Annotated in this window: 111 protein-coding genes and 7 pseudogenes (1 of these 118 cut by a window edge); 37 read left to right on the top strand and 81 right to left on the bottom strand. The window is 59.5% G+C overall.

Translation table 11 applies throughout. The features are described 5' to 3' along the window. Positions 1–118: 118 nt before the first annotated feature. Positions 119–643: a TetR/AcrR family transcriptional regulator gene (locus tag V1283_RS12080; RefSeq protein ID WP_334386713.1), complete on the bottom strand. Its 525-nt coding sequence runs from the start codon at positions 641–643 to the stop codon at positions 119–121. A gap of 179 nt (positions 644–822) precedes the next feature. Between V1283_RS12080 and V1283_RS12075 the strand changes: the two genes are divergently transcribed. Continuing rightward, entirely contained in the window at positions 823–2,019 is a 1,197-nt protein-coding gene (locus tag V1283_RS12075; RefSeq protein ID WP_334386712.1) for an acetyl-CoA C-acyltransferase, read from the top strand. 158 nt (positions 2,020–2,177) lie between these two features. Here the strand turns inward: V1283_RS12075 and V1283_RS12070 are convergent, their stop codons facing one another. After that, entirely contained in the window at positions 2,178–2,828 is a 651-nt protein-coding gene (locus V1283_RS12070; protein ID WP_334386711.1) for a TetR/AcrR family transcriptional regulator, read from the bottom strand. 659 nt (positions 2,829–3,487) lie between these two features. On the opposite strand from V1283_RS12070, the gene V1283_RS12065 reads away from it, so the two are divergent. Beyond that, positions 3,488–4,276: an enoyl-CoA hydratase/isomerase family protein gene (locus V1283_RS12065; protein WP_334386710.1), complete on the top strand. Its 789-nt coding sequence runs from the start codon at positions 3,488–3,490 to the stop codon at positions 4,274–4,276. A gap of 112 nt (positions 4,277–4,388) precedes the next feature. Here V1283_RS12065 and V1283_RS12060 read toward each other — a convergent pair whose 3' ends face one another. From V1283_RS12060 to V1283_RS11995, 14 genes and pseudogenes are all read right to left on the bottom strand, one after another. Then, positions 4,389–5,498, bottom strand: coding sequence for an alkene reductase (locus tag V1283_RS12060; RefSeq protein ID WP_334386709.1), 1,110 nt, complete (start codon positions 5,496–5,498; stop codon positions 4,389–4,391). Positions 5,499–5,749: 251 nt separating this feature from the next. Next, on the bottom strand, positions 5,750–6,541 hold the full coding sequence (locus V1283_RS12055; RefSeq protein WP_334386708.1) for an enoyl-CoA hydratase/isomerase family protein: 792 nt from the start codon (positions 6,539–6,541) through the stop codon (positions 5,750–5,752). A gap of 17 nt (positions 6,542–6,558) precedes the next feature. Next, positions 6,559–7,455, bottom strand: coding sequence for an alpha/beta fold hydrolase (locus tag V1283_RS12050; RefSeq protein WP_334386707.1), 897 nt, complete (start codon positions 7,453–7,455; stop codon positions 6,559–6,561). A 337-nt stretch (positions 7,456–7,792) separates the two neighbouring features. After that, a complete protein-coding gene (locus V1283_RS12045; protein WP_334386706.1) occupies positions 7,793–8,581 on the bottom strand; it encodes an SDR family oxidoreductase in 789 nt (262 codons plus the stop codon). Positions 8,582–8,629: 48 nt separating this feature from the next. After that, complete coding sequence (locus V1283_RS12040) at positions 8,630–9,421, bottom strand: crotonase/enoyl-CoA hydratase family protein (protein WP_334386705.1); 792 nt, start codon at positions 9,419–9,421, stop codon at positions 8,630–8,632. 104 nt (positions 9,422–9,525) lie between these two features. After that, positions 9,526–10,587 (bottom strand): phosphotransferase family protein, encoded by a 1,062-nt coding sequence (locus V1283_RS12035; RefSeq protein WP_334386704.1) that lies wholly within the window; start codon positions 10,585–10,587, stop codon positions 9,526–9,528. Positions 10,588–10,603: 16 nt separating this feature from the next. Next, positions 10,604–11,839 carry an acyl-CoA dehydrogenase family protein gene (locus V1283_RS12030; RefSeq protein ID WP_334386703.1) on the bottom strand — a complete coding sequence of 412 codons (1,236 nt, stop codon included), beginning with the start codon at positions 11,837–11,839 and terminating at the stop codon, positions 10,604–10,606. Positions 11,840–11,968: 129 nt separating this feature from the next. Continuing rightward, entirely contained in the window at positions 11,969–12,988 is a 1,020-nt protein-coding gene (locus V1283_RS12025; protein ID WP_334386702.1) for an NADP-dependent oxidoreductase, read from the bottom strand. Between the two features lie 274 nt (positions 12,989–13,262). Beyond that, positions 13,263–14,969 carry a long-chain-fatty-acid--CoA ligase gene (locus V1283_RS12020; protein WP_334386701.1) on the bottom strand — a complete coding sequence of 569 codons (1,707 nt, stop codon included), beginning with the start codon at positions 14,967–14,969 and terminating at the stop codon, positions 13,263–13,265. Positions 14,970–15,301: 332 nt separating this feature from the next. Then, positions 15,302–15,700: a nuclear transport factor 2 family protein gene (locus V1283_RS12015; RefSeq protein WP_334386700.1), complete on the bottom strand. Its 399-nt coding sequence runs from the start codon at positions 15,698–15,700 to the stop codon at positions 15,302–15,304. 454 nt (positions 15,701–16,154) lie between these two features. After that, entirely contained in the window at positions 16,155–16,919 is a 765-nt protein-coding gene (locus tag V1283_RS12010) for an SDR family NAD(P)-dependent oxidoreductase (RefSeq protein ID WP_334386699.1), read from the bottom strand. A gap of 89 nt (positions 16,920–17,008) precedes the next feature. Continuing rightward, positions 17,009–17,764 carry an SDR family NAD(P)-dependent oxidoreductase gene (locus V1283_RS12005; protein ID WP_334386698.1) on the bottom strand — a complete coding sequence of 252 codons (756 nt, stop codon included), beginning with the start codon at positions 17,762–17,764 and terminating at the stop codon, positions 17,009–17,011. 126 nt (positions 17,765–17,890) lie between these two features. After that, the gene (locus V1283_RS12000) at positions 17,891–18,874 is read right to left on the bottom strand and encodes a zinc-dependent alcohol dehydrogenase family protein (RefSeq protein ID WP_334386697.1); all 984 of its coding nucleotides are present in this window, start codon (positions 18,872–18,874) and stop codon (positions 17,891–17,893) included. Positions 18,875–19,554: 680 nt separating this feature from the next. Beyond that, positions 19,555–20,493: pseudogene (locus V1283_RS11995) on the bottom strand (GlxA family transcriptional regulator); the annotation flags it as partial. 659 nt (positions 20,494–21,152) lie between these two features. On the opposite strand from V1283_RS11995, the gene V1283_RS11990 reads away from it, so the two are divergent. The 4 genes from V1283_RS11990 to V1283_RS11975 all read left to right on the top strand — a co-directional run bounded on the left by V1283_RS11990 (position 21,153) and on the right by V1283_RS11975 (position 27,596). Beyond that, positions 21,153–22,541 (top strand): hypothetical protein, encoded by a 1,389-nt coding sequence (locus tag V1283_RS11990; RefSeq protein ID WP_334386696.1) that lies wholly within the window; start codon positions 21,153–21,155, stop codon positions 22,539–22,541. Positions 22,542–22,549: 8 nt separating this feature from the next. Further along, complete coding sequence (locus V1283_RS11985; protein ID WP_334386695.1) at positions 22,550–23,200, top strand: TetR/AcrR family transcriptional regulator; 651 nt, start codon at positions 22,550–22,552, stop codon at positions 23,198–23,200. Between the two features lie 78 nt (positions 23,201–23,278). Continuing rightward, positions 23,279–25,507 carry a molybdopterin-containing oxidoreductase family protein gene (locus tag V1283_RS11980; RefSeq protein ID WP_334386694.1) on the top strand — a complete coding sequence of 743 codons (2,229 nt, stop codon included), beginning with the start codon at positions 23,279–23,281 and terminating at the stop codon, positions 25,505–25,507. Between the two features lie 499 nt (positions 25,508–26,006). Continuing rightward, on the top strand, positions 26,007–27,596 hold the full coding sequence (locus tag V1283_RS11975) for an MFS transporter (protein WP_334393035.1): 1,590 nt from the start codon (positions 26,007–26,009) through the stop codon (positions 27,594–27,596). Between the two features lie 580 nt (positions 27,597–28,176). Here V1283_RS11975 and V1283_RS11970 read toward each other — a convergent pair. The 3 genes from V1283_RS11970 to V1283_RS11960 form a co-directional block, all read right to left on the bottom strand. Continuing rightward, complete coding sequence (locus V1283_RS11970) at positions 28,177–28,329, bottom strand: hypothetical protein (RefSeq protein ID WP_334386693.1); 153 nt, start codon at positions 28,327–28,329, stop codon at positions 28,177–28,179. A gap of 344 nt (positions 28,330–28,673) precedes the next feature. Further along, positions 28,674–29,135, bottom strand: a complete 462-nt coding sequence (locus V1283_RS11965) for a PaaI family thioesterase (protein WP_334386692.1) — start codon at positions 29,133–29,135, stop codon at positions 28,674–28,676. 84 nt (positions 29,136–29,219) lie between these two features. Beyond that, complete coding sequence (locus V1283_RS11960) at positions 29,220–30,092, bottom strand: alpha/beta fold hydrolase (RefSeq protein WP_334386691.1); 873 nt, start codon at positions 30,090–30,092, stop codon at positions 29,220–29,222. A gap of 706 nt (positions 30,093–30,798) precedes the next feature. On the opposite strand from V1283_RS11960, the gene V1283_RS11955 reads away from it, so the two are divergent. Then, a complete protein-coding gene (locus tag V1283_RS11955) occupies positions 30,799–31,725 on the top strand; it encodes a LysR family transcriptional regulator (protein WP_334386690.1) in 927 nt (308 codons plus the stop codon). A 63-nt stretch (positions 31,726–31,788) separates the two neighbouring features. Here the strand turns inward: V1283_RS11955 and V1283_RS11950 are convergent, their stop codons facing one another. The 3 genes from V1283_RS11950 to V1283_RS11940 all read right to left on the bottom strand — a co-directional run bounded on the left by V1283_RS11950 (position 31,789) and on the right by V1283_RS11940 (position 34,391). Further along, positions 31,789–32,343: a gamma-glutamylcyclotransferase family protein gene (locus V1283_RS11950; RefSeq protein ID WP_334386689.1), complete on the bottom strand. Its 555-nt coding sequence runs from the start codon at positions 32,341–32,343 to the stop codon at positions 31,789–31,791. 83 nt (positions 32,344–32,426) lie between these two features. Then, positions 32,427–33,065: a flavin reductase family protein gene (locus V1283_RS11945; protein ID WP_442895732.1), complete on the bottom strand. Its 639-nt coding sequence runs from the start codon at positions 33,063–33,065 to the stop codon at positions 32,427–32,429. Between the two features lie 147 nt (positions 33,066–33,212). Beyond that, positions 33,213–34,391: an ABC transporter substrate-binding protein gene (locus V1283_RS11940; protein ID WP_334393034.1), complete on the bottom strand. Its 1,179-nt coding sequence runs from the start codon at positions 34,389–34,391 to the stop codon at positions 33,213–33,215. Positions 34,392–35,170: 779 nt separating this feature from the next. Between V1283_RS11940 and V1283_RS11935 the strand changes: the two are divergent. After that, a pseudogene (locus V1283_RS11935) lies at positions 35,171–36,050 on the top strand (alpha/beta hydrolase). Position 36,051: 1 nt separating this feature from the next. Here the strand turns inward: V1283_RS11935 and V1283_RS11930 are convergent. The 4 genes from V1283_RS11930 to V1283_RS11915 form a co-directional block, all read right to left on the bottom strand. Beyond that, on the bottom strand, positions 36,052–37,026 hold the full coding sequence (locus V1283_RS11930; protein WP_442895731.1) for an alpha/beta hydrolase: 975 nt from the start codon (positions 37,024–37,026) through the stop codon (positions 36,052–36,054). Positions 37,027–37,434: 408 nt separating this feature from the next. Next, on the bottom strand, positions 37,435–38,391 hold the full coding sequence (locus V1283_RS11925; RefSeq protein ID WP_334386686.1) for a LysR family transcriptional regulator: 957 nt from the start codon (positions 38,389–38,391) through the stop codon (positions 37,435–37,437). Positions 38,392–38,559: 168 nt separating this feature from the next. Then, positions 38,560–39,315, bottom strand: a complete 756-nt coding sequence (locus tag V1283_RS11920) for an MBL fold metallo-hydrolase (RefSeq protein WP_334386685.1) — start codon at positions 39,313–39,315, stop codon at positions 38,560–38,562. A gap of 247 nt (positions 39,316–39,562) precedes the next feature. Beyond that, the gene (locus V1283_RS11915; RefSeq protein ID WP_334386684.1) at positions 39,563–40,492 is read right to left on the bottom strand and encodes a D-2-hydroxyacid dehydrogenase family protein; all 930 of its coding nucleotides are present in this window, start codon (positions 40,490–40,492) and stop codon (positions 39,563–39,565) included. A 755-nt stretch (positions 40,493–41,247) separates the two neighbouring features. On the opposite strand from V1283_RS11915, the gene V1283_RS11910 reads away from it, so the two are divergent. Both V1283_RS11910 and V1283_RS11905 read left to right on the top strand, forming a co-directional pair. Next, positions 41,248–42,267 carry an NADP-dependent oxidoreductase gene (locus tag V1283_RS11910; RefSeq protein WP_334386683.1) on the top strand — a complete coding sequence of 340 codons (1,020 nt, stop codon included), beginning with the start codon at positions 41,248–41,250 and terminating at the stop codon, positions 42,265–42,267. Continuing rightward, positions 42,240–43,002 (top strand): annotated as a pseudogene (locus tag V1283_RS11905) (LysR substrate-binding domain-containing protein); the annotation flags it as partial. The gene V1283_RS11910 and the pseudogene V1283_RS11905, both read left to right, overlap by 28 nt. 172 nt (positions 43,003–43,174) lie before the next feature. Here the strand turns inward: V1283_RS11905 and V1283_RS11900 are convergent. Further along, positions 43,175–44,080 carry a LysR family transcriptional regulator gene (locus V1283_RS11900; RefSeq protein ID WP_334386682.1) on the bottom strand — a complete coding sequence of 302 codons (906 nt, stop codon included), beginning with the start codon at positions 44,078–44,080 and terminating at the stop codon, positions 43,175–43,177. A gap of 236 nt (positions 44,081–44,316) precedes the next feature. On the opposite strand from V1283_RS11900, the gene V1283_RS11895 reads away from it, so the two are divergent. The 6 genes from V1283_RS11895 (at position 44,317) to V1283_RS11870 (ending at position 49,716) form a co-directional block, all read left to right on the top strand. Then, the gene (locus tag V1283_RS11895; protein WP_334386681.1) at positions 44,317–45,252 is read left to right on the top strand and encodes a hypothetical protein; all 936 of its coding nucleotides are present in this window, start codon (positions 44,317–44,319) and stop codon (positions 45,250–45,252) included. An 81-nt stretch (positions 45,253–45,333) separates the two neighbouring features. After that, the gene (locus V1283_RS11890; protein WP_334386680.1) at positions 45,334–46,062 is read left to right on the top strand and encodes an SDR family NAD(P)-dependent oxidoreductase; all 729 of its coding nucleotides are present in this window, start codon (positions 45,334–45,336) and stop codon (positions 46,060–46,062) included. 67 nt (positions 46,063–46,129) lie between these two features. After that, positions 46,130–46,771, top strand: coding sequence for a glutathione S-transferase family protein (locus V1283_RS11885; RefSeq protein WP_334386679.1), 642 nt, complete (start codon positions 46,130–46,132; stop codon positions 46,769–46,771). 89 nt (positions 46,772–46,860) lie between these two features. Then, positions 46,861–47,154: a DUF1330 domain-containing protein gene (locus V1283_RS11880; RefSeq protein ID WP_334386678.1), complete on the top strand. Its 294-nt coding sequence runs from the start codon at positions 46,861–46,863 to the stop codon at positions 47,152–47,154. Between the two features lie 64 nt (positions 47,155–47,218). Further along, positions 47,219–48,259 (top strand): zinc-dependent alcohol dehydrogenase family protein, encoded by a 1,041-nt coding sequence (locus V1283_RS11875; protein ID WP_334386677.1) that lies wholly within the window; start codon positions 47,219–47,221, stop codon positions 48,257–48,259. Next, complete coding sequence (locus V1283_RS11870) at positions 48,256–49,716, top strand: MFS transporter (protein ID WP_334386676.1); 1,461 nt, start codon at positions 48,256–48,258, stop codon at positions 49,714–49,716. Before V1283_RS11875 ends, V1283_RS11870 begins: the two co-directional genes overlap by 4 nt. Before the next feature lie 32 nt (positions 49,717–49,748). Here the strand turns inward: V1283_RS11870 and V1283_RS11865 are convergent, their stop codons facing one another. Together V1283_RS11865 and V1283_RS11860 are read right to left on the bottom strand one after the other, a co-directional pair. Next, positions 49,749–51,023 (bottom strand): MFS transporter, encoded by a 1,275-nt coding sequence (locus tag V1283_RS11865; protein WP_334386675.1) that lies wholly within the window; start codon positions 51,021–51,023, stop codon positions 49,749–49,751. Between the two features lie 38 nt (positions 51,024–51,061). After that, positions 51,062–51,808: an SDR family NAD(P)-dependent oxidoreductase gene (locus tag V1283_RS11860; RefSeq protein ID WP_334386674.1), complete on the bottom strand. Its 747-nt coding sequence runs from the start codon at positions 51,806–51,808 to the stop codon at positions 51,062–51,064. A 182-nt stretch (positions 51,809–51,990) separates the two neighbouring features. On the opposite strand from V1283_RS11860, the gene V1283_RS11855 reads away from it, so the two are divergent. Beyond that, a complete protein-coding gene (locus tag V1283_RS11855) occupies positions 51,991–52,935 on the top strand; it encodes a LysR family transcriptional regulator (RefSeq protein ID WP_334393033.1) in 945 nt (314 codons plus the stop codon). Positions 52,936–52,971: 36 nt separating this feature from the next. On the opposite strand, the gene V1283_RS11850 is transcribed toward V1283_RS11855, so the two are convergent. From V1283_RS11850 to V1283_RS11825, 6 genes are all read right to left on the bottom strand, one after another. Then, on the bottom strand, positions 52,972–54,030 hold the full coding sequence (locus tag V1283_RS11850; protein ID WP_334386673.1) for an SDR family oxidoreductase: 1,059 nt from the start codon (positions 54,028–54,030) through the stop codon (positions 52,972–52,974). Positions 54,031–54,141: 111 nt separating this feature from the next. Continuing rightward, entirely contained in the window at positions 54,142–54,510 is a 369-nt protein-coding gene (locus V1283_RS11845; protein WP_334386672.1) for a DUF427 domain-containing protein, read from the bottom strand. A 42-nt stretch (positions 54,511–54,552) separates the two neighbouring features. Further along, entirely contained in the window at positions 54,553–55,257 is a 705-nt protein-coding gene (locus tag V1283_RS11840) for a flavodoxin family protein (RefSeq protein WP_334386671.1), read from the bottom strand. A 49-nt stretch (positions 55,258–55,306) separates the two neighbouring features. Beyond that, positions 55,307–56,191, bottom strand: coding sequence for an alpha/beta fold hydrolase (locus V1283_RS11835; protein ID WP_334386670.1), 885 nt, complete (start codon positions 56,189–56,191; stop codon positions 55,307–55,309). Beyond that, on the bottom strand, positions 56,188–57,864 hold the full coding sequence (locus V1283_RS11830; protein ID WP_334386669.1) for a flavin-containing monooxygenase: 1,677 nt from the start codon (positions 57,862–57,864) through the stop codon (positions 56,188–56,190). Before V1283_RS11830 ends, V1283_RS11835 begins: the two co-directional genes overlap by 4 nt. Positions 57,865–57,896: 32 nt before the next feature. Then, positions 57,897–58,643: an SDR family NAD(P)-dependent oxidoreductase gene (locus V1283_RS11825; RefSeq protein ID WP_334386668.1), complete on the bottom strand. Its 747-nt coding sequence runs from the start codon at positions 58,641–58,643 to the stop codon at positions 57,897–57,899. A 159-nt stretch (positions 58,644–58,802) separates the two neighbouring features. On the opposite strand from V1283_RS11825, the gene V1283_RS11820 reads away from it, so the two are divergent. Together V1283_RS11820 and V1283_RS11815 are read left to right on the top strand one after the other, a co-directional pair. After that, complete coding sequence (locus tag V1283_RS11820) at positions 58,803–59,783, top strand: LysR family transcriptional regulator (protein ID WP_334386667.1); 981 nt, start codon at positions 58,803–58,805, stop codon at positions 59,781–59,783. Further along, positions 59,729–59,932 (top strand): annotated as a pseudogene (locus V1283_RS11815) (helix-turn-helix domain-containing protein); the annotation flags it as partial. The gene V1283_RS11820 and the pseudogene V1283_RS11815, both read left to right, overlap by 55 nt. Before the next feature lie 147 nt (positions 59,933–60,079). On the opposite strand, the gene V1283_RS11810 reads toward V1283_RS11815, so the two are convergent. Continuing rightward, positions 60,080–60,739 carry an HD domain-containing protein gene (locus V1283_RS11810; protein WP_334386666.1) on the bottom strand — a complete coding sequence of 220 codons (660 nt, stop codon included), beginning with the start codon at positions 60,737–60,739 and terminating at the stop codon, positions 60,080–60,082. 40 nt (positions 60,740–60,779) lie between these two features. Between V1283_RS11810 and V1283_RS11805 the strand changes: the two genes are divergently transcribed. Further along, complete coding sequence (locus tag V1283_RS11805; RefSeq protein WP_334386665.1) at positions 60,780–60,929, top strand: hypothetical protein; 150 nt, start codon at positions 60,780–60,782, stop codon at positions 60,927–60,929. A gap of 74 nt (positions 60,930–61,003) precedes the next feature. On the opposite strand, the gene V1283_RS11800 is transcribed toward V1283_RS11805, so the two are convergent. From V1283_RS11800 to V1283_RS11760, 9 genes are all read right to left on the bottom strand, one after another. After that, positions 61,004–62,383 carry an aldehyde dehydrogenase family protein gene (locus V1283_RS11800; RefSeq protein WP_334386664.1) on the bottom strand — a complete coding sequence of 460 codons (1,380 nt, stop codon included), beginning with the start codon at positions 62,381–62,383 and terminating at the stop codon, positions 61,004–61,006. Positions 62,384–62,479: 96 nt separating this feature from the next. Beyond that, positions 62,480–62,908 (bottom strand): nuclear transport factor 2 family protein, encoded by a 429-nt coding sequence (locus V1283_RS11795; RefSeq protein ID WP_334386663.1) that lies wholly within the window; start codon positions 62,906–62,908, stop codon positions 62,480–62,482. 35 nt (positions 62,909–62,943) lie between these two features. After that, positions 62,944–63,954, bottom strand: coding sequence for a zinc-binding dehydrogenase (locus V1283_RS11790; RefSeq protein WP_334386662.1), 1,011 nt, complete (start codon positions 63,952–63,954; stop codon positions 62,944–62,946). Positions 63,955–64,217: 263 nt separating this feature from the next. Next, complete coding sequence (locus V1283_RS11785) at positions 64,218–65,141, bottom strand: AraC family transcriptional regulator (RefSeq protein ID WP_334386661.1); 924 nt, start codon at positions 65,139–65,141, stop codon at positions 64,218–64,220. Between the two features lie 250 nt (positions 65,142–65,391). Then, positions 65,392–65,778 carry a nuclear transport factor 2 family protein gene (locus V1283_RS11780; protein WP_334386660.1) on the bottom strand — a complete coding sequence of 129 codons (387 nt, stop codon included), beginning with the start codon at positions 65,776–65,778 and terminating at the stop codon, positions 65,392–65,394. A gap of 180 nt (positions 65,779–65,958) precedes the next feature. Continuing rightward, positions 65,959–67,059, bottom strand: coding sequence for a helix-turn-helix domain-containing protein (locus V1283_RS11775; RefSeq protein WP_334386659.1), 1,101 nt, complete (start codon positions 67,057–67,059; stop codon positions 65,959–65,961). A gap of 78 nt (positions 67,060–67,137) precedes the next feature. After that, positions 67,138–67,533 carry a tautomerase family protein gene (locus V1283_RS11770; RefSeq protein WP_334386658.1) on the bottom strand — a complete coding sequence of 132 codons (396 nt, stop codon included), beginning with the start codon at positions 67,531–67,533 and terminating at the stop codon, positions 67,138–67,140. 1 nt (position 67,534) lies between these two features. Then, complete coding sequence (locus tag V1283_RS11765; protein ID WP_334386657.1) at positions 67,535–68,221, bottom strand: alkylmercury lyase family protein; 687 nt, start codon at positions 68,219–68,221, stop codon at positions 67,535–67,537. A gap of 10 nt (positions 68,222–68,231) precedes the next feature. Continuing rightward, a complete protein-coding gene (locus tag V1283_RS11760; RefSeq protein WP_334386656.1) occupies positions 68,232–68,873 on the bottom strand; it encodes a cysteine hydrolase family protein in 642 nt (213 codons plus the stop codon). Between the two features lie 167 nt (positions 68,874–69,040). Between V1283_RS11760 and V1283_RS11755 the strand changes: the two genes are divergently transcribed. Both V1283_RS11755 and V1283_RS11750 read left to right on the top strand, forming a co-directional pair. Beyond that, positions 69,041–69,673 (top strand): TetR/AcrR family transcriptional regulator, encoded by a 633-nt coding sequence (locus V1283_RS11755; RefSeq protein WP_334386655.1) that lies wholly within the window; start codon positions 69,041–69,043, stop codon positions 69,671–69,673. A 146-nt stretch (positions 69,674–69,819) separates the two neighbouring features. Beyond that, positions 69,820–70,083: a hypothetical protein gene (locus V1283_RS11750; protein ID WP_334386654.1), complete on the top strand. Its 264-nt coding sequence runs from the start codon at positions 69,820–69,822 to the stop codon at positions 70,081–70,083. A gap of 363 nt (positions 70,084–70,446) precedes the next feature. On the opposite strand, the gene V1283_RS11745 is transcribed toward V1283_RS11750, so the two are convergent. The 4 genes from V1283_RS11745 to V1283_RS11730 form a co-directional block, all read right to left on the bottom strand. Beyond that, entirely contained in the window at positions 70,447–70,815 is a 369-nt protein-coding gene (locus V1283_RS11745; protein ID WP_334386653.1) for a DUF427 domain-containing protein, read from the bottom strand. A 58-nt stretch (positions 70,816–70,873) separates the two neighbouring features. After that, positions 70,874–71,842, bottom strand: a complete 969-nt coding sequence (locus V1283_RS11740) for an alpha/beta fold hydrolase (protein WP_334386652.1) — start codon at positions 71,840–71,842, stop codon at positions 70,874–70,876. Then, positions 71,791–72,228, bottom strand: coding sequence for a GlcG/HbpS family heme-binding protein (locus V1283_RS11735; protein WP_334386651.1), 438 nt, complete (start codon positions 72,226–72,228; stop codon positions 71,791–71,793). The genes V1283_RS11740 and V1283_RS11735 overlap by 52 nt, the downstream gene beginning before the upstream one ends. 112 nt (positions 72,229–72,340) lie before the next feature. Beyond that, complete coding sequence (locus V1283_RS11730) at positions 72,341–73,084, bottom strand: SDR family NAD(P)-dependent oxidoreductase (RefSeq protein WP_334386650.1); 744 nt, start codon at positions 73,082–73,084, stop codon at positions 72,341–72,343. A 168-nt stretch (positions 73,085–73,252) separates the two neighbouring features. Here V1283_RS11730 and V1283_RS11725 point away from each other — a divergent pair, with 168 nt between their 5' ends. Further along, positions 73,253–74,173 (top strand): LysR family transcriptional regulator, encoded by a 921-nt coding sequence (locus tag V1283_RS11725; RefSeq protein WP_334386649.1) that lies wholly within the window; start codon positions 73,253–73,255, stop codon positions 74,171–74,173. 872 nt (positions 74,174–75,045) lie between these two features. Here V1283_RS11725 and V1283_RS11720 read toward each other — a convergent pair. Next, entirely contained in the window at positions 75,046–75,513 is a 468-nt protein-coding gene (locus V1283_RS11720; RefSeq protein WP_334386648.1) for a metallophosphoesterase family protein, read from the bottom strand. A 186-nt stretch (positions 75,514–75,699) separates the two neighbouring features. Next, a complete protein-coding gene (locus V1283_RS11715; RefSeq protein WP_334386647.1) occupies positions 75,700–76,104 on the bottom strand; it encodes a hypothetical protein in 405 nt (134 codons plus the stop codon). Here V1283_RS11715 and V1283_RS11710 point away from each other — a divergent pair. Continuing rightward, on the top strand, positions 76,103–77,026 hold the full coding sequence (locus V1283_RS11710) for a DUF4238 domain-containing protein (protein ID WP_334386646.1): 924 nt from the start codon (positions 76,103–76,105) through the stop codon (positions 77,024–77,026). The genes V1283_RS11715 and V1283_RS11710 overlap by 2 nt on opposite strands. Positions 77,027–77,435: 409 nt before the next feature. Here the strand turns inward: V1283_RS11710 and V1283_RS11705 are convergent, their stop codons facing one another. The 6 genes from V1283_RS11705 to V1283_RS11685 form a co-directional block, all read right to left on the bottom strand. Next, positions 77,436–77,774: an NAD(P)-dependent oxidoreductase gene (locus tag V1283_RS11705; RefSeq protein ID WP_334386645.1), complete on the bottom strand. Its 339-nt coding sequence runs from the start codon at positions 77,772–77,774 to the stop codon at positions 77,436–77,438. Further along, complete coding sequence (locus tag V1283_RS44665) at positions 77,686–78,138, bottom strand: NAD(P)H-binding protein (RefSeq protein ID WP_442895730.1); 453 nt, start codon at positions 78,136–78,138, stop codon at positions 77,686–77,688. Before V1283_RS44665 ends, V1283_RS11705 begins: the two co-directional genes overlap by 89 nt. A gap of 64 nt (positions 78,139–78,202) precedes the next feature. Beyond that, on the bottom strand, positions 78,203–78,625 hold the full coding sequence (locus tag V1283_RS11700) for an SDR family oxidoreductase (RefSeq protein WP_334386644.1): 423 nt from the start codon (positions 78,623–78,625) through the stop codon (positions 78,203–78,205). Next, positions 78,573–78,992, bottom strand: coding sequence for an SDR family NAD(P)-dependent oxidoreductase (locus tag V1283_RS11695; RefSeq protein WP_334386643.1), 420 nt, complete (start codon positions 78,990–78,992; stop codon positions 78,573–78,575). The genes V1283_RS11700 and V1283_RS11695 overlap by 53 nt, the downstream gene beginning before the upstream one ends. 127 nt (positions 78,993–79,119) lie before the next feature. Then, complete coding sequence (locus V1283_RS11690) at positions 79,120–79,923, bottom strand: enoyl-CoA hydratase/isomerase family protein (RefSeq protein WP_334386642.1); 804 nt, start codon at positions 79,921–79,923, stop codon at positions 79,120–79,122. 152 nt (positions 79,924–80,075) lie between these two features. Further along, complete coding sequence (locus V1283_RS11685) at positions 80,076–81,068, bottom strand: NADP-dependent oxidoreductase (protein WP_334386641.1); 993 nt, start codon at positions 81,066–81,068, stop codon at positions 80,076–80,078. Positions 81,069–81,580: 512 nt separating this feature from the next. Between V1283_RS11685 and V1283_RS11680 the strand changes: the two genes are divergently transcribed. Together V1283_RS11680 and V1283_RS11675 are read left to right on the top strand one after the other, a co-directional pair. Further along, positions 81,581–82,618 (top strand): zinc-binding dehydrogenase, encoded by a 1,038-nt coding sequence (locus V1283_RS11680; RefSeq protein ID WP_334386640.1) that lies wholly within the window; start codon positions 81,581–81,583, stop codon positions 82,616–82,618. Beyond that, positions 82,615–83,223, top strand: a complete 609-nt coding sequence (locus tag V1283_RS11675; RefSeq protein ID WP_334386639.1) for an NADPH-dependent F420 reductase — start codon at positions 82,615–82,617, stop codon at positions 83,221–83,223. Before V1283_RS11680 ends, V1283_RS11675 begins: the two co-directional genes overlap by 4 nt. A 44-nt stretch (positions 83,224–83,267) precedes the next feature. Here V1283_RS11675 and V1283_RS11670 read toward each other — a convergent pair whose 3' ends face one another. The 5 genes from V1283_RS11670 to V1283_RS11650 all read right to left on the bottom strand — a co-directional run bounded on the left by V1283_RS11670 (position 83,268) and on the right by V1283_RS11650 (position 88,515). Next, a complete protein-coding gene (locus tag V1283_RS11670; RefSeq protein WP_334386638.1) occupies positions 83,268–84,410 on the bottom strand; it encodes a zinc-binding dehydrogenase in 1,143 nt (380 codons plus the stop codon). 115 nt (positions 84,411–84,525) lie between these two features. Further along, positions 84,526–84,918 carry a c-type cytochrome gene (locus V1283_RS11665; protein WP_334386637.1) on the bottom strand — a complete coding sequence of 131 codons (393 nt, stop codon included), beginning with the start codon at positions 84,916–84,918 and terminating at the stop codon, positions 84,526–84,528. Between the two features lie 48 nt (positions 84,919–84,966). Next, positions 84,967–87,150, bottom strand: a complete 2,184-nt coding sequence (locus tag V1283_RS11660; protein ID WP_334386636.1) for a xanthine dehydrogenase family protein molybdopterin-binding subunit — start codon at positions 87,148–87,150, stop codon at positions 84,967–84,969. Between the two features lie 16 nt (positions 87,151–87,166). Continuing rightward, positions 87,167–87,622: a (2Fe-2S)-binding protein gene (locus V1283_RS11655; RefSeq protein WP_334386635.1), complete on the bottom strand. Its 456-nt coding sequence runs from the start codon at positions 87,620–87,622 to the stop codon at positions 87,167–87,169. Between the two features lie 59 nt (positions 87,623–87,681). Continuing rightward, positions 87,682–88,515, bottom strand: a complete 834-nt coding sequence (locus V1283_RS11650; protein ID WP_334386634.1) for an enoyl-CoA hydratase/isomerase family protein — start codon at positions 88,513–88,515, stop codon at positions 87,682–87,684. A gap of 344 nt (positions 88,516–88,859) precedes the next feature. On the opposite strand from V1283_RS11650, the gene V1283_RS11645 reads away from it, so the two are divergent. Next, positions 88,860–89,531 (top strand): alpha/beta fold hydrolase, encoded by a 672-nt coding sequence (locus V1283_RS11645; RefSeq protein WP_334386633.1) that lies wholly within the window; start codon positions 88,860–88,862, stop codon positions 89,529–89,531. 70 nt (positions 89,532–89,601) lie between these two features. Here V1283_RS11645 and V1283_RS11640 read toward each other — a convergent pair whose 3' ends face one another. After that, positions 89,602–90,615, bottom strand: coding sequence for an NADP-dependent oxidoreductase (locus tag V1283_RS11640; protein WP_334386632.1), 1,014 nt, complete (start codon positions 90,613–90,615; stop codon positions 89,602–89,604). Positions 90,616–90,934: 319 nt separating this feature from the next. Here V1283_RS11640 and V1283_RS11635 point away from each other — a divergent pair, with 319 nt between their 5' ends. After that, complete coding sequence (locus V1283_RS11635) at positions 90,935–91,879, top strand: GlxA family transcriptional regulator (RefSeq protein WP_442895856.1); 945 nt, start codon at positions 90,935–90,937, stop codon at positions 91,877–91,879. A 40-nt stretch (positions 91,880–91,919) separates the two neighbouring features. Here the strand turns inward: V1283_RS11635 and V1283_RS11630 are convergent, their stop codons facing one another. The 5 genes and pseudogenes from V1283_RS11630 to V1283_RS11610 all read right to left on the bottom strand — a co-directional run bounded on the left by V1283_RS11630 (position 91,920) and on the right by V1283_RS11610 (position 96,451). Further along, positions 91,920–92,996 carry an alkene reductase gene (locus V1283_RS11630; RefSeq protein ID WP_334386630.1) on the bottom strand — a complete coding sequence of 359 codons (1,077 nt, stop codon included), beginning with the start codon at positions 92,994–92,996 and terminating at the stop codon, positions 91,920–91,922. A gap of 36 nt (positions 92,997–93,032) precedes the next feature. Continuing rightward, positions 93,033–93,621 (bottom strand): annotated as a pseudogene (locus V1283_RS11625) (flavin reductase family protein). Positions 93,622–93,759: 138 nt separating this feature from the next. Further along, the gene (locus tag V1283_RS11620) at positions 93,760–94,170 is read right to left on the bottom strand and encodes a tautomerase family protein (RefSeq protein WP_334386629.1); all 411 of its coding nucleotides are present in this window, start codon (positions 94,168–94,170) and stop codon (positions 93,760–93,762) included. Continuing rightward, positions 94,171–95,301 (bottom strand): serine hydrolase domain-containing protein, encoded by a 1,131-nt coding sequence (locus V1283_RS11615; RefSeq protein ID WP_334386628.1) that lies wholly within the window; start codon positions 95,299–95,301, stop codon positions 94,171–94,173. Positions 95,302–95,479: 178 nt separating this feature from the next. Further along, complete coding sequence (locus V1283_RS11610) at positions 95,480–96,451, bottom strand: Bug family tripartite tricarboxylate transporter substrate binding protein (protein WP_334386627.1); 972 nt, start codon at positions 96,449–96,451, stop codon at positions 95,480–95,482. A gap of 538 nt (positions 96,452–96,989) precedes the next feature. Between V1283_RS11610 and V1283_RS11605 the strand changes: the two genes are divergently transcribed. The 3 genes from V1283_RS11605 to V1283_RS11595 all read left to right on the top strand — a co-directional run bounded on the left by V1283_RS11605 (position 96,990) and on the right by V1283_RS11595 (position 99,571). Continuing rightward, positions 96,990–98,249, top strand: coding sequence for an MBL fold metallo-hydrolase (locus tag V1283_RS11605; protein ID WP_334386626.1), 1,260 nt, complete (start codon positions 96,990–96,992; stop codon positions 98,247–98,249). Between the two features lie 28 nt (positions 98,250–98,277). Next, a complete protein-coding gene (locus tag V1283_RS11600) occupies positions 98,278–99,057 on the top strand; it encodes a hypothetical protein (protein WP_334386625.1) in 780 nt (259 codons plus the stop codon). 208 nt (positions 99,058–99,265) lie between these two features. Further along, positions 99,266–99,571: a hypothetical protein gene (locus V1283_RS11595; protein WP_334386624.1), complete on the top strand. Its 306-nt coding sequence runs from the start codon at positions 99,266–99,268 to the stop codon at positions 99,569–99,571. A 5-nt stretch (positions 99,572–99,576) separates the two neighbouring features. Here the strand turns inward: V1283_RS11595 and V1283_RS11590 are convergent, their stop codons facing one another. From V1283_RS11590 to V1283_RS11580, 3 genes are all read right to left on the bottom strand, one after another. Next, a complete protein-coding gene (locus tag V1283_RS11590) occupies positions 99,577–100,839 on the bottom strand; it encodes a hypothetical protein (protein ID WP_334386623.1) in 1,263 nt (420 codons plus the stop codon). A gap of 236 nt (positions 100,840–101,075) precedes the next feature. Next, positions 101,076–101,510, bottom strand: a complete 435-nt coding sequence (locus V1283_RS11585) for a hypothetical protein (protein ID WP_334386622.1) — start codon at positions 101,508–101,510, stop codon at positions 101,076–101,078. Between the two features lie 394 nt (positions 101,511–101,904). Next, complete coding sequence (locus V1283_RS11580; protein WP_334386621.1) at positions 101,905–102,918, bottom strand: NADP-dependent oxidoreductase; 1,014 nt, start codon at positions 102,916–102,918, stop codon at positions 101,905–101,907. A 255-nt stretch (positions 102,919–103,173) separates the two neighbouring features. On the opposite strand from V1283_RS11580, the gene V1283_RS11575 reads away from it, so the two are divergent. The 6 genes from V1283_RS11575 to V1283_RS44655 all read left to right on the top strand — a co-directional run bounded on the left by V1283_RS11575 (position 103,174) and on the right by V1283_RS44655 (position 108,859). After that, positions 103,174–104,115 carry a GlxA family transcriptional regulator gene (locus V1283_RS11575; RefSeq protein WP_334386620.1) on the top strand — a complete coding sequence of 314 codons (942 nt, stop codon included), beginning with the start codon at positions 103,174–103,176 and terminating at the stop codon, positions 104,113–104,115. Between the two features lie 282 nt (positions 104,116–104,397). Continuing rightward, on the top strand, positions 104,398–105,426 hold the full coding sequence (locus V1283_RS11570) for an MBL fold metallo-hydrolase (RefSeq protein ID WP_334386619.1): 1,029 nt from the start codon (positions 104,398–104,400) through the stop codon (positions 105,424–105,426). Between the two features lie 1,595 nt (positions 105,427–107,021). Beyond that, positions 107,022–107,438: a hypothetical protein gene (locus V1283_RS11565; RefSeq protein ID WP_334386618.1), complete on the top strand. Its 417-nt coding sequence runs from the start codon at positions 107,022–107,024 to the stop codon at positions 107,436–107,438. After that, positions 107,342–107,866, top strand: a complete 525-nt coding sequence (locus tag V1283_RS44660; protein ID WP_442895729.1) for an SGNH/GDSL hydrolase family protein — start codon at positions 107,342–107,344, stop codon at positions 107,864–107,866. The genes V1283_RS11565 and V1283_RS44660 overlap by 97 nt, the downstream gene beginning before the upstream one ends. A 75-nt stretch (positions 107,867–107,941) precedes the next feature. Beyond that, positions 107,942–108,466 (top strand): pyridoxamine 5'-phosphate oxidase family protein, encoded by a 525-nt coding sequence (locus V1283_RS11560; protein ID WP_334386617.1) that lies wholly within the window; start codon positions 107,942–107,944, stop codon positions 108,464–108,466. Positions 108,467–108,616: 150 nt separating this feature from the next. Then, positions 108,617–108,859 carry a tyrosine-type recombinase/integrase gene (locus V1283_RS44655; RefSeq protein ID WP_442895728.1) on the top strand — a complete coding sequence of 81 codons (243 nt, stop codon included), beginning with the start codon at positions 108,617–108,619 and terminating at the stop codon, positions 108,857–108,859. 825 nt (positions 108,860–109,684) lie between these two features. On the opposite strand, the pseudogene V1283_RS44650 reads toward V1283_RS44655, so the two are convergent. The 10 genes and pseudogenes from V1283_RS44650 to V1283_RS11515 form a co-directional block, all read right to left on the bottom strand. Continuing rightward, a pseudogene (locus V1283_RS44650) lies at positions 109,685–110,018 on the bottom strand (hypothetical protein). Between the two features lie 64 nt (positions 110,019–110,082). Further along, positions 110,083–110,304 (bottom strand): hypothetical protein, encoded by a 222-nt coding sequence (locus V1283_RS11550; RefSeq protein ID WP_334386615.1) that lies wholly within the window; start codon positions 110,302–110,304, stop codon positions 110,083–110,085. Positions 110,305–110,847: 543 nt separating this feature from the next. Further along, a complete protein-coding gene (locus tag V1283_RS11545) occupies positions 110,848–111,057 on the bottom strand; it encodes a hypothetical protein (protein ID WP_334386614.1) in 210 nt (69 codons plus the stop codon). Then, entirely contained in the window at positions 111,054–111,233 is a 180-nt protein-coding gene (locus V1283_RS11540) for a hypothetical protein (protein WP_334386613.1), read from the bottom strand. The genes V1283_RS11545 and V1283_RS11540 overlap by 4 nt, the downstream gene beginning before the upstream one ends. A 145-nt stretch (positions 111,234–111,378) precedes the next feature. Beyond that, on the bottom strand, positions 111,379–111,597 hold the full coding sequence (locus V1283_RS11535; protein ID WP_334386612.1) for a hypothetical protein: 219 nt from the start codon (positions 111,595–111,597) through the stop codon (positions 111,379–111,381). A 1,002-nt stretch (positions 111,598–112,599) separates the two neighbouring features. After that, positions 112,600–113,217: a cytochrome b gene (locus V1283_RS11530; protein WP_334386611.1), complete on the bottom strand. Its 618-nt coding sequence runs from the start codon at positions 113,215–113,217 to the stop codon at positions 112,600–112,602. Positions 113,218–113,733: 516 nt separating this feature from the next. Next, positions 113,734–113,970, bottom strand: a pseudogene (locus V1283_RS44645) (haloacid dehalogenase type II); the annotation flags it as partial. 323 nt (positions 113,971–114,293) lie between these two features. Continuing rightward, a complete protein-coding gene (locus V1283_RS11525; RefSeq protein WP_334386610.1) occupies positions 114,294–114,929 on the bottom strand; it encodes a hypothetical protein in 636 nt (211 codons plus the stop codon). Then, positions 114,917–115,159 (bottom strand): hypothetical protein, encoded by a 243-nt coding sequence (locus V1283_RS11520; protein ID WP_334386609.1) that lies wholly within the window; start codon positions 115,157–115,159, stop codon positions 114,917–114,919. Before V1283_RS11520 ends, V1283_RS11525 begins: the two co-directional genes overlap by 13 nt. A 71-nt stretch (positions 115,160–115,230) precedes the next feature. Beyond that, positions 115,231–115,343: the 3' portion of an SDR family oxidoreductase gene (locus V1283_RS11515; RefSeq protein WP_334386608.1), read on the bottom strand. The gene runs 1,003 nt beyond the window's last position; only the last 113 of its 1,116 coding nucleotides appear in the window; the start codon falls outside the window, past its right edge — the gene reads right to left on this strand; it ends in the stop codon at positions 115,231–115,233.

Genomic DNA, 115,343 nt, shown 5'->3' with positions numbered 1-115,343 from the left:
CGTCACTCGCCGCGCCATCGAATTCGCTCTCTTTTTTCGGCTCTCCTTCCAGCCGTGCCGAGGGCAATCTTGGACGACGGGAGCCGAATGGGCCGCGAGACGTCGGCAGCAATCGCTGTCACGCGCCATTCTGCGACAATCCGCTACTCATTTCTTGATTTCGAGGCGTCATTTGATTGCGAACCGCATACCTGCCGGCTTCGAGAATAGTATCGGACAACGTTTTGTCGGCGGTGGCACGAGCGAGCACGACAGAGCCTAACATTGTGGCGAGCGCGCCGACGGCTAAGAGGCGCGGGTCTTTTTCGGACTCCCGCGCAAACCAACGAGCCAGCACATCGATCATCTCTTCCAATTTGGTAGAAAAGACCTGTCGGACCTCCGGTCCCGATCGCGCGATATCGGCGCCCAGCGACGGCAGCGCGCAACCCTGCGCGGGCGCATCGCGATGACCTTCACTTAGATACCATTCAATGATTGCATCGATGCCACCAGGCTCTTCTTTCAATTTGTTCCATCGCGAGACAGTGCGGTCCATGGCCAACGCGAAAGCCTCGATAACCAGGTCGTCCCGCGACTCGAAGTGAGCATAGAAACCGCCGTGCGTTAGACCGGCGAGTTTCATCAAATTGACCACGCTCATGCCGTTTGCGCCGGTTCGGAGCAGACCACGCGAGGCGACTTCGACGATGCGCTGTCGCGTACGAAGCTTCTTTTGCTTCCGTCTCACCGGCGGCAAATTCCATTGCATTTTGTCCCAGAGGTCATATTAAATGAGCATTATCATACAATGCAATCTGGTTGCGAAAAAGGAACGCCCCCATGGCCACAGCTTCCGATCCGGTCGTCATCGTTTCCGCCGCCCGCACCCCGCTCGGCAAATTCCTGGGCGAGCTGACGCCTTTCAGCGCCCACAAACTCGGTTCCCATGTGATCGGCGTCGCGGTCGAACGGGCCAAATTGTCGCCGGAACGCGTGGACGAGGTGTTCATGGGCTGTGTGTTGCCAGCCGGACAAGGCCAGGCACCGGCGCGCCAGGCTGCGCGCGGCGCCAAGCTGCCGGACGCGACGGGTGCGACCACCATCAACAAGGTCTGCGGGTCCGGCATGAAAGCCACCATGCTCGCGCACGACATCATCAACGCCGGCTCGGCCGAGATCGTGGTGTCTGGCGGCATGGAGAGCATGAGCAATGCGCCCTATTTGCTGGCGAAGGCGCGCGGCGGCTACCGCGCCGGCCACGATCGGATCATCGACCACATGATGATGGACGGGCTTGAAGACGCCTATGAGGTCGGCCGCTCGATGGGCGATTTCGGCGAACAGACCGCCGAAGCCTATCAATTCAGCCGCAAGGACCAGGACACTTACGCGATGGAGACGCTGACCCGGGCCCGCAAGGCGGTCGAAAGCGGCGCGTTCAAGGCCGAGATCGCGCAGCTGACGGTCACCGAAAAGGCCGGCCCGCGCGCTATCGGCAACGACGAAATTCCGCTGAAGGTCGACCCCGCCAAAATTCCCGGGTTGAAGCCGGCGTTCCGCCCCAACGGCACCATCACGCCAGCGGCGTCATCGGCCAATGCCGACGGTGCGGCGGCGCTGATCCTGGCGCGGCGCTCGCTGACCGAGCGCGATGGCTTGCCGGCGCTCGCCGAGATCAGGGGTCACGCCACCCACAGCCAAGAACCACAATGGTTCACGACCGCGCCCATCCCCGCGATCCGCAAGCTGCTTGACAAGGTCGGCTGGAGCGTCGGCGACGTCGATCTGTTCGAGATCAATGAGGCCTTCGCCGTTGTACCGATGGCGGCGGCGCGCGATCTCGGCATCCCGCGCGAAAAACTCAACATCAATGGCGGCGCCTGCGCGCTCGGCCACCCCATCGGCGCTACCGGCGCGCGCCTCATCGTGACCTTGCTGCACGCCCTCGAGGCGCAGGGCCTGAAGCGCGGTGTTGCCTCGCTTTGCATCGGCGGCGGTGAAGCCACCGCCATCGCGATCGAGCGCTTCGTTCATTGATCGATTGGACCAGCGGACGCCGCCGGAGCGCATCGCACGCTTCGCGGGCGTGCCATCCGGCACTCCCGCAGTGGTACCGATAAAATTTTCGCCGGTGCGCGAAGTTTTCTCCGGCGCAGCCGGGTCTGGCGACGCAGCGAAGAGGACCACGATTGCAGTTAACCGCGCCTTCGTGAAGGAGGAACTTGGCTGGAAAGCTCATCGAGAGATTGGATTATGTCTCGCTGGGCGTTCTCCAGAATCTCATTAGAAAACGCCGGCGCGGAGGCCGCAACCGATCGCGACAGGACCAGCGCCCCCACCATCTTGCAATGCAGGCTGATTGCCCATTCCCGCAATGTCCTGCGATGGCCCACCGTAGCCAGTGATCCACTTTCGGCGATCAGCCCGGCAAGGATGGTGATCTGATTGTCCAAGCCGCTCACGAAATGTGATTGCGCTTCAGCCCCAAGGCGGGGAGCATCGCCAGCGAATCCAGCTACGGGGCAGCCGTTGTCGATGTCATCGCGGTGAGATTGCGACAGATACCAGCCAATATAGCGATGAAGAGCCGTGGTCGAGCCGTCGACCGGCGCTCTCGCGTTTTTCACAAGTTCGGCGGTGCCCTCTGTCATGGATTGAGCAAGCACCTCGGCCACCAACGCAGCCTTCGATTCAAAGTGGTTGTAGAAACCGCCTTGCGTGAAGCCGGCATGCTTCATGAGCTCGCTGAGCCCGACGGCGTCCGTTCCCCGTTCCCGGAATAGCTGCGTGGCAGCCGAGACGATCGCGCGACGATTTTCCGCAGCCTGTTCTCTCGAGACTCCCACTTCATAACTCCCAAACTTATTTGCGTCATGAATACCGCGGCACGATTTTATTCACAATCGATCATCTGCAAGATACCGTCCGCAGTGCCGAGCCGAACCCGCAGCAACGTTCATCTGTGGCTCCCCAAGCATGCGTGAATCTCGCCGAAATATAGGATTTCTGGCCAAAATCATGGCAAGATCTACTAGAATAAGCGAGCGAGAATCCAATAAGGCCTTGGGGTTGCTATTTGAGGCACAACGAAATACAATTTCGACCACAATTGTCTTTCACGAGATGTTGATCGGTTCCATTATCAAGCCGAGCGGCCTCTTTGGTCATCGCGTGACCGGATCCGTCGCCGCCCTCTCGCCGGCTCGGAGCTCGGGTCGCCGGCTTAGCCGGAGCAATTCAAATGCAACGGCCGACGACCTCGCGATGCCCCCCTCATCCGCGAATGCCGTTCCGCGCCCAGAACGGCATCTGCCGGCACCTCGAACTCTCATATGTCGCATCGTCCGCGTTTCAGAGCGACCTCGACGCGAGACCGCAGAAACAACATGGCGCGAAGGCGCGTCATCAAGAAAAGGCGCGCCATCGATATCGAACGAACTGCCCTTGACAGCCGAACGCACTATCCACGAAACGCTCTTCGCAAAAGATTAGCTCGGAGAACAAAATGGCCAGCGTGACACTTGAGATCCAGGATGCCCTCGCCGTCGTCACTATTTCAAACTCGCCCCTTAATCTGTTCACATGGGAAATGCTGGACCAGCTAAGTGACATAATCGACGAAGTCACGGCGGCTCCGATCCGCGCACTATTGTTGAAGGCAAACGGACAACACTTCAGTGCCGGCGCCGACGTTCCAGCGATGTTTGAGCGCCTGTCAACGCACGCGGCCGAAGCTCACCTCGTCAGGCACATTCCGCTCATGGCACGCCTGCAGGAGCTTCCAATTCCGACGATCGCGGCCGTCCGAGGATTGTGCCTGACTGCCGGCCTCGAAATCGTACTTCGCTGTGACCTTCTGTGGGCCAGCGAAACGGCCCAATTTGCTCAATTGGAAGCCATGATAGGCGCGACCACGTTGCTTGGAGGCGCACAGATCCTATGCGAGCGTGCCGGTCCCGCGCGGGCGATGGAGATTTGCTATTCGACGTCCATTTATGGCGTTGTTGACTTCGAAAAATGGGGCATCGTGACGAAAATTCTTCCGGATGCCGAACTAGACGGCGACGCAGTGAAATTCGCCAAACAGCTCTCCAAAGGGCCGACACGAGCTTTTCAAGCGACCAAACGCCTGATCCGAGCGGCCGCCCAAGACGGGGCTTGCGCCGCCGATCGCCTTGTGGGCACCGTCGGCGCTCCCCTTCTGGAGACGCACGACATGCGGGCTGGCGTGAAGGCTGTCGCGGAACACGGCGCACGTAACTTCAAAGGCAAGTTCACGTTTCAGGGGAGTTAAGCGGAGGACGTCGAACTGTAGAGGCACATTCATGACATCGCCGACCATATTGCACGGGGCGCGAGCCAACTCCATCGCTTCCGGGATGGCTTTGCGTCGAGCATAAGAGTCGTCAGGTTTCATAACGAGAATAATCCGTATATCCGGCGGCGCCACCGCCGTAGAAAGTCGCGCGATTGTACGGATTGAGCGGGATATTAAGTTTCAGGCGCGTCGGGAGATCGGGATTTGCAATGAACGCTCGACCGAACGCGATCGCGTCCGCCCTGCCCGAAGCGACAGTGGCCTCGGCGGAGGCTCCGTCGAAACCACCTGCGCCGATCAGCACGCCCGACCAATCGGATCTGAATAGTTCAAGCGCCGAGGGAACATTCTGGTGATTTACGTCGGCGCGCCCTGCCCCGCTACTTCTTGGCTCGATGAAATGCAGATAACCCAAGCCCAACGGATTAAGCTGCCTCAGCACGTGACGATACAGTGATACCGGATCGTCGTCTCCACTCTCATTCGCTACGCCGTACGGTGATAACCGCACCGCAACTCGATCGCTACCCCATACATCGATTAGAGCATCGACCGTTTCCTTGAGAAATCGGCAACGGTTCTCCACCGACCCACCGTATTGATCGCTGCGCTGGTTCGAACGAGACTGCAGAAACTGCTCCACGAGATAGCCATTGGCTCCATGAAGCTCGACGCCATCGAAGCCGGCTAGCTTCGCGTTTTCCGCTCCTTGTCGAAAGCTTTCGACGACCTCCGCGATCTCCTCGGTTTCAAGAGCCCGGGGCGTCTCAAAGGGAACCGACTTCCAAGACGCCGTCAACGTTTCGCCGTTGATCCGGATCGCTGACGGAGCTACCGGCAGCGCCCCGTTGGGCTGGAGTGAAGAATGCGAGACGCGCCCAACATGCCAAAGCTGTAGGAATATTCGGCCGCCCTTCAAATGAACAGCCTCCGTAACATCGCGCCATCCTTCAATTTGCCGTTCGGAGTGAATTCCCGGCGTTGCCGGGTATCCTTGCCCCGCCTGCGAAACCTGGGAGGCTTCCGCGATGATCAGCCCGCCGTCCGACGCCCGTTGCTTATAATGCAGGACGTTCAACGCGTGCGCCGCGACGGTCCCATCCTGGGCGCGCATGCGCGTGAGAGGAGCCATAATGACCCGATGGCTCAGTCGATATGGCCCCACGGTCAGTGGCGCAAACAGCTTTGAAAAACTCATGTGTTCTCCGTGAATCGAATTCTGGTGTACGCGGTCTGCGCCGTAGGCGCCCGACCTGCTGCCGTCAGGCCGCCCAACTCAAAGTCGCCCCTGCGCTGATGCGCATTTGTCCGCAACAACATGCATATGCCCCTATCTTTCTAGCGATCAAGACGTCGCATAACGATCCGAGATGTTCCGAGATGTCCGGATGTAAACGATACTGTGAGTGGCGTTCTCGCATGGCGCTGCGAGAACCATAAGCGGTGTACCTATCTCCCGACGAAGCTCGGTTCCACTTTGTCCTTGAATGCCTTTACGCCCGTTAGGCCGTCTCGTGACCGGGACATTTGGACGATGGAGGCTGATTCATGCTTCATCTGCTGCTCAAGGCTTTCACCGCCGCTGAGCAGCAGAAGCCGCTTGACGGACCCAAAGGCCTCCGTTGGACCGGCGGCGAGCTGTTCGGCAACCTGGGCAACGGTGGCTGACAGGCCCGCGGCAGGCACCACGCGATTGACCAATCCCCAAGCCATTGCCTCTTCCGCGCACAACGACCGGTTCAGCAGGAACATCTCCTTCGCGCGGCGGAGGCCGATGAGGCGCGGCAGAAACCAAGTCGTGCTCCCGTCGGGCGTCAACCCGATCTTGGTGTAGGCGCTGGTGAATCTTGCTTTTTCAGACGCAATCGCAAGATCCGCCGCTGCCAACAAGCCGAGACCGGCGCCAGCTACCGCGCCGTTGACCTCAGCAATGACGGGTGCGCGCATGCGCGCGAATACTGAGATCGCCTCCTCGAGATATTCTGTCATTTCCTCGAGCAGAATATCGACCCGTGTGGAATCCGAAGCAAAGCCGGCCACGTCACCACCCGAGCAGAACGCGCGATCGCCGGCACCGGTCAGCACGACACATCGTACTGCCGGATCAGCGCTGCACTGCCTCGCCGCAATCGAGAGCTCCCTTGCCGTCAGCACGTTGATCGCATTCAACTGCGTTGGCCGATTGATCGTGATGCGGACGACTTCTTTCGCCGCGCCGTAGATGAGGGTTTCGTAGGTCACGGTATTTCCCTTACGTGTCACGTGCTCTGGATGAAGAGCTGAATCAAAGCGACGATCGTGTCCGGAGCGTCTTCCTGGCTGAAATGACCCGCCCCAGGAAGCTCGATAACGGGACGATCGGGCCAAATGCCCCGGAAATCTGCGATCTGCGCACCGGGCGCAATACCCTTATCCTTCATGCCCACCACGAGCATGGCGGGCTTTGCTTTCAAACCGTCAATGAAGGGAAACCCTTCGCGCACATAGGGCACCATGCGGCCAAGAAGCGCGTCCAACGGAAATTCAATAGCACCCAGACAATCGACTTTGCTCGGGAACGGCGCGCTATAGGCCGCAACCCAATTGGCATCGACGGCGGCCATATTCTCGAAGCCGATGGCTTTCATGATGCCGAGAACGTTCACATTGAGATGCCCCAGCACTTCATGCAAGGTTCCTGCTTCGTGATGCTCTTTGATGAATTGAAACCACGGCGTGAGCCCGCTGGATTTTGCTCGCCCGTAACCCGTCAGGGTGTTGAGCAAAAATAGCCGTTTGACCCGGTCTGGATGACGCAACGTGTAAGCGGCTCCGATCGGGCCGCCCCAATCCTGGATCACGAAGGTAATATTCTTGAGGTCGAGCTCGTCGACCAAATGCGCCAGGTTCTCGACGTGGGTCTTGAGTGAGTACTCGCGATCACGAGGTGTCTCGCTCTTCCCGAAACCCATGTGGTCCGGCACGATCACGCGGTTGGTCTTGGCGAGAGGGGGAATGAAGTGGCGATAAAGATAACCCCATGTCGGCTCTCCGTGGAGGCAAATGATGGGTTCGCCCTCCCCTTCGTCGACGTAATGCATCCGAAAGCCACTGCCTTCAAAATAACGCGGCGCGAACGGCCAGGTCCCACCAAACGTCTCGTGTTCCGCGATCATGCTAAATCTTCGCTCCTCTCGGTTCGGCCTTCGATGCTAAATCGCCGTCGATCGCACGGGGTACGGTCCCATTCGAGCTGCGGCCTCTCATGTCCGCACCAGCACTTTGCTGGCCAACCGCCATGATCATTCGCGCGCGCCTCCCTTTTCGATCGCATGGCATCTGATGCCGGTGGGCCAACCCCTCCGCGCGACACCATCCCGGGAGACGACGGCTGTTGCCAGGTCGCGTGCCCCCATGCGCGTCGCGCGAGCGAAGCGGGCTCATAGCTCTCCGAGTGAGGCTTGTGGATGCGGCGTACTGAAAGCTCGGAGAGTTCATGGTCTCGGTGAGTAGCTAGGCCGGCAAAACAGCGGTCAAACCGCCGTCCACGGCAAGTATCTGTCCGGTGATGTGTTTGCCGGCATCGCTTGCGAACAGGATCGCGGCACCTTTGAGGTCATCCTGGTCGCCGATGCGGTGCAAGGGGGCGCCAGCGGCCAGCTTCTCCACGCCGACGGCTTCGAGCGTGCCCTTTGTCATCTTGGACGGGAAGAATCCCGGTGCGAGCGCGTTGACGGTAATCCCGTAGCGGCCCCAATCGCCAGCTAGCGCGCGCGTGAAATTGACCACCGCGCCCTTGCTCGTATGGTAGCCGATCATTTGCATTTCGCCCGTGCCGCCTCGAAGGCCGGCAACCGAAGCGATATTGATGATCCGGCCGTACTTGTTCGGAATCATCGACAGTTTCCCGATCCTCTGGCTGAGCAGAAACAGCGACCGGATGTTGAGATTCATCAGTTTGTCCCAGGCCTCGATCGGATGATCTTCCGTCGATGCGCCCCAGGTCGCGCCGGCGTTATTCACCAAAATATGGACTTTACCCAGCTTGGCGACGGCTTCGTCCGCGAGCCGCTTTATGTCCTCGTCCTTACCGTTGTCAGCCGCGATCCAATCACATTTGATGCCTAGACCCGCGAGGTGTTCCTGCGCTTTCGTCAGATCGGCTGCCTTGCGCGACGACAGGACGATCTTTGCTCCCTGCTCGCCGAGCGCTTCAGCGATCTGCAATCCAAGTCCGCGCGATCCGCCGGTGACAAGTGCGGTCTTTCCCTCAAGATCAAACGCCTTCTTCACGCTGCCCATGTTTGGTTCTCCTCCGTTGTTGAACAATTCAGCTGTGCCGGATCAGTGCTACCGGCCACGGAACACCGCGGCGCGCCGTTCGACGAATGACTGGATTCCCTCTTTGAAGTCTTCGCTGTTGAAGACGCGGTCCTTGATTTTTGGAATATAGTCGACAGCCGCCTGCTCGCCGTCCTCGATAAACTTCAACGCCGCCTCCTTCGTTACCTGAATTCCGATCGGCGCATTCTTCGCGATGGTTGCCGCTACTTGCATGGCCCGCTCGATCTGCCGGCCCGCCGGCACCACCTCCTGCACGAGGCCGATCTTGTAGGCCCGCTCGGAGGTGAACTCGTCGCATAGAAACAAATGGTACATGGCGTCGCCCCACCCCGCCCTTGTCAGGAAACGAAAGTGCGCGCCCCCGAACGGCGCGATGCCGCGCTTGGATTCCATTTGGCAAAACCTGCAGTCATCGGCGGCGATAACGATATCGCCCGCCAGCATCATCTCGATGCCGATCGTATAGACGATGCCCTGTACGGCGGTGACAATCGGCTTGCGGCATCTATTGGCGAGAGCGAAGACGTCGATCGTTTCGTCTCTCAATTCCCAATTCTCGGCTTTGGGACCGAAAAACTTCGGCATGTCCAACCCAGCCGTGAAGTCACCGCCGTCGGCGCAAACGACACCAACCCAATATTCGTCGGTCTTGTCCAGAAGCGTGAGGGCGTCGGACATCTGAAACATCATCTGCGGGGTGAAGGAGTTCTTCTTGGCCACGTTGTCGATAATGATTTTCAGCACGTGACCGTGCACCTCAGTTCGGATTTGCTCCGCTGAACTCGTTGCTGTGCTCATGTCGTTTTTTCTCCCTGAAGAATTGGAAACAAGTCGTGGCGACGTTCGTGACATCCCTGTCGCCGCTCAGCTGCGCAACGATTCGACGCTTCCAGAGCGTCCTCCTAGATTGCACCGGCTCTTTGGGCGTAGCTCCACGACGCCTGCGAAAGGGGAACGCTGAGCGCCGCCGATTCGGCCGCCTTGGCGCTCGCGGCTGTGCCGTCCCTCATGCGTGCCCCGATGCCATGGGTGATTGCGGCCAGGCGAAAGAGATTGTAGGAGAGATACCAATTGATATCCGGAATTGACGAGCGCCCCGACGCCTCGCAATAGATGTCGGCCGCCTCCTCAATCGACGGAATATTGAGCCGCGCGAGATCGGCACCTTTCAAGCCGTCCATCACCCATTGCATCAGCAAGTAGGCGAAATCGGCCATCGGATCGCCAAGCGTGGAGAGCTCCCAGTCCAGGACGGCGATGACGCGAGGCTCGACCGGGTGGAATATCATATTGTCGAGGCGGTAATCGCCGTGGACGACCGACACCCTTTCCTGCTGCGGCACCGTGCGCGGTAGCCACTCGATGAGCCGGTCCATTTCCGGGATGAACTCAACTGCGGAGGCGCGATATTGCTTGCTCCATCTGTCAATCTGCCGCGCAAAATAGTTGCCAGGCTTGCCGAAGTCGCCCAGGCCTATCTCCCGCGGATCGAAACTGTGAAGCCTCGCAAGCGTCTGGATTTTGTCGATGAACATCAGCCGCCGATCCTCCGCTGACTGATTTTGGAGAGTCGGATTCCAAAATACCCGCCCCTCCTCCATCGACATGACGTAAAATGCCGCCCCGATGACTTCATCGTCCATGCACAGCGCGTAAGGTCGCGCGACCGGGAATCCTTGCTTGTGCAGGGTAGAAATGATCCTAAACTCACGGTCAACGGCGTGTGCCGACGGAAGCAGTCTGCCGAACGGCTTGCGACGCACAACGTAGCAGGCGCCGGGCGTGTCGACGCGATAGGTCGGATTTGACTGACCGCCCTTAAACTGTAGGATCTTAAGCGGCCCCGCATAATGCGCGACATTCTGGTGCATCCACCGATCGAGACTCGTCTCATCGATGCGATGACGCTCCTCGATCGGCTTAACACCGGCGTATTCCTCGTCTCGCTTTACGCCCTGTGCCACGCTGTCGCCCGTTCGACTATGCGATCGGCGCGTTGGCGTATCTGCGCAATTCCTGGCGCGCAATCGCACGATTGTGGACTTCATCGGGACCATCCGCGATGCGCAACGCGCGGATATGCGAGTACGTCTTGGCCAGACCCGCATCATCTGAGACGCCGGCCCCTCCGAACGCCTGGATCGCATCGTCGATGATCTTGAGCGCCATTTTTGGGGCCGCCACCTTGATCATCGCGATTTCAAGCTGTGCGGCCTTATTGCCGAGCTTATCCATCATATCGGCAGCCTTGAGGCAAAGCAGCCGTGTCATCTCCAGCTCGGTGCGCGCCGTGGCGATGCGCTCTTCCCAGACCGAAAATTCGACGATCTTTTTGCCAAACGCGGTGCGCGACGATAGTCGCCTCACCATCTTCTCCAACGCGGCTTCCGCCGCGCCAATGGTGCGCATGCAATGGTGGATACGGCCGGGACCGAGCCGGCCCTGAGCGATCTCGAAACCCCTGCCCTCGCCGAGCACTATGTTGCTCGCGGGTACGCGGACGTTTTCGAGCAAGATCTGCGCGTGGCCGTGCGGCGCATCGTCGAATCCAAATACCGGGAGCATCTTCTCGATCTTGAGGCCGGGACTGTCGAGTGGCACGATGATCTGGGACTGCTGCTGATGCCTCGGGGCGCTGACGTCGGTCTTGCCCATGAGGATGGCCACCTTGCAATGCGGGTCGCCCGCGCCCGACGACCACCATTTCCGGCCATTTATGACGTACTGATCCCCGTCGCGCCTGATGCTCGTCTCGATATTGGTGGCATCGGACGATGCGACGTCGGGCTCGGTCATCAGAAATGCGGAGCGGATCTCGCCGTCCATCAAGGGACGTAGCCAGGTTCGCTTCTGTTCCCGGCTGCCATAGCGTATCAGCACCTCCATATTGCCGGTGTCCGGCGCGGAGCAATTGAAGACCTCCGAGGCCCAGGAGACCCGTCCCATCTCCTCGGCAAGTAGGGCGTATTCGAGATTGGAAAGACCGGCACCCCGAAACTCATCGTCCTCGTGCGCGGACGGCGGCATGAACAGATTCCAGAGCCCCTCGACCCGCGCCTTCCGTTTCAGATCCTCGACGACTTGGATGACCTTCCAGCGCCCGCCGGCTGCGTCCTGCGCCTTATAGGTTTCTTCGGCAGGATACACATGTTTGTGCATAAAGGACGAGAGACGGTTCAACCAGTCACGCTGGCTATCGGACATTGAAAAATTCATGAGACGCTCTTCACCTTTGGCCGTTGCGGGCGCGCTGCTAACTCTCGGCCCTCACGGGTACGCTCAACGACTTCCCTTCGACGATCGACGTGCTAGGACCGGCGCCCGGCGTGAGCCCGCTTGATTGAGTTAATCTGCCACTCGAATAAGCAGTTTCCCAAAGTTGCGTCCCTCGAGCATGCCCATGAACGCAACCGGCGCGTTCTCGAGACCGTCAACGATGTCCTCGCGCTGACGAATGGTTCCATCCTTCAACGCGGCGCCGATTTCCCGCTCAAAATCTGGGAACAGCTCGGGGTAGTTATCAACGATGAACCCGCGAATGGTCAGGCTCTTGGAGAGAACCTGGCGGATCGTCGCCGGCACACGATCCGGTCCGGGCGGAACTGGCGCCCCGAATTGCGAGACCAGCCCGCACACCGGCACGCGCGCAAATTGATTGAGCAGCGGAAACACCGCCGTCCACACCGCTCCGCCAACATTTTCGAAGTAGACATCGACGCCGTTCGGACATGCCGCCGCGAGCCGCTGCTCGAAGTCAGCGGCACGATGGTCGACTGCCTCATCGAAACCGAGCTTGTCTTTCACGAACGCACATTTTTCCGCGCCACCCACTATTCCCACGGCGCGAGCCCCCGCTCTACGCGCGAGTTGCCCGACAAGCGAGCCAACCGGCCCGCTCGCTGCGGCCACGACGACGGTCTCGCCGGGCTTCGGCTGACCAATCACCCTCATTCCAATGTAGGCGGCGGAGCCGGGTATCCCCAGCGCTCCTACAAATGCGGTGGGAGGAGCAATCTTCGGATCAAGCTTACGAAGGTCCTCGCCTTTTGAAAGGCTCAGTGTTTGCCATCCGGCCTTAGCTAGCACGATGTCGCCGGCGCTATAATCGGGATGGTTGGAGGTCACCACTTCGGAGATGGTTCGGCCGAACATGACTTCGCCGACCGCCGTAGACCGTGCGTAGGACTTTGCCTCGTCCATGCGCGCGCGTATGTAAGGTTCGAGCGAGAGAAATTTTGTCTGCAGCAGCAGCTCTCTGTCACCGGGCTCGGCGACAGGTTCAATTTCAAATCTGAAATTGCTTGCCTCGGGCTTACCGGTTGGGCGCGACGCCAAGACCCATTTTCGTGTGCTCCACTTGCTCACTTGATTCTCCTTCCGCCGCGAACCGATCCGTGAAACTCGACGTCATGTCGCCTGGGCGCCGAGCGCACGCGCTATGACGGCGGCTCTCGCGTTTCGCGCAAAGCATACGTTCGCGTGACTTCGACGCAAACGTCATATTCGCCACCTTTTAGGACGTCGGGTATTCTTCACGATCCGAGATCAACAAAAGCGAGACGCTTGCATGGGCAGATCCGCTTGCAGCAGGCCCTCCAGGGGCCTCTGCGTTGTCGTCGCCACCTTCATCGCGGCCTCTCTATTTATCCGCCGCGGGCAAGGCAGATCGCGATAACTCGGCTTCCTGAAGTTGACGCCACATGACCTTGCCGGACGCATTTTTCGGCAGCGCCTCCACAAACTCAACAATGCGGGGCACCTTGTACGCACTGACCTGCGTTCGCGTCCAATCGATGATATTTTGTTCAGTCAACTCGTTGAATGCCCTCTTACGCACGACCACGGCTTTGACGGTTTCGCCGCGATACGAGTCACTGGCGCCGATGACACAAACCTCCTGTATTCCAGGATGACGGAACATCACGGCCTCGAGCTCGGCGGGCCAGACCTTGTAGCCGGAAGCGTTAATCATGCGCTTCAGCCGGTCCATGATGAAGAAATATCCGTCCACGTCTCGGTATCCCAAATCACCGGTTCGCAGGAAACGCTTGCCGTCGATCGTCACGAATGCCTTTTCGGTTGCCTCCTCGTGCCCCCAATATCCGACAAATACTTGCGGACCGTGAATGACGATTTCGCCCGTCTCGTCGGCCGCCAGCACAGCGCTGGATTCAACGTCGATCACGCGCGCGTCGACGCTGATGAACGGCACGCCGAGGCATTGTAGCTTTGGCGAATCGCATGGATTGAAAATCGTAACTGCCGACGTTTCCGTGAGACCATAACCTTCGACGAAGCGGATCCCAAACCGTTCAAGCAACCGCTCGGCAACGGCCTGAGGCATGGCTGAGCCTCCGCCGCCGAGATAGACCAAACTGGAAAGCTCGTACTCGTCGAGTTTTGGACTGCCCATCAGATCTATGATCATCGTTGGTATGCAGGTCCAATGGCTTACCCGGTGTCGCGCAATCAATTGGCTCGCCAACTCGCGATCCCAACGAGGCATGATCACGATCGTGCTACCGGCGTATATTGAAGCATATAATACGCACACCAGCCCCGTGATGTGAAACAGCGGCAGAACCGCCAATGCAACGCTTTCTGATGTCTTGTCGAGCCAGAGGCTTGTCGCGATCCCGTTGAGCACCAGGTTCGCGTGCGTCAGCATGCATCCTTTAGGCGCTCCCGTCGTACCACTTGTGTAAGGCAATAGCGCGAGATCATCTCGACCAGCGAGCAAGGAAGGCGCCCCGTCTTTGCACTGCATAACGTCTTGCCAAGCATGCAGCTCCCCCTCCAACAAGTTCGGCAGTGGATGACGCTCATCCAGCCACTTCCGCCATTGCGATGGTATGCGAGACTTGTCGGTTCCTTCCAACACATCGTCAAACTGGCTCACGATGAGATGGCGAAGCCGGCCGCCAGCCAAGCCATTGCTCGCTAACGCCACCTCGTCCGCGAGGTCGCCGGTCGTGATGGCGACATGGGCCTTCGCGTCAGTGACATAGTGGCGCAACTCTTGCGCGCGGCTCATCGGGTTGACCGGCACGACCACCGCGTTGGCCCGCGCCACCGCGTAGTGCGCAATAATCAGTTGCGGGCAATTTTGCATAACGACGAGGACACGGTCGCCGCTTCCGACGCCGAGCGAAGTGAGGCGTGCGGCAAGACGTTCGACGGCGAATAGGAGCTCGGCGTAGCTGATCTGGCGGCCAAAGAAGATCAACGCAGATCTGTCGGGATACCGCCTGGCGCTTATGGCCAAGCAATCCCACAGCGATCCCGCAGGCGGTTCCATCACCAGCGGCAACCGCGCGGGCCACGCATTCAATCGATGTTGCCCCATCTTCAATTTTTCCCAAGGTTTACGAAAACACGGCAGGTCTTCAATCCGCGCGCTTTGGCCTCCGCTGAGCCGATGCCCGGTGACTGCCTCGATCCATCGTCGCGGTTGCCTTAGAACGTCGTGATGGCGATCGCATCATCCACCAGCACGAGATCGGCTCCGCATTGCGACCTTTGGCTTGATGCCGCAGGCCGTGTTGGTTCGCGCTACGGAGCGCGCGCCAACCCGAAGCTGCGTCGCATCCGCGGGACTTTGACGCCGGAAGATAAAGATCGCGGGCCACATTGACGCCTCACCGATTTTTGCAAGCTCGGGACATGGTGCTCGACTTTCTATGACGTTGGCGCATGCTTGACCAATTCGTGCATCATCAATTGATGCACGAGCGCAATGGCTTTGAGGGGCCGTATCATGACCTTGAACCGCGTTATTTTATCGTCGTCATTCCAGGAAATGATATCGACCGCGTTTATCGAAACGCCATCGATCATGGTCTGCAGTTCCAACACACAAGAGTTGGAGTTGACCCACTCGCGCAAATACACAAAACTCGGATTGTAGAACACTCGTTGCGCTGAGTATAAGTATTTCACTGTAGTCGCTTTGCCGACTTGCGGGGTATGTACGACTGGCGACTCGAAGATCACTTCCTCGGTGAGACACGCTTCCAACAACGAACGGTCCCCTGTCGAAAAGAAACTCTTCCAGTTGGCGATGGCAATCGGTTGCATGCGCTTTCCTATTCTGGTTGCGGGAGACCGGCGCCAAGGCATACGGCGCAAAACATAGGGCCGCGACCATCCGAGCGAAACGTCATATCCGCCACGTTTTAGGACACAACGAAGATCGTATGTGGATGCTAATACTCGGTGCGAGACAGTTTATGGGGCGCGCCCGCTAGCTGCGTCGCTCCTGCTCGGTTAGCTGAAAGTGCTCGGCCCGAGATTTGCTCGGATGACAATAGATGCGCTCAAGCTGAACGGTTTAAGCGTCTCGGCGTGACATGGTCGTTTGCGCTAACCGCACGCCTTCCGGTATGTTTAGCCTCTAGTCGCGTGGGATGGACTTGCGTCTTTCTCGACACTTAGCTTCTGCGCGTAAACACGGCCGACATTCGCGCTTGCGTCGTGCTCGGGGACTTTCGCCACCAAAGCGGCTTCGCAGGTCGGACCTGTGAGCCGACTTTCAGGTGACCGAGCGCGCCCCGTCGATAAACAGCACCTGGCCGGAGATATACGACCCCGCGGGTGAGGCTAACAGAATCGCCGCGCCAACGACCTCCTCAGGCTCCGCCAAGCGACCTGCCGGAGTTCTGGCCATTCGCGTTTTCTCCCGCTCCGGATCACCCCAGAAGTCCTTGGAGAAGGCGGTTCGAACCATTGATGGCGCAATGGCATTCGCTCGGACGTTCGACGCCCCCCATTCAACGGCAATGCTTCGGACAATTCCATTTAGGGCCGCCTTGCCAGCGCCGTACGCACCGAGGTTCGGGCTCGCTCGTTCCGAAGCGATGCTCGACATCATCACGATGCTGCCGTAGCGGCGCTCCGCCATCTCCGGCAGGAATTGCTGGGCAAGCGCGAGGTTATTGCTCACCGTCGAGATCAGAAGCCGGTCCAGTGTCTCCAGATCCGCATCATTTACCGGCCCCATGGGAGGCGGCCCGAGCGCAACGCAGAACAGGATGTCTACCTTGCCAAAGGCTCGTTTTGCTTCCGCGCCGAAGGGTCCGATACCCCTTCTGTCGGTGATGTCGCATCGTACGCCCGCGACTTGGAAGCCTTCCTTGGACAGCGCATGCGCGGCTTGATCGGTGTCTTCCTTGTCATTGCTGGAGACCACGACCTTCGCGCCACATTGGGCGAGGCCCCGCGCAATCGCCAATCCCATGCCGGCGGTCGACCCCGTGATGGCGGCAACCTTGTCTGATAGATCGAACCCCTTGTACATATCCCTTGCTCCCCGGTTGTGATTGGAATCGGCCGCACTCGCCTTGAGATGCGGGCCGGCATTATCCCGAAAATTTGCTGGTTGCCGTGCTATTGCGCGAGCATTCCCCCGTCGACTGGAAGGATGTGACCCGTGACCATTGCCGATGCTGAGCTCGCCAGGAATAGAACCGGGCCCGTGATGTCTTCGACCTCCGCGAGCCTGCGCAGTGGCGTGAGTTGCTCGAGCTGGGCCACGAGATCCGGTTGATCGGTCAGCGCGGCGATGAACGGCGTCCGGACAGGACCGGGAGCAACGGCATTGACCCGAATCTTACGCGGAGCCCACTCGACCGCCCAGGACCGGGTCATGTTCACCACGGCACCCTTGGTCGCTTGATAGGCAATGTTGGGGTACCAACCTCCGGACAATCCCAGCATCGAAGCTGTGTTGACGATGCGGCCGCCCGGAACCATATGCCTCACTGCCGCGCGGGCACAGATGAACATGCCGGTCATGTTGACGGCTATGACGGCATTCCAGTCGGCCAAGGCCATTTCGAGCGACGGTTGACGGCGATTTATGCCTGCGTTGTTAAAGAGAACGTCGATATGACCGTAACGACGCGAGATGTCGGCGAAAGACCGTTCGATTGCATCCCCATCCGTCACGTCGACAGTGAGCGCATGCCCAGAGATACCGATTTCCTCGGCGACCTCAGAGGCCGCGGCCGCGCGCGCGTCGAGTACCACGACCTGCGCGCCCGCCGCGGCGAATGCAAGCGCGACCGCCCGTCCAATACCGCTGCCGCCACCAGTCACGACGGCAATTTCACCCTCGAGCCGGAAATTCGGAGGATTAAGCACGTTTGTTTCCCCTTTTCCCTGGTCTCGAATTTCGTCGATTTGCCATTGTGGCGAAATGCCTTGGTGCCGCGACCTTATGGGCTCAAATTCAAGCGCCGAAAGCGCGGTAGACGTGTTTGGGCTACATCAGACGGTCACGACCACTTTGCCGAACTGCGATCCGGATTCGAGATACCGATGGGCAGCTACGATCTCATCGAAGGGGAACGTTCTTGCGATGATCGGTCGTAACGTGCCGGATGCGAGTCCTTCGCCGACGAATTGTTTCAGGGCCGCCAGCTTCTCGTCGTGCACCACCGCGTTCGGAAGAACGAATCCTCGGATGGTCAGGTCCTTCCACAAGACCTGCGCTAGCGGCAGCGGTGTGACTTCAGGACTGAAGCGACCGTAGGTGAGCAGCAAACCGCCTGTCGCGCTCGCTTCGGCAAGCCTCTCAAGGGCTGGGCCGCCCACGGCGTCGAACACCACCTCGGCGCCCTTGCCTCCCGTCAACCGGGCTACTTCCGCAACGACGTCCTGCTCCTCGGTAGCGATGACATGGGTTGCTCCGGCTTCGAGCAGCGCCGGGGCCTTCAGATGGGTTCGCGTCAACGCGACCGGACTGGCGCCGACTTTGCGTGCGGTCTGGATGGCAGCCAGACCCGCACTGCTGGATGCGGCCGTTATGAGTACCGTTTGGCCTCGGGAGAGGCGCGCTATATCGACCAACCCTGTCCATGCGGTGCCGAATGCCATCCAGGTCGCCGCTGCGTCCTGCCAGCTCTGAGTGGGTGAGACCTTGACCAGTGTCCTGGCAGGCGCAAGGGCGACCTCGCCGTAGTAACCGCGTCCGAGGTCTCCGGGGACGACTGCCACGCGATCTCCGATCGCAAAATTCTTTACATCCGATCCCACGACCTCGATTATCCCGGCCGCTTCCACACCAAGCTGCGCGGGTAACTTCGCCCTGGTAGCGGCCCTTCCGGATCGCATCAGGATTTCGCCTCGGTTCAAGCCAATGGCCTTTATCCGTAAGCGGACCTCATCGGGACCCGGTTCCGGTACGATCACGTTTTCTATCTGCAAAACCTCGGGACCGCCGAACGTGTGGAATCGAACGCCGCGAACCATTGGCCTCTCCCTCGACCAACAAAGAAGTAGATCAGTCACCGCTGACGGAGAACGCCTTTTTTGCCACTTTCTAGGTCACACGGTTATCGCCCGCGTGCATTGCATCCAGCATCTGACCCCTGGTTCAGGAACATCGTCAGATCGGCCGTTGCGATCGATTGCGAGCAACCGCGTAACGCCGATCTTACCCACCACTCAATGTCCGGCGGGGCCTCGCGCGCTCACGGGATTGAAAGACGCCTGTCGATTCAAGCTCGAGCCCGCGACGTCACCAAAGAACGTCCGCTCGAGATCCTTCGCCAAATGCGTGATGTGGCGCGAGCCAAAAAGCGGCATGGCCGATTAAATCAAGGTCGCGGAAACAACGGCGGCGAAAGCCGTCGGCGCGACAACGCGCGACGGATATTTGGCCGTTATCGGTCTTTCTAGCTCGGGACTTACCCAAATGCGGGATTGCGCCCCACCTCGTGAGTGTCGCCAATGGGTTCGTCGCCAAACAAGGGAATGTGTTGCAGGACGAAGTGACCAGGACCCAATCGCAATGCGGACTGCTTATGTTCGGCGAGAAAGTCGCGGAATGACGGCGCGTCACCTTGCAGCATGGCTGGCTGTTTGGTTGCCATCAGATCGGCCTCACGAAGCGCGGGCAATGAGCCTGTCGGAATATCGCTGGCTCCGTGCATCTCCTTTCGTGCTTGGCGGCGCATCGCCTGCGGCGGTACACCGAACGTACGCACGAAGGCTCGCCGCATTCTTTCGCGATCTGCAAAGCCCGTTTGCTTCGCGATATGCTCAATCGGATGCCGACTGTCCTCCAACAATAACCGCGCGGCTTCGAGACGCAACTTTTCGATTGCCTTTGCCGGCGATTCGCCAGTGGCGGCCGCGAAGGCTCGTGTAAATTGTCGTGGACTCAAATGGGCCGCGTCTGCAAGGCTTTCGACGGTAAGTTCCGAATGCAGGTTTTTTCTTGCGAATTCGAGGGCATTTTGAATTCGATCGGACTTGGGTTCAAGTTCGAGAAGGACCGAAATTTGCGACTGACCGCCGGAACGCCGATGGTGGACCACCATCTGCTTGGCGATCGTCCTCGCGAGTTCAGGCCCGACGTCCCGTTCGACCATCGCAAGTACCAGATCCATCGTCGCGGTCATGCCCGCCGATGTCCATATCGATCCGTCGATGACGAAGATTCGGTCCTCCTGGACCTTAATTTTCGGGTATCGCCTCTGAAGTTCACGAACGTGGTCCCAATGCGTCGTCACCCGCTTGCCGTCGAGAAGCCCCGCCTCGGCCAGCGTAAACGTACCGACGCAAGTCGCGGCCATCCTGCGCGATACGTCGGAAGCCTTTCGAAGGAAGGTCAGCATACCCTCAGAAGGCCTGAAGGATGGCTCCGTACTCCCGCCGACGATGACCGTATCAAACAGGGGATTCCCGAACGGCTCGGTCTCGACCACGAACCCGGCCGATGACCTCACTCGTCCGCCGTTCTCTGACAGGAAATGAACATCGTAGCGATGCTCGCCAAGCTCAGAGTTCGCGACTTCGAAGACCGACATCGCCGCCAACGTCATCACGTGAAAGCCCGGAAACGTAACCACTCCTATCCGCTGCATGGAAACCTCCCACCGTCATTTTATTGAAACTGCTTGATTGCTTGCCGCAGTTGGCTTTGCCGTCTCATCCGCTCGTTTTGGTTGGAAACGGCGTCCGGCCATTCGAACCATCTGCGCGTCGGCTGCGTCCTGTCGCCAAGTAAGTGCGCGGCATTGCCGCCCGCGCTGGCGTTCGAGAGGGTCCGTGATCAGCAAGTCGGCGTAGTCGAAGACGATTGAGCATGGGTCAGCCCATCTCACAGCACGGCATATCCCGCTTTTTCGACAACGCGCCGACGAAGCGACAATCTCGGCCTCATCACCCGATACCGCCTCCCCCGAGCCACCTCGAACATAACATTGGGCAGTCATTTCGCCACGGTCCGCAGATAGAAATAGTTACTGACCGGTCACGTCCTGTCAAGACATAAGTCCGGGAAGTCTAAGGGAACATCAGCCGGACCGGGCACATCCAAATCATCCGATGACGTGGGCGGATCATGCTCGATGGCGCAAATATTCGGCCGAAACCGGACGAGTCTCGCGGTTTGAGGCACAACGGAAGCGATAATCAGTCGTTTCGGTGATGGGAGGCCAAACACGACCCCGCAATATCTATAACGCGGCCCCAGGCCTGATCACGCGAGGCTTACGATCGCAGCCGCAACGCGGGGGTAGAGATGCCGCCATTCTCAGTGCTCGTTCGACGTCCTAAAACGTCGGCAAAACGTCGTTTGGCGCAGCGCTTTGATCGCCTATTTTTCCACACTCGACCGAGATGCATGCCATTGCGTGATTTCGGAGCCGACGAAAGCGCCGACGAAATGCTAGCGGTAAATCCCGATTACCACAATTTGGTTGAGCTGCTAGGGGCTGCACGCAACGATATGGTCGTGCGACTAGCTGCAGCCATGACCATCACGCGAGATGCTTCGCTTCGCGAACGACTGGCTGAAATTGCTTCGATCGATCCCGGTCGAGAATTTCTGATTGGTCAGTCAAAGAACCAGAGCTGGCTCAAGGTGGGTGGGTGCGGTCACTCGATCTCTCGCAGACGGCAAACCGGGTTGCCAACGATCGAGCTCGAGGAAGTAATTCGAACACGGCCGGAGTTTGAGCGATCGCTGCAAGTTTCGATGCAGCGAACTGGTGCCGTAAAGGATGCCTACAACGTTCTTGAACCTCTTTTCGAGCCGTCGCTCGTACAATCACGAGCGAGCTTTCATGAGATATTTGAGTGGGTCCCCCTACTCGAGCAACTGTCCTACAAAGCCGCGATGCGGGTCCTGAACGTTCTCGATACGCTTCGCTCGGTCGTCCGCCACGAATTGAGCGGAACGCCGGGAACCAATGCCATGAGCCTGCGCGTGTACTGGCAGCTCGTTCATGCGCTGGGGCAACTCATCCTGTTGGCCTCAAACCGCGACTCGCGCCCTTGGCTTGCCGATATGGCCAATAGCTTCGTGTGGGAGACCTGGACCCCAAGCTTCGTGCTCCTGAGGGAACGCACCTTTTGGCTGGCCGCGATCGCGGCCAAGTCGGCCTCCGCCTTCGGCGAAAGCGTCGTGGAAAACTATCTGCGAAGGTTGGCGAAGGCCGAGCATCCCATGATGGTCTTCGACGCGTTGTTCGGCCTAACGGCGATAGCATTGGCCAACCCGTCATCGAAGGCTTCGATCTTGACCGAACTAAAACAACTGCGAGGCGCCAATATAGCGCTCGACCGACACCAAACTCTCTATCTTATCTCCCAGCAAAGCTCGATCCGCATTCTTTCGGCGCCAGAGGTCGAACGACGGGAGTTCCGCGAGCTTCATTGGCAGACGGGCAGCTCCAAGGGCATGGCCACACGCAGCGCCCTCGTCGGCGACCCCGCCGCGCTTTCCGCATCAGGAGAATACCTTGGATTTTCAATGCTGCCATTCGTCATCGACAGTTTCCATGACGAGCATTTCCCGAAATTCCCGGCCGTCTCCGAAAAGGAGATATCCCGCACCAAGATCGCTGGCGTTTTCCGTCGGGCATGGGTCGCGGAGCCGGCGCGTCCCGCTAGGCACCTGCTGAACTGATTGCCGCCATGGAGAGGTTCATCGGCAGACAAGCTACCCAAGAGCGGATCCTCGAAACGGTGGACAGCTTGTTCTATCGCGAAGGCATCCGAGCGGTCGGCGTGGACAAAATTACGGAAGAAACCGGGATCAGCAAGCGGACCTTGTACAACTATTTCCCTTCCAAAGACCACCTCGTCACCGCCTATCTCGCTCGTCGTCTAATACCCATTTCCATCTCCGAGAAACCTGCGGAAGAGCAGATAGTGGAAAGTTTCGTTCAACTCGAGCGAAGCCTTGCCGACGAGGAGTTTCAGGGTTGTCCGTTCGTGAACGCCGTCGTCGAGCTGAAAGATCCGTATCACGCTGCGAACGAGATCGCTCTCGCCTTTAAGAACCAGCGTCGTAACTGGCTTCTCGAACTGCTGGAGCGGCTGCAGATCGCTCATCCCGAGAGCCTGGCCATGCAACTCATGCTCCTCATTGACGGCGCGATAGCGGCCGCCGTCATACGCAGAGACCCTAAGGTGGCTCGCGCAGCTGGGGACGCGGCGCGCGTTCTGCTTGCGGCCGCCGCCGTTGGTTCTCCTGATGTCTCGGCAACGACGGAGCAATCGCTGAAACGAACAACCGATCGTGGGGCAACCAGGCGAAATGCCACCCTTCGGATGTTGGAGTGATCGTTTGCAGACCGACCCATCGGATCATCCCGCAATCTTTGGTTGCCGTGATCCAAAGTGGCGACCACTTGTTGGAGAATGTTCATGACGGACCAAAAGCGCGTCTTATGCTCTAGCTGCGACATTTACTGTCAGGTGATTGCCGAGGTTTCCGCTAACGGCACCGCTCGCATCAAGGCCACCGACAATGCTCCGTTTCGTGCCAACATATGTATGAAGGGCGTTCACGCGCCCGAGGGATTTGGGCACCCGGACCGGGTCAGGTTCCCGCTCCGTCGGGTGGGCGAACGGGGCTCCGGACGGTGGGAGCGAGTGACGTGGGACGAGGCCTTGGACGATATCGGTGCCCGCCTTTCCGCGGTGACGGAGAAATACGGGCCAGAAGGCTTTGCCGTGTCAGCCAGTCCGTGGAATGTGCAGTCCGACAGCGGCGTCGGCCGCCGCTTCATGAATCTGCTGGGCAATCCGAACTGGATGAGCGGAGTCGCGCTTTGCGCCGGCAATACCGCCGCTATCAACCGGATGGTCTACGGTTGGTTTCCCTACCCCGACTATCCGAAGACCAAATGTATCGTCCTGTTCGGCCATAATCCCCGAAAGCACAGCTGGACGCCGGTTTATAATTCCATTCGTGCCGCCCAGCAACGCGGCGCAAAGTTGATCGTGTTGGACCCGCGCCGCAGCGAGAATGCCGAGCTTGCGGATATATGGCTTCCATTGCGGGCCGGAACCGATGCCGCGATGTGCATGGGCTGGCTTAAAGTCATCATCGACGAAGGACTCTACGATCAGGACTTCGTCGCGCAGTGGACCACGGGATTTGAAGAGCTTCGCGCCCGTGTCGATGAATTTCCGCTCGAGCGCGTAGCTGAGATCACGGGAGTTGCTGCTGACAAAATTGCCGCGGCCGCACGCATGTATGCGACCACAACTCCAGGTGTCATTCCCTGGACACCGATCACGGATCAGCAGCGAAACAGCACGTCTGCAATTCGGCTGCATTGCACCCTTCGTGCACTGACAGGAAATCTTGACGTCCCTGGCGGGGAGGTCTTGCATGGATTCCATCCAGATATCGTCTCCGAGAGCGAGATCGAGCTCCATGAAGAACTCTCTGAGGCTCAAAAAGCCAAGCAGCTCGGCTCCGAAAAACATCCGGCGTTCACCTACCGCGGCATGCAGGCACTGCGAGAGCCGACGAAGCGCGTTTGGGGCAAGGAGTATGTCAATCTAATATCAGGCAGCTATATGGCCAATCCTTCCGCGGTGTTTAGGGCCATGGCGGACGGCGTACCGTATCCGGTAAGAGCTTTTTTTTCGCTCGGCAACAACACGCTTTTGAGTTTTGCAAATCTGCAATTGATTTATCGCGCCTTGATGAACCAAGAGCTGATCGTGTCGTTCGAACATATGATGACACCCACCTCACAGTTGGCGGACTATGTTCTGCCGAGCGACAGTTGGCTGGAGCGTGCGAGCCTGTCCGATGGATTTGGATGGACCTCGATCGTCCGTCCTTCACAGAAGACGATGGAGCCACCTGACGAGTGCCGGAGCGTCTACGACTTTTGGCGTGATTTGGCCGTCAGACTTGGGATTGCCGACAGATTTCCGTGGAAGAACTCGGAGGAATTGCTCGATTTTCGGGTGGGCGCGCTCGGACTGAATTTCTCTCAATTCGCCGAGAAGCATGCTTATCACATGAGAAAGCTTAGCTTCAAAAAATACGAAACGACCGGCTTTGCTACGCCGTCTGGGAAGGTCGAACTCAAATCAACTGTCTTGGAGTCATTGGGCTTCGATCCGCTGCCCTACTATCGCGCGGAACCACCGCAAGACCCCGCGTTTCCGTTCATGGCGTTCACCGGGGTGCGCGAGGACGAATTTTTCCAGACCGGCCACCGTCACATTGCCTCGTTGCGTTCACGCCGCCCCGAGCCTGAAATCTTTCTGCATCCCAACGACGCCGCCACGATCGGTGTGGTGGGCGGCGAATGGATTGAGGTTTCGACGATCCAAGGGTGCTGCAAGGGACGGACAGCCATACGTGACGACATGCCCGCGGGCCTGATCCGCGTTCCTCACGGATGGTGGAAGCCGGAAATGCCGAAAGGAAAGAAGGAGCTTTCCGGCGCCTGGGAGTTCGCAGACGCGCAGATTTGTCCCGACACTGACGACTATCTGGATATCGAGCAAGGAATCCCACATCTGAAGGGCTTGCCTTGCGCGGTGCGTAAGTTGGCAATCGGGCCAGAGCCCGATCGCGTAACCGGGCGGGCGCTGCCGGAGATCGTCACCGCCGAATAACTGCGGACTAGTTAGATAGATCCTTTTCGTTGTGGGCGGTCTGGCAGGTCCAGTTAATTTCGCAGACCTTATAGTTAGCCATTAAGCCAGCCCAATGCGCGCTCGAGGGGCAGCCGCGCTTTGACGGCAAGCGCAGCGGCCGACTCCGATTTGATCTCTGAAATTTCCGGCTTTTCGTTGGTGTCTCGAAAGGTGGCGTATATGACCTTCTACACGCGCAGCGCCGCGGTTAACTTTTCTGGAGACTGCACGTCCGATCGATACGGAGGCGGAGTCTGGGGTAGCGGCTTGATCAGCGTGCGTCTCATCTCGGTCATCATTGAATCAGGCTGATCCGCATCGCTGTAGCTGGAGCATCGTTGGGCTCCTCGCAGCACCAACGATCCGTACGGCTGCTTTGCGGCGGACGATTTGGCACGCATGGAAGAACAGTTTTAAAGAGGGGGAGCAAACGGTGACAATAGCTGACGTAGCGGGCGGCGGTGTCCGCGCCGAGGGCATGACTGCCGAGGAACGCAAGGTGATTTTCGCCGCCTCGCTTGGCACCGCCTTTGAGTGGTACGATTTTTTCATTTACGGAACGCTCAGCTCGTTTCTCGCCAAATACTTCTTCTCCAACGTGCCGCCGAATGTTGGCTTCATCTTTGCGCTGCTCGCCTTCGCGGCGGGCTTCGTGGTGCGCCCATTCGGCGCCTTGGTTTTTGGTCATTTTGGCGACCTGATCGGACGAAAGTATACATTCCTCACCACGATGACCCTGATGGGCATCGGTACCTTTTTCATCGGACTGCTGCCGGGCTACGATAGCTGGGGCATCGCCGCGCCGACCGTTCTGATCGGATTGCGCATGGTGCAGGGCCTTGCGCTTGGAGGCGAATATGGCGGCGCGGCGACCTACGTCGCCGAGCATGCGCCCAAGAACAAACGCGGCTACTATACTTCCTGGATCCAGACCACCGCGACGCTTGGCCTTTTTTTAGCGTTGCTGCTGATCCTCGGAATCCGATCGTGGTTGGGCGAAGCGTCCTTCGGCGATTGGGGTTGGCGCATTCCGTTTCTGCTGTCCGCGATCCTTTTCATGATTTCGATCTGGATCCGATTAAGCCTAAACGAGTCGCCGGTTTTCCAGAAAATGAAGAGCGAGGGAAAAACATCAAAGCGGCCGCTCGTCGACGCCTTCACCAATTGGTCCAGTGTCAAGACCGCTATTTTCGTTCTTTTGGGCGAGACCGCGGGCGCAACCGTCGTGTGGTACAGTGGGCAGTTCTATGCGCTGTTTTTTCTGACCCAAACTATCAAGGTGCCTACCGTCACCGCACAGATCATGATCTTGGTGGCGCTGGCGCTTGGCACACCTGCCTTCATCCTGTTTGGCTGGCTATCCGATAAGATCGGCCGCAAGCCGATTGTTCTGGCCGGGCTTCTGCTAGCGACTGTGACGTATTTTCCGATCTTCAAAGGCATTACGCACTTCGCCAACCCTAAACTCGAGGCGGCGCTCAACTCAGCACCCGTGACCGTTATCGCCGATCCGGACGAGTGCTCGTTCCAGTTAAAAGCAACGGGCACCGAGAAGTTCACCACAAGCTGCGACATCGCAAAGTCGGCGCTGGTCAGTCTATCGGTGAACTACACCAACCAGGAGGCCCGGAAGGGAGCCCCCACGCAAGTCAAGGTCGGCGACCAGATACTAACCGCAACATCGCCGGATTTTGCCACGGCTTTGGCGGCCGCGATCAGGGCCCACGGCTATCCGATTTCGGCCGACCCGACCGAAATCGACACCGTGATGACGACGGCGTTGCTTTGGATCCTAGTGATCTATGTGACGCTGGTTTACGCCCCAACGGCCGCATGGCTGGTCGAATTGTTCCCAAGCCGTATCAGGTACAGCGGCATGTCGCTGCCTTACCACATCGGTAGCGGCTGGATCGGCGGTTTCCTGCCAGCGACTGTGTTCGCCATCGTTGCCGCGACCGGGAATATCTATTCCGGTCTATGGTACCCGGTGGGCGTCGCGGCCGTGAGTTTCGTAATCGGCTTCGTTTTTCTGCCGGAAACCAAGGATGTCGATATCACCGAGGCATGACGCAAATCGGGTAACGCAGGCGGATGCCCGGAACCTTCAGGCAATCACTTAGTCCAGCCCGAAAGCATGCTGTCCCGAATGGTGAGCGCGAGACGACGCGCTCACCGGCCATCAAATAAATTGATCCTGATTGGCGGGACGGATCAGGCGACATCGCCGGAAGATGAAAAGGTTTGGTATCAATCGCGAAAGTTCGTTTGCGCCTTATTGGCGCGGAGCCATCTGTTCCGGTGCCTCGATCGTGCACTCAATGGCCAGTGATTGGAAAGTACAGGATGGGAGGTGAGTTTTCTGGCAGGTTATGCGTGGGCCGGCCCGACCGAAGTGCAACGACCAATCAAGAGCCAACAACCGCGCCGGGTCACCCCTCAACATCGCACCAACCTAACCTTTGTTCGGGCCACTAGGTCGCAAGCGATGGTTTCGCCTCTTCCAACACGACGGGCCAGAAGGTACCGATTGGGTCGATCGGGACAATAATGAAGACAGAAATGCGCGTGGCGGCCCCGTCGAACTCAGATGGCACCGCGCGGAAGACGCAGTACGGTTCCGCATCTCCGCTTGCGGGTGTCTCCGACCCTTACGAGCCAAACAGCAGCAGCGCTGATAGCCGGACGATCAAGGCCAGCGATAACCCCGCTGTTAACCCAAGTAACTGACCGATAACGAAGTCGTCCCGATCAATGTCGGGCATCGACAACAGGGCCAGCGTCGTCATAGCACCACAGTCCATGGCTTGCTCTCCTCGCTCCCAGCGCGTCGTGAAAAGTCATTCGGCATCGCTCTTGCGGCGGTGCGTAACGGTTGGCTGCAAAACTAGGGGACTTTGGCTGTGCGCCAAACGACGTTTAGCCCACGTTTCGAGACATCGCGGGGCTTCGATCGAGCCCGGCGAGATCCGTGACTTTGGCGAATGCGCGCGTCCAGGCGTCGCTGCAACGCCGCTAAATTGCCAACCGACTCGGTTACGAGCAATTGAGTTTAACTGGCATCGTCCAAGACAGTGTCAACCCAGGCTTTAACACTATTGGGACAGTCGACATCGACCTTGGCAGGGTTATCGGTCCCTCAGAGGCGCTATGAAAGTTCATCTCTGCGCAGAACGTGGCAGGTGGTCGTTCCGTGAGCGAGAATTCTGCCTGCTGGGTCGAGCAGTCTGCCTTCCGCGATAGCCAGTTGCCGGCCAATGTATAGCGACTTGCCCTCTCCCCGCACCACTCCCGTATTGGCAGACATCGGCTTTACGAAGTTTATTTTGTATTCGAGCGTCACGGCGGCAAGACTCGGCTCAAGCGAACTTATGATTGCTGCTGCCATGCAGGTATCGAGCAGAACGGCGGCATACCCTCCATGCACGAATCCCAAAGGACTGTAGTATTTCGTGGTCGGCGTTGCCGTGATCACGACGGCGCCAGGCTCTGCGGACTCGAAATTGATGTCGAATAGCTCAAGCATCGGCGCACGCGCGACGGTACGCTTTATGAGCGCCTTGAAGTACTCAAGACCGGTTCCGGACGAAAGGCGTTTGTTTGGATCCACGTTTTGCCTGCTTTTATTGGTGACTGATCGTTACGCCTATCCACGGGCGACCGCCTCCCACGGGGCTAGGGCCGCCGCCGCGGTTCAAACGCCGGTCCGCACGACGGATCCGTCCAGGAAAATCGTTGCATGGGTCACAAAGAGTTCTGGAAACTGAAACAACGATCCGTGCCCGGAATCTGGATAGATGATGAGTTGAGCGTTCGGAATTTTCTGGGAGAGCGTGAACGAATTGATGGTCGGAACCATGATGTCGCTATGGCCGTTCACGACGAGCGTCGGTTGCGTAATGGCCTTAAGTTCCTCGAAGCGCTCCCCGCGAGGTTGACGCCATTCGGTGATCGCCGCCCGCTGCCCTGCCATCGTCTGCGCCGACGTGGACACGTCCACGTCCTCCTTCCGGGTGTGCCGGCGTGCCCAGAACATTTTTCCCGCTGCTTGGCTGGTCTGTGAGGGGCGAAAAAACAGATAGAGGTACGTCTCGATGGGGCTTTGCCCGGTTTGCGGATCGGTCATAGCGCCGTATTGGGCATATCCGGGATCCTGAGGTGGCTCGCCGGCCCGGGGACCGGTGCCGACGAGAATGAGGCGGCGGATAAGCCCGGGATGGCGCATTGCGAGGGTCTGCGCGATATATCCGCCAATCGAGAAACCCAGCAAATCGATCTGCGAAAGTCCGAGCGCTCCCACAAAATCCGCAGCGTGCTCCGCCATTGCGTCAATCGTGTCGGGCGTCTCACCGCTTGATGCGGCTACCCCGGCATTGTCGAACAAAATGACCGGCCGACTTTTCGCAAAGCCATCTGTGACGGTGGGATCCCAATGATCCATCCCGCCCCGGAAATGTTGCATGAAAAGAAGTGGCGTACCACTTCCAGGCCCGAAACGGCGATAAGCGAAGCGTATTCCGTTGACTTCAACAAACTGGGTTGGCGCCGTGGTGTGCCGATAGGTCATGCTTGGTTGGTCCCGTTTTTGCGGCGGCCGCGTCAGATCTGGGCTACGCGACGGCCTCCTCGCGCCCCGGAAGCGAGCCTTGGCCTGTCGGAGCAACTAAGAGTGGTCACGTCTATTTCCAGTTGGAACGTGCGGGCCCTTGCCTGGCGTCTCCAATCCCGCCCCGGACACAGAGCCAAGGCCACACCAGGGACACTTCGTTATTAATTCTCGGTCGGACGCGCAGAAAGGTCTTAAATGCCACCAAATAGGACAACCGACCGAGGGGCGTCTCGACGTCGTTCAAGACGGAACGGTACACGAAGAGACAAACGACCGTAGCAATGTAAGCTAGACGTCAGTGGCTGCGGTCATCGCTCCGTGAGACGACAATGGGGTCTCGCGGCAACGCCTGCCCGACCGACTTCGTGCCTAGCTGGACGAGACGAAACAAGGCCGAGACCAGAATGACCGAGGGCATGTCGCCCCGCGCAAAGGCCACACTGGCTGCAAAGAGCGTGGCTTTCACAGTGATGACGGTAGCTATAAGGGGTTTTGACACAGGTCGCCTCGTTGCCTTTCGGGTTGGATCGCAACGGCGGCGGGCCAGCTCAGTGAGTGTTTGGGACGCAACGCCGGTATGCGGCCTGTTCGACGTACGCCTCTTGTCTCGGCGCAATAAGACAGCATGTGTTTGAGTGATCTTTGAATTTTTTGGAGTAAATCGATGGACCTCGTGGGCACCCTCCGAGTGCTGGTACGCGTCGTGGAGACCGGTTCATTCTCGGCTGTCGCTCGCGAGCGCGATCTAACTCAAGCGGCTGTCGCTCGCCAGATTTCGCAGCTCGAGGAGCATTTCGGGGTGCGACTGTTTCACCGCACGACGCGAAAACTCAGCCTGACCGACGATGGACAGGTGCTACTTGGTCTCACCCGACCGGTCCTTGATGGCGTGGAGGGGTTAGAAACCGCTCTTGGGCGCCAGAGCGCCTCGGCGGTCGGGCTTGTTCGCGTGGCAGTCCCGACGACCACCGGCCGCTTCCTCGTGCAGCGTTTGCCGACTTTGCTTGCCGGTCGCCCGGGGTTGAAGGTCGAGCTCGTCATCAGCGATCGATTCGGCGACATGATCGAGGATCGGCTCGATCTTGCGCTGCGCGTCGGCGAAATCACAGACATGTCGCTGATCAAGCGCCGAAGCTGGACAGCGGAGCGCATTGTGGTCGCTGCCCCGAGCTATATCAAACGGCATGGCACGCCCTCGGTTCCGGCCGATCTCGAGCATCACACCTGCATCTTGCACAACGTCGGATCAGATTCCGACGTATGGACGTTCGCCACGCCCGAGGGACCCAAACAGGTCCGTGTGAATGGCGGATTTCTCGCAAACGACTTTCGTGCGGTCCGGCAGGCCGCCGAAATCGGCTACGGCATTGCTCTTCTGCCGTTGCTTGAGGTATTCGACGACCTGCAGGGCGGCCAATTATTAAGCCTGCTGAATGGCTTTCCCGCTCCTGGCTTCCCGGTAAGCCTGGTCTATCCGTCGCGGCACCACTTGGCGCCACGTACCCGCGTCGTGATGGAATTTGTCTTGGCGCAGATGCAAGAAATCCGATCCAGCCTGGACTTAAGGACAGGGCACGCAGCGCCTGCATGAAGGACTAGTGTGCGGCGCCGCCGAGTGGGAGCTCCACGGTGCCGCGGCCGACGCGGGGGAAGATCATTTGGCGTGGACCACGTTGTCCAACATCTGGAGCCACGAGCTGGGAAGCCCGTGGGCTCGCGCGCCATCACGGAGCATAGTGATGTATCGAAGCGATGGGCGGCCGTCCGTTTCTTTACCTTTTGCGACGTACGTCATGGCGCTGACGGTCTGGCCATCGACATCATGCATCTCAAGCCAGGTGCGGCTATAAGCCCTGCCCGGCACTCCCTCGGTAAGGTCTAGTCGAAGCATCTGTCGGTGCGTGATTTTGTAGAGCACACCCCAAACCTCCGAATCCGGATCCGGGCAGATGTTGGCCGGCGCGGCTTTGCCCTTGGGTATTCCGTCCAGATTGAATCGCAGACGATAACCCTTTAATCGCCCGGCTCGCCATTCGCTCGGTCTCATACGACGACGTTTGAGGAAGGCGTCGTCATGCATGTTTGATCCGTACGCGAAATACCAGACCGCGTCAGCACTTCGGCCGATGAGCCGCAGTCCATGCGAGCGATAGTACCATTTGGATAATATCCAAGAGCGAGCTATCGCCCGCCGCCAGTAAACTCTCATTCTCATGACTGAACCGATAGCGTCACCTCCTCGGTCGCATGGATTTGCGCGATGTCGTGCATCTTCTCGTGCCGACAGAGGGATCAAGAACCATGAAATGCCGGCTTGCTGGTTCCTGGGAGACGCTCCATCTCGAACATTCGGTCCTGCGTGACCTCGAGATAATCGCCGCCGCGCCCGGCGCGCAGAATCGGATTTGCGAGCGCTGTCTGATAGACACCATCCTTGATCAAAGACATATCAATGTAGACGGCGACAACTTCACCAAGAACAAGCCATCCCTCTACTTTCTCGCCCCTCCAGTTCTTGAACTGAACGATTTCCGTTACCTTGCACTCCATCGCCGCGCGACTTTCGAGCACCCGCGGAACGTCAACGTGCTTACTGGGCGCGGCCGTCAAGCCGGCCAACTGAAACTCGTCCACATCGTGCGCAACGGGGAGCGAGGTCCGGTTCATCTGCTCAGCCAACTCTTTGGTCGCCAGGTTCCAGACAAACTCCCCGGTCTCGGAGACGTTTTTGACGCTGTCCTTCCAGGAGATTGACGCAAAGCCCAAGATAGGCGGATCATAACTGAAGGCGTTGAAAAAGCTGTATGGAGCCAGATTGAGCTGACCGTTTGCATCGCGCGAAGAAATCCAACCAATCGGGCGCGGTGCGATAATCGCGTTGAACGGATTGTACCTTAATCCGTGCCCCTGCGAAGGCTCGTAATAATGCATGTCGCGGTGGTTCACCTTCGAATGCCCCTCTTTTCGTCTGCGATGACGTCATCGCAGCGATGGCTCATGCGCTGCGTTCGTTCCAAATCGCATTTTGCAGTATTGCAACCCGCACCAAACGATTCATCAGCCTGCACGTTTGCGAATTTAGCCTCCGACTTCGCCATCGATAACGGGCCCGAACAACTCCCAACTTTCTCCCTTGAAACGCATCATCTGGAGCTGTTCGATCGGATAAAAGTCGGTGGCGCTAGTGTTGATCTTGATACCGGGCAGCAAGCCTGCCGGCTCGAAGTCCTTCAACTTCGCCGCTTGTTTCATCACGTTCGCGCGGGTAAGATCGTCGCCGCACTGCTGCAGCACTCGGACCATCGTTTCCGCAAGCGCATATCCGGACAACACCAAAGAGTCGGCCTTGTTGCCTTCAGGGAACCACTTGTCCATGAACGCGACAAACTCCTTTACGTCGGGATCGTCTTTCCAGAGTGGATCAACCCCATCTTTGGTGTATTGCGCGGAGATGATGCCCTGCGCGTTTTCGAAGCCTGCCGGCTTGATGACGCTAGCTACGGAAGCGCTGACGTTGACAACAATCTGCTGCGGCTTCCAGCCGAGCTCCGCGATCTTCTTGATCGCCTGTGCCGCGAATTTCGGCGTTGAAAAATTGAGGAAAACATCAGCACCGGTGGCCTTCAGCTTGACGATGTGGCCGTCGATTGTTGGCTCGGATACTTCATAGGCATCCTCGGCGACAATCATTGAGGCCGCCTTCGCGCCGAGACCGTCCTTGAGACCCTTCAGAATATCCTTCCCAAAGTCGTCGTTCTGATAAAGCACGGCAATCCTAGCGTCAGGCTTCTCCTTCATAAGGAATTTGGCGTAGATTCGCCCTTCGCTCTGATAACTGGGCTGCCAACCCATCGTCCAAGGGAATTCCTTCGGGTCGCCCCACTTTGTCGCGCCGGTGGCGACGAACAGCTGCGGTACCTTCTTCGCATTCAGGTATTTGTGAACCGCGGAATTGCTAGGCGTCCCCAGCGAACTGAAGACCAGAAGAACTTCGTCGCTTTCGACCACCCTGCGGACTTGCTCTACCGTCTTTGGAGGGCTGTACGCGTCGTCATAGGAAATGAAGGTGATCTTGCGACCGTTGATGCCACCCTCGGCATTGATTTTCTTGAAATATGCCTCTTCAGTCCTGCCCACTACGCCGTATGCGGATGCTGGACCGCTGTACGGCATGGTGTTGCCGATCTTGATCTCTGTGTCTGTTGCACCGGTATCGAATTGTTTCTGGGCAGCAGCGTTGCCGTTGGCCAGAGGCATCGCGACGATTGCAATCGCTATGGCGCGTGTAAGTTTTGTTGACAACATTTCGCCTCCCCTGGATTTTTTAATCTTGCTGTAGATGGACTCCAAACAGTGCCTTGCCAGCGCGATCACGTACCTGGACGATGACGGGGAACGGCGGCGCAACGAATGCCGCGTGCCTAGAGATCTTTTGCAATGCCCTCGGTTATATGGGCACAAATGATCGAGGCCGCCTCCACCGTCGATCCCATCACCCCCCATGCCGCCGCGGGACCACCATGCCGAGGGGCGGAGAGATCGCCAGCAAATGAAAGCAGCTAGCCCCCCATTGTTTATCGTTCGCGTCGATCACCGCAGAGGCTAGACTATCGATGTCACAGCTAGAATGTCATTTGTGCCACCTTTTCGGACGTCGAGTCGTTTTGGCGGCGGTTATTAATCGCGCGCGATGGCATCTCGGGGACGAAATAGATCCACCGTGGTCAGTTCTTCGCCCCACCTATATAGGCGCCGAGGTTGAGCTCGATTTCGACGACCCCCTTTCCGGCAAGCCGGCGCCCTAGGGTTAGCGTGCGCGCCTTGAAATGGTGGCGAACGGCAACTCCCTCAGATATTTTCCAAATCCTTGGGCCGCGAACCTGTGCGCCACCACGTGGCTGGGACAGGTGATCCGCGCAAGCAGCCGTCGGGCGCGATGGAGACCGCGATACTCCAGCGCTTCTACAGGGATCTCCCGTCTCCGCGCACGACTGAACTCGACCTCTACGAAACGCACGACCTCACTGGAATCGACCATGAATCAGCATAACGATCTTTTCCCCGGCTTTGACTCTCGCTCGATCGAAACCAGCGCGGGACGCATCTTCGCGCGCACCGGCGGCAATGGCCCGCCGCTCCTACTGCTACACGGTTATCCGCAGACCCATGTCATGTGGCACCGCATCGCAGCCGCACTTGCTGAACGCTTCACATTGGTTATTCCTGATCTTCCCGGTTACGGGTCTTCCGATATACCGGCGACTGACGCGGAACATACGCCTTACACAAAGCGCGCAATGGCCCGAGTCATGGTCGAGGTCATGGAGAAACAGGGCTACAACCGTTTTGCGCTAGTAGGCCATGACCGCGGGGGGCGCGTCGGATATCGCCTCGCGCTGGACCAGCCGGAGCGACTCTCACGGCTGGCGGTACTCGATATACTTCCGACCTATGACTATTGGGCGCAACTCAACCGGCAATCGGCGCTGCGCATCTTTCACTGGACGTTTCTCGCTCAACCCTACCCTGTCACAGAAACTCTGATATCCAAGAGCTCGGACGTTTTCTTTGGACCTGCCTTCGCGAAAAGCTTCGATTCCCGGGCGGTGCATCATTATCTCCACGCACTACGAGATCCTGCCCGCGTTCACGCGATCTGCGAAGACTATCGCGCGGGCGCCTTTGCCGATTTCGAACACGACAAGGCTGATCGCGAGGCCGGACGGACAATTGCTTGCCCGCTATTCGTGGCGTGGGGAAGTCTAGGCATCGCTTCGGCTGCTGCAAGCCCGCTTGAAACCTGGAAGGTCTGGGCCACGGACGTAAGCGGCTCGGCGGTGCAAGCCGGTCACTTTGCTATGTGAGCAAAATCCGGTACAGACCCTTTTTGCTCTCATGCCTTTTCTCACCCAATAAGTCAGCCAAGCGCTCGCGCTCCACCGACTGCAAGGTGACGGAGGAACCACTCCGTGGCCTCCGCGCTGACATGCGGGAAGTGCTCAGAATATGGAGAGAAATGATCACCGGGAATCATCAGCAACTTCTTCGGTTCCCTCGCGCGGCTAAGCGCGTCGAGCGAAAGCTCCGGCGGCACCAATTCGTCGCCCAGCGCGACAATCATCAGCAGCGGGGTCGGCGATATCCAGGGAGTATAGCTGGCGTTGTCAATGCCCCACCATAGATCGACCGACCGTAGAGTCACCTCGTTACGCCAGCGTGACGCAAAACGTCCCTGTTCCATGAAGTACCTATATGCAGCGTCGCCCGGCATAATGCACAGGTCCGTCGTCACATCCGAAACCGCCTTTATCGTGGCCGGCTCTCCTCCATGAAAGCGTCGTTCGCGATCCTGATCGAGCATCTTGAGAAATGCTGGTCGATGGTCGGGCCGCACCGCGCGTCGGAATGCTTCAAATCCACTAATCGCGGGAATTTGTGAGACAACACATTTTACCCGCCTATCATGCGCGGCCACCTCAAGAACATGACCGCCGGAATAGCTGGTGCCGAAAACACCGATCCGAGACGCGTCGATGTCGTTACGGAGAGCCAGGTATGTAATTGCGTCCCGATAGCCCCGACGTTGCAGCATGGGATCCGCTTCCTGACGCGGTTGGCCATCGGACTCGCCAAAATTGATGTTATCGTATGCCAGCACGGCCATCGCGGCCGACGCGAAACGGTCGGCAAACTTCATGATCGAGCCTTCTTTCACACCCGACATCCCGGGTGCAATCGCAATAGCAGCGGTCGGCTCTGGCACTCTGGGACGAAGAAGCACTCCACACAATGTTACGCCGCATGATGGGAAAGCAACTCTTTCCAGATCATACGAAAGTTCATTGGGTTCTCGCGATGGGTTACCCTCACTGAGGACGCTCGCGCTACTCATATTCAATCTCCACGTTGATGGCGCTACCTGCCAAGAGGCTTCGTGAGAGCCAGCGAAGCGCTTCCTGATTGACGAAAATGGAAAGTAAGCCTTTGGTATGACTCCCGGTGAGGCGCTGAACCCTACGCGCCGGAATATGCGCCGCTGCGACATCACGAGGGTGCACGGCGCCTACAACTCTTGATAACCACTCCATAGCAGAGTTGTCCGATGCTAGCCTGCGGCCCGCTTCCTAATATCTGTAGAACCCCGCAACATACGAAAAGCCCACTCTATAAAACGCCTTGGCCGCGGCGGCACCGACCCCACCAACGTCAACGTATGCTTAGCGAAGGCGGATTGCCTTGGCAGCAGCCCGAACTAATTCAGAGTGCCAGAGCAGGCCCACCGATGGGCACGTTGTGGTGCCTACCGAGGCGCCGCGTCTTGATCCAGCCTGCCATTGAGCCAGTATTTCGAGGCCCTAAGCTCTCGCTCAAGAAACTGCCTGACTTGCCTAGTCTGCTTGCGCATATCGCTCTCTTTTCGTCGTAAGAGCCAAACGTCGAGTGCAGCCACTTCGCCCGGCAGGACGCGCAACAGTCCTTCCGCTTCGGCAAATGGAATGGCCAACAGCGCCAGCCCGAGTCCCAAGGAAGTTGCCGCAAACTGTCCGGCAACTTGGGAGACCTTAACTCCACGACCTAATGCTTCGGCGGCAAGAAACTGAGATATCAAGCCCGGTCCGCCTTCTGTTTCACGGCGCGGACTTGAGATGTCGGGTGTCTGTCCGATCAGGCAATGATTAGGCAGATCACTTAGTGACTGCGGTGCCGGTCGTGACTTTAAATAGTCCTGAGACGCATAGATCCCAAACGCGACCTGTCCTAGTCTCTTCCCTACCAGCTCATCGTCGCCCGTCCGCCCAATTCGGATCACAAAATCAAGGTCACCGGAGGCGAGGCTGTGCTGATGAGCCGTGGAGTATATCTCGAACTGAACGTTATCTCCTATTTCCCGAAGCCGCTTTAGGCGGGGCAGCAACCAATGCTTGGTCATGCCCTCGGACGCCGAGACCCTTACGATCGACGATCTCATCCCAATCTGCCGGCGCACCTCTTTCTGGAACGCCTCGAAGGCACCTATCATGTTGGCGGTTGACCGCCGAAGCGCCTCCCCCTCCTGGGTGAGCGCCACGCCGGCCGGAGTACGAAACAAGAGAGGCGCGCCGACATCGCGTTCGAGCTCAGTGAGGCGACGGCTGAGCGTAGGCTGGCTGATGCCGAGTTGGCGCGCCGCCCGATTCATGCTCCCCAGGCGCGCAACAACGAAAAAGAGACGAAAGAGGTCCCAGTTTGTGCACTCCGCAAGACTCATTGCCGCCATACCAGCGTGCTTCCCCTGTGCAACAATCTCACCAAGGGTCCCCTAGCTGGCCTCGCGATTGGTCAGACGTCCTGTCGACTGCACGGACGCGGACAACGTCATAAGCTTCCCCACTTCACAGCGCCCACATTGCTCTTGCCTCGCCTCATCAATCGATCCCCGCTTTTTTCACACGGCGCTCTTCGCCTTGCGAGCGCTGGCCCACAGTGATCCGGGATTGATCCTGTCGGGATACAACTCGAGCATGCGTTCGTAGAGCTCAAGTGCTGAACTTGTCGCTTGGTTCAGGGAAACGAAGGTCTTAATGTAGTCTCGGGTTTTATCAATATGTGAAGGATTGCTATCCTGATCGGGCGGGCCGTGTCCGGCGACAACCGCCTTGGGGTTCAGCGCTTCGATCTTATCCAACGCGGCGAGCCATTCCTGGTACCCCGTCGTATCTGTTTCGGCGAGATATGGGTGAGTTTCATTGTAGACGGCATCGCCTGAAATCACGAGATCGATCGATGGTATATGGAGCGCGGTCGTATCGTCAGTGTCAGTATGACCCGTGTCGATTACCCGACAATCGTGGCCCTCCAGAGTGAAGTTGTCCGCATCAATCTCATCGGCCACGATCAGACGCTCCGGAATCTGATTTGGCCATCGCTGGCGCCAATTGGTCAGGACTTCTGGCTCGATGGCGCGGCGCATTGCTCTTACGACGTTCGGGCGGGCCACCAGTCGCGCTTCCGGAAATCGTTCCTTTAGAATCATCAAACCATAGAAATGGTCCGGGTGCCCGTGCGTGATATAAATCCGCGCTGAGCGCTTGCCCTTGGCTGCAATCCAATTGGCAAGCTCCTCGTTGTGCGCCCGGCTGAGGAACGTGTCCACCAACAGCAATTCGTTCTTTCCCGTAATTAGGGTGACTGCGTTTGTCACCCACGCGAGCGACTCCTTACCGGGGGGCACGCCTTGCGTTGCGCTTCCGCGCTTCTTGATAAGTAACTCCCATGAGCTGGGCGTCTCCTCGCTCGCCAACTGACATCTAACGGCTCCCAGACCATTTGGTCATCAGACACTCTTGGCTCCCATTCTAGGGGCGGCCACCGACGCGCAAGGTCAGCGGGAATACCCAGGGCGGGAGCTCGGTACGGCAAGATTGCGGACTTTCAATAGCCCCACTCATCTATCGCGTATCCAACCAATCACCGATGTTCTTGACCGTATCGCCATAGAATGTTCGATACAGATCCTTGGCCACGTAGGCCACATGCGGCGTCGCCAACACGTTGTTCAACCCTCTGAATGGATGACTTGCTGGTAAGGGTTCCTGTTCGAAGACATCAAGCACGGCACCAGCGATTTTGCGCCGCTTGAGAACGTCGATTAGCGCACTCTCGTCGACGATCGGGCCTCGGGATGTGTTAATCAATCTCGCCGTCGGCTTCATCAGGCTCAACTCCCGAGCGCCTACAAGTCCTCTGGTTCGGTCGCTGAGCACAAGATGAATGGTGAGCAGATCGGATTGTTCGAACAACGCGTCTTTTGAGACGAGTTTTGCGCCGACCGCTTCCGCGGCCTGAGCCGTCATGTTTTGACTCCAAGCGATCAGCTTCATTCCAAAAGCCGCACCGATCCGAGCCACGGCGCCCCCCACGCGCCCGAGACCCATGACCCCCAACGTCTTTCCTTCGAGCTCCTCTCCGACCCCGACTTGCCAGCCTCCACTCCGCACCGAATTGCTCTCGGTAACAATATTCCTGACACTCGCGAGGATGAGCGCCCAAGTCATCTCAATCGTGGGAGTCGATCGGTAGCCCGTCCCCACAACCTTGATGCCTCGTTCTTCGGCGGCGTTAACGTCTATCGCAGCATTTCCAGGAGCGGTTGAAGCGACGAGCTTTAGCTTTGGTAACCGTGCGATCAGCTCGCGCCGAATTGGAGTTCTCTCGCGCATGACGCAAATGACGTCGAACGGCTCCAACCTGCGTACCAAGGCCTCGAAGTCGGATAGGTGGTCGTTGAAAACCGTGATCTCCACCCGCCCCTTGAGATCCGTCCAGTCCGCCATCTCGAGAGCAACGCTTTGATAGTCATCCAGAATGGCAATTTTCATATCGAACCTCAAGAGGGCAGCTTTTGAGTACGTGCGACTTGGCCAACACCATACGAACGACACCAGACGACGGGTCTGGTCGGTGGCGCCGTAGCGACCACAAATCCGATCACCATGTCATTCCTTCGAGCGTTGATGGATCAATTGCGATTTTAGACTCGCCAGTGAGGCTTGGCGCGGGTGCGAAACCGCCCGTCGATTGATCATCGTCACACGCTGTGTCTCGTTGAACGGATATAGGAGGCGCCGCACCACGCACGCCCGACGATACGAGGCTCGACCGTGTATCGGAATGCCGTTTTTGCCACCTTTCCAGACATCGCCCAATGCTGGATAACGCGTCGGTTCACGGGCCGGGACACGGTTGCTGAGCCATTCATCAATCGCGAGTAGGCCATTTCTTCGATACCGAACGCTTTCTCGTCGTTCAGGCGCTGATCGTACCGACGAATGACTTCGTAAAGCGCTGAGACCGCGAAGGGCGGCACCACTTCTCATAACGCGCAGGCTTTCGCTAGGGCCAAGCAACTCGGACGCGCTCGCATTCGCTTATTGAAGAAGCGTTCTTCACATTTGTCGAACCGGATCACGGCGCAATGGGTTTAATAACTCCGCGCCGCGGCGATGGATGCGCACACTCGACGGACGTCCCTTGGCATAGGGCACGCTGACCAGGCCGGGCGGGATATCGGCACCACGCGTAACGGGACTACTGTTAACGCAACTAATTTGGTACTCGCGAATACGGAGCTGACATGAAAGCGGCATTTCTGACTGGCTTCGGTGGCAATGAAGTCGTGAAGTACGGCGATTTACCGGAACCGGTGCGCGGCAACGACGCGGCTTTGGTCGAGGTTCACGCGGCAGGCGTGAACCCGGTCGAGGTGGTTATCCGGCAAGGATTGTTCGCGGCCCTTCCTACGAATTATCCGATTATCATGGGATTCGACATATCCGGGATCGTGCTCGAAGCCCCCGGCGGGTCGGAATTCAAGCCCGGCGACGAAGTGTATGGGCGGCTTCCTTCCGTCTACGGTGCGTACGCAGAGCGGATTGCGATACCCGCGAGGCTGCTAGCCCGCAAGCCAAAGACGGTTAGCCATCAGGAGGCCGCTAGCCTCCCGACCGTTGCGTTGACCACCTGGCAGAGTTTCTACGAGCGGGCTCACTTGAAAACAGGCGAGAGCCTGCTGATTCAGGCCGGCGCTGGAGGAATCGGCACCTTCGCAATCCAACTTGCCAAGCATATCGGCGCCAAAGTGACCGCAACGGCTAGCGCGGCAAATCAAGATTTTCTTAGATCCCTCGGCGTCGACACGGCGGTAGATTATGTAGCTCAACGATTTGAAGACAGCGGCCCGTTCGATGTCGTATATGATGGGGTCTGCGGTGACCTGATCGTTCCGTCGATCAAAAGCATTCGGCCGGGTGGCCGCTACGTTGGATTAAGGCGCGTTTCCGATGAGCGCGCATGGCTCGAGTTCGGCGAACCAGCCGACGTTGCCGCAAAGATTGCCCAGCACAACCTACCCTTTCGCACGCTAGCGACCGAGCGCGGCGTCGAATTTCACGGTCCGCTCACCCGCTCCGACGGCGGCCAACTTGCAGAGATCGCTGCCTTGGTCGACGCCGGAACGATCAAGCCCATCGTCACACAAGTCTTCAACCTCTCCGATCTACCGAGCGCTTACGATATTTTGGCCCGCGGCCGAACAAGGGGCAAGTTAGTTATCGCCGTGAAACAACAGTACTCACGCGCACCACCCGCAGTGTGATGCCGACACCTGCGGGCGAGCAGCTCTTGAGCACGCTTCGCCCCGCTCTGGACGAGATCGAGGCTCAGCTCAATGCGCTCAGCGAGCTGCGCGAATTGCCCGCGGGATCGCTCCGGCTCACGGCCGGCCGGCATGCCGCTGAGACCGTGTTGTGGCCTGCCCTGCTTCGGCTGAATACGCTATCCCGACATCAAGGTTGAGGTGTCGATCGAACCCGCTCTCACAGACATCGTCATCGAACAGTACGATGCCTGCGTCCGGCTAGGGGAGCAAATCGCCCGGGATATGATCGCCCTGCGCATCGGCCCTGATCTACGGAGGGTGGTCGTCGGATGCCCGGCCTACCTCGCTGAACACGGCGTCCCGGTCGAACTGCAGGACCTCACGCATCACCGCTGCTGCAACATCCGCCTGCCGACTTCCGGCGGCCTCTATGCCTGGGAGTTCGAGCGCGACGGACGCAGCGTCAACGTCAAAGTCGATGGCCCCTTCGTCCTGAATGACATGCGCCTGCTCATCGACGCCGCCCTTCATGGTGCGGGGTTGGCGATCGTGATGGAAGACATGGTGGCGCCGTTCATCGCCGATGGACGCCTGGTCCGGGTATTGGCAGACTGGAGCCCACCGTTCTCCGGCTACCATCTCTATTACCCAAATCGGCGCCACCCCTCCCCGGCGTTCGCCGCGCTTCTGAAGGAACTACGGGCCAACTCTCACTGTAAGCGCGGTGAATGACTCCATCCACATCTCGCCCGGCGCCGTTCATAGGTGCTACTCGCCCGCTGTGACGTCCGGACCAGAACAGGCGCCTCTTTCTGAACCTTTTCCTTCGGCCGAACGCCGGCTCAAAGCGACGCCACGCTGCACTCAATTCCTGCGCTTGGTTGAGAAACCAGTTCAGTGACGATCAATGCTCTGCAGTATCGACCAACCCGGCCGCGACATCGCGCGCGCATTCTTCGAGGTCCAGTATCACACGCCGACGATCGGCTCGACGCCTCACGAGAGCGGTGCCGACGGGAGCAACGCCGATCTCGATAAATTTGATGCGGGGGTTGGAATAATAGAGCTCCGCTCGCGCTCCCACGATGACGACGGCCTCGCCGGATTCGACGGCCGCAAGAGATTCCCGGATCGTTGTGACGACCGGCCCTCGCGCGATTGGCCGTCCCGAAGGCGTGTGATCAGGGAAATGGATCGCTGCCCAGGCGCCCAGATGATGATTGTCGGGCAATGTCGGTATGGTCTCGAGCGCGAGTTCCTCAGGATCGATCCAGTCTCGGTTTGAGAGCCTGTGATCGGCCGGCACCACCAGCTTCTTCTTCTCCTCAAGCACCACCGTGCATTGCACCAGGCCGTCATGCGAGAGCGGAAGTCTGCAGAACGCAGCGTCTACCTTTCCCACTGCAATCGCCTCAAACTGGTCGAGCAGTGAAAGCTCCACCCACTCGACATCGATATGGAACTTGCTCCTGAGATGCCTGACGAATGGCAACGTCAGTTCATAGAGTCCGCCACCGAGAAAGCCGATCCTTAACCGGTTTGGCTGACCAAGCACGGTCTTCCTGCAATCGTCCAGCGTAGCATGCAGCACCAGGGCGGCGGGTTCGACGCCGAGACGAAACTTCTCGCCAAGGGACGTCAGCTGGACGCGCCTGCTCGTTCGGACGAGCAGTGGTCCGCCGACTTCCTGCTCCAGGGAGCGTATCGCTTCGGAGACGGAGGATTGGGCGAGAGAGAGTCTCTTCGCCGCCCTTCCGAAATGGAGGTCCTTCGCGACCGCCAGGAAGCAGTCGATCTGCCGCAGTTCCACGCCTATCCTCGTGTCACCGATTGATCGGATGGGTCGATTGAACGCGAGCCTACGCTCCGGCTATGTGGCCGGCAACTTGGTTGACGCCGCGGCACTGCAACCCTGTTCAGCATCTTGGGCAGCTCTAGTCAGGGCCGATCGATCGGCATGGCCGATCGAATGCGCGGCAATTCGCCCTTGTTGGGAAGGCCCCCAAAGAAAACATCTCGGAGCGCCACCGCCGGAAGGAAGCTTCGATGAACCAGCACAGCCACCCCGACGCACCGACGCAGTTCGTGGATACTGCCAATTTTGCAGCGCGCGACGAGAACATCCGCTGCCTTTCCTACGGCATCCTCCGCAAGCTTGCCGGGCTTCCGCGAGATCTGTTCGCAGACTATTGGCGCGATGTCCTCGGGCCGCTCTGCGCCCGACTTCCCGGTATCAGCTATTATGTGCAGCACCACTTTTCACCGGACCACGGGGCCAATCTCTGGCCTCTGCCGGACGGCGTTCGCCGCATGGACGTCGTGCTCGACGGCGCCGCGGAAATCGGTTTCGCCGACATCGACGGCCTGAACCGCTACGCCGAAGCAAGCCCGGTGTTGTTCGCAGACGTGTTCCATCTGTTCGAGCACATCGTCGCTTACAATCTGCCGCGGGGCTCACATACGCTGGTTGATCGCGAACCCGACGGCAGTCCAAACGGGCCCGACCGGCTCTACCGCCTACATCTGCATCTGAACGGCGGGTCCGGCGAGGGATTCCGGCCCTGGTTGTCGGAATGGGCGCGACATCTGGCATCCGCACCGGCGGTGCGGAAGTTGCGTCTGCATCTGCCGGAACCGTACGACAACGCGCGCCCGTCGCCGCCATCTCCCCACGGCGATCATCGGGTCAGCGACGAACGCAAGGACATCGGCGTCATCGAGATCGGCTTCGCAAGCGCGCTCACGGCACGAGAGTTCTGCGAAAGCGAGACCTATCGCGCAACCATCGAGGACCAGCGCAGGTATCTCCAGTCGGTCGGCGCATTCCTGGTGAGCGGTGTCTACACCTATGTCCGCGATGGCGCGATCACCACGGCGGGTTTGAGAGGCAGCCGGACCGCGGAGCTCATCGAGCGAATCGGTGCCGTCAACCAGATGCGGGATGAGGTCACACGGCGCTTCGTGCAGGGCCGGCAGGGGTGACGCTGCCCGGCCTGAGGTCTCCATGACCCGGGGACAGAGCATTCGACAACAACACAACGAGACGCGGAGAGACAACGAACCATGGGTAAATTGCAAGGGAAAGTGGCTGTCATTACTGGCGGTACCCAGGGTATCGGCGTCGCCACGGCAAAGCTCTTCGCCAGTGAAGATGCTCACGTCTTCATTACCGGCCGTCGCCAGAAGGAGCTTGAAGAAGCTGTAGCTGCCATCGGCGGTAACGTCACGGGGGTTCAGGGTGACGTCGCGAAGCTCGCCGACCTCGATCGTCTCTACGAGAGCGTCAAGGCGAAGGGCCGCATCGATATCCTCTTCGCCAATGTCGGACTTGGTGGATTCGTCCCGTTGGGAAGCATCACCGAGGAGTACTACGACAAGACCTTCGACACGAACGTCAAGGGGCTGCTCTTCACGGTCCAGAAGGCGCTGCCGTTTCTGAACGATGGCGCCTCCATCATTTTGACCGGTTCAGCCGCGGCCGCCAAAGGCACCCCGAGCTTCGGCGTCTACGCCGCGAGCAAGGCGGCTATTCGCTCATTCGTGCGCACCTGGACCGCGGAGCTGAAGGACCGGCGCATCCGCGCCAACGTTCTCAGTCCCGGACCTGTCATCACTCCGCAAGTGGCGCTGCAGCCGTCTGAAGCCATCGCGCGTATCGTGTCGACCGTCCCCATGGGCCGCATGGCGGAGCCCGAGGAGATCGCCAAGGTCGCGCTGTTTCTGGGCTCGGACGACTCCAGCTTCGTCACCGGGATCGAACTGTTCGCCGATGGCGGCAGAGCCCAAGTCTGACGCGAGAACGAGAGACGTACACGACTGCTCACGGTGACTATCCCAGTCGAACACAAGGAGTCATGAGATGTCAGACAAGTTGAAGCTCTACCATTCCGTCAACTCGCCCAATTCGCGGCGTGTCCGAATTTTCCTGGCCGAGAAGGGGCTCAAGCCGACGCTGATTTCTGTCGATCTCGGCACAGGTGAGCAACACTCGGAAGCCTACAGGGCCATCAATCCCCGCCGCGTGGTACCGGCCCTGGTGCTCGAAGATGGCACCACCATCGCAGAGGCGCCGGCCATCATGCGGTATCTCGATGAAGCCTTTCCCGACACGCCCCTATTGGGCGCCACGTCTAAGGACAAGGGCCTGGTCGTGATGTGGGAGCGGTTCGCCGAGCTCGAAGGCTTTGCGCCGGTGATGGAAGGCGTGCGCAACAAGATGGAGAGGCTGAAGGGCCGCGCCATCGCCGGACCGCACAGCTACGGGCAAATTCCGGGGTTGGTCGACCGCAGCGTGCTGCGCGTGCAGAACTTTCTCGCTGATCTGAACGCACGGCTCGAACAGGTGCCCTTCGTCGCCGGCGAGCGGTTTTCGGCGGCAGACATCACTGCGCTGGTGACCATCGATTTCGCGAAGGCGCTCGACATATCGATTCCAGAGCGGCACCAAGCGCTGACGCGCTGGAAGGATGCGGTTTCGGCGCGGCCCAGCATGAGCGCATAACGCGGATGCTGCTCGAACCGCAATGCATCAACCATTGCTTCACGCCAAGCTATCCCGCGACCGATTGCGGCCGATACAGGAGTTGGACTATGCCCAAGGGGTATTTCGTTGTTGAAGTCGAGATCACCGATCCGGCCGCCTATGAGGCTTACCGCACGAGCGTTCCGGATATCACCTCGGCTCACGGCGGCAAAATTCTCGTGCGCGGAGGAGATCCGCAACCGCTGGATGGCGTCTTGCCTCATCGCCGCCGGGTTATCGTCGAGTTCAACAGCGCCGAGGCCGTGAAGACATTCTACTATTCCAACGCCTATCAGGCGGTACGGCCGATCCGGCTAAAAGCCAGTAAGGGCTTCGTGTACCTCATGACCGGAATGGACTAGGTCCTCCGCCGTTCCCGAACAGCATCTCGAAACGCCCCTCACAACCGGCCCTGCGCTGACCACCGTGGCGCTCGTGCCGAATCACACACCTGCAACCCGACTTGATGGAGGCTTCATGTCCCGTATGATCAAATTCGCACAGGCCGGAGGGCCAGAAGTCCTCGAATTCATTGAAATGGGAGTGCCGGCTCCCGGTCCACACGAAATTCGCATCAAGGTAAAGGCGATCGGCATCAACCGAGCCGACTCAATGTGGCGAAACGACAGATATGTCGAATCCCCGATATTCCCGGCCGGCCTGGGATATGATTGCGCCGGCGTTGTCGATGCCGTGGGCAAGGATGTGACCGATTTTGCCGTGGCCGACACAGTCAGCACGCTCCCGGCCTTCTCCCTCAACAAGTACTTCACCTACGGAGAGGTCATTCTCGCGCCCGACCACGCCGTCGTGAAGCATCCGGAATCGCTTTCGTTCGTCGAAGCAGCGTCGGTCTGGATGATGTTCATGACGGCCTACGGCGCGCTCGTCGTCGACGCTCGCGTGAAGGCGGGCGACTTGGTCATCATTCCCGCCGCTTCGAGCAGCGTCGGCCTGGCGGCGATTCAAATTGCCAACCATGCCGGCGCGATCCCCATCGCGCTGACCGGCACTTCGGACAAGAAAAAGCGGCTGCACGAGGCCGGCGCAGCCCATGTTGTTGCAACCCAAGAGCAAGACATGGTCGCCGAGGTGATGCGCATCACCAACGGCCGTGGCGCACGCGTCGCCTTCGATCCCGTGGGCGGCGCGGACTTGGCCAAGCTGATCGCCGCGCTGACCAATGAGGGTATCGTCTACATCTACGGCGCACTGAGCGAGGATGACACACCGATCCCCGTGCTGGAGATGATCCGCAAGATGACGATCGTCAAAGGGTACAGCATCCGGCTGGTCACCGGCGACGAGGCTCGCCGGAAGGCCGCGGTGGATTACGTCACCAAGGGTCTTGCGAGCGGCGCGCTCAAGCCGGTCATCGATCGCATATTCAAGTTCGACGATATGGTGGAAGTGCATCGCTATCTGGAGAACAGCGGCCAATTCGGCAAGATCGTCGTCACGCTTTGAGCGACCTCGAACCGAGCGCAGAGGTCGCCAACCCGGGCATCGACGCCCGCCGCCGGGTGGCGCTCGCCGTCGTGCTCTCGGGCATTTTTGTGACGGTCATGGACAATTCGATCGTCAACATTGCGATTCCGGCGATCAGAGGCTCGCTACACGCGAGCTTCGGCGAGGCCGAGCTCACGATAGCAGGCTACGCACTGGCTTTCTCCGCCGGCATGATCACCGGGGGACGGCTTGGCGACATCTACGGCCAGCGTCGTGTTTTCATGGCGGCTTTTGCAGCGTTCACGCTGACGTCGTTCGTCTGCGGGGTCGCGCCGAACATCGAGATTCTTATTGTCGGCAGGCTGCTGCAGGGCGCCTCCGCGGCGATGCTCTCACCCCAGGTCTTTGCGTTGGTGCGAATGTCGTTTGCCGATGGCGGCGAGCGTAGGGCAGCGTTCGGCGCGATGGGCGTGGCGATCGGCCTTGCCAACGTCGCCGGGCTTATCCTTGGGGGAGTCCTCGTCCAGGCTGACCTGTTCGGCCTTGGCTGGCGTATGATCTTTCTGATGAACCTCCCAATTGGGATATCGGCAATTCTCCTGACACCGCTTGTGCTGGCCGACGTGCGTTCCGGCGAGCACAAGCGGCTTGACCTTGCGGGTGTCGCGCTGAGCACACTCGCCATGTTGCTGCTGATGCTGCCGTTGGTCGAGGGCCCGGAGCGCGGCTGGGCCGGGTGGCCTGTCGCGATGCTGGTCGCGTCCCCGCTCGCTTTCGTGGGGTTCTACCTCCACCAACGCTGGAAGTCGCGGCACGGTCTCTCTCCGCTGCTTGAAACCGACCTGTTTGGCGACCGCGCGTTTAATGTCGGCGCGCTTCTGATCCTTATCTTTTGGGCATCTACGACACCCTTCAGCTTCTCCTACGTGTTGCTAATGCAAACGGGCTATGGGTACTCGCCGCTGGCCACAGCAGCGAGTCTGGCAATGCTCGGTGGAGCGTTCGGAATCGTTTCGCCGATTGCAAGTCGGCTTGTGTCGTTCGGGGTGCGCCGTATCATGATGGCAGGCGTCCTCGTGGACCTGGTCGGGATGCTTTTTGCGCTCGTCCTGTGCTGGACGATCGATCCGCTTCCAGCCGAATGGCTTCTTCCGTCCCTGCTGCTCGTTGGCATCGGCATGGGCCTTTTCATGACGCCCATACTGAACGCGGTGATGAGCGGTATCCACGACCGCCACGTCGGATCCGCATCCGGGGTCCTGACGACGATGCAGCGCGGCGGCAATGCATTGGGGGTAGCGGCACTGGAGGTTCCCTTCTTTCTGACGCTGTCTGGTGCCGGATCAAGAGGCCTCAGCCAGACGGCATCCTATGTCCAGGCGTTTGGCGCGGTCGCCCTTTGCAACGTGCTGATGCTACTCACAGTCGTCGGACTGCTTCTCCTCCTGCCCGACAGAAGCTCAGGTCCGTCCTAGTTCCGACGGGCACGCGAACGTTCGCGAGGTCCTTATGTCGATGCAGGCGAGGCGGCGGATGGGGTTATGGTGGGCTTCCTCGTTGCGAATACGAGCGTGGCGACATTCATCAGAATGATGGCTGCCGCACCGAGATCGACGGCTAGACTAAGCCCCCTCGCCGTCGCGAGCGCGCCGAGAGCGAGTGCGAGCGCGCCCATCGACAGGTAACTCAGGAGATAGAGCGCGGCGAGGATGCCGCCGCGGTGACGCTCAGGAGCCGCCACGCTGATCACTTGCAGACCGCCGACAAACAACAGGCTGTATGCGCCACCCGCAGCGGCCGTCGCCAGCAAGTAGATAACCAGATCGCGCATGCTGACTGCGAGGATGAGCAGCACCATGCCCGCACTGGAGATCAGCGCGCCGACAATCAGCGCCCGCCGTGGCGAAAGCGGCCGAGCCACGATCCCGATCGCGCCCATCACGATGGGAAACAATGAAAGGACGGCGCTGTTGAGAAGGGCGTTGGGCGAGCCGATCAGGTCATGCTCGACCTGGCCGCCGAGCGAGAGCACCAGGACGCCGAACGCATAGGCCGCGATCATCGCGGTCGATGTCATCGCGAAAGCCTGACGCACTTCCTTCGGAACGAATGGCATTCTCGAGCGCCAGTCGCCGCCCCTACCGCCGGGCGTATGACGCGGCAAGAGCCACGTCCCAATCAGAAGGACGATGAGGAAGACCGCAAGCACCCAGAAGCAAAGGTGGGCCGGCCATGGCCCGTATTGCGTTAAGGCGCCACCGAGCAGCAAAGCCGTGGCGAAGCCAATTGCCTGCGCCCCCATCGTGACCGAGGCCGCGCTCTTCGCGCGTTCCGGGCTCGTGAACTCCAGGATCGCGGCAGTCGACGGGCTCGCAGCAAGGCCGACGCCGATGCCCATCAGCGCACGTCCTGCGAATACCCACCACACGTCGGGTGCGACCGCAAACAGCAGCGCTCCGGCGAGCGAAGCCCAGAGCCCCGCCAACATGGTCATGCGGCGGCCAATCTGGTCGGAAATGCCGCCGAAGCCGAGCAGCATGACGACGACGGCGATCGGATAGATGGCGAAGATCGCCGCTATCACCGTATGGGTGAGATGCCACTCCTCGGCATAAAGCCCGTAGGTGAGCGCGGGCGCCGCGCTTGTCCACAGCGTATGACCGACCACGCCCGCCGACACCAAGAGACTCGCGCGGCGCCCGAGGGCGAACCGCCCGCCCGCCGGAGGCTCGGTCCGGCCCGCCACGGTATGACGAACGGACGCCGATGCTACCTTGATCATTGCGAGCTTTGCGATGTTCTGTTTCCGGGGTGCAGAATTTATGAAGCGGTCTTGCCACCGTTCACGGCAATTATCTGGCCGGTGATGAACGACGCCTTGGAAGACGCGACGAACACGATGGCATCGGCGATCTCCGTAGGCGTGCCCACACGCTTGAGCGGCACGCCTGCGATCAGTCCGGCCTTTCGCTCGGCAGAGCCGGTGAACCGGTCCAGCATTCCGGTTTCGACGGGACCGGGCGCGACCGCATTGACGCGAACGCCCGATGCCGCACCTTCGAGCGCCGCGGATTTCGTCAACCCTTCGACCGCGTGCTTACTCGCGGTATAGAGCGAGGCGCCCGGCGCGCCGCGATGGCCCATGGTCGACGACAGGTTCACGATGCTGCCGCTGCCCTGCAGCTGCATCACCCGCATCTCATGCTTCATGCTGAGCAGCACGCCGAGCACGTTCGTGTCGAAGGTGGCCGCGTAGCTTTCGGCGGTCTGCTCCGTCACCGGACCGGGCTTGCCTTCGGTGCCGGCGTTGTTGACCGCCACGTCCAGCCGGCCGAAGCGGGCCATGGTCTTGTCCACCAGGTTGCGGACGTCGTCTTCATGGCGAACGTCGGCGCGGATGAATTCAGCCTCAACGCCGAGGGCGCGGAGCTCCTGAGTCAGGGCTTGTCCCTCCTGGTCGCGGCGGCCGGAGACAACAATCCGGGCGCCCTCCTGGGCGAAGGCCAGCGCCGTGGCACGGCCAATGCCGGTCAAGGCGCCGGTAATCAGGACAACGGGGGTGGTCATATGCAGTTTCTCCTTTGAGTAAGATATTGCTGAAAAGCCTTGCTTGGCAGGTCATTCCGACTAAGGGTTTGGGACACCGCGGCGCGGTTTGGCTCGCGACTTTCAGGTGAAGTAGGTGGTTCTGGCGGAAAGGAGAAAGACTTTGTATGATCCCTGCCATACTTTGAAGGCATGACTTAAACATAGAACTGCGTCATCTGCGCTATTTCATTGCGGTGGCTGAGGAAGGCAGCCTGACGCTGGCAGCCGAGCGGCGGCTTCACACCGCCCAGCCGTCGCTCAGCCGGCAGATCCGCGATCTGGAGCTGGCGGTCGGCGCCCAACTATTGATCCGCGGTCCGCGTGGAATCGAACTGACCCCGGCAGGCCGCGCCTTTCTCGATCATGCCCGTCTGGCGCTGTCGCAGGTGGAGGTGGCGGGCGAAGCGGCGCGGCGGGCGGCCCAGGTCGCCAAGGAATCTTTCGTTCTTGGATTTCTGACCGGGCACGAGGTGAATTGGCTTCCCGAAGCCCTTAGGATTCTCCGCGACGATCAGTCAAACATCGAAGTCATCGTGCACAGCCAGCTATCGCCTGACCTTGCGAGGGGGCTGCTGCAGGGCAAACTTGACGTGGCCTTTCTCCGGCGGGAAGACCACGTGCCAGGCTTGGCATTCAAGCTGTTGACCAAAGAGCCCCTCGTCGTCTTTCTACCCAGCGATCATCGCCTCGCCACGCACGTTACGATTCGTCCGCAAGAAATTCCGCGTGAAACCTTCATCAGTGTTCCCAAGACGACATCACCTGCTCTCAGGGCCGTTATCGACGGCTATGCGGCGCGCGCCGGACTCGATCTTACTCCCGACCATGAGGTGGATAATATTTCGATGGCGATCTCAATGATCGTATCCACGCGTGGCATCGCGTTGCTGCCGCTTTATGCGCGAAATCTTCTTCCGCCATCGGTCGTCAGCCGCCCGTTGCGAGGCGAAGCGCCGACCATCGATCTGGTGATCGGCTATAACAGGGCAAACACGTCCTCGCTTCTCAAAGTGTTCCTCTCCAAGGTGGACGACCTGATCGCGCGCGGAAGAAGAAGCATGCCGAACGTGGACTCACCCGAAAGTCCGGCATCCCGGCGCAGCTGACACCGCGACATGACCCATCGAGCGCAAGTTGGCAGGTCACGGAATGATCCGCTCACGCCGAAAATCCGAGAACATCCGGAAAAACATTTCCTCGGTGTCCACCAGGTCGTGGAATCCGAAACGGCGGGCCTTGCTGGTATCGGAGACGATATCGTAGTCGGAAGCGAAGACGCCGTCCGGGTAGCCCCAGGCCGCGATCTCTTCGAAGCGGAACTTCTGCAATCCGTTCTTTTCGACGATTTTTTCCCACACCGGCCCCTTGTCGGCCATGGACCGCGCAAGGTTGATGTGGCGTGGCGGAGCCAGCTCCATCCCGAAGAAGTTGGCGAATCTGGGCCACAGGTTCTGCCACCTGATGAGATCACTGTTGGTGATGTTGAAAGCCTGGTTGGCGCATTTCGGATCGGTCGTCATCCACTCGACGGCCCTTGCCAGAAGAGCGGCGTCCGTGCACTGATAGAGCGCGGTATACGCACCTGGCTTGCCCGGAAAGCTGAGAGGCAGCCTCAGCGCCTTGCAGATGTTGGCATAGACAGCGATCGCCAGAGTCAGGTTCATCGGTCCTCCCGTGGAGAAACCGCAGACCGCGTGCGGACGCCCGACCGACCAGGTCCAGCGCTTTCCTTGCTGGAATTCTTCGAGAAAGTCCTGCTGGTCGTAATAGAAATTCGGCGGCATGTGCCGCGGATCGTCCTCCCTGGTCGGGGTCTTGTAGGGGCCGAGGTGATTTCCGTACCACCTGGTGCCCTGAGAGAGATGAACATGCTCGAGCATCGGTGAAGCGGCCTCGACGGTTTTGACGAGGTTGAAGAACATGTTGGCGTTCGCCGAAATCGTCTCACCGGGATCGGAGCGCTCCGTGATTGCCAAATACAACAGGTGCGTGATGTTCGTAAGCGGCCCAAGTTTGGCCTGGCAGTCGGCCGGATCGAGAAGATCCACGGCGATGTGCCTGTAGTCGCCACCAATCCGCGGCTTGCGGCGCGACACCGCAATGACATCCCAGCCGCCCTGCTCAAGCAGGTGAGCCAGCATGTAGCCGCCGGCCAGGCCGGAGGCTCCTGTGACAAGTGCGGTACGCTTTGCCTTCGTCATCTGTTCTTTCTCCTTGGGGTCACCCGGCGTGAGAGGGAGCCGAAATTTCACTCCGAACGGCCCGGCACCGCCTTCATCGACATGCCATCAAAGCCAGCTCGCGAGCGCCGGTTAACTGATCTCGTCGACACGGTCCGGGTAAAAGGCGACGTATTCCTTGATCTGCGCCATCGCTTCAAACGGCGTCTCATACGTCCACACTGCGTTGCGTGAACGATCCCCGCCCGCCGGAATGCTGTAGTAGGACGCGTCGCCCTTGTAGGGGCAATAGGTGGTATGTTCGCTGCGTGTGAGAGCGGCCATATCGACGTGGCGGCGGGGGATATATTGAACGGGCGGATAGGACGCCTCGCGAAGCGTCAACGCATCGCGGGTATCGGCGATGATCTTTCCGGCGACTTTGACCACGACGCGAGACGGGTTCGGTTCGATCGAAATCGGGTGATCGGGCCCCGGTATCTTTATCAGCTTGTCAGCCATCGTCTGTGTCCTTCTGATTTGGAATCGGGTCGGCGCGAATCCTTAGGCGGTGACCAGTCCAGTGGTGCCTCGATTGCGTTTGGATGCCATCACGCCCCGGCCTTCCGGATCCTGATTGTCGGCACCACCGGAAACGCCGCGATTGGCTCGCCGGCCGAGCGTCGCCCGGCCAGCCGATAGCTCCTGCGCGACCTCGGCCACTCGGCGGCCGAGAAACTCCGCAGTCCGAAGATCGGACGACGGCGGCGCGACGTCGCCGCTCTGGTCCATGTCGGCCTGGCCAGCCATTCCAAGCGTGTAACTGTCGCGGTTGAGGATATCCTCGTTGGTGTAGGAGCGATTATTCCCGTAATTCATCCCGAGATTGACCCAATGCATCTGGTGCTGGGCGGCAAATGTCATGAGCTGGACCAGCGAGTTCTGCTTGTCGCCGCCGCGGGACGCGCCATTGGTGAAGCCTGCGGCGATCTTGCCCTCCCAGCGCTTCTCGGCATATTGGAGGTGCGAGGTCGCATCCATGAACGCTTTGAACGGTGCCGACAGGCTACCCATGTAAGTGGGCGCTCCCATGATGATGGCGTCTGCACCATCGAGAAGCTCCCATCGGCCCGGCGCCTTTTCCGCTGCAACAAGCTCCACGCTCGCGCCATTGATGGCTGCTGCGCCACGCGCGACTGCCTCGGCGATCTTCACCGTATGACCATATCCGCTGTGATAGACGACGACGATTTTCACTAGAACTGACATGGGTGCTCTTGAGTCGGGGTTAGGTTTCACGAGTGGCACAAGCGTCGTGTCAGAAGCATTCAATGCGGAAAGTTTCATCGTGCTTCCTCCTAGATAGGAACAGCGAAACGTGCCGGACGAACCGCTTGGGGTATTGGTACTGTGAGCCGTGATTGGCGTCGGAATAGAGGATAAGCTCGGCGTTGGGCAGGTGCTGCTGCAGGATGAACGAGTTCACGGAGTTGATGATCACGTCCTTGCCACCATTGACGACCAGCGTCGGCTGACGGATCGACTTCAGATATTCGAACGCCTTCTCCCGTGGCGCGCCCCATTCGCCGATCGCCTCAATCTGGGCAGGCGCGACCTTCTCGTTGACCTCGGGGTCGCGATTCGCCGTTCGCAGCCGGAAGCGCTTGAGGAACTCGCGGCCCGCGGCCTGGCTCTTCTCCGACTTGCTGAAATGCACGCGAAGCCAGAGATGATCCGGCTCTTCATAGGTGGCGCCGAAGATTTCCTGCGCCTCGGGCGTGAGCGTGGCCATGCCCTCGCCACCGCGTGGGCCGGTACCGACCAAGACCAGTCGCCACACGAGGTCGGACGCCTGAAGGGCGATTTCCTGCGCGACAAAGCCGCCGATCGAAAACCCGAGCACATCGACTTTCGCCAGGCCCAGCACCTTGATGAACGCCACGGCGTTGGCGCCCATTTTTTCGATCTTGGTCGGCACCTCGCCGGAGGAACTGGATACGCCGGCATTGTTGAACAGGATGACCTCACGGTCCCCGGCTAAACCGTCGGTCACTGCCGGATCCCAATGATCCATGGTGCCGGTGAAGTGCTGGTTGAAGACGAGCGGCACGCCGGCAACTTTGCCAAAGCGGCGATAGGCAAAACGGATGCCGTTAGCTTCGACGAACTGCGTCGGCGCGGTCTGGTGATTGTGCTGGCTCATTTGGATTTCCTGTTGCAGCGATCCAAGCCGAGGTGTGAGGGACCGATCGCGAATCCCTCGTACTCTCGCTCGGCGCTTTCGTTGCATTTCGCCATGTATGTCGCGAGGCCACCAGCGAAGGACAGCATCTCACGCCGCTTGCCGGGAATGTTCGCGCCGAGATACCAGGAGTCGGCGCGCGGGAAGAGAGTTGCATCCGCCAGAGCATTTACCTGCGCCCGCCATGCTTCCTCCGCGGGAGCCGTCGCCTCGAACCGCGCCCAATCGCGTTGTCGAACGTGGTCCAGCATCTGAGCGATCCAGTCACCCTGAAGCTCTGCGCAAGTCGGCCCATTGGCGAAAGCATTCGGGCTGTGCGGGCCATAAACGAAGAGGAGATTCGGAAAGCCCGCCGCGGCCATTCCGAGATGGGCGCGCACACCCTTGGCCCACTTCTCCTTCAGCGTCTCGCCCTGCGTGCCGTGGATATCGATGTTGGTCAGGCCGCCCGTGACAGCATCAAAACCGGTGGCCAACACAAGAATATCCAGGTCATGCTCGCCAGCCGTCGTCTTGATCCCGCTACGCGTCACTCCTTCGATCGGGGTTTTGCGGAGATCGACAAGGCTCACGTTGGACTGATTGAAGATATCAAAGAAGTTCTGTTCGAGGGAGGGTCGCTTGGTGCCATAGGGATGAAGCGGTTCTGTCGGCGCGAGAATCTCGGCAACAGCGGGATCTTTGATCCGCGCCCGCGTTTTGTCGCGCCAGAAGTCATAGGCGGCGCGGTTCGATTGTTCGTTGACAAGCAAGTCGTTGAACGAGCCAACCCACGGCGCAAGGCCTCCGATCTCCCAAACACGTTCGAATGTCGCTCGCCGCTCGTCTCCGGACACCTCGGACGCTGACTTTTCGAGGGGATCGTAGTCGAACCCCCCGAACGACGTTCTGCGCTTCTGATATGCGAGCGGATAACCCTCCTTCATGCGGCGGATTGTGTCGTCGTCGAGTTTCCTCTGTCGCATCGGCAGAGCCAGATTGGGCGTGCGCTGGAAGACGGTGAGATGGGCCGCCACGGCAGCGGCCTCTTGAGCCACCTGCACGCCACTCGCTCCTGTACCGATGACCCCAACCCGCTTGCCGGCCAGGTCGAGACCCTGCTGCGGCCAAAGCGCGGTGTGATGGTGCTCCCCGGCAAAATCGACCAGGCCTGGCAACTCCGGCACGTAAGGCTTCGAACCTAAGCCGGTGCACAGCACGAAATAACGAGCCCTCGTGACGGAGCCGTCGCTGGAGCGGACCGTCCAGCGATTGTGCGTCGGGTCGAACTCCGCCTCGTTCACGCGCCTGTTGAACCGAATATCCCGACTAAGGTCGAGTTTTTTGTCGACGTAATGGAAATACGCGCGAATCTCCTGCCACGAGGGATATAGCTCGCTAAACTTCCAATCTCGCCACAGATCGTCGCGCGAAAATTGATACATCGGGCCGGGAGAATCGACTCGCGCTCCCGGATAACAATTCCAATACCAGACGCCGCTAGGACCATCCCCGGCCTCAAACACCTGGACGGACATACCCATGCCACGCAGACGGTCCAGAAGATGGAAACCGGCAAATCCCGCGCCGACAATAATGACATCGAGATCTTCGGTCTCGGCCTTGGCCGTTCGTTTCGTCGCGGTTGTACTCATATGATCAATCCCCTTGAAGATTCGCCGACGGATCAATTGGCGCTGTGTCCACCGTCAACGTTGAGGACGTGACCCGTCATGAATCTGGCTTCGTCCGATCCCAGGAAGACGATACCGTCGGCGACCTCCTCGGAGAGTCCGAGCCGACCCAACGGAACCTGCGTCGCCAAAGCCGCCTTGTTCTCGGCGGTGCCGGTGAAGCGGGTCAGCATCCCGGTGTCCGTGGGGCCTGGTCCAACGGCGTTGACACGAATTCCGGATTTGGCGACTTCGAGCGCTACCGACTTGGTGATGCCTTCGACGGCGTGCTTGGCGCCGACGTAAATCGAGGCGAAAGCCGCACCTTTGTGGCCGTAGGTCGAGGAGATGTTGATGATGCTACCGCTCCCCTGGGCCTGCATGGCGCGCACTTCGTGCTTCATGCTCAGGACCACGCCGAGAACATTGGTCTCGAACGTGGCGGCGAAGCTCTCGGCGGTCTGGTCCGTGATCGGACCAACCTGGCCTTCGGTGGCGGCATTGTTCACCGCGACATCGAGACGGCCAAACCGTGCGACCGTTTTGTCGACCATGGCGCGTACATCGTGCTCCTTGCGGACGTCGGCGTTGATGAACTCGGCCTCCGAACCCAATGAGCGCAGCTCCTTGACGAGCTCCTTGCCGACCTCATCACGCCGACCCGCAACAACCACCTTTGCGCCCTTCCTGGCGAAGGCGACGGCAGCGGCGCGGCCGATACCGGTGAGGCCACCGGTGATCAAAACAACGGGCCTATCCATGATCATCTCCATGATTAGTTTTGATTTTCAGCCTGGGACCCGCGGTAAGACGGTCTCTTGCCGGTCTGTCTCTTGAAGCGTTGGTTTCAGAGAATTGGACGCGCCGGGGAGTATGCAGTAGACTTTGGCCTGGAACATCATTTGTGAAATGAAATCACAGTGGCCCGACTGGATGTAAATCGCTCCGGCGAGATGGAAGTCTTCGCGCGGGTCTTCGAACTCGGGGGGTTTTCCGCCGCGGCGCGCGCGCTTCGCATGACGCCTTCGGCGATCAGCAAGCTTGTCGGCCGGCTCGAGACCAGACTCGGCGCGCGGCTGGTCAATCGCTCAACGAGGACTCTTCAGTTCACAGCAGAAGGGCGATTGTTTTACGAGCGGAGCATAAGACTGCTTGCCGACATGGACGAGGTCGAGCGGTCCGTGGCGGAAGCCGAGATCCCGAAGGGAAAGATCAGAGTGAGCGCCAACATCCCGGTGGGGCGACAGCTAATGTTGCCGATCGTCCCCGCTTTCCTGGAGGCCTACCCGAAACTCTCCTTGGAGATATCCCTGACGGATCAGGTGATCGACCTGCTGGAACAGCGGACCGATGTTGCGCTGCGCAGCGGTCCGCTCAAAAGCTCCCAGCTCATCGCGCGCAAGCTTGGCGCTGCGCGGATGATAATCGTCGGCTCACCAGGCTATTTCGCTCGATACGGCATTCCGAAAACGCCGGACGAGTTGACGCAGCATAATCGTCTTGGCTTCAACTACGCGCGAGCGACAAAGGGCTGGCCGTTGATGGACAAAGGCGTGCAGAGAACGATTCCGCCCTCGGGGAATGTTCAGGTCAGCGATGGCGACGCGTTGCGGGCGCTTGCCATCAGCGGCGTCGGACTTGTTCGGTTGGCCTCTTTCATAGTCAGGGACGATGTCGCGGCCAATCGGCTTGTCCCCATACTTGAAAAGTTCAACCCCGGCGACATCGACGAACTGCATGCTGTCTATCTTGGGCAGGGTGGGCTCCTGCCGATCCGGATCCGCGTCTTCCTGGAGTTTCTGGCCCAGCACATCAAAATCGGCGAGGGTCGGCCTTCCAGGGAGGCGGACAATCACCCGCCAAGGCGATCGAAAATCTCCGGCTCGAAGCCGCCAGACTGATGCTCGAGCACGGCCGACTGTCTGCCGAAGAGACCGCCCGTGCAACCGGATTCGGCGATCGCGAGCGGATGCGCCGTAGCTTCCTGCGCACCTTCGGACCAACACCGCAAAGCATACGCAACGCTTCGCAGCCGCTTGTCACTATTTAGGTCCGCTAGTTCGTGGACGGTCTCTCGTCGAGATGAACCTCGAGACCGAAACGAACAACCGGGCGCACAGCAGAATCAACGTAACCTCAGATCGCAGGCGCACAGCTGAGAGTGCGAGCCCTTCGGCGGACGACTTTGGCCGTCGGGTCATTCATCAAACGGCGCAGCGGACATGATTTGCGATGCCGTCGGAATTGTCTTGCCATGCAACGTGCAGCCGGCGGTGCGCGCAACATCGTCGGTCCAGGTCAAGACTTGTGCAGCGGGGTTGTGCTGGCAGTGTTCGACCAGGAGATCGCGGAATTGCGATTTGAACGTCATCCGCAGGTATTTTTCGAGGATTTCATCGAGAACCTGCGGCGGCACCTGATCAAGGCCCAGACCCAGAAAGTCGAGACCGGCGCCGAGATGGACCAGTGCTATCTCGTCCGCCAGCCGGGTCGATATTCCCGGAGAGGTATGCAAAGCGATCGCCTTCCAAACCAGATCCGCACGCTCCGGCGACACCTGATGCTTCGCGCAGAAATCGCGCGCAGCATCCGCGCCATCGATTTCAAACCGACTATCGCGACGGTAGGGAGGGATCAGCCCGAGGTCGTGCAAAAGCGCGGCGCAAAACGCGGCTTCTTCGTCAGCCACCGGCCGGCCGAGGCTTCTGACGGCAAGACTGCCGAAAATGTAGGTTCGAAGACAATGCGTGCAGAGAAATTTGGGCGAACTGGATTCCAAAAGGTCCACCGCGGCAATGCACAGCGCGGTATCCGGAATTCGAACACCGGCCACAGATTTCAAGCGCGCCAAGGTCATCTCCCGCTCCTAGGATTGAGTCATTCATCCGTCTATGCCCATGGCGGCCTGCCGCAGGGCCTCCGACCGCGTCGCGATGGCGGTCGCAGGTTCGGGCGACATCCTCGCTATCGGCGTGAAACTCTATGGCGAGGCAGACCTCGGCGATGAGTTCGCTTACCTGCGCGCCAATCACGTGCAATGCGGGTAACCGCCGACCCCGCTGCCGATCACGACGACATCATAATTGGCAGCTGCCTCAGATGGGGCCGGGGCAAGATCGCCTCAGTACTCGAACCATCCTGCAAGCTGCCGGTTCTTTTCTTCGGTAAAGGGCGAGTAGAGATGTTCGATCGCGACGTCGGGCGCGGAGATCAGCATCGACTTGGCGTGGGTAAGGGCATCGAAGCCATACTTGCCATAGTAGTGGCCCATCCCGGCGGATCCGGTACCGCCGAACGGCATGGTCTCAACGAACAGGTGAACGTTCACCAGATTCACGCCGCCTCCACCAAAGGACAGCTGGCCGATAAACCGGTCGATGGTTTGCTGATCGCGGCTGAAGATAAAGCCGGCGAGCGGACGTCCCGTTTTCGCCATCCGCGCCATCGCCTCATCGAATGACTTATAGGTCAGGATCGGCAGGATGGGTCCGAAGACCTCGTCCTCCATGATCTTGTCATGCCAGGTGACGGGATAAAGAAGCGTGGGATCGAGGTAGTGCGCATCGCGGTCTGACTTGCCGCCGGCGATCACCCTGGCGGGATCGATGAGCGAGGCCAGCCGGTCAACCGTACGGGCGTTGATGATGCGCGAGTAGTCGGAGTTGGATTTCGGGTCATTGCCGAATAGCTCACCCAATGCCTTCTTGGCCTCGGAGGCGAAGGCGTCCGCCACGGACTCATGGACATAGGCGTAGCCCGGCGAGGTGCACCATTGGCCGCCCCAGGCCATCGCACCCCAGACGATCTTCTTCGCCGCATCGGGAATGTTCGCGGTCTCGTCGACGATCGCCGGGTTCATCCCGCCGAGTTCGAGCAGAACCGGCGTGAGGTTTTTCGCGGCCGCCTGCGCAACGATCTTCCCGACAAAGGTGCTGCCGGTGAAGAAAATGAAGTCAAACGAGAGCTTCAGGAGCTCGGTGTTTTGGTCCTTGCCGCCGGCCACCATGGTCACGGCGCTTGGGTCGAAATATTTCGGGACAAGGTCAAGTAGCACTTTCGTCGTTTCCGGGAGTGCTTCACTCAGCGTGAGAATACAGGTGTTTCCGGCCGCGAGCGCCGCGAGCGCGGGGCGGATCAGCAGGAGCAAAGGTCCGTTGAACGGTCCGATGATAAGCGCCACGCCGTAAGGCTCGCGATAGATCATCCCCTTGTGGCCGGTTTTGGCCAGGAACTGTGGCACCGGTGCTTCGACCGGCTTCATCCACTCTTTCAGCTGGCTCTTCTGGACCTCGCTCTCGCCAGCCGATGCCGCTGTCTCGAAGATGTATTCCTGCGAGGCCGTCTTGAATTCCTTCGCCATCGCCCGCTGGAAGCGCGCCTCGTTCTCCCCGATCATGCGGGCCATGCGATCGAGTTGGTCGACGCGCCATTCGTAGCTGCGTGTGATCCCGGTGGCGAAGAGCGCCTTCTGGGCATCGAATATTTTCTGAAATTGATTCATCGGAACCTCCGCCAGACGTCAGAATTGCCCACAGACTTTTCTCAGCGACGCGACGCGGTACGCTGCATCTTCTCGACAGGACGTCTTCGGGTGCGCTCACAGAACGCTCGCCTTAATGGCGTTGATGGCGGTGTTGTCCCAATAACAATCCAGGCGCATGATTTTGCCCTCCGCGCTGTAGCGGATGATGTAGGCGTGGGCGATGCGGTCGGACTTGCCTTTCGTTACAAGGCCAGGGACATCCGCCGGCATGGCGCCGCCGAGCAACGCCTGTACGACGACGATGTTGCCTTCGCCCTGGATCATCTCAACTACCTCGACTCCGAAATCGGGCACTGATCCCAGCAGGCCGCGCCAGATTTGTTCAAGGCCACCCCGGATCGGCATGTGGCTTTTCTTGCCGTAAGGAAGATACCGTCCTTGCGCGCCGTCAGCGCAAAGAGCCAGCATGCCGTCGACGTCATGACCGTCGTAGGCGGCGAAAAACTTTTCGGTGATCGCCTTCAGATCCAGGCTGCTGCTCATATAACCCCTTGGGCTGCTGTTGATGGCGGTGAGGCCTACACCATGGTCAGGACCATCCGAAAACGGGCTTCGCCCGACATCATCCGCGCATAAGCTTCCGCCGCCCGTTCGAGCGGCATGGTCTCGACCATCGCGGCGACGTCGCTCATCGCACTGAATCTGAGCGTCGCATCGCCCGCCCGCGGGGTGCCCGTCAGGGCGCCGTCGACGCCAAGTTGCTTGAAGAGAAGCTCGAATGCCGACACCTCGATCGGCTCATCGGTCGCACCGAGCGAAATCACCACGCCACCGCGCCGCAGGCCACCGAGGGCAGCGGCCACTGCCTTGCCGCCCGACGCCGTGGCCAGCACCACCTGCGCGCCGCCAAGCTTTTGCAGCTCTTTTGCGACGTCGGCTGCGGAGCTGTTCAAATAGTGATGCGCGCCCAGCTCTTTCGAAAGATTGGCGCGGTCGTCGCCGCGGTCGATCGCCACAACCTCGAAACCCATGTGACGCGCGTATTGCACGCCGAGATGACCAAGTCCGCCGACGCCGAACACCGCAACCAGGTCTCCTGCCCGCGCTGGCGCGTTTCTGAGTGCGCTAAAGGTCGTAAGGCCAGCGCATAGCAGGGGCGCCGCATCGACCGAGGAGAGGTCGTCCGGCACGGCAATCAAGCCACTCGTCTTGGCGATCATCATCTCGGCGTAGCCGCCATCGTGCTGCACACCGGTGTAGCCCTGGTTGGTGCAGTTCACGAGATCGCCGTCGCGGCAATAGTCGCAGTATCCGCAATTGCCGCCGAGAAAGCCGACACCGACCCGTTGATCCAGCTTCCAGCCCTCAACGCCCTCTCCGATCGCGTCGATCCGGCCGACCGCTTCGTGGCCGGGCACCCTCGGCCACTCGATCGGCAGGACTCCCTCCACGGTCGCGGAGTCGGAATGGCAGACGCCGCATGCTTCGACGCGGATGCGAACATGACCAGCTGATGGATCGAGCACTGGCTTTTCAGTCAGCTCCAGCTTTCCAGGACTGACCGCCTGCACCGCGCGATAGGTGGACATTTTTTTTCCCACTTCTCCCTCCGCTGCTCGCTGCTGTAATTGCAGTAATCAGAATTCTACCGAGCCGGCATACCCCTGGGCCATGCCATTGGGCCACGTTTCCTGCCAAAATGTGAGTCGGTGCGGTTTGGGCATATCCCACTCCGCTTCTGACACTCCCGGTACTTCGTAAAGCTACGCGATCCGGCGTGCGCGCTCTTGTAAAAACGAAACATCCTTGGTCTGTTCGATTCGAATCGAGTAGGACCACGGCTGCTGTTCGCCTATTCAGGCCTTCGGAGTAATTGCTGTCGCCGCCAAGCGCCTGGGGAGATACCACGCAGACGCGTATAGGCCTTCGTGAAATGGCTTTGATCGGCAAAACCGCAGACGCGTGCGATCTCGGCGAGCGAGAGCCTACGGTCGAGTAATAGTCCATGCGCCTCATCAACCCGATGTTGAAGTAGCCATTGGTGCGGCGACAGACCCGTCGAACGCCGGAACGCGCGAGCGAAATGCCCGGCCGATAACGAGCACTCCGTCGCAAGCTGCGCAAGAGAAACATCTCTCTGAAGGTTTGCGCTCATGAACTCTTTTGCCCGCCGTTCCTGCCATGTGGCGAGACCGCCTCGCGAGGGCACGGTGACGCTTCTCATGCCTCCATACGCGTGGGCGATATGAGTGGCTAAAGCCAGGCTTATATGGTCGGCAAAGAGCCGGGAGACCTGCTCAGGGTTATCGAACGCCGGCAAAAGCAGTTGCGTGAGTTCCCCTACAACGTGGTCCATGACGCCCACGCCTGGAGTAAACTTCAGATCGGAAATCCTCGGTGCGTCAGCGTCGTCCGCGATCGCATCCAGAGTCTTCCGCTGCAGATAAAAATTCACGGAGTCGAGAGGGTCGTGGAAATAGAACCGTGGGCCTTGGCGCATGTCGTGAAACACGACGCCGCCTGCATGGAGCGGGTCGGTCTTTATCGGCTTGCCGTCCAACCAAAGTTCGCGGGAATTCTTTCCGTGTATCTGTATGACGATCATATAGGCGTCGTCGCGAGGCGACGGGTTGGTCACGGCGTCACAAGGCATGTCGAGTTCGCACCGCGTCGCCGCCAGGGAATTCTTTTGAATAGTCTTGATGACTGGAGCGTGCTCATCGGACAGCCGCAATATGTGCTGCATTCGCCTGTTGAAGATATCTCGCTTTGCCATCACACTCTCCGGGCCGCCCAAGTCGATCCTCACCACTCCTCAGGCCGGGAATTTATCGCCGAACATCGGGAGACCGCTGCGCGACTGTTCCCACGTGGGCTCGTCCTGGATGACGTCCCATTTTTGCTATATAGACCGCTAGTCCGCTTGAAGAAGACTTTGTAGGCTGGCTCCATGCTCGCGAGACATGGATGTTGTGATGGGGCTACCGCGCTGCACTATGACGACGCAGTCGTGATGGCGTCGTCCGTCACGATCTGCTACGGATCGGGCTGAACATGGAGTTGCCGCTCGCCGTTGCGGCCGCGGGCACTTCTTCCTGCATCACGTCCCAGTGCTCAACCAGCTTGCCATTCACCACGCAGAAAATATCGACAGCGATCATGGGTTTCGGTCCCCAGCCGACATAGCGGCCGTGCACCATCACCAGATTGCTCTCCGCCACGACCATGCCGGGCTCGTAGGAAAACTCCTTGCTCAAGCCGGCAATCAGGCCAGGAATGGCTGTCCGACCGCTGGGAATGACGGGATTATGTTGAATGTAGTCAGGGGCAAAATAGCGTTCTACCACGCTCGGATCCCGGTCGATGAAGACGCCGGTCAAAGCGCGAAGGGCGATGTGTTTCGCGTCTTCCATTGGTCCGCTCCATCGCTCAATGTTGGAGAGGGAATCTACAGGGCCTGCGACACCCCGGACCATGCCATCCGTCCCACGTTTCGTGCCAAGTATGGGATTGGAGCCGGTCTCGCGGTCAGGCCGGGATTCGACCACCCTCCACTTTCAAGGACACACAACATCGTCCCGCCTTTATGCCCTTCAGCGCACCGATCGAAAGCGCTTCCTGTAAGAGGTCGGGCTCACGCCCAGGCGTCGCTGAAAGAGGCGACGAACGATTTCGGCGCTGGTGAAGCCGCACCGCTTGGCGATGGTCTCGAGCTGATCCTCGCTATCCTCAAGAGCACGGCGCGCTGCATCGAGGCGGGCGCCTTCTACAAAAACACCGGGCGGCGCACCCGCCTCTCGCTCGAAGTTGCGGACGAAATTGCGTGGACTCATATGCACTCGTTCTGCAAGCGCTTCAACTGTAAGATCAGTATCGAGGTGGTCGAGAATCCAGCGCTGCAGTTCGGCGATAGGCCCGTCGCCATCGAGCTGGGCTGCGAGATGAGCGCTGAACTGCGACTGGCCCCCGGGGCGCTTGAGGAACAGCACCAGCAGCCGGGCGGTTGCAAGTGCCACGTCGCGACCGAGATCGTCCTGCACCAGCGCCAGGGCGAGATCCATCCCAGCGGTCATGCCAGCGGTCGTGTAGAAGCGGCCGTCTCGCAGAAAGATCGGATCGGGATCGACCTTGATCGTCGGATAGCGTCGCGCCAACTCATCGCAGAAGGCCCAATGCGTCACGGCGCGGCAACCATCTAGCAAGCCGGCTTCCGCGAGCAGGAAAACGCCGGTGCAGATTCCGCCCACTCGGCGAATTCCTCCGGTGGACTGCCTGAGCCAGTCGACACAAGGCCGGGAGGCGGGGTTGTTGATCCCGGGCGAGCCCGCCACGATCAGGGTATCGAGCTCGAAAGGTGCTGCCGTCGCAATCGAGCGCGTCGCGTTCAAGCTAACACCACTAGATCCGTCAATCGCTCCGACGTGCTCGGACCAGATTTCGACCTCGTACGGTTTAGCGCACCGTGGTGAGCGCTCGGCAAGAACGAGATTGGCGGCGGCAAAGACTTCAAGCGGCCCGACAGCATCGAGCAACGCGACACCCGGATAAGCGAGAATAGCCACGTGGCGTGGTTCGAACTCGCTTGCGGGGGCATGCCTGATGGGTTGAGGCAGCCCCTCCTTGGCGAAGCGCTTGCAGAGCTGCGCACCCAGCCCCCGATCCGGGCCGACGCCCATGATTGCGGCCTTATGCATTAGGTCCTCCAATAGTGCCGACCCGAACCGTACGACGACGGGCCAGCCGGATGAAGTTGGATCGGGCACAGAGACTATTCAAGCCGAGATGTGCGCCCGCTGCGCGAGTCCTTGGCCAAAGGAGATGTTCTCGCCGGGCATCTCGTAGATCAGGACGACGAGATCGTCCGGTCGCAGGCCGACTTTCTCCACGACGAGCCGGTTCAGCGCGGCGAGCAGCGCGAGGCGCTTATCCTTCGGGCGACCAGAGATAAAAGTCAGCTCGAGGAGGACAAAACGCTCGCTGTACGTGCAGCCGACGAAGGCGGGCGTATGGACGAATTGTCCTTTCGGAAGAACGTGCGTGATGCGGAAGTAGTCCTCCGGCGGGACCAAGAGCACTTCCTCGAGTGCGGCCTGCACGGCCGTCCCGATCGTGGCAAGCTCGCTATCCCTAAACGCACCTTCGTGCACATGGATCTTAGCTACGGGCATATCAAAAACCTCCTTCGGTTGTGGGAATTTCCCAGAAATCGCCGACGAGCCCGACTTTGCGGAAAATCCCGGCGGCTTCTCGCACGGTCCATTTTCGCCAGTCCGGACAGGCGTGGCGCGCGTACCACTCCCTTCCGAGATCCATGACCTGGACTATCGGCGCCACGGCCCCCATCGGAATGCCGTGGCGGTCGCACCAAGTCCGGACGTCCTCGGGACTGCGGAACGGCAGGACGGTCGCGCAGAAATGGTGAACGCAGTCCCAGGCGTTCCGCGGCGGCAACGCGAAATGGACCCACAGATCGGATTCGCGCACCCTGCCCTTCTCGACATGGATGTCTACGTCCTCGCCCTCGCCGCCGATCCGCGTGTGGATGGTCGCGTCGCCGCCGACGAGCGTAGCGACTCCGCAGGCGCACCACATGCAAGTGGCCCACCATCCCCGGTCACCGCTCTCGACCCATGTCGCGGTCGGAGAGGCGGAGAACGGATGGATGACCCAGGGCTCGCAGACGTGCGTGTGCAGGACGACGCCGTGCGAGTCGGCGAGACTTTGCAGAGCGCACCGGACGCCTTCGACCGGAACGCCGAGCCGCTCGGCGACCTCGCCCGAATTCGGAATGCGCCCGGTCGCCAGCAGCGGCTCCATGTACCGATAGTGGACCGCGGTCTCGATGTCGTCAGTCACGCTCTTCCTCTTAGGCCGCAGCAGCAGCCGGGGACGCCTTGATCGCCTTGAGCAGCTCGGCAGTCGTCAGGATTTCGTGCGCGTAGGTCGGGCCATCGATGTTCAGAGCGGCGTGATAGGCTTCGGGCGACCTGGCCGCGGTGGCGTCGCGCACGAGCGTGACGTGGAAGCCGAGTTCCATTCCGATGCGCGCCGTCGCCTCAATGCATGTGTTGGCGAGCAGGCCCACGCAGATGATCTTTTCCTTGCCGTAGCGCTTGAGCTGGTGCTCGAGATCGGTGTTCGGAAAGCCGCTCGACGCCCAGTGTTCAGTGATGACGATGTCGCCCTCCTGGACCTGAAAATCATCGTGAAAGGTGCCGCCCCATGTGCCTTTCGCAAAAGCCTGACGCTCGCCGGCGCCCAGTTGATAGGGCGATGGATACTTCCAGTTCACGTAATCGCCCGGTTCCCAGCGGTGATGGGGCACGTGATAGATCTTGATGCCGGCCTCGCGGGCCGTGCGCACAATGGTGCGCAGGTTGTCGAGAAGATTGACCTCCTTCGCCATGTCCTTGACCCAGGGCCAGAGCTTGCCGCCTTCGCTCAGGAAATCGTTGTAGAAATCGACGCAGAGAAGCGCCGTGATCTTGGGGTCGTAGGTCGTGATCATGAGGTGTTCCTTCGTCGAAAGGGCACGCCTGAGGCCTTCCAAAAAAATAGATAACGCATATAATCTATTTTGGCTAATCACGATTGTTTGCAGGGCGGCGGTTTCTTCGACTGCCGACGCCGGCGTACGGTCACGAATCTCGATCGAGTTCGGAAAGGAACGACACCATGGGTCGCTCATCGCACGAGCAGGCACAGAAGAACCGGCAGAGGATCGTGGAGTGCGCCTCTCGCCTCTTCCGCGAGTTCGGCGTGGACAACGTCTCGGTAGCCGAGGTCATGAGCGCCGCAGACATGACGATAGGCGGCTTCTACAAGCATTTCGAATCCAAGGACGCCCTGGTTGAGGAGGTCTTCTCTCTTACCTTCGAGCAATCCTCGGCTACTTGGCGCCAAGTTTCCGAACGCAAGTACGACGATCCAGGTCTTCGATCGGCCGCCATCGTCGACTACTATCTGAAGAAGAAAGGGGCCGGTCAGGCTTGTCCGATGATCGCCTTCGCGCCCCACGTGACGTCCGAGGCCGCCGACGAGTCTTCACGCCAATCCTACAGGAACGGGACGGAAGCCCTGTACTCGCAGTTTCTCGATCACCTGGCGAAGTCCGGCACGGCGAACGGCGCGTCCTCCGATCAGGAAGCCAAGGTCCTGTTCGCGGCGATGATCGGGGCAAGACTCCTCGCCCAAGCGGTGGGGGACGCGGAATGGGTCCGTTCGCTGAAGAGCGCCGTAAGAGCTGAGGCCGCCCAGGGCGCGGCCTCGCTGGAAGTTGCGCCTGCACCTGCCAGAACCGTACGATAACGGCCGCCCGTCGCCGCCGTCGCCCCATGGCGATCATCGGGTCAGCGACGGTTTTTCGGCTACGGCTCCGGTGCCGACGAGACTGAGGTCAAGGCTTTGGAGCCGGGCAGCTTCTACACCGAGCCGGCCGATGCACCGCATTCGCCTTGACCCAGGATGAGCCTGCGACCGTCAACATCACCGGATTTGGTCCCGCCGACACGCACTACATCGACGCCGCCGCCGATCCCGACGTCCCTAACCCTTTAGCGCGATCGCGGCGTGCGGCCATATCGTCCTCTGTCAAGCGTGCAGCAAGGCAAGCGCTTCAGGTCCTGTATGGTGGAACTATGCTGAAAGCGACCGGCGCGGAAGAAACGACATTCAAGAAGGCTGCCGGTAGCTACAAGCGCTCGAGAAGGCTTGTTTAGAGGCCGGCCGGTGAGCATGGCGTTCAATAGGGTGTTAAATCGCGCAAAATCGTAGAGTAGCGTAGAAAATCGGAGCGGGTGAAGCGCGCCGATTCGAACTATCCGATCGGATTTGTAGTTCTACATCATACAGTTAGGCGAACAACCGATTTTTGTGTTGGACGTTTTGTTGGACGTCTTGTTGGACGCAGTTGGGCCCGACGAACTATTGTTTATCGCTTAGCTGAAGACGTCGAGGTCGGCCTCCGGTCGGTTCGTGTACGCATAATCCCGTTTGTTGAAGAGTGTATTGAATGCTTCGAGGACAAGCGTTTTATTCCTTTCCTCCTTCGACGCCATCTTTCATGCTCCTTCCTCTCGCGGTTAGCTGATCTCGTCAACCCGGTCCGGGTAGAAGGCGACGTAATCCTTGATCTGCGCCATCGCTTCAAATGGGGCCTCATAAGTCCATACCGCGTCGCGTGAACGATCACCACCAACGGGAATGCTGTAGTAGGAAGCGTCGCCCTTGTAGGGGCAATACGAGTTGTGTTCGCTGCGTGTCAGCGCGGCCATATCGACGTCCCGACGGGGGATATACTGAACGGGCGGATAGGACGCCTCGCGAAGTGTCAACGCAGCGCTTGTGTCGGCGATGATTTTTCCGCCGACCTTGACCACGACGCGAGACGGGTTCGCTTCGATCGAAATCGGGTGGTCCGGCCCCGGAATCTTCACTTGCTTATCAGTCATGACTTGTCTCCGTGTTGGCAGGTGCAGGTACTTACTATCGCGCTCTCCGAATGTGTGCTCATGGCGCTTGTTCTTCGGACAAGAACAGAGAGACGTGCTGGACGAACCGATCGGGATATTGATACTGCGAGCCGTGGTTAGCGTCCGGATAGAGGATCAGCTGCGCATTCGGGAGGTGCCGCTGCAGAATTGAGGAGTTCACCGAATAGATGATGACGTCGTTGTCGCCATTGATGACGAGAGTCGGCTGGTGGATCGATTTCAGATAGTCGAACGGCTTCTCGCGCGGTGCGCCCCATTTGGTGATGGCTTCGATCTGGGCTGGCGCAACTTTTTCGTTGACCTCAGGATCGCGGTTCTGCGCTCGCAGGCGGAAGCGTTTGAGGAACTCGCGGCCTGCAGCCTGACTTTTCTCGGACCGCGTGAAATGGACCCGAAGCCAAAGATGATCGGGGTCGTCATAAGTGGCGCCGAAGATTTCCTGCGCCTCCGGCGTGAGGGTCGCCATGCCTTCGCCACTGCGCGGGCCGGTGCCGACCAGGACCAGGCGCCTCACGAGGTCGGGCGCCTGAAGAGTGATCTCCTGCGCGACAAAGCCGCCCATCGAAAATCCGAGCACATCGACCTTCGGCAGTCCAATCGCCCTGATAAAAGAGACGGCGTTCGTCCCCATTTGTTCACAGGAGGTCGGAACCTCGCCGGAGCTGCTGGAGACGCCGGCGTTGTTGAACAGGATCACCTCCCGCGTCTTTGCGAGGCCATCCGTCACCGCCGGATCCCAATGGTCCATCGTCCCCATGAAATGCTGGTTGAAAACGAGCGGCACCCCGCCCGACTTCCCGAAGCGGCGATAGGCGAAGCGGATGCCGTTGGCCTCGACGAACTGTGTTGGTGCGGTCTGGTGGGCGTGAGTCATGTCCTGGCGCGGATGAGACATTTCTGGACGGGTATGAATCACCATGATCTGAGCTCCAATTATTCGTCCCGCATCGCATCGGGCACGAGCGCAAGGGCTGCTTTCGCGCAATCGACGTCGTGCTGCACGGTGGGGGCCCCGCTCACCCCGATTGCCCCGACGACCTCTCCGCCCACCTTGATGGGAAACCCTCCTCCGTACGCCGCCACACGCGCAAGCGTGGGGATCCCGGCCAGAAGCGACGGGTCGCGCTGGATGAAGTTGAAAAAGTCCTGCGTGGAGACGCCGAACAGAGCCGTGTACGCCTTGTTCTGCGCAATCTCGATGGAAAGGATCGGGGCCCCATCCATCCGGCTAAAGGCCTTGAGATTGCCGCCGTCATCGAGAATCGCGATGTTCTCGGCGACCCCCATTTGTCTGGCTTTCGCCACCGCTTGATCGACCATCTTCTGTGCCAGCTCGGAAGAAATGCTGTGCTTCGTCACTACGTTGCCCATCGGGCTCCTCCCACTATTTGAAATGCGTTGCACGCCAATCAGGTTTGGTCGCAACAATCGACTGCCGTGACCAAGCCGGATCGATGAAGCGCGAACGAGAAAGCCCTCAGAGTCAGTGGCTCTTGCCGCCATCGACGTGGAGGACATGGCCGGTGATGTAGGAGGCTCCCTCCGACGCGATGAAGACGATCGCGTTGGCGATTTCTTCCGCGAGCCCGAGGCGCGCCATCGGAACGGTCGCCGTCAGCGCCGCCTTGTTCTCCGGCGTGCCCGTGAAGCGGGTCAACATGCCGGTGTCGATCGGGCCAGGCGCCACCGCATTGACACGTATCCCCGACTTCGCGAGCTCGAGCGCCACCGACTTGGTGATGCCTTCGACGGCGTGCTTGCTGCCGACATAGATCGGGGCCCCCGCCGCGCCCTCGTGCCCATAGGTCGAGGAGATGTTGATGATGGTCCCGCTGCGCTGTCCCTGCATGACGCGCGCCTCGTGCTTCATGCTCAGGAGTGCGCCGAGAACATTGGTGTCGAACGTCGCGGAATAGCTTTCCGCGGTCTGCTCCGTGATGGGGCCGGGTTTGCCTTCGGTGCCGGCATTGTTGACCGCGATATCGAGGCGCCCGAAGTGCTCGACGGTGCGGTCGACGAGACGACGGACATCGTCTTCCTTGCGCACATCGGCCTGGACGAATTCTGCTTCGGCACCGAGCGAACGCAGTTCACGAACCAGTTCTTGGCCGGCATCCGGCTTTCGCCCGGAAACGACGACGCGATTGCCCGCTTTCGCGAACGAGACCGCCGCAGCGCGGCCGATGCCCGTGAGGGCCCCAGTGATGAGAACGACTGATGAGGACATGACTATCTCCTTGATAAGAAAAGATTTCTGTGGCCGCCGTCGCCAACCCTGTGTTGTGAGAGAGGTCGGTTGCGGCGTTGGCCCCAAGATGCGCGCTCCCGGACGTTTGAAAAATAGGCCATAATTCCAAATATATCGGACGCCATTGTCCGAAATGGAGGTTCACCGATGGACAGCCTGGGATCGCTCAATGCCTTCGTTCACGCGGCGGAAGCCCGAAGCTTCACGGTTGCGGGACGGCAACTCGGCGTGTCGTCATCGGCGATCGGAAAGTCAGTGGCGCGGATGGAGGAACGGCTCGGCGTGCGCCTTCTCCATCGCAGCACACGCAGCATCGCACTCACTGCGGAAGGGGCCCTGTTCCTCGAGCGCTGCCGGCGCATCTTTTCCGAAATCGAAGCGGCCGAGCTCGAACTGTCGCAGACGCACGAAGCCCCGCGCGGCACGCTGCGTGTCGCCCTGCCATTGGCCGGCATGCTGATGATGCCGACGCTCGCAGCTTTCATGCGGGCCTATCCCGAGATCATGCTGGATCTCGATTTCAGCGATCGCGTCGTCGATGTGATCGAGGAGGGTTTTGACGCCGTCGTGCGCTTCGCCGATGCCGGTGACACGCGCTTGATGTCACGCGCCTTGGGCACCTATCTCCGGCGCCTGGTGGCGGCGCCGGCCTATCTGGCGGCCAAAGGTGTTCCCAAAACCCCTGATGACCTCAAGGCTCATGCCTGCCTGCACCACAGGTTTCCGACCAGCAGACGGTTCGAGCAATGGCCCGTGCCGCCCGAGCAAGCCGGCGTCGAGATTGAACTTCCGAAAACGGCGGTCGCAAGCACGCTTGAGCCGCTGATCCATCTGGCCGAGCAAGGCCTGGGCATCGCCTACCTGCCCGACTTCGCCATAGGCAGGCAACTTCGTGAAGGTCTGCTCGTCACTGTGCTCGACGACTACACCGATCGCTCCGGACCGCTTCGGGTCCTGTGGCCGTCGAGTCGGCATCTCGCTCCCAAGCTCAGAGCATTCGTGGACTTTCTCGCCGCGAACCTCGTCCCCTCCGTCGAAGGAGAAGCAGACAGCGGGATAGGTTTCTAGGAGAGGTTGATCTCAAACGGCTCGTCGGCGAGAAGACGCGCGCTTAAGAGCGTGCCAAATCGCACAAAATCGTAGAGTGGCGTGGAAAATCGTAGAGCGGGTGAAGCGCTCCGACTCAAATTTTTCTGTCGATTTCTGTCAACGACTCCAATTACTTACGCCTTCGGCCTATTTTCGTGTTGGACGTATTGTTGGACGTTTCGTTCGACGCTCAACTTGGCTCGCCTGCCACTCAAAACTCGTTCTGCCACTATGGAAATCCGTGAAGGACTGGTGGTAACGCCATTATCAGCAACACGGCGCTTCCCCCCAACACGCTGGCACCCACGACGAGCAGGGACAGGACGCGCTCCCAAAGCATCTCGTTGCTGGCGACGTCATTCGAATTCGGCATCTGCGTGCACCCGCATTTTTCGTGCGACGAAGACGTCATAGACTGAGTCGAGGGGTCGCCAAGCGGCGAAATTTGCCGGAAAATTAACTCATGATTCACCGACTCGGGCGCCCTGCCCGATGGGCGCTGGTGTCGGTTTTGCCCGCGTGCGATTTGGTCCTGATCCGGCGTCCTATCGGACGCTATCGAGCGACATCCAAGATAGAGAGGATCAGAACTCTAGATCCCTGGTCCGAGGCCGGGCTTCCAAGCCAACCGCATCAGCTCACGACCGAACGTGGACGTCATTTCAGGTTCGACACCTCGCACCCGACCGCGCCCCTGAAAGCCGCTCGGAGCCCGTTTCCTCCGACGAGAGAGGCCTCGCCTCGGGACCGCACTAGTCGCCTTCTGCTCCGATCCGCGTTCGTCCTTCTCAATTCGCCCCCTTTGTAGAGGTCCCTCCAGGTAGAGGTCCCTCCAGGACCTCGGGAGGGATTCAGTCGCGTTCGAGGTCGTGGATCACCGGTCGCAGGCAGTCGGGCGTGATCTCGAGCGTCGCAAGCGTGATCGGCAACTTGAAACGCCGCCTGCCTGCGCTTCCCGGATTCAAGTAGAGCACCCCGCCGACCGTATCGACCTTCGGCACGTGCGAATGGCCGGAGACAACGACGTCTATGCCGAGGGCCACTGGATCGATCTGCAGCGTCTTGAGGTCGTGAAGCACGAAGATGGCTCGTCCCGCGAGCCGCACGAGTTCGGTGTCGGCGTATTCGCCCGCCCAATCACCGGTGTCCACATTTCCTCTAATCGCGGCGACCGGCGCAATCTTGCGAAGCGCGCCGATGATGTCGGGATGCCCAATATCTCCGCCGTGAATGATTTGATCGACGCCGGTCAAACGGCGCTCGGCCTCGGGCCTCAACAGCCCGTGCGTGTCCGAAATGATCCCGATTCTGAACGTCATCGATCGGTCCGCATAGCCCGAGGATCTCCGCTTAAGGACGCAGCAGACTTTCGCCAGGCTGAAGCCAAGGTCGAGATGCTGCAATCTAATCCGGCATCACAGTGAAGGGATTTCTCGGCTGAGGAAGCTTTTCCTGCGGCCGGTACTGCTTAAAGAAATCCCTCCAGAACATAACAACGTCTTCAATTACGATGACGGCTTCAATCCAACGGCCCTCTTCACTTCGACCTCAAGCAGGCGCTTTTGGTATCCATCTTCGACGTACCCATCCTCGACATAGCTAGGAGAAGATTTGGTTTTGGCCAGTTTACTGGCGAAGTGCTTGCTGCCGTTGGCGACCGCTTGCGTGATCTTGAACCAAATTTGGGACTTGTCGACCCACGCAAGGAACGACTCTCTATCTCTAATTCCCAGCGCTTTCCATGTAGCGTAGTCGGTCTGAAGCCGATCGCCCCAAATCCATTCTGCCATGTGGTACGCTGACAGCATGCAGTTGATGGCGTGTCGCGGGGAGCCAGATTGCTCGACAAAATCGTCGTAGTCTTCCAGCATCTTCCCGTAGAATGCTACTGAGCTATTAATTCCGAACATGGCCAAAGGTCCAACAAAGCTTCCGAAGCACCACTACATCCCGGTGCTTTATCTATCACAATGGGCAGACGGCAACGGCCGCCTTTATGAGTTCAGTAGACCCAATGGCCGTTCGGAAGTCTCGGTGCGTCCAACAGGCCCAAAGGGAACGGGATATGAGCGCGGCCTATACCGTCTAACCGGCGTGCCTGAAGACCTGTCTGAGGCCGTCGAGCGCAAATTCATGGCTCAGGTGGACAGCCTCGCCAAAAAAGCGCTCGATGTGTTGCTAGGTGAAGATACGCCGGCCTGGACTGTGCCTTCACGGAGTGCCTGGTCGCGCTTTGTAACCGGCCTGATATTTCGAAATCCAGAGCGCGTTAGGGAAGCCAGGAAGTTTCTAGAGGACTTTTGGCTTCATGATTACGATAACCGCGTGGAAGAGTACAATCGAGCGAAGAAGCCTGGCGACACTGATTACATCGACCGCATCGCATCATCCGCGGAACGGGTTGGTCTGCGGTTTACAATGGACCAAATCGACAACACCACCATCGGAAGCCGAATTAATGAGATGGAGTGGTGGACAATCGATGTTACCAAGGTCGGGCGCAAGCTGTTTACCTCAGACAGACCCGTCATCTTCGAACATGGACTTGCCCACCCACACTCCTACCTTTTACTACCGATAAGCCCGACGCGCCTTTTCCTAGCCACGAACACGAGGGAGCAGGCGAATAGGTTGCGCGCCATCCCTAACCGTGAGTTGGTCAAGTCGGTCAATAAACACGTCATCAGAAGAGCCCAGCGTTACGCCTGGGGAACAGACAAAACCGAGTTGAGTTTTGTGGCGAAGCATCTTTCCCAGGAGGCTCATCTGGATATCGATTTCTTCAGGAAGCCTAGGGCTCAGCTCGCGTTAGGTGAAAAGGCCGGCATCTAACGCGAAGGCGCCGGTCCAAGCGGCATCAGCCTCATCCTCACCGAGGTCCGCACCCCACCTCTCCTTCGCGGCCACCTGCATTTCTGGCTTGGTCGCGTTTCCCTTCGCTGTGGCGTGAACCTTGCTCTCCGAAGGCAAAGGTCACACGTTCGAATCGTGTCGGGCGCGCCAGTTTTTTCTTATTTTACAGCGCGATATGCGCGATCCGATAAAGACTCCGGGCCCGCGCATTCGAGCGAGTCAGCAATCCGAACAAAAATTCGACGCTGAAGGCAAAGGTTACACGTTCGATTTGCGTCGGGCGCAAGCGATCAGTCGGACCAAGGATCAGCGCATGGGCGGGGATGATCCTCCGCTAAGCTGCCGGACATCCGGCTGACCTGAGCGACAGAATGGATGCGTTTTGGTCTCAATAACCGATGGTGAAGCGGCGCTGGATGTGCCGTGGAAGCTCTGCCTCGTCGATCAGGGCCACGGCAGCGTCCTCGAATGAAATGCGGCTCCGCCCGTTCGCGTCGACGAGGAGTTGATCGCCGCCCAGTCTGAATCGGCCCGTGCGCCCGCCGGCGTAAATTGAGCCCGCCGGGCTGAAATAGGTCCAGAGCCGATTCGACATTCGATAGACATTCAGAGCGTCGCGATGACCGCGCACCGCGGCCTCATAGTCGCCTGGAAGGCCCAAAAGCTCGAGGCCCCGCCGCAGCTCTTCTGGAGAATCGGCATTTGTCACGCCCGGACGAATTTCCAAGCTGCCAGCGCCTCCCACCACAATCAGCCGTGTCCGCGGATGATACTCGAGAGCGGACAAAAGGGCCTTTGCGGCGGGTCACATAGACGGAGGGATCCGCGATCGCACGTGCGACCGAGGCACCGAAGTCCTTCGCCGCGTTGCCGGGCTGGTAGAGACTGATGAGTACGTCGAGCCCACCGATGACGCGACGCACCGAACCGGCGTCGAGCACGTCGATCGCCTTCCAGCTGATGTCGGGGTCAGCGCCCTGCAGTTTCGCTGGGTCTCGCGTGAATCCGGTAACCCGATGATCGCGACCGTGCGCCTCTCGAACCACGCGCTGCCCGATATTGCCCGTGGCCCCGATTATCCCGATATCCATTTCAACCGCTTCCTTCTTACGCTTCGATTGCGAGGATGCGAGGAGATGATCCGAGACAACCCCGTCAATTCAGGATTACGGCGGAACCGCCGCCGTCGATCGCAAGCGCCTGACCGCTGACGTGGCGTGACGCTTCAGAGGCGAAAAACACGACCGAGCCCTTGATATCGTAGTCACCGCCAGCGCGGCCCAGCGGCGTGACCTTCGCGATCTCATCGGCCCGTTCCGCCAGCCCGGCCGACAGCTTCGTCGGGAAATAGCCCGGACAGATGGCGTTGACGTTGATGTTGTGTCTGCCCCACTCGGTCGCGAGCGCCTGGGTGAGCGTAATTAACGCCCCCTTGCTCGTATTGTAGGCGACCGAGAAGACCCCGCCGTCGGGGCGGGAACCGCCGAACCCCGCGATCGACGCGATGTTGATGATCTTGCCGGAGTTATTGGGGATCAGAGCGGCGCGCGACCTCGCGCGCAACGTGAAAACACGCATCGACGTTCAGCCCCATCACCTTGCGCCAGGCTTCCGGGCTGTGCTCGATGGCCGAGGCGCCCCACACCGTACCCGCATTGTTGACGAGGATGTCGATCTTGCCATAGTGGTCGAGCACCGCGCCAACGAGGCTCGCTGCCGCGTCGGCGGGCGCAGTACCGAGGTCGTTGGCGACGGTCAGGACTTCGATGTTTGCCTTCCGCAGAGCGGCCGATGCGGCATCGAGTTCGATCTGCTTTCGCGCGCTGATCGCCAGCTTGCAGCCCATCTCGCCGAGCGCCTCGGCCATCTGGAATCCGATGCCGCGCGATCCGCCAGTCACCAGCGCAACCTTTCCGCCGAGATCAAACAGTTTGTTAGCCTGCATAGTCGCTCCCCTCCTTGATCGTGTTCAGCTCCAACTCGCGCGCCGGCCAAGGCCGTTGGCGGCCAGCCAGAGCGCGCGCTAACGGAAGCCCGGGCGGGCGAACGCCGACTTCACCGAATCCACCTGGCTACAGGTCCCCGATCTGGCGACCGAGGTCGAGCTCGAATTCGCCGGCGGTCCCAAGGCCGCGTTCACGGGATTTGGTCATCTTTTGGGCCGCTGCCGGAGACCTCAAGAGCCCCCCGAAGGTCGCTTGCGTCGATTGAAGCGCGACCTGGGTGGGCAAGCCGGATTGATTGAGGATCGCCTTGGTGGCATTCAGCGCCTGGCTATCGAATGACAGAATCCGGCGCACGAAATTGGCGACGAAGCCGTCGAGCTTCGCGTCCGGGATGGCGCGGGTGATCCAGCCATATCTCTCAGCCATCTCGGCATCGAAATCATCTCCGCCAAGCGCGATCTCGATTGACCTCGATCGCCCGACCAGAAGGGGCAGGCGCGCAAGCGCGCCCCCGCCTGCAATCATGCCGAAGCCGACCTCCGGCTGACCAAAGATAGCCTTCTCCCGGCTGGCAAAGCGCAGGTCGCAGGCCAACGCGAACTCGCTTCCGCCGCCGCGCGCCCGGCCACGGATCACAGCGATGCTGAGAACATTGCTGTGGCTAAGCCTGGTCGCCGCCTCGATCCAACGCGGCTTGCCGAAACGGCTGGTCGATTCTCCCACGCCATAATGGGCGAGGAAGTAGTCCGGATTTGCGCTCTCGAAGGTCACGACCTTGAGGGACGGCTCGGCCTCGATCGCTTCGACGAGGTCGAAGATCTCGTCGTACATCTGATCGTCGACCGTGTTGATTGGCGGATGATTGAGCGTCACACGCCAAAATCCCGGCACCTGCTTATCGATGGTGATCCTGGTCGTCACGTTGCTCATTTTGTTTCCTTTCGCGTTGTCTGTTGCTGGATTGGTCCGCGAAGCGTTTGCCGATCCGAGGGGCGCCAGAGTGGCGGCTGCGACCCCGATGACGGCAATGAAGGTCCGCCGATCAATCTCGGTCATCGGTGCTTCCCTCTCGTGATCCGTCATCAAGGTACGATGACGAGTTTCCCGCGCGCATGTCCCCCGGCGAGCACCTCGTACGCAGAGGCGAGTTCATCGAGCCTGTAGGTCTTGCTCACCGTGGCACGGATGGCACCGCTGTCGACAACCTGCGCGATTTCCGCCAACTGGGCGCCGTCAGGGCGCGTGAGGGGGCCGTGGAAACTTGCCTTGCGGGCGCTGGCTCGTTCGACCAAAAGTCGGACGCCTGCCGCGGCCTGCTCGGCGATCGCTGCCGGAAGACCGATCTCGCGATAGGACCGAGCGTCCGCAACACGAACCAGACCGACATAACGGCCGCCTTCACGCAGGGCGTCGATCCCGCGCTCAATCAGCGGTCCGCAAACGCCATCGTAGACGACATCGAAAGGCCCGGCGTCTTCGAACTTTTCACGTGTATAGTCGATCGTACGGTCGGCCCCGAGCTTCGCCATGAAATCCTGGCTATTTGGACCTCCGGTCGCGACGATAAAGGCGCCCATGTGCTTCGCGAGTTGGATTGCGAAGGCGCCGACACCCCCGGCTCCAGCCTGTATCAGCACGCGCTCGCCTGACTTGAGTTGCGCCCTCTCTACGAACGCTTGCCAGGTCGTCAGTGCGACCGTCGGGAGACTCGCGGCTTCTTCAAAGGAAAGAGATCGAGGTTTGCGGGCCAGGAAACCAACGGGAACAATGGCACGCTCGGCATAAGCACCAAGCCGGCGGTTAGGTAGCCGAGCGTAGACCTCATCGCCCGCCACGAACGTGGAGCCCGTGGGCGCCGATGCGACCACACCCGCAATGTCGTAACCCATGACCTGCGGGAAACTGAAGGGAAGCGTAGCTTTGAAATGCCCCTCCCTCATCGGGATTTCGACCGGGTTGGTCCCCGCCGCCCGCACCTCGATCAGTGCCTCATCCGCGCCGGGAGTGGGATCGGCAATCTCCCCAGACCCCACTACCGAATTGTCGCCGTAACCCGTGATGAACGCCGCACGCATGTTCGATTCCTCCACCTTTTACCATCGCTACCCCGCTCGTTCCTCGTGGCCGCAATTGCCTGGATCGCAGCAATGGGACATTCCGCGACAACTCTCCGTTTGCGAAACGACGCGGCACCACCGTACTTGCGAGAGCGATCATTGGGTGAGGACACAGATGCCTCCTTTCGGGACGTGCTTTCAAAGCAAAGTCGGATACGGCTACGCACTTCAGACGGCCACGCACGGCATAGTCAGGCGAACCATTTGCCGGACCAGGTTCACTGCGATCTGGACCGCATCGCGCTGGCTCGCGCCGATGCGCGCCTCCGGTTGCCGCTTATTTCGTTCGGCTTGGGACTAGATGGCCGAAATGGAGGCAACAATGACATGGAAGGCGCCGCCAGGCGGAAGTTATCTGTTGGCCCCGCGGCGCGCATATCTTTGTGGCACGTGAGGCCGACGTCTTTCGAATTTCGTCAAAAGCGCGCCGGGGTGATCTGACGTCCGGCGCTTAGCAGCTGGAGGTTCAAATGCGGAGGATCGTCCACCACGAGCTCGGACAGCCGTCAGAATTGCTTCGGGCTGAAGAAGGCTCGTCCGAGCCACTTGGGCCAAACCAGGTTCGGGTCCGCGTTTCCTGCGCGCCGATCCATCCCGGCGATTTGCTGGGCGTCATGGGATCGCCCGCGTTCGGCACACCGCCGTCGATCGGGCCAGGCGGGCGGGTCCCAGGATTTGAAGGTGCCGGTGTCGTCAGCGAAGTCGGGGCGCGCGTCGATACAAGCCTGGGATTAAGGCAAGGACTCAGGGTCGCGTTCTTTCCTGCGCCTGGCTCGTGGCGTGACGAAGTGGTCGTTCCGGTCGGGTCCGTGACGCCGTTGCCGGACACGATTCCGGACGAAATCGGCGCGCAACTCCTGATCAACACCGCCACGGCGCTCACCGCGATCAGAACGGCGCATGAATCGGTGCCCCCAGACTCGCGCGCTGGCGTTGTCGTGCTGCTGACCGCCGCGGGATCTGCCGTCGGGCGGCTTCTAGGTAAGCTCCTGACCGACCGAGGCGTGAAAGTCATCCGGCTGGTGCGAAGCGAAGTGGGCGCGGAGAAGCTGGCCGAGCTCCTGCCCAGCTCGCCGATCCTTGCGACGGACGCAGCCGGCTGGAAGGAGCGTGCGAGGGCCGCCGCCGAGGGTACGAAGATTCACATCGCGATCGACAGTGTCGGCGGCGCCCTGCTCGGCGACGTCGCTGACCTCTTGGCTGAAGGGACCGGGACGGTCATCAATTTCGGCTCACTTGGCGGCGAAGCGAGCGATATCCGGCTGTTTGCGCCCCGCGCCCTGACGCTCAAGGGTGTGTTCCTCGGACAATGGATGCAACAGCCGGCCGACATACGCCAAGCTGATGTCGTCCTCGCGCAACGACTCGCGCTCGAGCCCCAGTTGTTCGAGGTCGCAGCGAGCTACCCGCCATCGCGGATTGCCGACGCAGTCGCGCATGTGGGCCGGCCAAGCCGGAATGGCGTGGTTCTCTTTGACTTCACCGGCGAGCGAGGAGCAGCATCATGAAGTTCGGAACGATCGGTGCCGGCCCGGTCGCGCTTGGGTTCGCGCGAGAAGCCTTGAAGGCTGGCCATCAAGTGGTGCTGAGCAACAGGCGCGGCGCGGACTCCCTTGCCGACGTCGTCGCCGAGCTCGGCAACGGTGCATCGGCCGCCGCGGCTGCGGAGGCAGCGAGCCTTGACTATGTCCTGTTTGCCGTCCCCTGGCCGAATGTCGAGGGTGCGCTTCGAGGCCTGCCGCCGTGGAACGGACGGGTCCTCATCGATGCGACGAACCCGTTCAGCGCGTACAGCCCCGAACTTGTGCTGGCGGACCTTGGTGACAAGGGCGCGAGCGAAGTGGTCGCTGCGTTGGCTCCCGGCGCCCGAGTCGTGAAGGCGTTCAATTCGATCGTCATTGAACGCTTCAACCAAGGGCCCGCAAAGGACGGTGGCCGCCGTGTCATCTTCGTGTCCGGGGATCACGCGGAGCCTGTCGAATTCGTGAAGAATCTGATCGCCAGCTTCGGCTTCGCGCCTATTCATCTTGGCGGCCTCGTGGCCGGCGGGCGCTTGCAGCAGGCGGGCGGTCCACTCGCCGGGCGCGACCTTGTCGACTTCGGCTACCATTGAATAGGGAAGGAAAGCGCTTATGCGTGGAACTGGGGATCGACGGCCTACTCGATGGCCAGGTTCGGGTTGATCAGGAATTTTTCACCCGTCGCCCGGCGGCCGTAGGCCGCGATGACGTCGGGATCGAGCGCCTCAAGCAGGGAGATGGTGCGGCTGTAGCGGCTGGCAAAGGTCGTCCTGATTTCACTGGCAACCCGTGCTTTCAACCGGGCCTCCACCTCCGGACCCACCTTGGTCAGGAAGTGAAAGAGCAGCCAGCCGCCGATACCCCACACCATGCCGGAGCCACGCGCCAGCTCAATCGGCGAGGGATCGAGGGTACCATAGACGTAGACCTGCTTGTGAACGGAAGAACCGTACATGTTGTACGTATCTGCGGACGCGCCGGCAGCGACCGCCTCCATCGCATTGAGGATCTGGCCGGCGAGCTTGCCTCCGCCGATGGCGTCAAAGGCGAGGGTTGCGCCCGTCGCCTTGAGAGCCGAGATCAAATCGTCCCTGAAGCTTGCCTGCGCCGAGTTGACGATATGCTTTGCCCCAAGGCTCTTCAATATCTGGACTTGCTCTTCGCTGCGGACGATGTTCACCAGTGGAATCCCATCCGCCTGGCAGAGTCGGTTTAGCATTTGGCCGAGATTCGACGCCGCTGCCGTATGCACCAGGCCCTTGTGTCCCTCCCTTCTCGCGGTCTCCACCATACCAAGCGCGGTCAGCGGATTGACGAAGGCGGACGCCGCCTCTTCCGGCTTGATTCCGGCGGGCAAAACCAAGCAGTCGGCGGCCCTGACTTTCCGGAGTTGTCCATACATCCCCCCGACAAAGGTCGACACGGTCTTCCCGATCAGCGCCTGGGCTTCGCGCGACGCGCCGGCGCCTATCACGACGCCTGCTCCTTCCAGACCGACGGGCATCGGCTTGCCGATTCGCGCGACAAGCGCGCGCATCACCACGGGCGCAATCGGCGCCGTGAGCACCGTCTGGCTGCCTTTTCCCGATACCTTCGCTGAACTGACGTCGCCGCCCGCGAGCAAGAGCCCGAGGTCGGAAGGATTGATCGGCGTGGCCTCGACGCGAACGATCACCTCGTCGTTCTTCGGCGGCGACACGGTCACCTGAGCGAGCGATAGTTCGAGTGATCCGTCCTGCTTCACCAGCGAACGTAACCCCAGACTTGTTTGATCGACCAATGCCATATTCCCTAGTTGTTGCGATCGGCGCATATCAGGCGTCTCTATCTGGTCAAGACGCCAGGCACGATCTTCTTGGATGATGAGGAGGAGATCGCGATGGATCGCACGTTTCTCACTTGGAGCTACCATCCGCGTTGAACCGTGTGAAATAGGTCCATAGGCTCGCGATTTCGGCCTGATCTTTCATGCCCGCGAAAACCATTTTGTTGCCGGGAATTTTCGTTTTCGGGTTCTGCATGAAGGCGGCGAAGCTTGCTTGATCCCAGGCGAAGCCAGAGGTTTTCAACGCGGGTGAATACTGGTATCCCGCGACTGCTCCGGCTTTGCGGCCAGCCAACCCGTTGAGCTCAGGGCCCAACTTGTTCTTGGCCCCCGTACCGACAGCGTGACAAGCTTGGCATTTTCCAAACACGGCTTTGCCTGCCGCGCTGTCCTGCGCTGCCGCAGCGCCAGATTCTGCGAGGAGCGCGGCCGTAAGAATGACGTAGAAAGCTGCATCTTTCATGCTTCATCTCCCATTGCTTAAGTCACCCAGGCCAGCGGTCTCGACCCATCAAACGAAGGTGACTCCATTGCCGCCGAAGGGCGTGGTCCGAATGCGCTTGCTGGTTGCGGAGACGATCGCATTGCCCAGAGCCGAACAGATCGGCATCGTGCCGACCTCGCCGAAGCTGCCGGGCTCATCGCCGACAGAGATGATCTCGACGGTGATGTCGGGAGCCTGGTCGATCCGGAGAAGCTGATAGGTATCGAAGTTGGTCTGCTCGGGCGCTCCACCCGAGAGCGTGATGCGCTCGCTCATCGCATTGCTCAGGCCAAAAATCATTCCCGCTTCGACCGCTCGCTCAGCGAGCATCGGGTTGATTGCGAGACCGGAGTCACAGACGCCGACGAGCCGTTCCACCTTGAGGGCGTCGGCCGTTCCGGAGACCTCCACAATCACGGCGAGCCGGCAACGGTAGAAGTCTGACTGCCAGAACGCCACGCCCTGATGATGGCCCGCAGCAGTCTTGCCCCAGCCGGCAATTGCCGCGGCTCGGTCGAGTACGGCGGTACTTCGCGCGTCCTTTGTGAGTAGTCTGCGGCGGTACGTAAGCGGATCTATTCCCGCCTCGCGGGCCGCATCGTCGATCATCGACTCCAGCATGAAGCCGTTGTGTGTATCGTTGTTGCCGCGAAAGGCGCCGATTCGGACGGGAAGTGGAACGTTGACGTAGGTTCCCGCCTCATTCGGAATGCCGTAGGAGCTGCCTACAAGGTCAAACGTCGGCAGGTCCACAGGCTTCTTCTTGGCGTAGAACCAGGGAAAGAGTCGCTGCCAAAGTCCATCGCAAGCAATTTTCGCTTCGTAAGCAACCGGCATCCCGTCAGCGCCGAGTCCCAGGCGCGCGTGGCCCAAGAATGCCGTCCGGTGCTGATCGACCCTCAAGTCCTCTTCGCGTGTCCAAACGACTTTCACGGACCGCCCGGTCGCCTTCGCCAGCAGCACCGCTTCGGTCGTGTGTTCCATGCCGGAGCGTCGGCCGAAGTCGCCGCCCTGATACTCGTTGTGAACCACGATGGATGACGGGTCGATGCCGAGCGCGCGCGCCGCATGGCCGGCATCCAGGCTCGGAGACTTAGTGGAAAGCCACAACTCCACTTGGTCGCCGATCCGCGCGGTGCATGACACCGGCTCCATGCAAGCGTGCGAAAGGAATGGCATCGAAAACTCCGCATCGAGGATTTTCGCGGCGGATTTCATGGCGGCGGGGACATCTCCGTGGCTTCCCATCGTCGGAACGCCGGGCTGCTCCAATCCCCGTCGCAGCGCAGCCTCGACCGTTGCGGAAGAGGCTTCGCTGTTCGGATGACTTGCATAGGTCTCCCGTACCTCAGCCAACGCCTTGGCGGCCTGCCAATACTGGTCAGCAACGACGGCGACGCCTTGCGGCACCGCCATGACCAGTCTGACTCCCGGCATGGATTTGGCCTTGGCGTCATCGATCTGCGTCACCGTCGACCCGTAGGCTGGGCCGTGTCTGACAGCCGCGTAGAGCATGTCCGGCGCTTCAAGGTCCAATCCGAAGCGAGCGCTTCCATTGACCTTCGCGGGCACGTCCAACCGGTCTAGCCGCTGACCGATCAGATGAAGCTCGTTTCGAGCGCGGAGTTGAGGTTTCGCGGGAACTTGCTCCTTGGCTGCGTCAGCGGCGAGTTGTCCGAAAGTGAAATGGCGGGCAGATGGCGAATGCGTGACTTTGGACTCGGCGACGGAAAACTCGTCAGGTCTTGCGCCCAATCGCCTCGCAGCGGCCGCGACAAGCATTTCCCGCGTGGCTGCAGCGGCCTGACGCATCGCGCCGTAGAAACCCGGGATCGAAGAACTCCCCGCAGTGAGGACAAGCCCCTCGTAGAGCATGGGATTGATGTATTCCGGCCGTCGTTCTGTAGTGAGCAGATATCGCATCTGTGGCCAGGCGGCGCCCAGCTCCGCAGCGATCACCTGAGTCATCCCGGTGGAGTTCCCTTGTCCGCCCTCGGTTTGAGCAACGATCGCCGTAACGATGTCGTCCTCGCCGATCGCAAGAAAGGCGTTGAATTGACCCGGGCGCGCCGGTGATTCCTTCGCGCGGGCGCCGCCGATCGGGAGCTGGAAGGCGAGAAGAAAGGTGGTCGTACCGACCCCCTCGAGGAAGGCCCGCCGGCTCAGCAATGCTCCAGCGCCATGGTTTAAGCAGTGTTGTTCCATGTTCATGGCCGCGCACTCACTGTTATCCGAGAGAATTCGAGGCGTCTGCGATCGCGGCGCGAATTCGCGGATACGTGCCGCATCGACAGAGGTTTCCGCTCATCGCGGAGTTGACGTCATCACGCGAGGGTTTCGGGTTGGACTCGAGCAATGCGACCGCTGACATGATCTGCCCGGACTGGCAATAACCGCACTGAGGCACGTTGTTCTTGATCCACGCTGACCTGACAGCCTCCGCAACGCGCCCGGCTATCGCTTCGATCGTGGTGACTTTGCCGTCTCCGACATCGGCAAGAGCGGTTTGGCACGAACGGACTGGCTGCCCGTCCATGTGGACGGTGCAGGCGCCGCAGAGCGCCTGCCCGCACCCGAACTTCGTTCCTTTCAGACCAAGGAGGTCTCGGATGGCCCACAAGAGAGGCATCGTAGGGTCAACCCCCTCCAGGACCCGCTCCTGTCCGTTGACCATGAGCTTCATCGCGCAACCCTCGCCGTTTCGGTTCACTCCCCCCAACGCCACCGGCAACTCCGTCGCAACTATTTCTCAAGGAGCGAGCCGAGCATTGCGGGCCATTGGCTCTCGAAGTTTCTGTCCTTTTGGAGACCCTGCTTAAGCAGGGCTTCAACTCTCTGCAGCGTCTCAGGCCAGGTTAATGCGGTTTGAAACGAGTTGAGGGCGCTGAGAAGATTGTCAGCGGACGGCAATGACACCTGATTGATAAGACGCTTTGCCGCCGCGATCGCGCGCGCATCGAAGGTGGCGATCCGTCGTGCAAGTGCATCGACAAAGCCGTCGAGCTCTTCATCCGGAAGCGCGCGGTTGACGTACCCATATTGTGCCGCGGTATCGCCGTCGAAGTCGTTGGCGCCAAGAACGATTTCGAGCGCGCGGCCGCGGCCGACCAGAGGCGGGAGGCGCTCGGTGCCGCCGCCGCCGGGATGCAAGCCAACTCCGACTTCCGGTTGGCCCAGCGACGTGTTCTCGCGCGACGCAAAACGCATATCGCAGGCGAGCACGAATTCGCTGCTGACCCCACGGACGCAGCCTCGAATCTTCGCGATGCTGGCCACCGGAGATCTGGTGATGCGCACGAATGTGTCTGTCAGGATCGGCAACCCGGAAGGTCCGACCGCGGTCGTGATATTGCCGATCTTGCCGGTCAGGTCGAAGTGGGCGAGGAAGAACTCAGGATTTGCGCTTTCGAAGACGACGACACGCAGGCTGGGGCTCGCGTCCATGTGCGCCAGCAAGCCCTGCAAGGCTTGGTACAACGTGGCATCGACGATGTTGAAAGGCGGATAGTCGAACACGACTCGCCAGTATGCGGGCGATTCTTCAACAACCCGCAGCGGCCCAGCATCCTCTGCCACGGTTCACCTCCGTCTCGTCGTAGAGCGGGCCGGCGATGTGATGTTCGCCGCCTCGTGGACCGCATCAATGCGGCCACGCGCGCAAACCTAGGCGCACGCCAGTTCATCACGCCATGTCGTTGATGCCTCCTTTTCGGCCACCGCACGCATCGCTGCGAGGAAGCGCTTCGGGTTGCGACCGAATCCTCCACGGCCAGGTGACAGCCTTATCGAGCTCCGTCGGCGTGACTCGAATTGGCCGAATAAGCGGCAATTCTGACATGTGCCCCGGTGTTGAAAATCAGTACCCTCCGCGGCCAAGCAGTACCGAGGCGAGGCAATCGAACGCACTGGGTGAGGACGATATGGCGAAGTCACCAGATGTAATTCTAGTGCACGGTGCTTGGGCAGACGGGTCGAGCTGGGCGAAGGTGATCCCGCTCCTTGCCGCCAGAGGTCACTCGGTCACCGCCGTGCAGCTTCCCCTGACGTCACTCGGCGACGACGTGGCGACGGTTAAGCGGGCTATCGCGCTTACGGCGGGTCCAATCATCCTGGCCGGCCACTCCTATGGCGGCGCCGTCATCTCCGAGGCCGGAAACGACCCGAAGGTCGAGGCACTCGTGTACATCGCGGCCTTCGCCCCGGACGCGGGTGAGTCGGCAGGATCTCTCGGTGCGAGCGTCGAGCCCGCGCCGCTGGGTGCGGAAGTCCGCCCTGACGCGGAGGGGTATCTGAAGCTCACCCAATCGGGCGTGAGCGACTCCTTTGCGCAGGATCTGACCGACACGGAAAAGCTGGTCCTCTACTCCGCCCAGTCGCCAACAGCAGGTGCTGCGTTGGGTGGAACAGTGTCCGCGCCGGCATGGCGCGGCAAGACGTGTCGCTATCTCGTCGCAACGAACGACCGCGCCATCCAGCCCGCCCTGCAGCGGAGCATGGCCAAGCGCCTCAACGCGGCGGTTGTTGAGGTTGCCGCCAACCATGTCGCGATGCTGTCACATCCGCAAGAAGTGGCGTCGCTGATAGCCGGATAAGACGGCCGACTCGGCGAGGCCGGCGGAATCCCCCTCTCTTCTCAATGGTGCGCCCGACCGCCCTCCCGCGTCAGGAAACCCGGACAAGCGTTTTGCCAAGGTTGTGTCCCTCGAGCATGCCGATGAATGCCTGTGGGGCCGCGTCCAAGCCCTCGACAACATGCTCCCGATAGCGAATGCGTCCAGAGTGGACCAACGGGGTTATCTCCGCGAGGAAAGCTCGATAGAGTTGTGGCGCGAATTCAGTGTTGATGAAGCCCCTGATCAGCAGGCTTCGCCGGAGGATCGCCAACATCGTCTCCGCGACAGAATTCGGCTCGACCGGTGCGTCCCCGTTGTAATGAGCGATCAAGCCGCAGACAGGAACGCGGGCGTAGCGGTTCAGGAGCGGCAAGACCGCGTTCCAGGTCGGTCCGCCAACGTTCTCGAAGTAGACGTCGATCCCGTCGGGGCATGCAGCCGCGAGCGCCTTTGAGAGGCCGAGGGCCTTGTGGTCAACGACGGCGTCGAATCCAAGCTCGTCGCGCACGTACGCGCACTTTGCCGCGCCTCCGGCGATGCCGACGGCGCGGGCGCCCGCTAGTTGGGCCAGTTGACCGACCACGGATCCAACTGCGCCTGCCGCGGACGAGACGACGACTGTCTCTCCTGGTTTGGGTTGCCCGATGGCCTGAAGGCCTGCATAGGCAGTGAACCCAGGCATTCCCAGGACACCCAGTGAGGTCTCGGGAGGGTTAAGCCCGGTCTCCACCCTTTGCAGGTCTCGCGGTGCGACCGCCGCATGTGTGCGCCAGCCGATCCGCCCCTGGACAAGCTCTCCACGGCTAAAGGATGGATGCCGCGAACGAACGACCTCAGCGACGACCTCCCCCTCCATAACACCGCCGACGTTGACTGGTGGGGCATAGGACTCGGCGTCGTTCATGCGTCCGCGCATGTAGGGATCCAGCGAAAGAAACTTCGTCGCCACGAGAACCTGTCCCTCAAGCGGCTCGGGCATTGGACCGGTTTCCAGACGAAAATCAGCCGCCCGAGGTAAGCCCTTCGGCCGCGCCGCCAAAACCACCTGTCTGTAGGGATCCATCGCAAGCTCCCGGAGCACGCCCCCTGGACAACGGGAAGGTTCAAACACTCCGCAGCAATGTCGCCGGTGACTTCTATATGGCACCATCAGTTCCACAAAGGTCGGAGATGCCGCGATTAAAGACACGCCGATCAGACGTCGCCACCATCGTGCGCGAACCGTTCGAACCACTCGGGAAATGTCCCGAATGGAGGCAAATATGTCCTGCGGCAGCGTCCGGATTCGAGTAGAAATCCTCGTTTGGCTTGAACGTCGGGGCGCTCGACCCCATGTCCTGGCGACCACCCGAAGTTACCTGTCCGCCGATTGGGAGGCCACTATTCCGCGGCTTGGGCTCCTCTTGCCGAAAGGCTTCAGCGTGATGAGCTTCGCGCCGATCTCGGCATTTGAAGCAGCCAATCTCGTTGCCGGCGAGCGCTTCTATGATCTCCGAATTCTGTCGGAAACGGGTGAGCCACTTACAAACTCGCTCGGCTGGACGATGAATACCGAACCGCTGGGCGAGAGCAGTTTTGACACGCTCATGGTGGGCTCGGCGCCGGATTTGGTGCCGCCATCGCCACGCACGGTTGCCTATTTGCGCGAGGCCGTATCAACGACAAGGCGTATCACCTCAGTCTGCATTGCAGCGTTCACGCTGGCGGAAGCGGGCATTCTGGACGGCCGGCGCGCAACCACGCACTGGTTGCGTGCCGAGGAACTTGGCAGGCGATTCCCCAAGATCACCGTCGAAATGGATCGGATATTCATTGCCGACGGTCCCGTGTGGACGTCCGCTGGGATGACGGCCGGGATTGATCTCGCGCTCGGTCTTATTGAACGCGACTTAGGCCAGCAGGCAGCGCAACGCACCGCGAGGGTGCTTGTCGTCCATCATCGCCGCGCCGGCGGTCAATCGCAGCATTCCGCGATGCTGCAGCTCGATGCCAAATCTGATCGCGTTCAAATTGCACTGGCCTTCGCAAAGCAGAACCTTCGCGAACCGCTGACGGTCGAGTTGTTGGCCGATGCCGCCCGACTAAGCCCTCGACAATTTAGTCGCGTGTTCCGGACAGAGACCGGCCTTTCGCCGGCGAAGGCAATTGAAAACCTGCGCCTCGAGGCCGCGAGGTTCATGCTCGAGCAAGGCCGGCTGCCAATCGAGGAAATTGCTCGCGAGACGGGATTTGGCGATCGCGAGCGAATGCGGCGCAGTTTCCTTCGTACCTTCGGTGCCACGCCCCAAGCCCTTCGCAACGCGGCGCACCCGCTGGCGACCATCTAACCGTTCGGTGACCGCGGTAGCGGGCGCGGGCGTTCGCTTCTCAAGCGCGGTCCCTCCGCGTGTCCAGGATCGGATAGTCGTGGTAGCCGTTTGCATCGCCCGAGTAGATTGTCGCGCTGTTCAACGGATTGAGAGGCGCCTTTCGACGGAAACGCTCGACCAGATCTGGATTTGCGATGTAAAGTTTGCCAAAGGCGGCAGCATCGGCTTCGCCGGCGGCGATGACACGCTCGGCAGTGTCCTGGGTGAGACCTTCGTTGGCGATGAAGGCACCCTTGAATTTTTGCCGGAGCAGCGGCGCAAGCCGCGGCGTATCGCCTTCAAGCGACTCCCGCCCGAAGATAAAGGCCAGCTTGCGCTCGCTGAGTTGCTCCGCGACGCAGCCGAACAACGCTGCCGGATCGGAATCCTTCATGGAGTGCGAAGAGGAAATCAGATTGAGGTGCACGCCGATACGGTCGGCCGGCCACACCTTCAAGAGGCTATCGACCGTCTCCAGGAGGAAGCGGACTCGGTTGACCACGGGCCCGCCGTACCGGTCGTTCCGCGTGTTCGAGCCATCATGCAGGAATTGATCGAAGAGGTATCCGTTGGCCGCGTGCAGTTCGATACCGTCGAAGCCGGCACGTTTCGCGTTCGCCGCAGCCTTGCGGAAATCGTCGACAATGTCCGGAATTTCGTCGGTATCGAGTGCACGTGGTACTTCATAAGATTTTTGCGGCCGAAGCATGCTGACGTGGCCACCTGCAGCGATCGCGCTCGGCGCAACGGGTTTTTCGCCATTCAGGTAGACCGGATCCGAGATACGTCCCACATGCCAGAGCTGCGAGACGATCCTGCCGCCCGCCTGTTGGACCGCCGCCACTATCTGCGTCCAGCGCTGCACCTGCAATTCCGACCAAAGGCCCGGTGTGTTGGGATAGCCGACGCCATGGGGAGCCACGGATGTCGCTTCGGTCAAGATGAGACCCGCGCTTGCACGCTGAACATAGTGTTCCAGGTTCAACGGCCCCGGCGCTCGCTCCTCGAACGCACGCATTCGAGTCAGGAGTGCCATGACAATCCGGTTCGGCAGCTCCAGGGCCCCGATTCTGAAACTATCAAATAGTGTAGGCATGAATGCTCCTCGTCGATGGATCTGATGGTTACGGCTCTAGGAGCCGTGAAACGCCGGGTTGCTGCTGCCGGTGGGTCGATCCATTTCGAACATTCGATCCTGGGTTACTTCGACGTAGTCTCCACCCCGACCCGCCCGAAGAATCGGATTGGCGAGTGCAGTCTGATAGACGCCATCCTTGATAAGGGATTTATCGATGTAGACCGCAACGACTTCACCAAGGACGAGCCAACCCTGCATTCCCTTGCCGCACGACTCTCGCGCACGCGCGGAACGCCGACATGCCGGCCGGGCGCAATCGTCACTCCAGCAGTCGCAAACTCACTTACACCGTGGACAGCGGTGCGGCCGTCTTGTTCATCTGCTCGCCCAGCTCTTTGGTGACGAGGTTCCAGACAAATTCGCGGGTCTCCGACACATTTTGAACGCTGTCCTTCCAGGATATCGATGCAAAACCTAGGATCGGCGGATCGTAGTTAAAGGCGTTGAAGAAGCTGTAAGGTGCCAGATTGAGCTGTCCCCTGGAATTCCGCGAGGAGATCCAGCCGATGGGACGAGGCGCAATGATCGCATTGAAAGGATCGTGACGGAGGCCATGCCCCTTTGATGGCTCGTAGTAATGCATATCCTCTGGACTCACGTTGGGATCCTCTTTGCTCTCTGGATGGCCATCGAAACTTGCAACAATAGCTGGGGCTGTCACCCTTGGCTGCGGGCGAACATGGCGTTGCCACCGTTTCGGACACGGCATGCCTGTCCGGCGCTACCTGACCCAAGGCATGGCAAGATCGATATCGGAGATCAGCTTGCCGCGACCAAAGCTCATGTTCTCGAGCGGAACCGCGTACATGAGGAGATTGACGTCATCCTCGCCTAAGCCGACCTTCTCGACGGCATAGCGGCTGATGAGTTCGGCGAGCTTACGCTTCTGTTCGGTCGTCCGGCTGGTACCGAAAGTTACTGTCACGATGATCCGTCGCTCCGACCGCTGCAGACCAGGGAAGGTCGGGTGGATGAAGAGTTCGTCTTCACCGTGCTCGCTGATGATGATGAAACGATCGTCCATGGGTGTGCCGAGCGCTTCGTGGAGAGCAAGGTTGAGCGCATCGGCAAGAGCGCGCTTTTCCTGGCTTGTGAACCTCTTTGCGGGGATATGTGCGTGGAACGTGGGCATCTAATCCACCACCGACGAAATGATCAGATCCGCGATGCGTTGCGATCGTTTTCGCGCGCCGTAGAGCTGTGGATAGCCGCATACGAGGTGAACGAACGTCAACTCGCGCTTGGGATCCACGCAAAACAATTGCCCTCCGAAGCCAGACCCGGCAAAAGTCCGGGGTGAACTGAGCGTACCCATGTTCGTAACGAAAATTCCCTCGCCACCAACATAGAGTGAAAGGCCGATGTTGGCCGGGAACGCATCGGTATGGTCCCGCTCGGCCGCCACCATGAACAGGCCGTGAAGCTTGCTGCCGGACTGGATTGTCGTCGCGGCCTCTATGATCGCTGGAGAAAGAACGCGCACATCATCGATTTTGCCCGCAAGTCGCAGCATCTCAGCAAACCGAAACTGGTCGTATGCCGTCGAGAAAGCGCCCCCGGCGAGAAAATCAACTTCGGCGCAGATTTCCGCGATTTGCTCAATATCATGTGCCGGAAGCGCGTCGGGTGAGTCGTCCCGTACGGCAATCGGAGCCAATCGCTTGGCGAGGTCACTTCGCCCTTTCAACGACAACGCCGTGTCAATCATTCCGGTGGGTTGAAAGAGCTCCTCGGCCATAATCTGATGGATGGGTCGCTTTTTCTCATCCAGCCTCCGCATGACCTCGCCGAGAATCGCGTGCGCCGCTCCGGCGTGGTAGTTTGCCACCCCTTCCGGCGCTGGCTCGAGCGGTAGCTCGCAAATTCGGGCGACATATGCTTCGTTACCGTCGCGCCACTGCTCCACCGGGTGCTGCATCGGCAGACCGGCCTGATGACTCAGAGCCTCCCGAACGGTCACCCGCTCCTTGCCATTCTTGCCAAACTCCGGGATCACTTCCGCGATCCGCGTGGTCAACGCAACCTGGCCTCGATCAATGAACCGAAAGAGTGCGGCGGCCGTCAGTTGCTTCGTGAGCGACATGATCGGCAGGACGTCGTTGATTTTTGCTTTCCGGCCGCTGCGCTTGTCCGAGTAACCAATCGCTTCATGCATGACGATACGACCGCCGCGGGCGACCAGGACCACAGAGCCGTCGGACACCCACTTCTCAATATCGGTTTCGATCGATCTTCGAAGCAAGATGAGCTTCGATTCGTCCATGCCAACCTCCGACGGCGGGCAGAAGAATGTCATGACCGTTCCTCTAGAGCTGTGGCCTTCACCAGACGTATCCTTCCGCGGTGCTTCCATGGCTTGCTCGATGGAAAAACATCCGAATCTCTTCCGGGATGCCCTCAAGCGTCAGACCAGTCAGCACGACAACTGCACTACTCGCTGGTCATGTTAGCCATGCGGCTACTTCCCCAAGGCGGACGTACTCCGCCTGGGTCAGTTCGGCCAACTCGTCAGCTGAGGAACCGTTGGGTGAGAATCCCGAGGCTGTCAGCTTGCCTTTGACTTCGGGGTCGGCCAAAGCTGCGGTGATCGCCTTGTTCAGCGTTTCAACTACCTGCTTCGACAGATTTGCTGGTCCATAAACACCAAACCAGGGATCTATCGCGTATCCCTTGAGCCCGGTTTCCGCCAGAGTCGGAACGTCAGGCAAGAACGCGGATCTGGCGGCTCCTGTCACCGCAAGGGCGCGAATCTTGCCCGCCTGAATATGCGGAAGCGAAGCGGGCAGGTTGTCGAACATCACCTCAATGGTTCCGCTGAGCATATCTGTCAGCGCTGGCGAACTGCCCCTGTAAGGTACGTGGACCAACTCAGCCCCCGTCATCTGGGTGAACAGGACACCGGCAAGGTTCATCGATGTCCCTATCCCCGGCGTTCCATATGGCATCCCTGGATTCTTCCTAGCAGCGGCCACCAGGTCGGAAACTGATTTGATCGGCGAAGTCGCAGAAACCTCCAGAACGATCGTGGATGTGCCCAGCTTACTGATGGGCGTAAAGTCCTTACGTGGGTCGAATGCCATCGACTTGTAGATGTGAGGATTTAGCGCATTCGTCGAAATGGCGCCCAACCCGATGGTGTAGCCGTCAGGCGAAGCCTTCGCCACGCTATCCATCCCGATGTTGCCACCCGCGCCTCCCTTGTTCTCAATGACCACCGGCTGCTTGAGAACTTCAGATATTTTCTGCCCGACTGAACGCGCAACAAGGTCGGTCGTCCCGCCCGCCGCATAAGGCACAATGAAACGGATCAGCTTGTTGGGATAGTCAGCTGCACGAACGTCGCGCCCGAGGAAAACGCAGGCGGCAACGATCAGCAGCCCCAAGAACGGGTGAGTTCTTCGCTCGCGCGCCACCGTGACATCTCCAAACCCAATTCAATATGGTCGAACGTATTATTCATCGACGCACGAAGGTTAGTTCGACGAACTCGCGCGAACAGGTCAAATACACCTCGATTCCGGACATTCACTTCGGCCCTGCCTTTACAACCGTCGGCACCATCCAATACGGACTACGTTCGTACATATTGAACGGCTTGAGCGAACAACACAGCCAGGTGCTTCACGCAATCATGGCTACGAAAAACGTTCGAGGAGACCGACTTATGAATGGGATCCAGATATGTTACGCGATCGCACGTCGTAGATTTGGCGTGCGATCTCGTCTCCAACGAAGCATCGGACGGCTGCTCTGCCTCGCTTGGACCGCGTGTACGATTGGCGCACCTACATTTGCGGCTCCGGCAGATGCAGACGCCGTCATTCAGCGAGCCCAGTCGACGCTTGGCGGCGCAAACGTGAAGACAATTACTTTTACCGGGGCCGGCTCCGGAGGCCTGTTCGGGCAAGCCTACGAGCTAATCTGGTATGGCCAAAGCTGACGATTCCCCTGATGACGCGCGTGCTTGACTTCGAGGCCGGGCCCTTCCGCGAAGACTCTATTCGCAGCCGTGCGGAAGTCCGCGGTGGCGGGGGAAATCCCCCGTTCGGTGAGGGCGATGCAGCCTCTGTCGGCTTTATGCGTGAGCGCTTCTCATGGACGACGATCGGAACATTCGTGGGGCCTGCGTCAGGCTCCTACGAAACGCGCGTTCACGATCTTTGGACGTCATCGCCGCAGGGCGCAATTCTCGCCGCAAAACGGTTTAACGCAGTCGCGGATGCGGTCAGCAAAGGCGGACAAGCATACTCAACACTGAGCTTCAGCATCCCCAAGGTCATGGAGGCAGTTGTCTGGGTCGACATGAACGGCCTCGTGACGGAGATCGCCGCAAAAATACCCAATCCTGTCATGGGTGATATGGAGATACTCACCCTGTTTGAAGACTATCGCGAGACATCGGGCATCAAATTTCCTCTACGTATCCGACAAACACAAGGCGGAAGCGAATTCTTCGATATCGCAGTTCGTGACGTTCGTCTCGATCTTCCGTCTGACACCGAAGTGCCGCCTGCGATACAGACGCCAGCCGCGAGACCTTCCTTGATCGTCGAAAAGATCGCAGATGGTGTCTGGTTCCTGAGAGGTGTCACGCACAATAGCGTCGCCATCGAAATGGCTGATCACATCCTCCTGGTGGAAGCGCCGCTCTCCGACGGCTTCGCGACGCAACTGTTCGCGAAGGCAAACGGGCTGGTGCCCGGGAAAACCGTCCGCAGTGTGGTCGTTACGCACCATCATTTCGACCACACAGGGGGCCTGAGATACGCCGCCAGCCAAGACGCAACCTTGTTCGTCAGTGCGATCGCGAAGCCGTATTATGAGCGGGTGCTGATGAATCCAAATCGCATCGCACCGGACAGCCTCGCGCAAAGCGGGAAAACACCAAGAATCGTCGGCGTCGGTACACGGCACGTATTTTCCGACCCTATGCGGACGGTCGAAGTTCACGAGATTCCCGACAGCCTGCATGCGCGCGGCTTCGTCATGGTCTACCTGCCGCAAGAGAAGATTCTGATTGAAGGGGACCCCTTCCACATTCGACCGCAGGACAACATGCTCCGCCCACTTCCTGTCGCTACGGAGATGAACCTCATCGAGAACATCCAACGGCTGAGACTCAGTGTGGACCGGATCCTGCCTCTCCATGGAAGGGCTTCCTCGATGGAAGAACTCAATGCCCGTTCCGGGAAACCCGGGCGTTCTCGATAGGGCAACGACGAAATGGGAGCCAATTAACATGAGATCGTTACAGTCTGTTCACGCGGCGTCGCGCCTCGCTATCCTGTCGGTCGCGATGCTGCTCGCGCCTGAAGCAGCTTTCGCCGCCGAACGGCTATCTGGCACCAATATCGATAAACGAACAACGGTCGCTTTCCGGGCTTCTGATGCAGTCATCGGCAAGCTCATGCCGAAAGGATGGGTCTCGAATCCCATCGCGACGGGCCCCCTCAAGGGAGCCAACGCTACCGTCGTTCTTATTGATTCTTACTTTGCATCTGATGCCGACGAAAAGCCCCGTCCACCATTCTCTGGTTTTGTACTGGCCTTGCCGGCAAGGAAGCAGGAAACGGAGATTGCCGGTAACTTGATCGTCTTCGGCATAACGACGAAAGAACAGGCCCCTGGAGCCTATGCCGTATACGTTAGTGGAAAAGCTGCCATCGAACGCACTTCCAAACTGTCCAACGGGGAAATGATCATCCGGGAGAACTGGCAGCTGACTTCCGATGACGGCAACGAATTGCAAGTTAACGTTCAGTTCAAACGTAGCTTGGCATCGCGGAGCAAGACAGACGCTCGCACCCGGTCCGGTACGAATCCAGACTATTATCGCATCTACCGGGTTGATCAGGCGACCGAGATCGTTCGCAGCGCGGCGGAAAGCGTCGATCGAGCCGAAGCATTCATTTTTCGTGCTTCGGGACCTAAGTTGACCGAGATCTTTGACGGAACGGAGCAACTGGTCGGGATAATCTCCACACCTGTCTACTCCAGAACCGTCTCATTGCCGGATTGAGCATTTTTTGCCGGCGATCCATGAGAGCCCTTAAGGCGGGCCTATGGATATTGCCAATCGTGACAGCCCAGAAAGAACGCCCCCTTATCGCGACATGCTCGTACCTCACACCGTGACAAGATTATCGCCGCCGGAGTCAGCGTCTTTGAGAGCCATGGCAATCACGGCTCCAACGTTCGCGATATCGCCGCCGAGGCTGAGCGTGCCCATGGGCAGTTTCAGAAGCCACTTTCGTTCGAAGGAGCTGTTCGCGCTCATCGTGATCGACCGAAACTTCGGGAGACTGAGGGAAGCTTTCGACATCACCCTGCTTGACTCGACGAAACCCGCTATGCCGATCAGCGACGCTCATCTCGACCGCCCCGGAAGCGTCAGGCGGCTGCGCCGTAGTACAACTCTGCCGACGCAGCGTTTCGGCTACCTCAAACAACGGAACTTGTGTGGTCATTCACGTCGTCTCATGCTGCGACCTGCCCTCGATGCGCGTCCAACCATGCGCCGCGAAAGCGATTGACGACGTTAGTGCAGCGTCTGTGACGCGGGAGACGGCACATCGGGTATCCATGCGCGCTTGAGAATCTGCAGGATTTCGCAAGGTCGGATCATGTAGCCTTCCTTCCCGTTCCGTGGGTAATATTCGCTTGGCTTCGATCGAACAATGAGCGGAAGCGCTGTGATCCCCAGGATGTGACCTGTAGGCAGGATTTCGGCGGGATCGCGCCAGAGCGCGTCAGGACCGAGCAGATTGACGCGACTACTCGACCGTTTGCTGTTGTCGCAAATTAGGTTTGTGTACCGCTGTTCGGACGCTCCTGGATCACGCAGCGTCTCGATCGCTGCTTTTAGCATGAGTTCGACATAAGCGGCGCCCGCCTCGCTTCGAAGCGTGTGCGTTCCGGCGGCCAGAAGTTCCGTGAGAATGTGACCCGAAGAATTCGGCTGGTCTAATCCTATGGCGACCAATCCTGCGAGTGCATCAAAGCTCTTGACTGGATGGTCCGACGCGGAAAGTTTCTTGAGATACTTTTCGACAACCGCTTCCCCGAACGCCACCGCTGATTTGACCGCAGCCGCCATCAGCCAAAGAGTGCGCTCCCTCGAAAGGGTAAATGTCGGGCTCCAAGTCCGCCATTCAAACGACATCGCCATCTGGGTCAGCCAAGGCCTGGCACCGGTACTTGAGGCGACCGTGAGGAGATGCCCCATTGTATGCAGGACGCTCCAATAGCCGATCAGTCGAGAATCCCGGTCGGCAGACGAGACGCCGTCTGCCAGGATCGGTCGACGTATGTTGTCGAGGAGAATACCGGCATTGGTGAAGTATTGATAGGCCACCACTTCGATGACAGGCGCCCAACTTGTGATCTCTGCAATGCGGGGGCCTGTGAGCGGAATGCCGTGGTCGAAGACAGGCGCCAACAGCTCCCATGCCGTCGTTTGTGCTTTGCAGCGCTCGCTTGCTACCAGCAGTTCGCGCCAAAAGTCATCATGGCCATCGATCAGATCGTTCACGTCCAATCGATGTGCTCCGATCGGAAGATCGCGGACGACTTTCATCGGTCCATCGTGGCCGATCGCTAGCCAAACGCGAGCGTCCGGCGGTTGCACGAACAACTTTTGAGTCTCGGCGATCGGTGAGCCCAAAGCACGCAGACGACGACGCAGGCCCAGATCGCGATCGACAGCGATGCAAAACGTTAGGCGCGTCACGAGTTCGTCGGCCGCCACCATCATGCTGTGCTGGACATCAGAAAATGAAGGCGATGCGTCGTCCTGGGTCATGGTTGGTTCTCGGGACTTGTTGCCGCCTCCTTGGGGTAATCGAGACACTGGGCCCGACCGCTAGACGGCCAGCTATCGCGCGAATCTAGAGTTCTCCGGCTTCGGAGCGAATGTCATATTCACCACGGTTTGGGACATGATGGTCCGCCACCTGCGAATTTCGGGGGTGCGGGTGACCGTCACTTCGCCGGTCCTGCGCAGATGCGGGCGACCGCTTATTTCGCGGGCCAAGTGATCTAGGCATCGTCCGACGAAACGAATCGTCGATACCATGGTTCTGAGATGACACTGACGCATTTGTCACGCTGCATCAGTCCACCTACCCCGGACATTTCGTTGAGAATTCCAAGTGATGAGAGCCTATCGACCCCGTCGGGACGACTCAGAATTAGTTCGACACCCTTTTCGACGTGATATCTGCGAAAGAAGCTCGGATCAGGCCCGCCATAGACCTTCATTTCCGAATGAACCGTCTGGATTCTCGTAGGCGCATAGGCAAGATCGACGCCCAACACCGCGGCGCCCAGCATGGAAAGCCGCCAGTCTTCCGCGCAGCGGGCATTTCCTTCAACGCCCTGCAAGTGCGCTTGCTGACGAGCGACTTCGGCCAGTACGGAATTCTTGTAGGGGCCAGGCAGGCTCTTCGCATTGGCGCTGAAACTGTGCAGCACGCATGTCGCGTGCTCCCCGGTAGATCGGTTACGCATGCCCACTGTTATGAGTGCGCCGACATCTCTTTCGCCCGGTGTCTCTTGGCGGTTGTCGCCAATTATCGACGTAAGCAGGCGAGCCCGAAACGTCAGAGTCATCGTGGCCCCGCGCGTGGGGCCAGCCGCCGTTTCGGTGCTCGTCCAACCAGATGGCAGTAGAGGGTCGATGCTGCTGGTGGCCACCGCGAACGTCAACTGGAGCCTGCTCTCAACGTCAAATTCGGTGGTCCGGCTTGGCATTGTGTCACATAATCTCCAAGGGTTCCGCAGCGACGCTACCGGACAATACCTAGTGCACGCTCTTCGCGATGGGGTAATGGGTCGACTTCGTTGCTCTTGGCTTTCTTCGTCGCAGTCAGCTCACCTTGATCAGAAGCTTGCCGAAGTTGCGCCCCTCCAGCATCCCGATGAAGGCCTCTGGAGCATTTTCCAAACCGGAAACGACATCCTCACGATATTTGATCCGGCCAGAAGCGACTTTGGGCGCGAGCTCCTTGATGAATTCATCGTAATACTCTTCGACGAATTCAAAATTGATGTATCCGCGAATCTGAAGACTGCGCCTCACCACGGCGATCATTGTTTGTGAGAGCAAGCCTTCTTCCGCAGGCCCTTGGCCGTTGTAGTAGGCGATCATGCCGCAGGCGGGCACCCGCGCGTAGCGGTTAAGAAGAGGAAGGACAGCCTGCCAGATCGGTCCACCTACGTTCTCGAAATAGACATCGATGCCGTCCGGACATAGTTCCGCAAGTTGCTCTGCCATCTTGTCGTCGCGGTGATCGAGAACCCCGTCGAACTTGAGTTCGTCGCGCAAATAAGCGCATTTTTCAGGTCCGCCCGCTATACCGATGGCGCGAGCGCCCGCGAGTTGCGCAAGCTGACCTACCAACGAACCGACGGGCCCGGTCGCTGCAGCGACGACCACGGTCTCGCCGGACTTCGGCCGCCCGATCACCTTCATCCCGGAATAGGCAGTAAAGCCCGGCATGCCCAAAACGCCTAGTGCCGTCGTAAGGGGACTGCCTCCCGTATCAACCCGTTTCAGATCCGAAGCTACGACGGCAGCGTGCGTGCGCCAGCCGATCCGCCCCTGCACCAGATCTCCCGCGCGATAGTCCGCGTGCCTGGATTCCAGAACGGTCGCGACAACTTCGCCCTCCATGACCCCGCCGATACTGACAGGCGGCGAATACGATTTCGCGTCGTTCATCCGGCCGCGCATGTAAGGATCGAGCGACAAATATTGTGTACCCAGCAGGACCTGACCGTCCAAAGGCTTCGGTATTTCCCCTCTCTCAATCCGGAAATTTTGAGACGTGGGTGGGCCGCTCGGTCGTGAGGCGAGGACGATTTGCGAATAGCTATCCACGAAATTCTCCCGATTGTTCTTGTATGGACATGACGTCGACGGATTTCTACGCGCGTCCGGCCCTGGCACGAAGGTCGGATAGGCCTCGATTCGAGCCATTCGTTTCGCGCCGGTTGGTTTGGGCCCAGGCCGATACGGCAAAGGCCCCATGTCCTAAATGGTGGCATTTATGACATTGGAGGACCGATCGACGCGACCTAGGCCTAAATCATCCAGACTGCACTTTTTGGGACATCACAGTCCTGGGAGGCGTGAATGCAACGAATTGGATTCATCGTTTATCCAGGCTTCCAGGTGATCGGGCTCGCTTCCTCGACCGTCTTCGAGATCGCCAACATCGCCAACGGAGCGCCGATCTATCAAGTCGACATACTTTCCGAGGATGGCGGCAAGGTTCAGGGGTCCGCGGCTGTGGCCGTAGACAGCCAGCCCTTCGGACGTCGCCACTACGATACGCTGATCGTTTGCGGTGGGACCGAAGTGCCGAAGCCATCGCCCAAGCTGGCGGCCTACTTGCGGGCCAAGCTGCAATCTTCGCGACGGATCGCATCGATATGCACGGGCGCGTTCGTTCTGGCGGAGGCCGGCTTGCTGAACGGACGGCACGCGACCACACACTGGCTCCTGGCGCGCGAGCTTCAGACTCGCTTTCCCACGGTGACCGTCGAGGAAGATCGCATATTCGTCGTTGATGGACCGATCTGGACATCTGCAGGGATGACGGCCGGCATTGATCTGGGGCTTTCGATGCTTGAGAAAGATGCTGGCGCCGAATTGGCGCGGGCGGTGGCGCGAAAGCTGGTGATATTCCATCGGCGCGCGGGCGGACAATCTCAGCATTCCTCGCTGCTCGAACTTGAGCCGAAGTCCGACCGCATCCAGGCGGCGCTCACCTATGCCAGCAAGAACCTGCGCAACGCCTTGACTGTAGAGCAACTGGCCGAAGCTGCTCGGCTGAGCCCTCGGCAGTTTAGCCGGTCCTTTCGCGCGGAGACCGGCCAATCACCAGCCAAGGCAGTTGAAAATCTTCGCGTAGAGGCGGCAAGGCTGATGCTGGAGCAAAGTGCACATCCGATCGACGTGGTGGCGCGCGAAACGGGCTTTGCAGACCGGGAACGAATGCGCCGTGCCTTTCTGCGCGCGTTCGGCCAGCCACCGCGAACCATCCGAAGAAATGCTGAGCCCCTCGATCAATAGATGCCGGCAAAGGCCGAGGCCCATGGTTGAGCCGGTTGGCACAAATGGTGGCATATTCGACCTTTAGGAAGTGACGCTCTCGGATCATTGTGGCTGCCGACGCAGTCATCGCTTCTGCACTTTGGATTGGGCCTCCCGACGTCACTTCTGCGGCAAGGTACGCCGACTGCATTGTTCGATCGTGACGCCCGCCGCCAGAGTGCAAGAACAAGCTGCGGCACGACTGTCGTCGCATTCACCCGAATCGCTCTCTAGCGTCCACTCTTGTTGCACGAGACAAAAATGACCAAGCCTTCATTGACCTTTGACCGCCGCACTCTACTGAGTGTCGCTACTGGAGTCGCCACCTCCGCTGCAGCATTGTCGTCAATGCTGCCCGGGAAGAGCAGAGCCGAAACCGGAGGGCAAGCCGATACATCGCAGACTAACGGTAGCGGCTTCTATCGCTTCAAGGTCGGTGACTTCCAGGCCACCGTGATCTCCGACGGGTTTGGCGAAGTCCCGCTCCAACCGATTTTCGCTCCCAATGCGTCTGAAGCGGAGTTTAAGGCCGCGCTCAAGGCCAACTTCATAGTGCCCATGGCTCAAGGCACCAGCAACATTCTTGTGGTCGACACGGGGCGCGAACGCATCCTCATCGACAGTGGCTGGGGAGAGAAGCTTGGCCCGGCCTTCGGCAATTTCCCGAAACTTCAAACCAACCTTCAGCGCGCCGGAATTGCCCCCGACAGCATCGATCTCGTGGTCGTGTCGCATGGGCACCTCGACCATATCGGCGGTCTCGTTACCAAGTCCGGCGTGCCCGCCTTCCCCAAGGCTACTTTCGTGTTCGTGGACACCGAGTGGAATTACTGGACGGGTAAACAGTTCGAGGCAGAGGTGGCGAAATCGCCGATGCCCGATGCGTTCAAGCAAGGCATTGTGTCCGCCGCAAAGGATAACCTTCCTCCGATAGCCTCCAGATCCCGCTTCGTGAAGCAGGGTGGCGAAATTGCAACCGGCGTGAACTATGTTTCGGCGCCAGGCCATTCTCCCGCACACGCAGCGATTCTCTTCACCTCCAAGAACGAGCAGTTCCTGCACATGGCGGATGTCGTCCACAACCCGGTCACCAGCCTTCAGCACCCGGAATGGAGACCGGTTTTCGACTACGACCCTGTTCTGGCGATCAAGACGCGCAGGTCGATCCTGGATCGTGTTGCATCCGATCGACTCCTGGCGATGGGATATCATTTTCCGTTCCCGGCTCTCGGACATGTGGTGAGGCAAGGCCAGGCCTACCGGTGGGTGCCGATCAATTGGATCTGGTGATCCGAGGGGCATCGATGCAACACGCCATCGTGAAACTGAGGAGGATCTCGGAACGATCGTTCTTAGAAATCCTCCCCAAAACCGTCTCTCACAACAATTCTTCCAAGAATTGCGAGACGGCATGTCAGACCTGCCGCGGCTGCTGATCCTGTGCAGATAGTGGTCCCTAGACAGAGCAATCACTAAGGATCGCCTCCGCCGATCTCGCCCGCACCTGGCATATCGCCGACGGTCTCCACTCCAGCGCGTCCACATCAATTCAAGAAGACTGCCGGCAGCTACAAGTGGTCGAGAAGGCTTGTTTAGACGTCGGCCGGTGAGCACGGCGTTCAAAAGCGTGCTAAATCGCGCTAAATAGTAGAGTAGCGTAGAAAATCGGAGCGGGTGAAGCGCTCCGTCTCAAATTTTTCTTTCTATTTTTCTAAGTAATACCAATAACTTACGTTTGAGGGCAATTTTCATTGTTGGACGTTTTGTTGGACGTTTCATTGCACAGCCCGTCGCCGCTCAGTCGTGTGCCACTCAAAAGCGATTCCGCCTCTATGGAAATCCGTGAACTATTGGTGGCAACGCCTGTATCAGCAAAACGGCGCTTCCGCCCAACACGCTGGCACCCACGACGAGCAGGGACAGGACACGCTCCCAAAGCATCTTGTTGCTCGCGACGTCGTTCGAGTTTGGCATTAGTGTGCACCCGCATTTTCCCGTGCGACGAAGACGTCATAGACTGAGTCGCTTGGCTGCCGAGCGCCGAAATTTGCCGGAAAATTAACCCATGATTCACCGACTCGGGCGCCCTGCCCGATTCATATTGGTGTCGGTTGGGACCTCGTGAGGTTCGCTTCTGATCCGGCGCCCTATGTGGACGCTAAGCGGACTGCAGGTAACTATCGGCACCTTGCAAAGATGATGAGCCAGCTGGGTTGGGCTGCGGTTCGCGTCCGCGACTTTAACGGCCGTGGTTACAAGGAACAGATTAGAGGATACGTGCGCGACGCACGTGTCCGTTAGTGCGGCCTGGTTCTCGAATTACCGCCCTCGGTAAGCGTCGAACGTGCAGGCCGCATTATGCCCTGGTAGCAAGGTAACAGGGTCGCACGTCGGGCGAGGCAGATGTCCGTCTCCTAACTTGCGGCCCCCTCGTCCTCGGATCCCATGATGGAAGGGCCTGTGTGCCAATTCCGGAGAGAAGCACGTGCCCGCAGGTGACACCCATACCGTGAAGGTAGAAACAGTCTGAAAGTGCTTGACCTCAACCGGCCGATTAGAGAAGCGACCAAGCTGGCTCGGCACTGCAAAGTCGCGACGGGCTACTTCCAGGCTCATGCAACGCAGCAAGGGGCAACATCATTCGATCACCTCGAGGGAGCCAGAGTATTGGCGGTATCGTTGGTCCGAGGTTTTGGCAGTCTTCTGGGGCGATTAGTGGTTGATGCCGACGATGTTCATGACCCGTGCCCGACGAAGGGCAAGACTGACCCGACGTACGTCCTACTGATCGTTTGCAATTCGCGGAGCAAGTCCACTGGAAGTGCGACTGAAAAGGCCTGCCTCGGCAACTCGCGGCAGTCACGCAGAGCGTTCTTCGGCAGCGCATGGTTGCGCTGCCGGCGCAGGCGGAGATCGACGAAAGCCTAAAGCAATCGATCGAGATCTCCTTCGAGAGCGAATATCCAAAACTCGATGCGCTCTACAAAAATGGCGACGGTCCGACCATCATGGTGCGCACCGAGCTTGACGCGCTGCCGATGGAGGAGAAGACCGGCCTGCCCATTCCGCTCTTGCGCTCCCGATTGTCTAGGAACGTCGATTCGCGCTCGCGCCGCGACAACGGGCTGCAAAAATTGCCCTGCGAGAATTGGCAATTTTATTATATTGCTTTCAGTTGCATCATTGTTATCAGGAGACGCTTGTCATGGCCTCATCTGCGCTTGATTGCTGCAACACGCCACCCGAGCTCTGCAAACTTGGGGTGCATCTCCCCAACTTGGCAAAAGCGTTACGTGAACTAGATGCGTTTAACGTCGTTGCCATAGGCTCATCATCGACCGCGGGTGAAGGGGCTAGCCCACCCACATCTTATCCAAGCCGATTAAGCGCCGCACTCGCGTCAACTTTCTCGCGACCCAGGATTTATGTGCTCAATCTCGGTATTGGCGGCCAGGAGGCGCCCGACGAGGCCGCTAGATTTAAGACAGACGTAATCGCAAAGAATCCTTCCCTCGTAATTTGGCAGGTCGGTACAAACGCCGCCTGGAAGGATTATTTTCTAGAGGATGTTCAGGAGGGAATCTTCAGGGGTCTCAGACATCTTAGGGGAATTCTGACTGACATCATCCTTATGAATCCGCAGTATGCACCGGCGCTTCTGGACAGCAGTGAGCGAGCAAAACCCGCCACTGACAGGATGTTGAGTTTAAGCACGACCGACAATATCTAGGTATTGTTTCGTGGGCTGTTTTGATCTTCCATATTGATCGCGCGCGGCATAAGCGCGAGTTCGATGGAGGAAACGATGTCGGAAGGCTTCACGATAGCCAATTTTCGTAGTGTTGCTCACGGCCTGCAGGAGGGCCAGTTTGCGGTCGGCGAGCGCAAGAAGGCGTCGGGCCTGCGTGATCTCGATCCAAAGTACAAACGGTTGCTCGATGAGCCGGTCACTATGACTCTGGGTTTGATCGGTCCGGACGACCGGATCGGTCTCACGCCGATGTGGTTCGACTATGAGGGCGACAAGATCCTGGTAAACACCGCGTCGCATCGGCACAAGTGCGAATGGATCCGCAAGAATCCGCGCCTAACGATACTACTGGTCAATCCCAACAACCCCTACCACTGGGTGCAGATAAAGTGCACTGTGGAGAAGGAGATGCGGGAGTGGGAACCGGGCGGCGAATACGTGACCAAACAGCTCGACCGCATCTGGACCAAGTACACCGGCAAGCCTGGCCCCTATGCACTGCGCGATCCGAAGATCGATGAAAAGCGCGTCTTGTTTGTCTGCGGCATTGATCGGATTGCCACGTTCGGCGAACCGTGACTTGCGGCGCTAGAAAAGGACAAGACCACAAAGATACCATCCCGAGCTGCGCTGGCTGCGCCGGCTGCAGCGTGACCAGGAGCCGAAGTCTCCCCCTGTGTTCACATCCGAGCAGGGTTCGCCCTTCACGATGGCAGGCTTTGCGCGGGTGTGGTCGAGCGGGCGGGCAAGGAAGCGGGTTTTAAGGCGCACCCGCACATGCTGCGGCACGCCTGCGGTTTCGCGCTGGCTGCCAAGGGCCACGACACACGGGCTTTGCAGGCGTACCTGGGGCACAAGAATATCCAGCACACCGTTCGTTACACCGACCTGTCCCCAACCCGCTTCAAAAACGTTCTGGCGGGTCTGACGCCCAGGTCGGCCCCAGAGGTGGATCTTCGAATAGCACCATAGGAAGCATGCTCTTAGGGTCACCTGGGAGGGAAGTGCCGGGTTGGCGTGACGCTGGAATACCATCAAGCGCCCTTCACGACGCTCACTCCGTTCGGGATGCCTTTAGCGCTTTTGCGTTCAGCGTTGATAAGTATATGCGTACCGCAGCCTCGTGCTTATCATAAAGCACAAGCCAGCGCCGTTCGTTTAGCGAACGGCTATCGTTGGTCGGTGCAGGACTGAGACTCGAAATCAACTCGTCGAGACATTCGAACTCTCGAGTCTCGTCCAGGGTTAATCCGATGAGGATGCGGTTGCCATCGGAATCCAATACGTAGCTATCATCGCCACACGCCATAATGCACATATTCAATTGCGGGCGAGCCGATCAAGACCAGGTTCAACTTAACCTTGTTGTTCAAGGTTACTCCGCGCAATTGATTGCGCAATTTTGGAAAAATGTAATTAATCGCTCTGGTAGTTTGTCGCCGGAGCCGCACGCATAATGAAGTCAATAAAGTCAGAGGTAGTCGAAGAAATATGCCCGGCCTGCAACGGCACGGGCTTCCTGCCGGTTATTACCCGGCCTGCGCCCGGCAAAAGGATTTACCCTCCGCGCTGCACGAAGTGCGGCGGTAAGGGCAGGATAAGGTCGGGAGGTTGAAGACTAGAGTCCGCTATGGCCCGATAGCGACTAAATTCCACAGCGCAGCGAAATATTGCCGAACCGACGGGCCCCGCGAGCGACATAGCGTGCAGCGCCACGACGGACGAGGTCGCCAGACCGGAGTTTTGGTCTTACGGCCCAGTCAACAACCGGGAAGGTAACTGCGCCACAAGGAACTGTCATGCAACGGCTAATGCGCGGCGCTCGTCGGCTTCCAACGCGATCTTCTGAGCAAGCATTACGTCTCCAGGCACAAGATTGCCCGTCGGGACAAAGCACCAACCCATGGTGTCGGCCAGCATCGTCCAGCTCGACAACGTTGGCGCTTACGCCGCACTGGATACGATAGGACTTACCAGTGTTGCAGCCAACGACGTCAAAGGACTTGATGGTGTCAAACTGCGCCTTTTGCTTCGGCGACAACCACTCTCTTAGGAGAGTGTTGCCGCGCGCTGCCCTACCTTCGTATTGCGCTTGGCGCCAGCTCTGCGCGAGCTGGACCAGGCGGATTATGTGATGGATCGGGCGCACAACGCAGGTTGCAGCCGTCTTCAACAACCCGATAGCCATGGATCAATCAGCCGCCGACCAAACGGGGAAAGAAAACAGTTTCCTCTGCATTGGGATCGAAAGACCGGACGAGTGACACTTCGCCGTTTGCATTTCGAACCGCAGCCGTAAAGCCTGCTCCCGTCAGCGCCTTGAAGCGACGCTCCGCGTCGGACAGAGCTTTCACATCCTTTGCATCGAAGTGATGACGGGTGTCGCCTGATTGGTCCATCACAATCTGCGTAGCCATAGGAAAATCTCCGCAGTTCGGGTTCTCTTCCTGCCCGAACGAACTTTAGTCGAAAGGCTGCGAGAAGCGTGTTCAAAATTGCGGCATTCGAGGCTGCGACATTGGCGGTGCGGAGGGTGAAGAACGGATCACCCAGTACACACCCGATACGAGGCGACGAATTGCGAGCATTGCGTCGGCTGCAGTGGCAATCGCGGAGTCGGGCCGACGGAGAAAATGCGCGCGCGCTCTAGAGCGGTGCTGCAAACGACAGGGGACAGCGTAGTCACCAATTAAAGCCGCCGAGACGATCATCCTGCACATGACTAAGGGTGCGGCACCGGTCGGTGATCCCGGGACCGGGTGCGACGCTGCGTGTGATGGGCACTCCGCGACGCCCCCAGCCCCTCCGATCCTCCGAGCATTGACCAAACCTCGGACAGACCGTCCGTCAGCGCTACATCCGTCAAGCGAAAGTAACGTCCTCAGATGAGGCAATACGCGATACCGACATTCGGCGCCGATCGGATTGGCCGCGAACTCTCGAGGAAGCCACTTTCCACCCTAAACTCGCCTGCCATCCCGTTTGCCGATCACGCAGCGCCATGCCGCCAGGCGCTCGGCGGGATGCTCCTTCATCCACTCCGCGAGCTGCGGCGCGCCCATCAGGCAGGATTGCATTGAGACCTCAGCAAAGTCCGAGGTGGTGACGGTCTGCTCGTGGCAGTTTGCCGGAGAGGAGAGACCGCAGAGCACGGCGATGATCTTGATCACGACAGGAGAACCCCGTCGCTACGATGGGCACTGGGGCCGCTAACCCGTACCTTGTTCTGTTTCTCGCTGACTGAATCAGCCGGCGGGAAGATGCTGTCGTATATCGCGCGGGCTTCTCGAATTAGTCGGGCTCGCTCGCGCTCAGACTTTGTAACAAATCGAATAATTTCGCCCAAATTCGCTCCAGACATTGGAGAAGGAGTTCGCAGTTAGAGAACTTCCGCCAGATAAACATCTCACCTTGATTTAGGGCCGCGCGCCGGGCATCCCAACGTTCACCGCATTTCTTCCGCAGGTTGGGCTGTGATGCTGCCCATGAGGTCATGTACGCCACTCGCCTTCAGCGTTCGCAGCCGATCGAGCGAATGCTTTGGCCGCGTCAACATGCGAGGCTTTCTCAGCTCGCCGCTGGTAGTCGTCGGCAAGGGCCTTAAGCTGACCCGCAACCGCTTGGTCGGTCATGGTTTTGGCAGCGCGAAGCAAAGTCTCTGCTGTTTTTAAGTACTCCTTGCCTCGTTGTGAGATCTGCTGAAATGTCATAGGGCCCTCGCGCGTTTCTCTGTCGCTTGGTCTAAGGCGATTTGGTGCCAGGGCAGCCAATTCCGGTCACTTGCCCGGCGAGCTCTGAACCGATCGACGCACTTCTTCGAACAAAGGGGGGCTCGCCACGAGTAATACCGGACGAGACCAAACTTGCCATCACAAACTGCGCATCGCGCGGCTCTGCCACCTATGAGACTTTCGGAGCGGTTCAGCATTGCAGTCTCCTCTTGGCATTATCGTCGCTGTTCGTCGATCAACCTTCTTTCACCGTCGCACTTCATGAGCCCGTGCGCTTTTCCAACTCATCCAGCCTAAGACGATCGCTTTCACCGACACAATTGAACGTGGGTACTCGTCGGGCATCCAAGGTGGTCACGGAACGATACGAAGGTTTATGGCACTCGAAAGCCGACCACTTCTCCATGCGAGACTTCGATTAGCTCGACGATGTAGGCGATCGTGCTCTCCACATAGAACACACCCAAAGCGATCTTGATCATTCGTGACCTGTTTGGAGGGAAAATGCGGTTTCGCTCCCCCCTTCGAGAGAGGCAAATCGTAGCGTCGTCGCATTCACTGAGATCGCGGCAAATCATGCGGTCTGTCATACTGCCTTATCTGGTGACGCGCGGCTTCGTGGAAGGTCGCAATCTCGTCGTTGATGTTCGTGTGGGGACGAAGGAGCAAATGCCGGAGCTGGCGCAGGCTCTCGTTGGTTACAAGGCCGATGTCATCATCGCCGCATCCGATTGGGCGCTTCATGCGGCCGTGCAACGAACACGATCCCGATTGTCGCCGCACCAACAGGTACGCCCGGTTCGCGCCAGGCCCACCCGGGCCGCAACGTCACGGCGCCTGATCGCGCCCAACTTGAGGTCAAGGGCTTGTCCTTACTTCGTGAAGCATTGCCTTCGGTGCATCTAATTGCCGTGCTATCGAATCACCGCAGGGTTGTGAAAGCGGGCATAGGCTGCTGCTGAGGCTGGACTCTAGCTGGTCTCAGCATTTCTCCGTTCTTACGATGTTGCTCCCCGGCTTTTTCAGCCGGTGAGGTCGCGAATTCGCGGTCGGGTATGAATCCGATACCGATCCGGCGCGCTGTCCAAGGACTGGAATCATTCTGGCCAGAATGGTGTCCCGAAACACAAAATGGTGCAAAAGCGCCGCCGTCACGTGGAGAGAAATCAGCGCTAGAAGCGACCAAACAAAGAAAACATGAACGTGGTACGTCATCGCGCTGACCGGATGGCCGATGGAAAAGCTGGAGCCAAGACGATCGATGTTCGGCAGCCTAGGAACGGCCGTGCATCCCACCTCTGAGGCGACGATCCAGCCGGTCAGTGGCGTCAGCAACATCAAGGCGTAGAGCGTCCAATGCATGGCCTCTGCGACGAGCCTAGAAATGCGAGAGCCGCCGCTCTCCTCGTCGGGCCATGGCAACAGCGTCCGCAGGAAGAGCCTGACAACCACAAGACCCAGCACGGTGAGGCCGGCGTAGGCGTGCGCGACGAATGCCTCCTGGCGCGGACCATTCCCATAGCCGAAATACAGCGCTAGGATCATTGCCAAGGCTGCGGCCCAATGGGCGATGACCGAGGCGATATTGGGCCGTTTCAAATGTCGCACCATCGGTATCAATGAGTGTTTGGGGAGTGAATTGTGCAGCGATGATCGCATGCGATTTGACAAAAGCGGCCTGCCATCGATCGCGCTGCCCCGCCCGACCGAGACCCGGCCGCGACGGGTTAGTCCCGTATGCAGGCGGTCTTGCGGTCGAGATCGAACGGTTCTGGCGAATGTGCCGACCGGCCGTCGCCTCACACTAGGTTGCCTCTCTTCCTCCAAGCTTCTGGGCGAGCCATCGACAGTCAGCAATATAGTGCGGCTTATCGATCGGACGTTGCTTGAATTTGCTTGAATTTGCGCAAACTTCGCATGATTGAACTTTTCATTGGTCACGAGTTGACTAGGAGCCTCGCGAGAGCGCAACGGAGGATTTCGGCCCGCCGACGTAATGCCAGGCGGATTCTTCACGAAAGACAAGGCCCATGAACAACGCGCCTTCGGCAACAGCGCACGCCGTCAGTTCCAAACGGCTTCTTGCCCGCGCCGAGTTCGGCGCCAACAACCCCATCAACGCCAGAGCTTGATCAGTTGCGCGGCCACGCTCGGAAGATTTGGACCGACGGCTGCCGGCGCCGGCCACCCAGGCACCGCCAGTGCGGGCGACGGAGTATTGCCGGGTCTGACGATAAGCGCTGCCGGACAACCAACGTTCTGCGCCCCGAGATTATCCCACACATGGGTCGATACCATGCAAATCGCAGACGTCGGTACAAACAACTCCTCTGCGGCCATATGGTACAACTGCGGCGCCGGCTTGAAGGCCGCTCTCCACCGAGAGCCGCGTGCTGGCTGCCACGACTAGCGGCACCGCGAGACCGAGCGCATGGGGACAAGTGATGACCATCACCGTAACCATTCGTTCGAGACGGCTTTCGGCTGCTGGTCGACCTAACCAAGGGCGATCAGGCCGGGGCTATCGCGGCCGTCGAAAACGTGCTTGCCCGGTTGAAGGGTTGATCGGCATTCCTGGAGGAGAACCGATTCTAACCGGTCGACGCAACACAGGCGTTAAATCTCTCTGCTGGGGTTTCAAATTGCAAGGTCTCGCGACCCTGCTCGGTCCGGCTTCACTGCGTTTCTCCTTGCTGCCGATCCACACCTTGTGGAAAGAAAATGACGGCTTGGCCGTTGAGGCCGGGTAGCTTGACAACGGCACCGAGGCACTTCCCGGTTGCAAAATCAAAGGCCACCGCTTCGTCTTGGGTCACGCAGTAGAGCCGGCCTTGAGGCCCAAACCGCAACCCCCGCGGCTTCTGGAATCTCAAGTCATTGCGTGGCAGGAGAACACGGATGAGATGCCCGTCAGCACGATCATATTCTCGAATGGTCGCAACCGCATCCGCGGCACCGAACGGATGCTCGCTGCTCACGACGATGTTGCCGCTTGGCGCAATCGCAACATCGAGCGGACTGAGCTCCGGATCTCTCACCTTCCATGATGGCAGCATCCGGCGATCGGAATCGAACGCCAGAATGATGTTGTCGCCTTCCCCGCCCGGACCGATGCCGGATCCGAGAAACAGCGTGCCATCGGGGCCAAACGCGAAGCCGCGCGGAAACGGCACGACCTGCGGCGGCAGGATATATTCGCCCGCCCTGTCGAGCTGCTGCGCAAACGCCATGATGGTGCGCTCGCTGCGCAGGCCGACATAATAGCGGCCGTCCGGCCCAAAATTGCCGCCGCCCGGGTTCAGTCCCTCCACGGCTCTGCTTGCGCGTACGATCTGTCCGTTGCGGTCGAGCGCGAGAATCCATTTGAGCCGCTGTTGACGAAAAGCAGCCCGTCGACAGGGTCGATCCCAAGCCCGCGTGGGTCGGAAATGCGCGGATCGTCGCCGAACACGCCGATCGGCTTGCCGTCATCAGTGAAGGCAAGAATTTTTCCATGGCCTGCACCGTTTGCGCCAGCCGCGCTTGTGACGAGGAGAGTCATTTCAATCTCGGTAGGTGTTCAAGGCAAGACCCTTTGATTCTTCAGCCCATCCAAGGCCGCGATCATCCGGACTACTTCGCCGCTGGCGGCAGGAGCTTGTGGTCAATCAGAGACCGCAGCGCGTTGCGAAACGAGACCTCGGTATCAATTGTCTTCGTGAACCCGGCTTGGCGCAACTTGACGG

Source organism: Bradyrhizobium sp. AZCC 2262 (assembly GCF_036924535.1).
GTDB lineage: Bacteria > Pseudomonadota > Alphaproteobacteria > Rhizobiales > Xanthobacteraceae > Bradyrhizobium.
This window is presented reverse-complemented; position numbering and strand designations above follow the sequence as displayed.

Coding starts and splice junctions, on each gene's coding strand:
- V1283_RS11840 (WP_334386671.1), bottom strand. CDS start 55,257: ATGTCAGTTCTAGTGAAAATCGTCGTCGTCTATCACAGCGGATATGGT.
- V1283_RS11985 (WP_334386695.1), top strand. CDS start 22,550: ATGGAGAGGTTCATCGGCAGACAAGCTACCCAAGAGCGGATCCTCGAA.
- V1283_RS11640 (WP_334386632.1), bottom strand. CDS start 90,615: ATGGATCCCTACAGACAGGTGGTTTTGGCGGCGCGGCCGAAGGGCTTA.
- V1283_RS11570 (WP_334386619.1), top strand. CDS start 104,398: ATGACCAAGCCTTCATTGACCTTTGACCGCCGCACTCTACTGAGTGTC.
- V1283_RS11600 (WP_334386625.1), top strand. CDS start 98,278: ATGAGATCGTTACAGTCTGTTCACGCGGCGTCGCGCCTCGCTATCCTG.
- V1283_RS11660 (WP_334386636.1), bottom strand. CDS start 87,150: ATGAACATGGAACAACACTGCTTAAACCATGGCGCTGGAGCATTGCTG.
- V1283_RS11735 (WP_334386651.1), bottom strand. CDS start 72,228: ATGGGCAACGTAGTGACGAAGCACAGCATTTCTTCCGAGCTGGCACAG.
- V1283_RS11825 (WP_334386668.1), bottom strand. CDS start 58,643: ATGGATAGGCCCGTTGTTTTGATCACCGGTGGCCTCACCGGTATCGGC.
- V1283_RS11575 (WP_334386620.1), top strand. CDS start 103,174: ATGCAACGAATTGGATTCATCGTTTATCCAGGCTTCCAGGTGATCGGG.
- V1283_RS11880 (WP_334386678.1), top strand. CDS start 46,861: ATGCCCAAGGGGTATTTCGTTGTTGAAGTCGAGATCACCGATCCGGCC.
- V1283_RS11690 (WP_334386642.1), bottom strand. CDS start 79,923: ATGAGCAACGTGACGACCAGGATCACCATCGATAAGCAGGTGCCGGGA.
- V1283_RS11700 (WP_334386644.1), bottom strand. CDS start 78,625: ATGCGTGTTTTCACGTTGCGCGCGAGGTCGCGCGCCGCTCTGATCCCC.
- V1283_RS11665 (WP_334386637.1), bottom strand. CDS start 84,918: ATGAAAGATGCAGCTTTCTACGTCATTCTTACGGCCGCGCTCCTCGCA.
- V1283_RS11560 (WP_334386617.1), top strand. CDS start 107,942: ATGTCGGAAGGCTTCACGATAGCCAATTTTCGTAGTGTTGCTCACGGC.
- V1283_RS11790 (WP_334386662.1), bottom strand. CDS start 63,954: ATGTCCACCTATCGCGCGGTGCAGGCGGTCAGTCCTGGAAAGCTGGAG.
- V1283_RS12015 (WP_334386700.1), bottom strand. CDS start 15,700: ATGCAACCGATTGCCATCGCCAACTGGAAGAGTTTCTTTTCGACAGGG.
- V1283_RS11990 (WP_334386696.1), top strand. CDS start 21,153: ATGCCGCCATTCTCAGTGCTCGTTCGACGTCCTAAAACGTCGGCAAAA.
- V1283_RS11925 (WP_334386686.1), bottom strand. CDS start 38,391: ATGGCGGCAATGAGTCTTGCGGAGTGCACAAACTGGGACCTCTTTCGT.
- V1283_RS12080 (WP_334386713.1), bottom strand. CDS start 643: ATGAGCGTGGTCAATTTGATGAAACTCGCCGGTCTAACGCACGGCGGT.
- V1283_RS11785 (WP_334386661.1), bottom strand. CDS start 65,141: ATGGCAAAGCGAGATATCTTCAACAGGCGAATGCAGCACATATTGCGG.
- V1283_RS12020 (WP_334386701.1), bottom strand. CDS start 14,969: ATGGGGCAACATCGATTGAATGCGTGGCCCGCGCGGTTGCCGCTGGTG.
- V1283_RS11725 (WP_334386649.1), top strand. CDS start 73,253: ATGGACAGCCTGGGATCGCTCAATGCCTTCGTTCACGCGGCGGAAGCC.
- V1283_RS11940 (WP_334393034.1), bottom strand. CDS start 34,391: ATGCCTCTGGCCAACGGCAACGCTGCTGCCCAGAAACAATTCGATACC.
- V1283_RS11565 (WP_334386618.1), top strand. CDS start 107,022: ATGGTTGCGCTGCCGGCGCAGGCGGAGATCGACGAAAGCCTAAAGCAA.
- V1283_RS11810 (WP_334386666.1), bottom strand. CDS start 60,739: ATGACCTTGGCGCGCTTGAAATCTGTGGCCGGTGTTCGAATTCCGGAT.
- V1283_RS11605 (WP_334386626.1), top strand. CDS start 96,990: ATGACGCGCGTGCTTGACTTCGAGGCCGGGCCCTTCCGCGAAGACTCT.
- V1283_RS44660 (WP_442895729.1), top strand. CDS start 107,342: ATGGCCTCATCTGCGCTTGATTGCTGCAACACGCCACCCGAGCTCTGC.
- V1283_RS11755 (WP_334386655.1), top strand. CDS start 69,041: ATGGGTCGCTCATCGCACGAGCAGGCACAGAAGAACCGGCAGAGGATC.
- V1283_RS11715 (WP_334386647.1), bottom strand. CDS start 76,104: ATGTTCGGAATTAATAGCTCAGTAGCATTCTACGGGAAGATGCTGGAA.
- V1283_RS12050 (WP_334386707.1), bottom strand. CDS start 7,455: ATGATCGCGGAACACGAGACGTTTGGTGGGACCTGGCCGTTCGCGCCG.
- V1283_RS11865 (WP_334386675.1), bottom strand. CDS start 51,023: ATGATCAAGGTAGCATCGGCGTCCGTTCGTCATACCGTGGCGGGCCGG.
- V1283_RS11535 (WP_334386612.1), bottom strand. CDS start 111,597: ATGACATTTCAGCAGATCTCACAACGAGGCAAGGAGTACTTAAAAACA.
- V1283_RS11795 (WP_334386663.1), bottom strand. CDS start 62,908: ATGAGCAGCAGCCTGGATCTGAAGGCGATCACCGAAAAGTTTTTCGCC.
- V1283_RS11835 (WP_334386670.1), bottom strand. CDS start 56,191: ATGAGCCAGCACAATCACCAGACCGCGCCGACGCAGTTCGTCGAAGCT.
- V1283_RS11770 (WP_334386658.1), bottom strand. CDS start 67,533: ATGCCCGTAGCTAAGATCCATGTGCACGAAGGTGCGTTTAGGGATAGC.
- V1283_RS11860 (WP_334386674.1), bottom strand. CDS start 51,808: ATGACCACCCCCGTTGTCCTGATTACCGGCGCCTTGACCGGCATTGGC.
- V1283_RS11720 (WP_334386648.1), bottom strand. CDS start 75,513: ATGACGTTCAGAATCGGGATCATTTCGGACACGCACGGGCTGTTGAGG.
- V1283_RS11590 (WP_334386623.1), bottom strand. CDS start 100,839: ATGACCCAGGACGACGCATCGCCTTCATTTTCTGATGTCCAGCACAGC.
- V1283_RS11915 (WP_334386684.1), bottom strand. CDS start 40,492: ATGAAAATTGCCATTCTGGATGACTATCAAAGCGTTGCTCTCGAGATG.
- V1283_RS11520 (WP_334386609.1), bottom strand. CDS start 115,159: ATGACTCTCCTCGTCACAAGCGCGGCTGGCGCAAACGGTGCAGGCCAT.
- V1283_RS11950 (WP_334386689.1), bottom strand. CDS start 32,343: ATGAGAGTTTACTGGCGGCGGGCGATAGCTCGCTCTTGGATATTATCC.
- V1283_RS11760 (WP_334386656.1), bottom strand. CDS start 68,873: ATGATCACGACCTACGACCCCAAGATCACGGCGCTTCTCTGCGTCGAT.
- V1283_RS11675 (WP_334386639.1), top strand. CDS start 82,615: ATGAAGTTCGGAACGATCGGTGCCGGCCCGGTCGCGCTTGGGTTCGCG.
- V1283_RS11960 (WP_334386691.1), bottom strand. CDS start 30,092: ATGACCTATCGGCACACCACGGCGCCAACCCAGTTTGTTGAAGTCAAC.
- V1283_RS11780 (WP_334386660.1), bottom strand. CDS start 65,778: ATGGAAGACGCGAAACACATCGCCCTTCGCGCTTTGACCGGCGTCTTC.
- V1283_RS11955 (WP_334386690.1), top strand. CDS start 30,799: ATGGACCTCGTGGGCACCCTCCGAGTGCTGGTACGCGTCGTGGAGACC.
- V1283_RS11615 (WP_334386628.1), bottom strand. CDS start 95,301: ATGGACGAATCGAAGCTCATCTTGCTTCGAAGATCGATCGAAACCGAT.
- V1283_RS11630 (WP_334386630.1), bottom strand. CDS start 92,996: ATGCCTACACTATTTGATAGTTTCAGAATCGGGGCCCTGGAGCTGCCG.
- V1283_RS11830 (WP_334386669.1), bottom strand. CDS start 57,864: ATGAGTACAACCGCGACGAAACGAACGGCCAAGGCCGAGACCGAAGAT.
- V1283_RS12040 (WP_334386705.1), bottom strand. CDS start 9,421: ATGAGCACAGCAACGAGTTCAGCGGAGCAAATCCGAACTGAGGTGCAC.
- V1283_RS11805 (WP_334386665.1), top strand. CDS start 60,780: ATGGCGGCCTGCCGCAGGGCCTCCGACCGCGTCGCGATGGCGGTCGCA.
- V1283_RS11680 (WP_334386640.1), top strand. CDS start 81,581: ATGCGGAGGATCGTCCACCACGAGCTCGGACAGCCGTCAGAATTGCTT.
- V1283_RS11975 (WP_334393035.1), top strand. CDS start 26,007: ATGACTGCCGAGGAACGCAAGGTGATTTTCGCCGCCTCGCTTGGCACC.
- V1283_RS11890 (WP_334386680.1), top strand. CDS start 45,334: ATGGGTAAATTGCAAGGGAAAGTGGCTGTCATTACTGGCGGTACCCAG.
- V1283_RS11885 (WP_334386679.1), top strand. CDS start 46,130: ATGTCAGACAAGTTGAAGCTCTACCATTCCGTCAACTCGCCCAATTCG.
- V1283_RS11710 (WP_334386646.1), top strand. CDS start 76,103: ATGGCCAAAGGTCCAACAAAGCTTCCGAAGCACCACTACATCCCGGTG.
- V1283_RS11655 (WP_334386635.1), bottom strand. CDS start 87,622: ATGAAGCTCATGGTCAACGGACAGGAGCGGGTCCTGGAGGGGGTTGAC.
- V1283_RS12030 (WP_334386703.1), bottom strand. CDS start 11,839: ATGAATTTTTCAATGTCCGATAGCCAGCGTGACTGGTTGAACCGTCTC.
- V1283_RS12045 (WP_334386706.1), bottom strand. CDS start 8,581: ATGGGCAGCGTGAAGAAGGCGTTTGATCTTGAGGGAAAGACCGCACTT.
- V1283_RS11845 (WP_334386672.1), bottom strand. CDS start 54,510: ATGGCTGACAAGCTGATAAAGATACCGGGGCCCGATCACCCGATTTCG.
- V1283_RS11775 (WP_334386659.1), bottom strand. CDS start 67,059: ATGCATAAGGCCGCAATCATGGGCGTCGGCCCGGATCGGGGGCTGGGT.
- V1283_RS11970 (WP_334386693.1), bottom strand. CDS start 28,329: ATGGACTGTGGTGCTATGACGACGCTGGCCCTGTTGTCGATGCCCGAC.
- V1283_RS11800 (WP_334386664.1), bottom strand. CDS start 62,383: ATGAATCAATTTCAGAAAATATTCGATGCCCAGAAGGCGCTCTTCGCC.
- V1283_RS11980 (WP_334386694.1), top strand. CDS start 23,279: ATGTTCATGACGGACCAAAAGCGCGTCTTATGCTCTAGCTGCGACATT.
- V1283_RS11850 (WP_334386673.1), bottom strand. CDS start 54,030: ATGACGAAGGCAAAGCGTACCGCACTTGTCACAGGAGCCTCCGGCCTG.
- V1283_RS11895 (WP_334386681.1), top strand. CDS start 44,317: ATGAACCAGCACAGCCACCCCGACGCACCGACGCAGTTCGTGGATACT.
- V1283_RS11945 (WP_442895732.1), bottom strand. CDS start 33,065: ATGCATTATTACGAGCCTTCGCAGGGGCACGGATTAAGGTACAATCCG.
- V1283_RS11730 (WP_334386650.1), bottom strand. CDS start 73,084: ATGTCCTCATCAGTCGTTCTCATCACTGGGGCCCTCACGGGCATCGGC.
- V1283_RS11550 (WP_334386615.1), bottom strand. CDS start 110,304: ATGGCTACGCAGATTGTGATGGACCAATCAGGCGACACCCGTCATCAC.
- V1283_RS11620 (WP_334386629.1), bottom strand. CDS start 94,170: ATGCCCACGTTCCACGCACATATCCCCGCAAAGAGGTTCACAAGCCAG.
- V1283_RS12075 (WP_334386712.1), top strand. CDS start 823: ATGGCCACAGCTTCCGATCCGGTCGTCATCGTTTCCGCCGCCCGCACC.
- V1283_RS11745 (WP_334386653.1), bottom strand. CDS start 70,815: ATGACTGATAAGCAAGTGAAGATTCCGGGGCCGGACCACCCGATTTCG.
- V1283_RS11685 (WP_334386641.1), bottom strand. CDS start 81,068: ATGCGTGCGGCGTTCATCACGGGTTACGGCGACAATTCGGTAGTGGGG.
- V1283_RS44665 (WP_442895730.1), bottom strand. CDS start 78,138: ATGGATATCGGGATAATCGGGGCCACGGGCAATATCGGGCAGCGCGTG.
- V1283_RS11695 (WP_334386643.1), bottom strand. CDS start 78,992: ATGCAGGCTAACAAACTGTTTGATCTCGGCGGAAAGGTTGCGCTGGTG.
- V1283_RS11595 (WP_334386624.1), top strand. CDS start 99,266: ATGGGCAGTTTCAGAAGCCACTTTCGTTCGAAGGAGCTGTTCGCGCTC.
- V1283_RS11910 (WP_334386683.1), top strand. CDS start 41,248: ATGAAAGCGGCATTTCTGACTGGCTTCGGTGGCAATGAAGTCGTGAAG.
- V1283_RS12065 (WP_334386710.1), top strand. CDS start 3,488: ATGGCCAGCGTGACACTTGAGATCCAGGATGCCCTCGCCGTCGTCACT.
- V1283_RS11930 (WP_442895731.1), bottom strand. CDS start 37,026: ATGAGTAGCGCGAGCGTCCTCAGTGAGGGTAACCCATCGCGAGAACCC.
- V1283_RS11645 (WP_334386633.1), top strand. CDS start 88,860: ATGGCGAAGTCACCAGATGTAATTCTAGTGCACGGTGCTTGGGCAGAC.
- V1283_RS12000 (WP_334386697.1), bottom strand. CDS start 18,874: ATGGTTCGCGGCGTTCGATTCCACACGTTCGGCGGTCCCGAGGTTTTG.
- V1283_RS12010 (WP_334386699.1), bottom strand. CDS start 16,919: ATGTACAAGGGGTTCGATCTATCAGACAAGGTTGCCGCCATCACGGGG.
- V1283_RS12060 (WP_334386709.1), bottom strand. CDS start 5,498: ATGAGTTTTTCAAAGCTGTTTGCGCCACTGACCGTGGGGCCATATCGA.